The organism is Streptococcus suis (genome assembly GCF_019856455.1).
Lineage (GTDB): Bacteria > Bacillota > Bacilli > Lactobacillales > Streptococcaceae > Streptococcus > Streptococcus suis_AE.
Map to the genome: position 1 here is coordinate 1,671,041 of NZ_CP082205.1, position 115,343 is coordinate 1,786,383.

Sequence of the window (115,343 nt, forward strand, 5' to 3'; positions counted from 1 at the left end):
TCCAGAATTCGATGGACTTGCACCAACCATATCTCCAGCTTGAACACGGATAGACTCTGCAGGTGTTTCTGTTTCTGCTGCTGTTTCTTCAAATTCTGCTTGCGAATCATCCATGTAAGCATCAAGCAAAGCGGCAGTTCCTGCATTCCGAACTGTTTCCCCCTCCAATCGCGCTGTCCCTGTCGTATCAAGCGCACCATGGAAATCATTAACTCCCATAATTTGGACAGCTAATTCATCTGCTAAAACAGCCTGTGTTGTAATGACACTAAAACCAGCTACAAGAGCTAGTACACTGCTTTTCAACCGAATATTCTTTTTCATAAGCAAAACAATGCTCCTTCTATTTTTTTCGTATTGACATATCTATAATAATCCTTTTTTTACGGCTTTTCAATATCAAATCAGTCATTTATAACAAAAAATTATAAAAATATTCGTTTATTCTTACTTTTACATCATTTTTCTGAAAATATCTTGTTGTTTTTATCCATAATACGAAAAATCATCCCTCTTCCCATACACAGTTCTCTCCAAAATACTCCTCACAACTAAAAAATCTCTTCCAAACGGAAGAGAACTGTTCTTATTTAGCTGCTTTATAAAGTTCGTTAACCTTGTCCCAGTTGATTACTTCAAAGAAGGCTTTGATGTAGTTTGGACGGACGTTACGGTAGTTAAGGTAATAAGCATGTTCCCAAACATCCAATGCCAAGATTGGTTTCAACCCTTGCATGATAGGTGTGTCTTGGTTAGCAGTTGAGATAACTTCCAACTTACCTTCTTTATTAACAACCAAGAAAGCCCAACCTGAACCGAAACGAGTTGTTGCTGCAGTTGTGAAGGCATCTTTGAAGGCATCAAATGAACCAAAGGTCGCATCAATATCGGCTGCCAATTCTGCTGAAATTTCTGTTTTCTCTGGTGAAAGTAATTCCCAGAAAAGTGCATGATTAAGGTGACCGCCACCGTTGTTGATAAGGGCTTGACGGATATCAGCTGGAATTTGCTCCACATCTGACAAAAGTGCTACCAAGTCTTCACCGATTTCTGGGTGTTTTTCAAGGGCTGCATTAGCATTTGCAACATAAGTTGCATGGTGCTTGTCATGGTGCAGGGTCATTGTTTCTGCATCAATATGTGGTTCCAAGGCATCGTATGCGTATGGAAGGTCTGGTAAAATAATTGCCATTTTCGTTTTCTCCTATACTAAGTGATAGTTCTATTCTACTCCAATGTGAGAGCCTTTTCAATTTTTTTGTCTGAAACTACTAATCAGACACTTAACTCGTTGCAATTTTTAACAATGTAAGTTCAAACAAGTAATCCTTATCAAACCGTCCTGTCTTGATTTGATAATCTGTTTCTATCAATAATCGAACAACTTTTTTCAAAAATCCAATGGACAGATGGCGTGAATCACGCAAAGCATACTTTACTTGGTATGGATTCACCTTACGCCCCATAATAGTTGATAACTCAGCTACTATCTGCTGTTCCCCTCGGCCTTGCTCTACTAGGATTTGCACTTGTAGATAGGTTCGAAATTGAGTTAACATGATGGCAATCAACTTAACCTCTTCCTCCCCTTGCAACCGCAAGTCACGAACTAAATTGCGAGCCTCCTCTACCTTGGATTGTAGAATTAACTGTGTTAAATCAAAGATATTATCTTGTAGTGTCTTGGGGATAGCCGCATCAATATCTGAAATTTCAATCGTCTCTTTTCCCTTATAAGATTGAAGAAAGGCTAGGTTTTTACTGACTTCAGCAAACTCAAAATTAGACTTAACAAGGAGATATTGAAAAACCTCTCCTCCCATCTGCAATCCAAGACGCATTATCTCCTTTTGGAAATGATTTTTCAAATCCATCTCCTTCAGAGGATTGGCTTCTAATACTAGTCCATCTCGTTTGAGGAGTTTAACCAGGCGTCGTTTGCTATCTAACTTTCCTGGGGCTAGGATAATCAAACGTGTTGTTTCGACAGGATTTTCCAAATAAGCCTCAAACTGTTTAAGCTCATCGTCCGTCAAATGCCGCTTCTTGTCTGTGGTCAAATCAGAAAAATAATCCAGTATGACAACTTTTTCGTCTGAAAAAAATGGGAGAGAAGCCAAATCCAAATCCACCTGACTATAATCAGCTTCTGACATATCAAAATAGGCAAAACTAAGGTCTGCAGGATCGAAATCAATCTGTCGCAACAATAAATCCTTTGCGATCTGATATTGTCCAACATCCTCACCGCATAGAACGGTCAAGGAACCTAACTTCTCTTTTTTAAATGTCTCAATCTGTCCAATAACTAACATGTATACCTCTAATTCTTAATAAATTATACCATGTTGAAATAAAAATAGAAAACAAACTCATTGATAATACTCAATAAAAATCTATCATTCAACTCTCTTGTTAAGCCTAAAAAAGCAGAAACTAATACATTTAGCTTCTGCCTTTAAAATTAGGATAACATCCGATTGGTAGCATTTAAGGGAAAACAAATCTTTCTTCCTATGCTGATAGAGCAAAAGAATGAATGATTACTACTTCTCTTCTACTTGGTGAGGTTTCTTACCCGGCATCCAGAAGATTAAATTAAAGATTGCAAGCATTACGCCAACCAGTAAAAGATTATTCCTATCCCCTGTTTTAGGTAACTGTCCTTTAGCGAATTTTTGCTGTCCCACGACACTCACAGAGACTGCCGTTTCTTTTGCGGCTGGCTTCGGACTATTTTCTCCTAACCCCTTCTCTAAAGCTACTTCTAATGACGGAAGAACGCCGATTGGTAATTCATGTGTAACTCCATCGCCCTTGGTTGTTTCCAACGGAGGAAGAACACCGATTGGTAATTCATGTGTGACACCTTTACCGTTTTCCATTTTGAAAATATGAAGTGGTACTACTATCTCGTCTTGGCTGCGATCATCATAGACCACCCGAACAATCATGGAGTAGTCACCACTAGACTGTGGAATAGGAGTGACTACTACAACATCAAATTGACCTGCTTCAGTTGGTAGACTAATTTGCTTAACAATTTCAGCCGTTGCGTCATCACTACTGCTTGCTGGAAGGACACGGGCTTCTCCAGTTACTTGTGGCTGGTAGCGATCCGATTTAGGAAGAACACCGATTGGCAATTCATGTGTGACACCTTCCCCATGAGCTGTTTGTTGGACAACAACCTGAATAGACACCCGCTTCTGACTGCCATCATCATATTTTACAAGGACTGGTACGCTGTGTTCGCCAAGAGTAGTTGGAAGAGGATTTACAAGACGTTTTTCAACAGGACCTGCCTGGGCATCAACCTGAACCTTAGCTAAAAGAGCATTTCCAACCACAGACAAGTCGTCATCAGTTTCATAAACATGCTTATCTCCAACATGAACTGAATAGACATCTGCTTTCCAGGGGATAACCTGAATTGGGATAGTCACCTCATGAGTGTCCTTACGGACTTGAAGACTGGTCACTTGTGGAGTCAGAGTAACAGGCACCAATTCCACACCGTACTCTCCAAATTGGTCTGGAGTAATGGTTTTGGACAGACCTTGATTGTCCACCAGCTTCACTTGAAGACCTGACAAGTCCACTGTTTCAGCCGGACGATAGTCTGTCTTAGTCGGCAGGATTACCAATTCAAGACCTGTAACTGCAGTTTTATCGAATACTTTAACTGGGGTCACCAATTCCAATGGAATCTCAATTGTCTTAGAAGTTTGGAGATTGTTTAATTGTGTCTGGTCGAAACTTGAAGCAATCACATAATGACCTAGATCTGGTCGAGGCAGGCGGTTTTCCAAATCTGTCACAGAAGAGCCTGCTTGCAAGGTCACACTTTCTTCTTTAACAACCGTTTCACCATCTTTGAAACGAAGGTTGATTTGGAGACTAGCTGGTACAACCTGCACTGTAACCTCTACTCGCTTCTGACTACCATCATCATATTTGACAAGGACTGGTACGCTGTGTTCGCCAAGAGTAGTTGGAAGAGGGTTTACAAGACCTTTTTCAACAGGACCTGCTTGGGCATCAACCTGAACCTTAGCTAAAAGAGCATTTCCAACCACAGACAAGTCGTCATCTGTTTCATAAACATGCTCCTCCCCAACAGTAACTGCATAGACATCTGCTTTCCATGGGATAACCTGAATTGGAATAGCCAACTCATGATTGTCCTTACGGACTTGAAGACTGGTCACTTGTGGGGTCAGGGTAACAGGCACCAATTCCACACCGTACTCACCAAATTGGTCTGGAATAATGGTTTTGGACAGACCTTGATTATCCATCAGTCTCACTTGAAGACCTGCCAAGTCCACTGTTTCAGCTGGGCGATAGTCTGTCTTAGTCGGTGGGGTTACCAATTCAAGAACTGTAACTGCAGTTTTATCGAATACTTTAACTGGTAAGGCAGGCGTAATCAATTCCAATGGAATTTCAATTGTCTTAGAAGCTTGGATATTGTTTAATTGAGTCTTGTCGAAACTTGAAGAAATCTCATAATGACCTAGAGCTGGTCGAGGCAGGCGGTTTTCCAAATCTGTCACAGAAGAGCCTGCTTGCAAGGTCACACTTTCTTCTTTAACAACCGTTTCACCATCTTTGAAACGAAGGTTGATTTGGAGACTAGCTGGTACAACCTGCACTGTAACCTCTACTCGCTTCTGACTACCATCATCATATTTGACAAGGACTGGTACGCTGTGTTCGCCAAGAGTAGTTGGAAGAGGGTTTACAAGACCTTTTTCAACAGGACCTGCTTGGGCATCAACCTGAACCTTAGCTAAAAGAGCATTTCCAACCACAGACAAGTCGTCATCTGTTTCATAAACATGCTCCTCCCCAACAGTAACTGCATAGACATCTGCTTTCCATGGGATAACCTGAATTGGAATAGCCAACTCATGATTGTCCTTACGGACTTGAAGACTGGTCACTTGTGGGGTCAGGGTAACAGGCACCAATTCCACACCGTACTCACCAAATTGGTCTGGAATAATGGTTTTGGACAGACCTTGATTATCCATCAGTCTCACTTGAAGACCTGCCAAGTCCACTGTTTCAGCTGGGCGATAGTCTGTCTTAGTCGGTGGGGTTACCAATTCAAGAACTGTAACTGCAGTTTTATCGAATACTTTAACTGGTAAGGCAGGCGTAATCAATTCCAATGGAATATCAATTATCTGAGAAGTTTGCAGGTTGTTCAATTGAGTCTGGTCGAAACTTGAAGAAATCTCATAATGACCTAGAGCTGGTCGAGGCAGGCGGTTTTCCAAATCTGTCACAGAAGAGCCTGCTTGCAAGGTCACACTTTCTTCCTTAACAACCGTTTCACCATCTTTGAAACGAAGGTTGATTTGGAGGTTCTGCGGTGTCTGAGTCGGCTCTACCAAACGATAGGCTACTCCATCCTGAACCAAATCAAAACGATTATATCCGTTTTCCAAAGCGATTCTGGCATTAGGAGATGTCCAACCTTCTGCAATGACATATTCCTTGTTTACATTCTGAGCCAGTGCCTGTTCAAAACCTCTAACAAGTACTTGAACATTATCTTGAATATCTCCTGTTACCTGCAAGCTAGAGCTAACTGGGATAATCAGTTTTCCATCTCCAATCAGTTCACCGACTTCAAGATTCTGGTCCATCTCCAGATTGAGAAGGCTACCTTTTTCCACTTCTAGTCGGGTGGAGATACTAGAAACTCGATTAGATAGGGTAATATTGGCTTGATCTTGCAAGGCCAATTCCTGCACTTCTACTAAATCTAGCCCATAGATACGAGTTGCTTTCAGACTCACTTGGTTATCTGAACTATTAGTTGCCATAACTTTCTTGATATTGCCGGAATTACTCTCTAGGCTAACCCGACCAAGTGTTTGGTTACCATCTACACCACCTAAGTCAATCCCTTGATCAACCTTGGCAAATTCTGAGTCTATGATAATCTCAACCGGAATCAAACTAGCCCCTTGGGCATGGCCCGCATAAATTTGCTGGAAGCGAGTGTCTGAGGAACCGCCAATAATCGAAATCCGAGCATGGCTTCCTGAAGGGGTGTCAGTTGGTGAACCTGCAATCAAGATTGGACGAAGACCTGTCTGAGCCTGACTGATGGTCGTTGACACATTATTAAAGGTCAGATGGTTACCATCCGCATAAATTTTCGGTTGTTGAGCACCATCTGGAATCATCGCAAGGTTGAGATTGGTCAGAGTCACGTTTTTTGTCGTCAGCAGATTAAGTCCACGGAGATTTAATTTATTTCCACGACCATCAATTGTCACCGCCTTATCAATGACAAAATTCGTTGAAAAATTTTGTCCATCACGATAGATGATATCACTTACCAATTTGATTGTATCACCATCTTTAGCTTGGGAAATAGCATAAGACAAGCTCTGATATGGATTTGTTTCTGTTCCCTGACCCTCGGTAGATGTTTCAGCACCGTTGGTGACATATAGATCACGCGCCTGAACTTCTTGATAAATACTTGTACGGAAGTCGTCTGTATCTTTCAAATAAGCCTGGAAGATACTTTTTTTCAATTCTTGAACAGCTGAAACTCTGGTTGACAAAGGTACTTTGTTGGTTGCATTGAGCTTCATCTGTTGTAGGTCTTTTGCAATCGCTGTATCCATCAAACTCTGAATAGCCACGAAATCACTAGCAACTCCTGTAGATTTCAGTTCAGATACCTTGCCAATGCGACGATCAAACATAGCCTTCTTGAAGGTTGCGAGGTCCCCACCATATTCCGGCATAATGGCATTCAGTGCTAGCTGATCATTGGCGTATTGCCCAGAAATATAGGCGACCATACCATTTTCATAGCCATATTCACCAAGAATGTCATAGGCATTTCTTCTAAAGCTAATGTCACCTACTGTTCCTGCATTGTTTTGCAGACCTGCATAGATAGGCTCAAAGAGAGGAATGGTGTAGTAAGAATTGGTCCGAGCTGTTCCTGTGGTATTTAGACCGTCAAACTTGTAACGACCTGAAATCAATTGCTTATCTACAAAATCATGGATAGATTGCAAACCTGCTGCTAAATCTCTCGAAATTGGTTGAGCTTGATCTGTCTGACCACCATTAGCACTTGCGACAAGGCTCAGCTGATTAAGAAGGACTGCCCTATCTTCAGGTATCTGACCCAAGATAGACTGAGCTTCTGCGTAGTCTAAAGTGTACAAGACGTCCAAAATACCCTGCATATAGGTCTTGAGGTCATCACTTGTTTGGAAACGGTCTGGACTAGCATTTTGTGTCCGATTGTCCCCCATGCGATATGCTGCATTGATAATAAAGCTTGGGTCTTGATAGGGTGTTTTAGCAACATCCATAGACTCAAACATTCCTCTGGCAAAAACTTCTTGTAACTGGCCAGCTCGTCTATCATAGCCATTTAACCAAACGTTCTTATCCAGCATATGGGTCAATTCATGGGTATAGACAGACTGACCTGCCTCAGACAGGGATTTTTTCAAAAAGAGATTAATGGAAGTCTTTCCATTAGCCTGACCATCAGCTTGTAAAAAGTTGGCATAAAGGTTGAGCGGTCTGATAAATTTCTTGACCCCTTCTAAAACACCTGAACCATATTTTGGTGAATAAAGTTCTTGAACGCGCTGAGTAGCTGTCCCTAGTTTCTGCGGACTATCAACCACAATAATGGTTTCATGATTGGCTAGAATATCCCTGTTCTGACTGATGCGATGCCAGAATTTCAAAAAGCTTTCCTGGTCATCAGCATAGGATTGTAAGCTAGCTTTAAATGTTGCCAAGCCGGTCTGGACACCTGGTCGGACATAGGATTCCGTTAGACCGTAGTTGACTGTGTTTGATGTGCTAATGGCATATACAAGATCAGTAGGTAGGGTCAGGAGAGGAATGAAATGGTTGTTCAGACGTACATTGCTCTTTAATTTCTGATAGAGCGAGGAATTTCCGTAAGGAGATTGGGACTCTGCCAGATGAGCCTTGCTAGTCTCCTGAAACCATTGCTCACCTGTTTTGCCTGGTTCAAACAAGCTTACTCCCTTCTCCACAAAGGAGAAAATATCAGCTTGATTTGTAATTGGAGCTAGTTTGGTTTGGTAAGTAGTCGCTGACTGTCCTAAGGTCAAATCACGATAGGTCAAGGTATTCAAGATAGTAAGAGTTTCAAGGGGACTCCTGCCACCACCAAAAACCTGAGGGTGATACAAGATCAAATCCTGAGCCTGATGGGGACCAAATTCAAAGGAATATTGACGATCCAGATAGGAAAGACCTGCTAAAATCTTCTCCTTATTACGACGGATATCCTCTACATTGACCTGACTTGATTTCTCAAAAATACCTGTCAGAGTCGTTTCAATCTTAGCTTTTACTCGCTCAAAACTCTCTCTCATATCCAGCATATCCATATAGGCTATCTGCTTGAGAGACTGCAGCTGGTCAGCTGACAGAGCATTTCCCCCATTTTCCTTCCGAATGGCTGTCTCTAGAGCAGTTTTTTCAAGAAAACTTTCCTGATGAGACAAGTGGGGATAGAGCGATTCGTAGGTCACAGCCACAAAGTCATTCTTCAGCGAAGCAACCTGCTGCGCAACTGCCTCGCTGGTCTGTCTTGTCGTTGGCTGAGTCGTCGCAGGGACTATCTGACTCCTACTATCCGAATAAACCACTTGAAACTGCTGAACTGTTTTTCCATTGACAGAGGTCATAAGCTCCCCTTGGGCATCAAGTGGTAATTTAGCTACTTCCGTAACCGCCACACTGCGTGCTCTTCGTGCTGAACGTAACACAGGCTGAACGACTTCTTCTACTGTTGCTGTCTCAGTTGGCTGAACTGGTTGAGTAACCTCGTCCGTTGAACCCGCTGGTTCTTGTGCCGTTTGAATAGATTTTGGTTCTACTTGCTCAATAATCTGATGAGAATTTTCGACTGTGAGAGTGCTCTCATCACCAGCTGTATTTGACTGCTCTTCTGCAGTCTGTTCTTGCCCTGCTTCTGCTGAAAGTGCTGCTTGGGGTGCTGAAATATCTTGAGAAACCACTTCCTTCTGAATAGCTGGTTCTACTTCCACAAGCTGGCTTTCTTGAGCTGGGTTCTCCTGTGTGGCTTGGTTTAATGAGGAACCAACAGTTTCTGGAATTTGAACAGTTACCTCATTGGTTTCCTGCAGTTGATTTGCTTGATCTGTCACTGCCTGACTAGTTTGCTGGCTACTAACAGGAGTTTGGCTTGCCTCTTGGGCAGCCGCAACCTGCCCTCCAGCAACACTAAAGCTAATTGCCAAGGCAACAGATACGACACCGATGGAAAACTTACGGATTCCAAAATGCTGCTTCTTTTGTAAAAAATGTAAATTCATCAAAATCTCCTTTTGAACCAAATAAAAAATATACTACAATTATATAAATAAAAAGAATGCAATGCAAAGAAAATGCTGACAAATTTATCACAACGAAAAATTTCCCAACAATAACCGTCAGGAAACCAATAAAAACTATTATTTTTTACCCGTTGTGCTAGTTAATCAAGCGTAAGCAAGGGAATATTTTAAACTGATACCGAATTCAGTATGACTGCTTTTAAGCAAAAGAGAATAGATAAGTAATATTGCCTCTGTCTTAAATTTGAGCGCCTGAATGTTTCGACAACGTAAAGCCTCCATTCCAAACTGCTCTAAACTAGAAAATACAGTCTCCACTGTTTTCCTCAATCGACTTATTTTGTAATTTTCTAGCCACGAATACCCCATCATGTTTTTTCTGAGTTGAGAAATTAACTGGATACCACAGTCTACTAACGCTGCCTTTGTCTGTCTATCCACATATCCTTTATCTCCATAAACGATTGGAAATGGGCTATTTTCAAGTAGCTCCAAAGCAACATCGCCATCATAAATAGATGCGGGTGTGATAACATAATCAATAGGAAACCCACTATCGCTGACAAGAACTGAAAATTTCAAGCCATAATAATGGATTTTCTTAGTCGCATTATAGCCAATATCTGCCACCTCTGATAACAATGTAGCTCTCATGTTGCGAATGGGGTGACATAGGGCACAAGGAAAGCTGTCAATCAAGCCGAACGAGCAGGTTTGACAAAGATCTAAGACCATAAAATAGCGCATACGCTGAATACTTTGAGCAAGATTTTGACAGATACGGCAAAATCGTGAGTGTTCTGGGAAGTTGTCAGGGAAGAGATTATGACGAATCGCACGGGAAATAGCACTTGCCGTCCTGCGGCCCTCTTGAATTGCCCAAAGATAACTAGCGATAACAACGACATCAGACTGTTTTTGTAGGTGGATGTTTCGCCGATTTCGAACCTCATGGGGAACAAATCGCTCATATAAAGCGAGAACTTGAGTCAAGATTTTTGAAAAAATAACTTGTGTTTGATTGGGATTTGCGAGATAATAATGTTGGCTTTGCATATTATTCCCTCATTTCGTGGTTATTTTGAGTTTATGATACGCAAAGTTTTTTTAGTTGGCTAAAATTAACTAGCACAACGGGTACTATACTACTTGCGAAAACGCTTAATTTCTGTTATATTCTAGATAACTACATGAACTAGAAAAGGGGAAAATATGGAACGGAAACAAAGATTTTCTATAAAAAAATTATCAATCGGTGTTGTGTCCATTTGTATCGGATTTGCATTTCTTACTCAAGGAAACAGTACTGTAGCAGCCGCTGAAAATAGTGTTGAAGTTATTATTAGCAACGCAACAGGCGAAGAGGAAACAATCCCTACTCAACCTACGGAAACTCCTAACAATAGAGAGAGCATTCAAAATACGGAAACTACTACTCAAGAAGAAGTCACCGTGAATAATACGGTCGAGGGACAAACTGATACCGAAAAAAGCACCCGTACGGAACAAGCGGTACCTGAATCTACCACTAGTCAGAATGACCACCTTGCAAATACCGAAGACACCACTACAACTTCATCTTCAACAGAGAGCTCAGTAAATGAAGTAGAGTTCCCAACGGAAACTACTGCTCTTTCCTCCCCTGAATCATCCCCTAAAATAGAAACTATCGATGCCAGTTTAAAAGCAGAGCAACCTAACACAAGCGAAGGAACAACAGCCCTTCGTGCCGCAACCAATACAAGCCCCACAACTACTGTGACTGGAAATGATACTGCTATCCAAGCAATTGAAAATGGAAGCATCACTCCGTCTAAAACGATAGCATCTCTAAACGCTGAAGAGAAACAAACTCTTAACAACCTTATTCTCACAAACTTTGAAACTAGCGCTGATAAAGTAGCTTTACTAGATGTTGTAAAACCTAAAGAGAGTTTAAGTATTTCTGATTTAACAAAATATTTTGTTCCGCTTATAAAACAACTAAAGTCGGATCCTAATTACAAGCACTTGACTGACCAAGAAAGGTCCGCTGAAGCAACAAAATTAGCGCTGATTGAAGCAAACAAAAACCTCTACGAAGATGCGAGTATTGAAGCTCTTGCGCCTGAGGCGAAAAACACTTTCCAACAACTACTTGCATTTAACAATGGTCAGCTACTTACGGAAAAATCAGGGCTTACAGTTGAAACTCTAAAAAATAATCTTAGTCAACTGTATCGTGGTGTCCTATACCTCCAGCAACAATACTCCTTTGAAAAAGATTTACCACAAACTCTTGTCTTTACTCCCCACACAATCGGTAATATCCAAGCTGACCAGACAAGTGCCTATGACCGATTGATGGCTTATGGTGGTCACATTACTGATAAACGGTCACTTGCCTTAAATCTTAATCAAATACAATTCAATAACCGTATGATTGGTCAATACACTGGTACCAAATCTACTGCTGAATTAGTTAAAAAAATAGCTCAATCTAAAGGAAAAGATGTAAATAGCTACTTTACAGAACAGTCCCAAGCTTTGATTGGAACAAGCCCAAACATCTCCATCTTTGAATTATTAAAAACCAATAAACCAGAATATATCCTCCCTGTCCTCTCTCAAGGTAGAGGTGTTTACCTTGCAGGTACTAGCAACAGTTTGACTCTTGGGCTTTTAGATTCGTATACAGACCTGTACCCTGAGTTGAAAAACTACAGCAAGGAACGTGGGGTACAACAACCTACATCTACTTTCTTCGAAAAAATCCTTACCTACCAAGAAAATTGGTTGACTTTCCTTAACTCTGCTAAAAAAGATAGTACAACTATTCCATTTACACTAGCAGTCGATACGATGAATGTCTATAACGAGACCACCAAAGCACACACTTGGTCACCTAACGAAGGCACTTCTGCACATTCTGCGGTACTCAACTTCTTCTCTCCAATGAATCTCTGGGAAAATTATGTTCGTTCAGGAGTTGGACTAGGAGGTGTTGCAAACGGTGAAAATATGATTAAAGCCTACGAGACACGCTTTATGCACAGTAACCTTTCAGGTGTCGCACTGTTCACTCACGAAATGACTCATACAAACGATGAGGCTAGGTTGTTCGGTGGAACTTATCGAAAAGAAGGTCGACGAGCTGGTCAAGGACCTGAAGTGTATGCACGAGGTTTATTTGAAGTAATTGATAATACACAAAACGGTGTTCCTGGTGAGTACAAACCTGTCTTTAATTTGAATACCGCTCTCACTATTGCTGACAGTCCAAATCGTACTCAAGCATTAACACCTCAAACTTCTACAGAAAAGTTAGCAAATTACACAAAAAATCTTGTTGATTTAGTCGCTTATTTGGAAGCTGTTGAAGCGAGGGTTGCTTTAAAATCCCTAGCAGAGAATGAATTAGCTACTTATTTCAATAAGGTCGTCCAAGTACCTCGCAATACCACTTCTAACACTAGCACGACAACCACCAGTCTCCCTTCTACCAACGATGCATTTCTCCCCTATGGGCAGTTGACGGTTGCTTCACTTACTAAACCAACTAGCATCAATGATTTGGTTGACCAAGATGCAGTCAGTGGTCAGTTTATCCCTCGTGGAATTTCCCCTATCCTAACGGAATTAAGTCATAACCAATATGATCATGTCCCACTTCTAGAAAGCTTCTACGGTGCTTCAGAAGCTCCAAGTGGCAATAATACCGTTGGAGATATCTCTTTCAAGCGACATGCATATGAAATATTGGCATGGAAAGGCTGGGATGCCTTTATAAGTTACATTAGTAACAGATACAATAGCGACTCAGAAGCTTTTAAAGCAATCTTAGGAAACGAATATTCAGATTGGGCTAGTTTCAAAAAAGCGCAATATAAACGGTTAGAAGATAAGGAACCGGTTAATCAATTGTGGCAAACTAGCCAATTGGAGAAAGAGTTAGAAACAGCTATAAAAGCTGATTTAGCAGTATTAACCACCTATCGAAATTCAATTAACAGTCTACTTAACAGTCGTTCCACTGTTACTCAAACGCAGTTAGACCAAGCAGCTCAAAAAGCTTCAGTTGCTCGGTTAGCAACTAATGTCCGTAAAGTTAAATTAGATATTCTAAACAAAGCTCTACAGTTTAACAATCTAGAAGCTAGTATCTTTGAAGCACCAAAACAATCTGACATTATCTATGTAAAAAATGGCGGAAACGGACAAGGACTGACAGAAGATACCCCTATGGGAAGTTTGGCTGAAGCCTTGCAGAAAGCTACAGATGGTACTATCATCAAACTGGTCGGCAATGCCACCGAGCGAACTCCACTCGTCATCAATAAAGCAGTTACCATTGAGAGTGATAGCAGTGAAAATGCGATTATTTTTAATGAGAGTATTCAAATTTCAAATAACGTTACCCTACGTAATTTAAGTATTCATGCTTTAACAGAAAGCAATGTCCCTGGAAACATCTACATAGATGGTCAAGTGACAATGGATCATGTATCCACTCTTATATCCAATCGTCAAACTGATAAACGCCCTAGTCTTATCATAGGTTCATCAGCAGATACAACTGATAAGCGTGAATCCAGTTTGAAAATTTTAAATACAAATGAAACTGTTTTCGATAAGATGACCGTCCAAAATGCTGCAGATATTGCGATTGCAAATGGTACACAAATTAAAAATGGTGTCGAAGTGACTACACCTTCTCCTGTTACAATCACTTCTGAAAGTAATCAGGTCAATAAATTCCAAGCACCTGAAACCAATCAAGTAACCCTTATTTTCAATGGTAGCAAGGCAAGTAATGTAGAATTAAACCATATCGCAAATCTTATTTTAAAACATCCTTCTTCTATCTCGCTAAGCAGTCAATCGATCACACCAATCCAACAAACCTTAGCTATCGAAAATGGTAGCCGACTTAACTTGGGTGATTTAGCTGTGCATTTCCAATCTCTTACAGGTGATGGAATGTTGGAATTCACTGACAAGGGGCAATTAAGTATACAGGATGTATCTGGACATGCCACAATCCATTTTAAACGTAATGATATGGATTTTTCAGCATCAGATGGTAAAACATTTGTCGCTGTTGCTTCTAAAAAAGATGGGCTCTCTGTCAAGTTAAAACCGCTAGAACTCAATCTAGAAATAGATGAAAATGGAAACTACATCTACCATCAGCCTTACTCTGCTAGCTACTATTTCGATACCGAAGATAGCAGAGTCTTACCAAATGAGATTTACGACTTGCAACCAGATGATAAGGAAAGTCTTGACCAAGCTATCCCAGCACCAGAAACAATTACTGTAGAAGTGCCAGATGGCGAAGGAAAATGGGTATTTGATAAGTGGGAATTGGATTCTAATAGTACTACAAAACGACAATTCTATACCGGTTACTGGCGCTATACGACTTCCCCTCAAACAACAGTTCGGTACGAGGAGGTGCCTTTCGCTGTCGTTTACCAAGCGGATGAAAACAAGGCAGCAGGCGAAACGACAGTCATCTTCAGCGGAAAACTCGGTAAAGTGAAAATCACTGAAACTGAGGGCGCTGAGCCGATTAGAGAAATCGTAGAAAACCCTCAAAACAAGATTGTTTCAGTCGGTACTATGACAGAAGTCACCAACACTATCTTGGCATTCAAAACCGTTAAACTAGACGATGACCAATTGCCAAAAGGACAAACGAAAGTCGTTAAGAAAGGTAAAGACGGGCGGGAAACAACCACAACGACCTATACCCTAGACACCGCTACAGGACTGATTACCTCTAGCACTAAGACGGAAAGAGTTGACCCTGTTGACGAGGTGGTAAGTGTCGGAACAAAAATTATCCCTCAAACAACAGTTCGGTACGAGGAGGTGCCTTTCGCTGTCGTTTACCAAGCGGATGAAAACAAGGTGGCAGGCGAAACGACAGTCATCTTCAGCGGAAAACTCGGTAAAGTGAAAATCACTGAAACTGAGGGCGCTGAGCCGATTAGAGAAATCGTAGAAAACCCTCAAAACAAGATTGTTTCAGTCGGTACTATGACAGAAGTCACCAACACTATCTTGGCATTCAAAACCGTTAAACTAGACGATGACCAATTGCCAAAAGGACAAACGAAAGTCGTTAAGAAAGGTAAAGACGGGCGGGAAACAACCACGACGACCTATACCCTAGACACCGCTACAGGACTGATTACCTCTAGCACTAAGACGGAAAGAGTTGACCCTGTTGACGAGGTGGTAAGTGTCGGAACAAAAATTATCCCTCAAACAACAGTTCGGTACGAGGAGGTGCCTTTCGCTGTCGTTTACCAAGCGGATGAAAACAAGGTGGCAGGCGAAACGACAGTCATCTTCAGCGGAAAACTCGGTAAAGTGAAAATCACTGAAACTGAGGGCGCTGAGCCGATTAGAGAAATCGTAGAAAACCCTCAAAACAAGATTGTTTCAGTCGGTACTATGACAGAAGTCACCAACACTATCTTGGCATTCAAAACCGTTAAACTAGACGATGACCAATTGCCAAAAGGACAAACGAAAGTCGTTAAGAAAGGTAAAGACGGGCGGGAAACAACCACGACGACCTATACCCTAGACACCGCTACAGGACTGATTACCTCTAGCACTAAGACGGAAAGAGTTGACCCTGTTGACGAAGTGGTAAGTGTCGGAACGAAAATTATCCCTCAAACAACAGTTCGGTACGAGGAGGTGCCTTTCGCTGTCGATTACCAAGCGGATGAAAACAAGGTGGCAGGCGAAACGACAGTCATCTTCAGCGGAAAACTCGGTAAAGTGAAAATCACTGAAACTGAGGGCGCTGAGCCGATTAGAGAAATCGTAGAAAAACCTCAAAACAAGATTGTTTCAGTCGGTACTATGACGGAAGTCACCAACACTATCTTGGCATTCAAAACCGTTAAACTAGACGATGACCAATTGCCAAAAGGACAAACGAAAGTCGTTAAGAAAGGTAAAGACGGGCGGGAAACAACCACGACGACCTATACCCTAGACACCGCTACAGGACTGATTACCTCTAGCACTAAGACGGAAAGAGTTGACCCTGTTGACGAAGTGGTAAGTGTCGGAACGAAAATTATCTCTCAAACAACAGTTCGGTACGAGGAGGTGCCTTTCGCTGTCGATTACCAAGCGGATGAAAACAAGGTGGCAGGCGAAACGACAGTCATCTTCAGCGGAAAACTCGGTAAAGTGAAAATCACTGAAACTGAGGGCGCTGAGCCGATTAGAGAAATCGTAGAAAACCCTCAAAACAAGATTATTTCAGTCGGTACTATGACGGAAGTCACCAACACTATCTTGGCATTCAAAACCGTTAAACTAGACGATGACCAATTGCCAAAAGGACAAACGAAAGTCGTTAAGAAAGGTAAAGACGGGCGGGAAACAACCACGACGACCTATACCCTAGACACCGCTACAGGACTGATTACCTCTAGCACTAAGACGGAAAGACTTGACCCTGTTGACGAAGTGGTAAGTGTCGGAACGAAAATTATCCCTCAAACAACAGTTCGGTACGAGGAGGTGCCTTTCGCTGTCGATTACCAAGCGGATGAAAACAAGGTGGCAGGCGAAACGACAGTCATCTTCAGCGGAAAACTCGGTAAAGTGAAAATCACTGAAACTGAGGGCGCTGAGCCGATTAGAGAAATCGTAGAAAACCCTCAAAACAAGATTATTTCAGTCGGTACTATGACGGAAGTCACCAACACTATCTTGGCATTCAAAACCGTTAAACTAGACGATGACCAATTGCCAAAAGGACAAACGAAAGTCGTTAAGCAAGGTAAAGACGGGCGGGAAACAACCACAACGACCTATACCCTAGACACCGCTACAGGACTGATTACCTCTAGCACTAAGACGGAAAGAGTTGACCCTGTTGACGAGGTGGTAAGTGTCGGGATTTTAGAGACCAAAGTTACAGATACTGCCCCTGAGCAGGTTATAAAACCTGAACTAAAATGGACTACAACAATTGTTCCGATTCCTTTCCAAACGAGATACATAGTGGATAATCAATTGAAGCTTGGTGAAGAGATCATCCTTGTTCCAGGAAGAAATGGTCAACGACAAGTTATTACTCTTGTAAATGGCTCAGTCGTTGGAAGAAACGATGAAGAAATCATTTCTGATATTGTTCTCCTCGATCCGATCGAACAAATTATCAAAATCGGAAACCGCAGTACCGATAAAGCAATAGATCTCCCAAGCAAAAAAGAAAAAACAGATATTTCAAATCTTGGACTAGCATTACCAAATAATAAAGTAAGCTCTACTCCAATTAAACTCGCAGAGACACCAAAATCAATTCAATATCTGACTGACAGGAAGTATGATTCAACAGTTTCTCCGAGCCAGCTTCAACAAACCAATGGCGTAATATTACCAAAAACAGGTGAACAAAAAGAAAACTTCCTTGCCAGATTGGGATACATTTCCCTATTATCTTTAGAATTTTGTTGGGCTATCTCAACTCTTCTCAAAAATAAAAGGAAGAGTAAATAATATGTATTTCCATCCCAAAAAAAGTTAGACTTTTCCGTCTAACTTTTTGAGACAGTTCAACATAGGGTTACTTCTAATTCTTATGACATTGACGACTCCTTCCTTCTGATGGGAACTTTTGAAAGTCGACCAGATCTATACTAATCGTCTACCTCCTCTCCCAAGAGATAAAAAAACTCTTTGGAAATAAGAAAACAGTATTGAATAGAATAGCATAAACTTACTAATAGGCCTATGCCACCCAACTCCCTTAAAGGACTCTATAATTTCTATAGTGAGCAAATCCACTGTAGAAATTATAGATCCTTTTTTTCATATCATCATTCCCTCACCGTCTCAATTTGCCACTCCCTCCAACCTAGAAAGCGAATGGCTCCTTGCTGGTCGGTACGATAGACTTGGATATTCCGATTGTCAAATCGTTCCAAGGTTTCTTGGTGGGGGTGTTTGTAACGATTGTTTTCTCCTGCTGATACCAGAGCAATCTTGGCTCCGATATGGTCTAGAAATTCAGGATAGGAAGAACCTTTGGAGCCGTGGTGGCCGGCTTTGAGGACATCGACAGGCAGGTTGGGATAGGTTGCTATCAAGTCCAACTCCCCTTGCTCCAAATCTCCTGTAAAGAGAAAGTTGGTTTCCAACAAGCGACCGTAGAGAACAATAGAATCATTATTGCCACCGTCTCCTGTCCCATCTGGGTAGAGGACTTCCAGATAGGAGTCAAAAATCGGCAAGCGGTCGCCCACTTTCACCACATGGACTGGGACATTGATTTTTTTCAGAGTTGCTACAAAGTCAGGCACCGTCAGACTTCCCGGCGACACGACAATCCGACCAATTTGCACCTGCTTAGCCACTTCCAGCACATCGCCCACATGGTCTGTATCTGTGTGGGTCAGCACTAGACTATCAATCCTATCTACACCCCGACTATGCAGATAGGGAATCAAAGTCCGCTCTGCATTTGCCTGCCGAGACCGCTCCTGCCACGCTTCCTTGGCCGCGAAATCGACTCGTCCGCCCACATCAATCAGGACCGTCCGCCCCCGCATATCCCGCAAAAAGATGCTGTCCCCCTGCCCGATGTCCACCACCGTCACCTCGTTTTCCAGCGGGTGTTTAGTGATGAAAAATAGCAGAGCAAGGACCAAGATTAGTCCTAAGAGCCATTTCTTTTTCCTGTGGAAATCGTAGAGCAAGAAAAGGCTGACCAGCAAGAGAACAAGAATTACCCCAGACGGCTTGCCCAGTATCCAAGGCCGCAATCCCAAATCAGCCACCCAGACAATGATTTTCTCCATAAAGACAAAAAATCCGTTGACCCAAGTCATCTGGACAACTGGCGACAAAAGAAAAATGACCGACAAACCTGGCAAAAGCAGGACATCAAAGACAAAGGAAAAGACAAAAGTTAAGAGGATAGACAAAGGCTGAAAGGCATAGAAATAGGTCATAAGCACCGGCAAAATTCCCAGCGAAATACTGAGGCTCTCCACCGCAGCCTTTTTGACCTGCCCCAAGTCTTCAAAATCAAAAACTGTCAGCAAAAAAGCATAGGTAAAGGTCAGGACACCACCAGCTGTCAAGAGAAATCGGGGCAAAATCAGCAGACAGACAAAGACTGTCACCGCAAAATTATCCAACTTCCGCAAGCCTAGATTACCCAGAATTTTTTGGACCAAGGACCGCACCACCGATACGGAAAAACCTGTCAAACTCACATAGACAAAGGAAAAGGGAATTTGTAATTTATCAACCGTTTCCTTGGTCAAGCCCAAACGCAGTAACATCCAGCGAAACTTGTCGATGAAAAATCCAACCTGCATACCAGACAGGGCAAAGAGATGAATGATTCCTAAACTAGAATAGAGATCACTCATCTGGTCAAACTCACTATCCAAGTCCCCAAACAAGAGCCCTGTCATGTAGTGGCTCATGGGAGCCGGAAAATTGGTTTTGACATAGACCAAGGCTTGCCTCCGCCAGCTTGATAGCCAGTCAAAGACATTCCATGACTGGACAGGGACAATCTTCTTAATCGCAGTTATCTTGACTGTTCGGTAAATGCCCTGTGTTTTCAGATAGGCCTGATAATCAAAACCCTTGAAATTCCGCTGACCAGCTGGCAGGCTGACCTCTGCTTCCACTTCAAGCTGGACCAAATCTGTCAGCTCTTGAAAATAAGCCTGCTCCTCCTGACTGGCTAATTTGTAGAAAACTTGATAGGTTTGTCCGTCAGCCCGACCGCGAAAGGACAGGCTGTCCCCGTTGACTTCAATGGTATCTGGAATGACCTGCAAAGTCGCCACTTGCTCTGGGGCTGACTGGTCTGTCCACTCCCATTGGACCTTTTGGCATCCGAAAAACAGACCACATAGGGCTAAAAGCGGCAGCGTTTTGATGAAAACTGCCTTACCTTGCCGAAATCCAAAGACCAGCAACAACAAACTGAGCAGGCCTATTGTCAAGAGGGAAAAAGAGTGGACTGCAAAGTAGGCCGCCACCGCTAAGATGGCTAGGTGGAGGGGCTGGCAGGGGAGCTTACTCAACCGTGACATAAGGTCGAATGCTTTCCATGGTCTTGTCGCCGATGCCCGAAACATTGTTGAGGTCATCCACCGACTTGAAGCCACCGTTGGCCTCACGATAGGCGATAATGTCCGCCGCCCGCTTGGCACCGATACCCGAAATGGTCTGCAGGTCAGTCTCGGTCGCCGTGTTGAGATTGACTAGACTGGTGTTTTTTTCTTCTTGGGACATAGCAGAGCTGGTAGTCGTGCTGGCCACCACCGAGATATTTTCATCCTTGCTGGCCACATAGACCACCGCTTCGTCGCTGAGCTTCTGAGCCAGATTGATAGACTTGGGGTCTGCCTGACTGGTCAAGCCGCCAGCTACTTCAACTGCATCATTAACACGCGCACCAGCTTCTAAGGTGTACAGTCCTGGTTTTACTACCGCTCCTTTGACATCAACGACCAGCTGGGTAGGCTCTTCACTTGCTTCTGTACTGACTTCTTCAAGCTGCTCCTGACTACTTGAACTTTGCTGTGGCTGTGAAAAATCAGTCAGGCCTGTCTGGTCAGACTTGGCTGGTTGACTGAATATTAAGAACGTCGCCATTAGCAAGCCAGCCACTGCTGGCAGAGCAATTTGCCACTTGTATTCTTTAAGCATTTCTATATAAGTTTTGATTGTATCCATAAATTACCTCCACCTATATAGTGCGCAAAAGAAACAAAAAACCCGCAAGCTGCGAGTTTCATCATATTATTTTTTATCCAATTGGGTGCTTGGTTGCCAGAAGAAGCTAGCAATATAGCTAAAGACGTAGGTCAAGCCTAGGATGAGGGCAACCAGAAGGAGCACAGGAATACGATAGATATATGTCAAAATATTTGGTTTTTTCTTGGTTTGGAAAGAAGTTGCATGCTCATCTAAGCGTTTGAATTCAGCTTCAATTCGGCTAGTTACTTCTGCTGTACCTGCATCATCCATACGCTTGATGTCCGAAACATCGATAGGATTTCCAAAAGCCACATCGATTCGCTCACCAGCTAAGATCCCCTTGATAGTCATGGGACCCACATAGGTAGCTGGCATGAGTTTGACCTTGGCTGACTTGGCAATGACCGCCACACCACCTTTTAGCTCAGATGAATGACGACTTCCAGAAGGAAACATGACCAGCGAACGGTCACTTTTTTTCAACATGTTAACTGGATACTTGATGGCTGCCATGCCAGGATTGTCACGGTCAATTGGAAAGGCTCCACATTTTGAAATCCACCAACCAAAACCGCGGTCCTTGAAGAGTTCTTTTTTGGCCATAAAGATGAACTGCTTGGGAGCAGCTGCGTAGCCAAGAAAGACTGGATCCCAGAAGGTTTTGTGCGGAGCGATAAGAATATAATTTTCCTCCTGTGGCAAAATCTTCTCTCTATCATGATAGTGAATATTGCCATTGATGGCCCACAACAAGAATGTTAATAGTGTTCGTAGATAAGAATAAAACATAAACTTCTCCTTTTTCAATCTTTCCTATTATAGCACAAATTTGCGTCAGAACGAAATGTCATATTCATTCAAATTTACGGTCAAAATACCCACTATTTACATAGCCCAGACTTGTCAAATATCCTCGATAGGTTTACAATAGAAGCATGATTACAATTGAACGTGTATTAGAAATATTGAAGGCGGATGTTAACTTCTGCCATATCAAGCAAAATAACCAGACTGACAGCACATGGACGGATATCCAGTTTGACGCCCTCAGCTATGACAGCCGTAGGGTTAGCCCAACAACCCTCTTTTTTGCCAAGGGTTTGGCCTTTAAGAAGGAATTTCTGGAAAAGGCTATCGAGGTTGGGCTGGCTTTTTACGTGTCTGAAATCGACTATGAGGTCGGCATTCCTGCTATCATCGTCCACGACATCAAGCAGGCTATGAGCCTGATTGCCATGGAATTTCATGGTCATCCCCAGAAACAGCTCAAACTCCTGGCCTTCACCGGCACCAAGGGTAAAACAACGGCGGCTTATTTTGCTTTTAACATTCTCAAACAGAGCCACAAGCCTGCCATGCTTTCGACCATGAACACCACACTGGACGGTAAGACCTTCTTCAAGTCCACACTGACCACGCCCGAAAGCCTGGACCTCTTTGCCATGATGGCGGAGGCGGTCAAGAACGGTATGACCCACTTGATTATGGAGGTGTCCAGCCAGGCCTATCTGGTCAAGCGGGTTTACGGGCTGACCTTTGATGTCGGTGTCTTCCTCAACATCAGCCCCGACCACATCGGCCCCATTGAGCACCCGACTTTTGAGGACTATTTCGATCACAAGCGGCTTTTGATGGACAATAGCAGAGCAGTCATTGTCAATGCTGGAATGGACCATTTTGAAGTGGTGAGAGACCAAGTCAGCTCCAAAGACCATGACTTTTATGGACCGACTTCTGACAACCAGATTAGCCAATCAGCAGGTTTTGACTTCACAGCGACCGGCAAATTAGCTGGCCACTACGACATCCAGCTGATTGGTGGCTTCAACCAAGAAAATGCCATCGCAGCAGGACTGGCCTGTCTCCGTTTGGGAGCAAGTCTGGAAGATATTCACACAGGGATTGCCCAAACCAATGTCCCTGGTCGTATGGAAGTCCTGACCCAGCAAAACGGAGCCAAGGTCTTCGTGGACTACGCCCACAATGGCGACAGTGTCAAGAAGCTGATTGATGTCGTCTTAGAGCACCAGACAGGCAAGGTTATCCTAATCCTTGGTGCTCCTGGTAACAAGGGAGAAAGTCGCCGCAAAGACTTCGGTCTTCTGCTCAATGACTATCCGCAGATTGAGGTCATTCTGACAGCTGATGACCCTAACCGTGAAGATCCAGCTGCTATTGCTGAACAAATCCGTGCCCACATGACCCGTCCAAGTAACTTTATCTTGGACCGGGAAGAAGCCATTCGCACAGCTATGAGCCAGACGACTTCTTCTCAAGATGCTGTCATTATCGCTGGAAAGGGAGCTGATGCCTACCAGATTGTCAACGGCGAAAAGGCCGCCTATGACGGTGATTTGGAAGTAGCAAAACAATATTTGTAATATACGGAGGCTGGGCAAAAAGCCCAGCACCGCTTCTCAAAGTTAGTGTCAACATCTCAGCGCAGTGGTTGATTGGCTTTAACAGTCCAGTGGACTGTTAAAGGTTGGAGATAGTATTTGCGAAGCAAATCTCAGCAATTCGTGTTTTACACTCCAAATCTAACCATTACGACTGATGCGAACAGAGTTCGCTTCATTTCCAACCTCCAACAGTCACTACTCTGACTGTTGGAGCTATGCGGGGGTGGGAAAACGAACTCTTCTATGAATGGTTGAGTTCTTTCCCACTCCCTTTTTTATAACGATTCTCATTAAATTAAAATTTTCAGAAAACTCTTTGTTTTGGTAATTTTTTTTGATATAATACTGGTCGGAACAAATTATTAATGAATCATATTCTGGTAAGGAGGAGTTTGTGTCTTCGATTCAAGCGGAAAATATCCAAGTCTCTTACGACAATCGGATTATTATTGATGAATTATCAACAAGTATTCCAAAAGGAAGTATAACGACAATCATTGGTGCCAATGGCTGTGGAAAATCGACCTTGCTTAAGGCGTTGACAAGGATTATCCCTGTTCAAGAAGGGGCTATCTATTTAGATGGACAAGCCATTTCACAACTACCAACCAAAGAAGTTGCAAAAAAATTAGCCCTGCTCCCTCAGGTCTTAGAAGCGACAGAAGGGATTTCCGTTTATGAACTGGTCTCCTATGGTCGCTTTCCGCATCAAAATGGACTGGGACATCTCACTGATCAGGATAGAGAGAAAATCAACTGGGCCTTGGAAGTCACCCAGACCGCTCCCTACGCTAGGTTACCAGTTGATGATTTATCAGGTGGTCAGAGGCAACGTGTTTGGATTGCGATGGCACTTGCCCAAGATACGGATACCATTTTCTTAGATGAACCAACAACCTATCTTGATCTCAATCATCAATTGGAAGTCTTAGAACTTTTAAAAGAACTGAATCAAAGCCGACAGAAAACCATTGTGATGGTCCTTCACGATGTTAATTTATCAGCTCGATTTTCAGATTATATGATTGCCATGAAAAAGGGAGATATTCGCTACCATGGGTCTGTGTCCAATATGATGACAACTGAGATACTGAGGGACATTTTTAGCATTGAACCTCAATTGATGCAGGTTGCTGGTCAAGATTACCCTATTTTGCTAACTTACGATTTAAAAAAATAATAAGGAGAAAAAATGAAAAAGTTTTTAGCTATTTTTAGTTTATTTGTTGGGCTGTTTTTCTTAACAGCTTGTTCTACCTCTTCCTCTTCAACAGACGTAGAATTGTCTAGCATGCCAAAGATTGAAGGCATTACTTACCACGGTGACATTCCAAAAAATCCTAAAAAAGTTGTCAACTTTGCTTACTCTTACACAGGCTATCTCTTACAATTAGGAATTGATGTATCTAGCTATAGTCTAGATTTAGAGAAAAATAGTCCCGTCTTTGGAGACAAACTAAAGGATGTTCCACAATTGACAACGGCAGATACAGAAGCGATTGCCGCACAAAAGCCAGATGTCATTCTAGTATTTGCTGGTGATGATAACTTAGAAACACTGAAAGAAATTGCTCCAGTTATTGAAATCACTTATGGAAAGAGTGACTACTTGAAAATGCTGACAGATATTGGTCAGATTTTTGGAAAAGAAAAGGAAGCACAAGCCTGGTTAGATCAATGGGATAAGAAAGTTGCTACTGCGAAAGAGGAATTGAAAGGATTGATTGATACAAGTTCAACATTTACCGTCATGGACTTCTTCGATAAGAATATCTTCCTTTATGGTAATAACTTTGGTCGTGGTGGAGAATTAATCTATCGCGCTCTCGGTTTTGCCGCTCCTGCAAAGGTTCAAGAAGACATCATCAATAAAGAAGGCTGGTTTGGGGTATCTCAAGAAGCTCTTCCAGAATATGTTGGCGACTATGTCCTTGTTAACGTCAATGATAAAACAAAAGAAGCAGCTGCCTCTCTCAAAGAAAGTGATATTTGGAAAAATCTACCTGCTGTAAAGAATGGTCACGTCATCGAGATAGACTATAACCTCTTCTACTTCTCCGATCCGATGTCTTTAGATTTACAAATTGACGCCTTTGTCTCAGAAATTCAAAAACTTCAGTAAAAGGACTGGATATATGAACAAACTAGTAAGTTCTCGTTATCCCAAAACAAAGCCAAAGAATATTTGGCTTGTTTTTTTCATCATCTGTCTTTCTTTCATAGCTGGAGTCTATCTTAGTTTACGCTTTGGAGCTATTTCTTATAGCCACCAACAACTGATAGAAACCCTAACGCATCCACTGACAGATTCTTCCGCTCAGGATGTTATCATCGATTTGCGCTTGCCTAGAATGGTAGCCGCCATCTTGGTGGGAGCTGCCATGGCCCAAGCTGGGGCAATGATGCAAGGAATTACACGCAATCCGATCGCCGATCCTGGCTTATTAGGAATCAATGCTGGAGCAGGACTTGCTCTCATTGTTGCCTATGCTCTGTTCGGTGGTTTGCACTACAGTCAAATTTTATTAATATGTTTACTGGGCTCCTGTCTGGCAGCCGGTCTAGTCTTTGGTCTAGCTTATCAGGTGCAAAAAGGCTACAATCAACTACGTTTAATTTTATCTGGCGCCATGGTAGCAAGTCTATTTTCTGCTATTGGTCAGGCTATTACTATCTACTTTGATTTATCAACTGCAGTGATTGGCTGGCAAGCAGGGGGATTGGTACAGGTAAACTGGAAGATGCTGGCCATCATCGCTCCTCTTATCATCATTGGCCTCATCCTTGCTCAACTCTTTTCGCATCAGCTGACCATCCTGAGTCTCAACGAAACCGTTGCTAAAAATCTAGGTCAACGAACCCTACTGATGACCTTGGTTTTGTTGGGAATTGTCCTTCTACTCTCAGCTTCTGCGGTAGCTCTTGTGGGCTCGCTTTCTTTTATCGGGCTCATTATTCCTCACTTTATCCGCATGTTTACAGGGAAAAATTACAAGCTACTCTTGCCATTAACTGCCTTTGCAGGGGCTAGTTTCCTCATCTGGGTAGATTTGGTTTGCCGTTCTATCAATCCACCTGTTGAAACTCCCATTAGCGCAGTCATCAGTATCATTGGTCTCCCTTGCTTCCTATGGTTGATTAGAAAGGAGAAACACTTTTGATAAGACATCACAACTATCTAAAAATATTCACATTCCTGCTAATCCTTTTATTTGTCATTTTCCTACTTTCCTTATCTATCGGCTATAGCAATTCATCCTTTTCGGATCTCATCGACGTCATGAGTGGGCGTGCCAGTTCATCGACTCTACTGATTATTGGGCGAATTCGCTTACCTAGAATAATCGCCTCCATTATCGGAGGGGCTTCTCTGGCTTTGGCGGGTTTGTTGCTACAAACTTTGACCCGCAATCCTCTGGCAGATTCTGGAATATTAGGAATCAACGCAGGAGCTGGTCTTGTTGTGGCACTATTTGTCGGTCTCTCTTCAAAAATCAGCCCTGTCTTATTGAGTCTCATGCCTCTATTTGCTATGATGGGCGGTGGATTAACCATTTTTCTAGTTTACTGGATTGCACGTAAGAAGCTGTACGGCATCCATCCTGCACGCTTAATTATCACGGGAGTTGGAATTTCGAGCATGCTGTCTGGTATCATGGTCAGCATCATCAGCCAATTAGATGACTTTAAGATGGAATACATTGTCCAGTGGCTCAGCGGTCGAGTAAATGGTGGAGATTGGAAAACTATCGCAATCTATACTCCTCTTCTTCTATTGGTGTGGATGGCAACGTTTAGTCGAAGTCGCTCACTCAATATTATGAATCTAAACGACCAGACAGCCATGGCTTTGGGACTCCACTTACAGCGTGAAAGGCGGATTACCTTGATATTGGCTACCGCCCTAGCCTCTCTTAGTGTCATTTTAGTTGGTAATATCACCTTCGTTGGTCTCATTGCTGGTCACATAGTGCACAAATGGTTAGGAAATGACCATCGTATCATCATTCCAGCTACTATGATAATAGGAAGCTTCATTCTACTTCTAGCGGATACCATAGGACGAGTACTACTTGTCGGAACAGGCATCCCAACCGGCATCATAGTCTCCCTTATCGGCGCTCCCTATTTTCTGTGGTTACTAAAACAAGAAGGCTAGATGACTCCAGCCTTCTTGTTATTTTTCTAGGTAAAGTTCAATATCCTCTTTAAGTTTTAATGGACTAGTTGTTGGTAAATATCGTTTGACCACACGCCCTTGTCTATCCACCAAAAACTTGGTAAAATTCCACTCAATTCGACCTCCCAATAAGGTCGATTTTTCTTTCTTAAGATAGCGATATAGCGGACTAGCTTCAGATCCATTCACAGCAATTTTAGCAAAACGAGGAAAAGTTGTACCATAATTCAAGCTACAGATCTGATTGATGTCTTCCGCAGAACCGGGAGCCTGATTTAAAAATTGATTACAAGGAAAATCTAGCACGACAAAACCGTTGTCTTTATAAGTATCATAGAGTTCTTGCAATTCCTTGTATTGAGGTGCCAATCCACAACCTGGCGCTGTATTGACTATAAGTAAAACTTGTCCTTGATACTCAGCCATGGACTGGTCTGTGCCATCTTGTTTTTGTACTGTAAAATCATAAATTCTCATTATATATCCTCCTCTAGTCAAAATAAGTGAATAAATGTTCCATTTCATTTGGAGTGAGTTGTCTGTATGCACCTCGTTCCAAATCCCCCAACTCGAAACCACCAAAGGAAATCCGCTTGAGATAAGTGACCTTGACACCATAGGCTAGAAACATTTTCTTAACCTGATGAAACTTACCTTCTGCCAGCTTGATGGTCGCTCTGCTATGGTCCAAAGAAGCCTCCAAGACAGTCAAATCTGCAGGCTGGCAACGAGTGCCGTCCAAAAAGGTAACACCTGAGGCAAAAAATTTTGAAGCATCCTCAGCCAAGCATCCATTTACCTCCACATAGTAGACCTTGTCCACATGGTGGCTGGGATGGAGCATGCGATAACCGAGCGGACCATTGTTGGTAATGAGGACTAGGCCTTCGGTATCCCTGTCCAGGCGACCGACTGGGTAGAGACCTTCCCTACTGTCTTGCGGAGAAATCAAGTCGATGACTGTCTGATGCTCCTGGTCTGTCACTGCAGAAACGACTCCTGCTGGTTTATGGAGCAAATAATAGGCGGAACCGTCTAAGGTAACTTTTTTACCCGAAACTTGGATAGTTTGTAACTCTGGGTCAACAATCTGGCTTAGGCTTTGAGCTGCTTGTCCGTTAATCTTGATTTGCTGAGCTTTGAAAAGTTTTTTAACTTGCTTACGCGAGCCAATCTTGGCTTTTTCTAAACATTTGTCCAATCTCATGGGACTATTGTATCACAAATCATATAGCTTGACTCTTTTTGAAAAAGGTTTATAATACTAGTTAGTGATATATTTTTTTACAAAGGAAATCCAATCATCCTATTGGATTTCCCATTTTTTCAGTAAGGGAGAAAATTCATGGGACTTTTACAAGATGGCAAATGGGTGGATCAGTGGTATGATACCAAATCAACAGGCGGTAAATTTGTCCGTACTGTCACACAATTTCGCAACTGGATTACTCCAGATGGACAAGCAGGTCCGACAGGAAAAGGCGGTTTCAAGGCCGAGTCTGGTCGCTACCACCTCTATATTTCTCTGGCTTGTCCTTGGGCTAGTCGGACCTTGATTATGCGAAAATTGAAGGGCTTGGAAGACCATATTTCCTTGTCTGTCGTTCATCCACTCATGTTAGAAAATGGCTGGACATTTGAAGATGGTCCTGGTGTTATCAAGGATACCCTCTTTAACAGCGATTATCTCTATCAGGTCTATTTGAAAGCTGACCCACACTATACAGGACGTGTCACCGTTCCAGTTCTTTGGGACAAAGAAACCAATACAATCGTAAGCAACGAGTCTGCCGAGATTATGCGGATGTTCAATACCGCCTTCAATGACATCACGGGCAATCAGGATGATTATTATCCAGCAGACTTGCAAGCTGAGATTGATGCCATGAATGACTTTGTCTATCCAAACATCAACAACGGTGTCTACAAGGCTGGTTTTTCAACCAATCAGAAAGTCTATGAAAAAGAAGTCAACAATCTCTTTGCTGCCTTGGACAAACTAGAAGAACATTTGGCTGTCAGGGACTATCTAGTGGGAAATCAATTGACCGAGGCTGATATTCGCCTCTTTACCACCTTGGTGCGTTTCGACCCTGTTTACTTTGGGCATTTCAAATGCAATATCAAGGCCTTGGTTGACTATCCAAACTTGTGGGATTATACCAAGCGGATTTACAACCACTCTGGTATTGCGGAGACGGTTGACTTTGACCATATCAAGCAGCACTACTACGGTAGCCACAAAACCATTAACCCAACAGGTATTGTTCCTGTCGGACCTGACTTGGACTGGACACTGTAAGAAATAAAGGGAGATGACAGCCTCCCTTTTCGTATGGTATAATATTTCAGATTTTTTGAAAAGGAGATTGACATGTCTGAAATTATCGCAAAACGCGTATCAAACTATGAATTGTTTTATGACTTGGTCTTTGTATTAGCTACTTCTTCACTGACTGGCCTCTTACACGGGGACCATATCGGTCTCAGGGAAATTCTAACTTTTATCACCGCTAACCTGATTATTATGACCTTGTGGATTAATGAGACGATTTACCTCAACAAATATGGTGAACGGGATTTGTTGGATATTTTCACTATCATCGCTTCTATGTTTGTAGTGGGACAACTGTCTCTAACCTTTAGTCATGATTTTGAAGCAACAGCCCTGCCCTTTACTATCTTTTTGACCCTGTCTTATTTGCTACTTTGCTTGCAGTACTACCTTCGTGGGCGAAAAATCGGTTTTACGGCTGATATTAAGCATAGTCTCTATATGTTTGGGATTTATTTGCTGGTATTTTTCTTGGCTTTGGTAGCTATTTACTTCAATTTCTGGACCTATGATGAAAAGAGCCTCTTGCTTTTTTATCTTCCATTTTTCATTTCCTATTTTTTCAAAGACAAACTCAGCCATGATGTGATGAACTTTCCTCATATCGTAGAACGCTGCCAGCTGATTACTATTATCACCTTTGGTGAAATGGTCATTGCGATTTTGAAGAATTATCCAATTCAGACGCATCTGCTCACTAGTGTTCTCTTCTTCTTGGCAATGGCGTTCTCCTTTATGTTTTACATTTCGCAAACCTATCTCAATATCAATCACCATCAAAAGACAAATGTAGCCACCTTACTCTATGCCCATATGGTACTGGTTTTAGGCATCAACTTCTTTACAGTTGCTGTGGAAGTCTTACCTGGTGAGCATGCCACTTTTGGTTTGCCCTTCCTACTCATCGGCTACTTCCTCTACTATCTGGGAATCCTAATGACCAGTCGCTACAACCAGGACCTTTATCAACTGGATAAGATGGTTTGGCTTCAGTATGCTATTGTAGTATTCACTACCATCATTCTTCTGATAGCCTTCCACCACCATCTATCTTTGATTGCTGCTATTCTCGTTGCTAGTTCATTTATGATGATGGTCATCTCTTTCCGCCACCGCAACCGTGTACAAGATGACCTTGAATCCTAAGAAAACCGACTGCCAAAAATGGTAGTCGGTTTTGTTTATTATGCTAATTTACTTGCTGCCGCTTGGTCGAGGATAAGGATGACATCGTCATGGTTTTGGAGGACGCTTGCTGGGACATCTTCTGTCACTGCCCCTTCCACTGTCGCCTTAATGGCGTCAGCTTTTTCCTGACCATAGGCCATGAGAACAATGGTCTTGGCTGCCATAATGTTGGCGATGCCCATGGAGATAGCTTGTTTTGGCACATCTTCTAGATTTTCAAAGAAGCGTGCATTGGCTTCAATGGTTGATGGTGCCAATTCAACCAGATGGGTTTGACCATCAAATGGAGCACCTGGTTCATTGAAACCGATATGGCCGTTGCGACCGATACCGAGAATTTGGAAATCAATTGGATGCTCTACTAAAATTTTATTGTAACGTTCTGTTTCAGCAACTACATCTGTCGCCAAACCATTCGGTAAATAAGATTTCTTAAACGGTTTGGCATTGAAAAGATTTTCCTTCATAAAATGAATATAGGATTGGTCGCTCTCCTCACCTAAACCAACGTACTCATCCAAGTTTACAGATGTCACATCCGAAAAGTCTAAATCCGACTCACGAATCAATCTGTAAAATTCTAACGGACTGGAGCCTGTTGCCAAACCTAATACCTTGGCACCTCCGTTCAATTTTTCTCTCAAAATGTCTAATGCTACAGTTGCTCCTTCAACTTGATTGTTTACTACATGAATTTTCATAACGCACCTCTTTGGTCTATACCATTTATTGTTTTTCTTTATTATATGGTATAGACCAATTTTTGTCAAGAATTTATACTTATAGAGTATTACATTAGCACGAATAATTTTAATTCTCTTCCCATCCATCAAGACTTAAGTGTCTAACTATGATATAATACATTTATGACAGATGTGCTTTTTTACTTATTTTTTATTGGTATTCTGTTCTGCCTTACTGGCTATTTTATTTCTAAATCAAAGGTCCTAAAGTTTATTTTCTACCTGATTGGTAGTCTATTGGTGGCTTTGCCATTTGCCCTATTGATTTATTTTACCTATATTTTATTTTAGTCTAAGGAGTGAATATGAATACTGAAGATTTTGATTTTGATTTACCCGAAGAGCTTATCGCTCAAGTTCCCCTTGAAAAGCGCGACAGCTCTAAACTATTGATCCTCGACCGCGAAAAACGGAGCATGGTTGACAGTCACTTTGACCATATTATCGACCAGCTAAATCCCGGTGATGCTCTGGTCATGAACAATACACGTGTTCTGCCTGCCCGTCTCTATGGCTACAAGCCTGAAACTATGGGACATGTTGAGCTTTTGCTTTTAAAAAATACCCAAGGTGATCAGTGGGAAGTTCTTGCTAAACCAGCAAAACGTCTGAAGGTCGGTACCTCAGTCGCTTTTGGTGACGGACGATTAACTGCTACTATCGTAGAAGAATTAGAACACGGTGGAAGAATAGTTGAATTCTCCTATGAAGGTATCTTCCTTGAAGTCTTGGAAAGTCTAGGCGAAATGCCACTTCCACCTTACATTCATGAAAAATTAGAAGACCGTGAACGCTATCAAACAGTTTATGCCAAGGAAAACGGTTCTGCCGCAGCTCCAACTGCTGGACTACATTTCACCCAAGAATTACTCGAAAAAATCGAAGCTAAAGGAGTGAAACTAGTCTATCTGACTCTTCACGTTGGACTTGGGACCTTCCGACCAGTCTCTGTTGATAACGTTGATGAACATGAAATGCACTCGGAATTCTATAACCTATCAGCAGAAGCTGCTCACACCCTCAATCAGGTCAAAGATAGCGGTGGTCGTATCGTCGCAGTCGGCACGACATCCATCCGCACCCTCGAAACCATCGGTAATAAATTTGATGGCCGTTTGGAAGCTGATTCTGGTTGGACAAATATCTTCATCAAACCTGGCTACACCTTCCGAATCGTTGATGCCTTCTCAACCAATTTCCACCTACCAAAATCTACTTTGGTTATGCTAGTTTCTGCCTTTGCAGGTAGAGAATTTACCTTAGATGCCTATAAACATGCTGTTGAAGAACGTTACCGCTTCTTTAGTTTTGGGGATGCAATGTTTATTCAATAGGCTGTTATCACCAATTTATTCTGAGTTCAGATTTTATTTTCCTTACATCTCAAGGAGGGCCCTATGAACAAGATTGAAAGCCGCCATCAGCTGATCCTGTCTCTAATCATGGAGAAGAAAATACATACCCAGCAGGAATTGCAAGAATTACTAGAGGTCAACGGAGTCTCCGTCACCCAATCTACCCTCTCCCGTGACATCAAGATGCTCAATCTTGTCAAAGTCAACGAAGATGATTGTTCTCACTATGTCATCAACCCCATTGCTCCTACTCGCTGGGAAAAACGACTGCGACTCTATATGGAAGATGCTTTGGTCATGCTAAAACCTATCCAACATCAAGTGGTGCTCAAGACCCTACCTGGATTGGCCAACTCATTCGGTTCTATTTTGGATGCCATGGAGATTCCTCAAATTGTAGCGACCGTCTGCGGTGACGATGTCTGTCTCATCATTTGTGAAGATGTCGAGGAGGCACAAGCTTGCTTCGAGCACTTGAAACAGTTTACTCCACCATTTTTCTTTAGTAAATTATAAAAATTTTTGTTCACAAACAACATACTTAATTTTAAAGATAATTTTTCAAATAAATATCAATAACTTCCCTTTATACTCATAAACGAAGATATAACATATAAGCGCTTTATTGTAGAATAGTCTAATTTGACTTATTCTATATGCAGATGGGGTCTATTTCTAAAACAGCATATAATAAGTCACACTTTCATATATTTTTGTCCACTTCTTGTGAACAGTGACACATTTCTATCTCATCTTTCAATGTTATTCTTCATAAGAAAAGCTCTTAGATATTTCACTAAGAGCTTTTAAACTGTAATTTACTATTCAATACTGATGATGGCTATTCCGCAGCCAGGCGATAGACTGCCTCAGCATAAATATCCATTGTTTTATATAAGTCTTCTAATGGCATGCGTTCATTTTCCTGATGCTCTGTTTGTTCTGTATCTGGGAAACATGCACCAAAGGCCACACAGTTTGGCATGGTACGAGCAAAGGTAGCCCCACCTGACGAGATTGGCTCGCTTGTCAAATCTCCTGTCTTATCTTGATAAACAGACATGAGCGTAGATACCAGCTGGCTGTCTAATGGCACATACAAGGAAGCAAGGTAGTCGTACTCTTCATAGGTCAAGCCACATGATTGCGCTTTGGCTTGTAAAGTAGAAACTAGGGCTTCTTTATCCGCAGTGACAGGAATACGAATGTCCAAGCGAATTTCTGATTTTTTTGCGCTAATGGTTAGACCTGCAATATTGAAACTGAGTGTCCCTGATGGTTCATCGGTCACATCACCAAAAAGCTTAAATCCTGTGGCATCTTCACCAACTGCATTGACGATAAAGTCCAAGGCTGGATGACTTTCGAAATGTTCCAAAGCCTTGGCCAAACGAACGATGGCATTGACCCCCTCAGCAGCATCCTTGGCGTGTCGCGAAATACCAAGAACCGTTACTTGATCATCTTTGGTTTCATAATCAAAGCCTAATTGATCTAATTCCGCAATAACTCCTGCTAATAAATGACCAGAATAGCTTGCCTTGGCAGGCACTACGTTATAAGCAGTTCCCGCTTCGATACTCAGACAAGGGTGACCTGGACCATGCAATTTGACCTGTAGTAATCCTTTTTCAGCATAAGTCAAAGGGAAGGAAGAATCTGGTGCAAAGCCCATGGTTGCTACTTCTTCCAACTGATTGTAGCGGTTCATACACCGCCATAAGGTCTCTTCATCTGTTCCAAAAATGAAACGAATCCGTTTGTTAAATAGGACTCCTGCATCAAGAAGTGCTTTTACTGCAAATAAGGCTGCCATCGAAGGACCTTTATCGTCTTGAACACCGCGTCCAATAATATAATCTCCCTCTACCACAGCCTCAAAAGGCGGCGTCTGCCATTGACTAAGATCACCAGCAGGTACCACATCTAAGTGGCAAAGGATTGCTAATAATTCTTCGCCTTGCCCAATTTCAGCATAGCCATAATAACCAGCAGGGTCTAAATAAGTTTTAAAACCCATTTTTTCCGTCAAAGCCAACGTGTGCTCCAGAACATCCTGAATCGCTTGACCAAATGGCGTATCTGCCTGATGTTCTTGCAAAACAGAAGGAAAAGCAACCAGTTCTTGGATGGCTTGAATACATGCCTCCTGATGCGATGACTGAATAAAACTTGTTCTCATTGTGTCCCCTTTCAACATAATAAGATATGATATATTTTCTAGCACTATTCTATCATAAAAGGAAAAACTGAGCCAAATTTTATCTGTATTCATGATAAAATCTGACCCAGAATTTCGATTAAAAGAATGTCGCAATGACCAAAATAGCTATGGAGGCAATCATGATGCCTACGATTAACTTACCTACAAATTTATACCAAGTACCAATTTCAACACGACCAAGAGCCAAGGCTCCCATTACAATACCTGATGTTGGAGCCACCAAGTTCAAGAGACCTGATGCAGCTTGGAAAGCTGTGATAACCAGGCTTGCTGGTACATTTACAAACTCACCAAGAGGTGCCATGATACCCATAGAAGCCCCTGCAAGACCTGATGAAGATGGAATCAAGAAGGACATTGGTAGGTAGAAGAGATAGGTCAAAATGATGAATACTTGTGAAGACAAACCTTGCAATCCTTCTTCACCCATATGGAGAATAGTGGCAGTAATCATACCATCGTTCATGATGACTTGAATACCACGCGCGATAGCACAAATCAAAGCTACGCTGAAAATATCAGCAGCACCGAACATAAAGGATTTTACCAAACGTTCTTCACTCATACCATAAACTAAACCAACTACAATCCCTGCGATACCAAAGAGCATTGCTCCTTCTGGGAAGTACCAAGTACCAAGAGCAGCTGTTGAAGAACCAATCACTTGACCGATGAATGGAAGACCAATCAACCAATCATTAAATTGTGTAAAGATAGTCACACCCAAATCTTCCCATGGAATAAAGCTACAAATCATGAGAACAAATGTTAGTACAAATACCCAGAGAACACGTTTTTGAGCTGGTGATAATTCTGCATTCACTTCTTGAGTTGCTGCGACATTAAAGTGTTGCATATCTGCTTCACGCTGTTTGTAAACCAAGGACCTAGTCGGATCGTTTTTCACTTTCTCAGCATAGTTGGCTACAAAGAGAACCCCCATCAAGAGAATAACAACGAAGAAGACCAAGCGCCAAATCATACCGTCCGCAACACTTACACCTGCTGCATCAGAGGCTACAACCGTTGCAAATGGGTTTACAGTAGAAGCCAAACAGCCGATTTGAGAACCTAGCAAGATGATGGCTACACCAGTAATACTGTCAAAACCAACCGCCATCATAACAGGAACAAGGAGTGGGAAGAAAGCCATTGTTTCTTCACCCATACCATAGGTTGAGCCTCCCAAGGCAAACAAAGGCATGAGGATGTAAATCAACATTTTTTCACGACCTTTGAAGCGTTTTACAATAGAAGCAATCCCTACATCAAGTGCACCTGTTTCGTTAACTACACCAAGAAAGGCACCAACCATGATGATGAAGAATGCTACGTTAATCGCTGCTTCAGTCGCACCGTGACCAAGCATGGCACGAACTGGAGCCATAAAAACATCGTAAATCCCTTGTGGATTTTGAGCAACCTTCTCATAGGTACCAGCCACCAAACGTCCGGCTTCATCAACCTGATATTGACCAGCTGGAATAATCCATGTCATCACTGCCATAAAGGCAATAATGAGCATCAATATTGTATAAGACGAAGGCAATTTAAAGCCTTTTTTCACTTTTTCGCTCATCGCAAAAACCTCCTATAATATTTTGAAAGTTTATCCCCTATTTAAGGGAAATTGTATCCGTAATAACCGTATCAAATATCCACCTATCTTCAAGAGATGTCTATCTCCTTCAGTCTATTATCTGAAATCATTGCTTATAGATAGATACTTGATAGGAAATGGATGAGAGGGGAGGGAGCTTAGAAGCCCAGACCTTCATGTTTAGATTAAAGGGAACCCTTGTAGGACTATCAACACTTCCACTCCCCTAACTCCATCAATAAATAACCCGTCTAGTTTAAAAACTATATTTGCATGCAGAGTACATCAATAAATAGAAGCCTCAACGATACATACAGCTGCTTAGCCTTTGACAATGATCGTGCCGCTATCGGATTCAATCAAAGCGCCTAAGTTTTCTAATGAGGTAATGACTGCTTTTGATTGCGGCTTATTGTTTACAAAAGCAATAGCTGCTTCAACTTTCGGTAGCATGGAACCTGGTGCGAATTGATTTTGTTTGATATATTCTTCCAATTCAGCCACGGTAACGGTTTCTAATTTTTCTTGGTCTGGTTTGTTGAAGTTAACAAAGACATAATCTACACCTGTCAAGACGATAAACAAGTCTGCATCAACCAATTCTGCCAAACATTGAGAAGCAAAGTCCTTATCGATAACTGCTTCCACACCGGTCAGGGTGCCATCTGCTTCTTGGACAACTGGAATACCTCCGCCTCCAGCAGCTACGACAACTTCACCTGCATTGATAAGGGTACGAATGGTACCAATTTCTTTGATTCCTACAGGTTTTGGCGAAGCAACGACTTTGCGCCAGCCACGACCGGCATCTTCTTTGAAGGTTGCACCAGTCTTTTCTGCTTCTGCTTTCGCTTCTTCTTCTGTATAGAATGGTCCAATCGGCTTAGTCAAATTTTCGAAGGCGGGATCATTCTTATCCACGATAACCTGGGTCACAACAGATACTACATCTTTTTCAATGCCTGCCTTGAGCAATTCATTTTCCAAGGCATTTTGCAACCAGAAACCAATCGAACCTTCTGTCATGGCTACCAAACTGTCTAGTGGAAAAGCTGGGTTCTTTTCCGAATCAGCAGCAAGGTTTTGAAGAAGTAAGTTTCCAACCTGAGGACCGTTACCATGCGTGATAATAAGGTCATCCCCATTTTTTATCAATTTTACAAGGTGCTTGGCTGTTTGTACCAAGGCCTCTTTTTGTGCTTTAGCCGATGGGTCGGACGATAAAATGGCATTGCCACCCAAGGCTACTACAATTTTACGATTTGCCATATCTCTTGCTTTTTCCTCACTTTCGCGAAATAGTAATCGCTTACACATCTACCCTCAAAATAAGGGGGCTGGGTGCCAGCCCCCGGAGGTTGCGATGCGTTATTAGATCGTTATTTATTACACACGTGGAACAAATGGATCCCCTAAAGTAGCCGCCATCACTGCTTTAATAGTGTGCATACGGTTTTCAGCTTGGTCGAAGTGACGAGCATACTTGCTACGGAATACTTCGTCTGTTACTTCCATTTCTTCTACGCCGAATTTTTCAGCGACATCTTTACCATAAACAGTGTTTGTATCATGGAAGGCAGGCAAGCAGTGCAAGAAGATGAGATTTTCATTTTCTGCTTTTTTCACCAATTCCATATTCACTTGGTATGGTTTCAAGAGGGCAACGCGTTCAGCAAATTTATCTTCTTCACCCATTGATACCCAAACGTCTGTATAAAGGACATCCGCGCCTTTGACTGCTTCATCAGCATTATCAGTAATGAGAACACGTGCTCCACTTTCTTTCGCAAAACCTTCAGCCAATGCCACAACAGCTTCATCTGGGAAGAGTTCTTTTGGAGAGAAGATATGGACATTGACACCAAGGATAGCACCTGTCACCAAAAGTGAGTTAGCAACGTTGTTACGGCCATCACCACAGTAAACCAGAGTCAAGCCTTCCAACTTGCCAAAGTTTTCTTTAACAGTCAAGTAGTCCGCCAACATTTGAGTTGGGTGCCATGCATCTGTCAAACCATTCCATACTGGCACACCAGAGAATTCTGCCAATTCTTCCACCATTTTTTGACTGAAACCACGAAATTCAATACCGTCGAACATGCGTCCCAAAACTTTAGCAGTATCTTCTGTAGATTCTTTCTTACCAAGTTGGATGTCATTTGCACCAAGATATTCTGGATGGGCACCAAGGTCAATCGATGCTACTGTGAAGGCAGCACGAGTACGTGTTGATGTTTTTTCAAACAAGAGAGCAATATTTTTACCTTCCAAATAACGGTGTGGAATATTGCGCTTTTTCAAATCTTTCAAATGAGCTGAGAAATCAATCAACCATTCCAATTCTGCGCGTGTGAAATCTTTCTCTGCAAGGAAATGTCTACCTTTAAATACATTTGTCATTGTCTCTTCTCCTAATGTTTAAATAAATTTTGTCAATGTCTGGCACCATTCTCCATCTTCTTGATAAACTTCAGAAGTTGCTTGGTAGCCAACTGACTCATAAAAAGTCTTTGCAGTTAACTCCGAATGTATATTCAACTGATGAAAGCCTGCTTCACGTGCATAAGCTTCCAGAGAGCTGATAACCATTTTTCCATAGCCTTTTCCACGAAAATTCGGTAGAGTGGCTATTCGAGTTAGACGAGCTTGACCAGGACCGACAGGAAGAAAACGTCCCGTTGAAACAGGCTCTTCACCAATAAAGAGATTGGCGTAAACTCTTCCTTCCGTATCATTCTGGTCAAATTCATCTTCCTTTGCAATACCACGCTCAAGGACAAATACCTTATAGCGGACATAGATAGAGGCTGCGCGTTGCCATTCTTCCGAACCGATTGTTGTTCGTTCTATACTTGGCATTAGATGTCTTCCCGTTCAAACGGCATTGACATACAACGAGGTCCACCACGACCGCGAACCAATTCGCTTCCGCCAATCTTAATCAAACGAAGCCCTTTGGACTCGAGGATAGCATTGGTAATCGTATTGCGTTTGTAAACAACTACCACACCTGGTGCAATAGTCAATGTATTTGAACCATCATTCCATTGCTCACGACCAGCAGCAACAATATCACCGCCGCCACAACGGATCAATTCTACTTTTTCAAGACCAAGGTTCGCAGCCAAAAGTTCTGCCAAGTCACCATGTTCTTCTTCAATATGAAGTGTATCATTTTCATAGGTTACAGAGAAGACACGAAGGTCACCTTCAATTTCTGGGTGGATAGTAAACTTATCATAGTCAACCATGGTAAATACTGTATCCAAGTGCATGAATTTACGGTTGTTAGCAAATTCGAATGCCAATACTTTCTTGAAGCCAACATGCTGTTCAAAGATATTTACCAATAGTTTTTCAATTGATGCAGCATCGGTACGTTGTGAAATACCTACTGCCAAAACATCTTTTGAAAGAACCAATTCGTCACCACCCTCTATACGAGTAGTTTCCTCACGATTGTAAACCAATGGAACTTTTCCACCATATTCAGGGTGATGGGTGAAGATATATTTACCATACAAGGTTTCACGGTTCCGTGTTTCTGAATACATGTGGTTAAGAGAAACAGCATTACCAATCGTAGCAAATGGATCCCGTGTGAAGTAAAGGTTTGGCATTGGGTCTATTGCAAATGGGTAAGAGGATTCAACCAAATCTGTCAAACCTTTTTCTTCAGAAGGGATTTCTGGCAATTCTGCCTTTTGAACACCAGCCATCGTTTTCTCAACCAGTTCTTGATTATCTTCAATAGACATCAACAACTTGCGAATTGCCTTCTTAGTCGCCCGACCACGAATGTTAGATTCTTCGAGATATTCATCAATAAATTGTTCACGAATTTCAGGTGTAACAAGTGACTCAGCAGCTAATTTTTCCAAGTAGAGCACTTCGACACCTTCATCACGAAGAGCTTGAGCAAAAGCATCATGCTCTTTCTGTGCATCTTCTAAGAATGGAATATCATCGAAGAGTAGGCGTTCTAGATAGTCAGGCATCAGGTTTTCAATTTCCTTACCTGGTCTGTGTAACATAACTTTTTTCAGCTTACCAATTTCTGAAAAAACATGAATTGGATGGTTTGACATGATCTGTCCTCCTTGTAGATTTATACATGATGGGAAACGAGGAGGACCGTACGCTTTCCTGCCTCTCATTTCCTCTTTACATCCATAGTTTAACAGAGCAAAAAAACAAAAACTTGAAAACGCTCACATTTATTTTGAGAAATTCTTCACATTTTCAACCTTATTTATAAATAATTATCGATTATATCGCCTATATTCCGCATAATTCTTTGCGTTATATCATTATATGAATTTTTATTTTTTATAAAAAAAACAGAAACTTCAATGAGTTTCTGTCAAATTTTCTAAGAAATAATCAATATCTAAATAAGTTAACTGTTTATGGCTATAAGCAATTTTACCATCCTGCTTCAGTTGCTTCAAAACATAGCTAACCGTTTCCCGTGTCGTAGCTGCTAAACGCGAAATCTCTTGAATATGAATTTCAAATGGCAAGGTAGCAAACTGCTCTCGCTGGCACATATCCCAATAAAGAAGAGCCAAGGCTTGAACGACTCGATCTGATGCCTTGGAACGCATCGCATTTCGCAAGCGCAACTCTTGAAAACGAAGCACTTTGGATAATTTTTGACAGATATAAGTCATTTGACTCGGATTTATCTTCGACAAGGTTTCAAACAAGACCATCGGTACAATAAAATACTCTAGGTCCGTTATGGCAATGGCAGTATAATGATAAGGTTTGTCCTGAAACATATCTCCAAAAGGGAAGGCACCGCCCTGCCGAATATAGTCCAAATACGTAAAACTATCCGTCTCATCATATTGTTCAATCCGAGCATAGCCCTTATACAATACAAATAGATAATCTCTAGGATCCTCTGCGTAAAAAAAGATTTGTCCCTTAGGAATCTTTCGAAAACGAATATGCTTAGCTAATTGATCAAAGCTATCACGTGTCAAACGTTCAAAAGTTGGATGTGCCCTTAGATAATCATATTGTTCGTTGCTTATCATCAAAACTCCTTTCTAGCTAAAGTATCCTTCTATCTATTCTAACATATATTAATGTTATATGCTAATCATTACTGAAAAATTCATAAAACAGGGTCATTCCTGTGAAGAGGAATACTATCACAGCATACAAAAAACTGGTCCTCTCGAACCAGTCTTAGTATCGTCGAATGAATTAACTTTCAAACAAGGAACTGACGTGCAAGCAATACTAGAGTACGGCAATCCGAGAGTAACGATGTATCAAAGTTAATTCAAATATCTATAACATTCTATGTATACCTATCTATTCAGTCAATTCATCCGCAATCTTATTGATTTTCCGCAAACGATGATTGACACCACTTTTAGTGATCGGTACCGTTAGACTATCCGCCAATTGCTGAATGGAATAGTCTGGATGCTGAATTCGCAACTGGGCAATCTCCTGCAAGTCACCTGACAACTGATCTAGACCGATAGTATCCATAATTTTGATAATATTATTGATTGTTTTCATACTAGCATTGACCGTCTTTGCAATATTAGCGGCTTCCGCATTTGTAGCTCGATTTAGGTCATTGCGAGCCTCACGAAGCAATTTAACATTCTCAAATTCTGTCTTTGTCTCTTCTGCTCCAATCACCAAAAGAAAATCCATAATGTCCTCTGCACGTTGCAGATAGGTAATGGTTCCCTTACTTCGCTCAATGACTTTGGCATCCAAAAGAAATTTCTGCATCAGATTGGCCAGGTCATTGGCATGGTCACTATAGACAGAAGCTATTTCAAGCTGGTATTTTCCTTTTTCAGGATCCTTAACAGAGCCTGCCGCTAAAAATGCTCCACGAAGATAGGCTTGACTCCACGAATCATTTTCCAAAACCAAGGGAGAAATCCCCGTCTCTAATCCAAAGAAGCTATCAGCCAAATGCAAATCGTTCAATATCTCATTCACGCCGTCTTCTATCAAAACTGCATACACACGATTCTTTTTGAGATTAGGTTTTTGATGATGGCGAATCTCAGCCTTAATCTGGTAGAAATGGAGTAACAGTTCATAAATGTGACGGGCAATCTTTGCATTTTCCGTGCTGATAGAAAGAGTCAAACCTGATGAAGCTAAGCCCAAACTACCTGATAATTTGATAATAGCAGATAGCTCGCTCTTATTTGAGCTAGACTGAAGCAGCAATTCTTCCTTTACTTGTACTGTAAAACTCATGGCCGCACCTGCAAAATCTTGAGCAACTCTTCTACCACCAAGTCACCATCATGGAAAGCTCCGCCATTTTTCAAACGAAGAAAATTCGAAGAAATCACACGATTAGCCTGTTTTTGCAAACCTGCAAAATCGTGTTTTACCTGTACCAAGTATTCATCAAACTGGTTGCTATTCATATACTCTTGTGGAACTGGCTCAATATTGACCAAAACTGTATCAATGAATTGTTCAGCTAGGTGTGCATTGAGAACCGCCACGTGGTCCGCATCTGAGAAAAACTCAGTCTCTCCCCGTTGGGTCATAATGTTGCACACATAGGTCACTTCAGCCTTGGTTTCTTTTAGGGCTTTGCCAATATCAGAAATCATCAGATTCGGCAAGATTGAGGTAAAAAGAGAACCCGGTCCAAGTACAATCATGTCACTTTCCATAATCGTTTCAACTACCTGGCGACTGGCTTTCGGTTCATCATCATTATAAGAGTTTGTCACATAGACATGATCAATCATCCCATTATGCTTGGAAATCTTGCTCTCACCTGCCACCTCGGTCCCGTCTGTAAAAATAGCATGAAGGGTCAAGGCCTGTTCGCTAGATGGATAAATCCGCCCTGTCGTATGGAAAAAGCGCGTCAACAACCTCATCGCATTGTAGGTTGAACCCTGCATTTCTGAAATGCCAGCAATGATGAGATTCCCTAGTGGATGACCAGCCAAGGGTCCATCTGAATCCGCAAAACGATACTGGAAAATTTGTTCATAAAGTTTGGGCATATCCGACATCGCTAAAAGGACATTGCGCAAATCACCTGGAGGGGTCACCTGCAAAGCCTGACGGATTTCCCCCGAAGATCCTCCGTCATCAGCTACCGTCACGATAGCGGTAATCTCTACATCCTTATCCCGCAAACTCTTCAAAATGACTGGAATACCAGTCCCGCCCCCGATAACTGTAATCTTTGGTTTTCTCATGAGCGGTTGACCGTCTCCTTCCGTCTATCCTTATCACGATGACTACGATTGACAATCCAGTTTTTCTCCAAATCATCTGCCAAGCGTTTGGCAAAAGCTACGCTTCTATGCTGACCGCCTGTGCAACCAACAGCGATCGTTAGAACTGATTTTCCTTCCTTCTGATAACCTGGCAAAATCGGCTTAATTAAGCCTAGAAGATTTCTGTAAAAGTCTTCTGATTCCTGATGGTCCATAACATAATCAAATACAGCAGGATCCAATCCAGTCAAGTTGCGCAATTCTACTTTATAGTAAGGATTTGGCAAGAAACGCACATCAAAGACCAAGTCCGCATCCAGAGGCAGACCATATTTGAAACCAAAGGACATGACTTCCACACGGAAGGATGGCTGATTATCTTGACTAGCAAACTGCTCCGAAATTGCCTTACGGAGATTACGAGGAGTCAGCTCAGTCGTGTCAATAACATTCTGGCTCATATTTTTCAAGGGAGCCAAAAGTTCACGCTCTAGCTGAATCCCGTCCAAAACACGACCATCAGCCGCCAAAGGATGGGAACGACGAGTTTCTTTATAGCGAGCAACCAATTCACTATCCGTCGCATCCAAGAATAGGACTTTAAAATCTAAATCCTCTGCCCCCTCAATCTCATCCAACACCTCTCGAATCTCCGAGAAGAAGGAGCGACTCCGCATATCTACAACAAGAGCAATCTTATTGTTATCCTGGCTGTGGCGAATCAACTCTAAAAACTTTGGCAAGAGAGTCGGTGGCATATTATCAATGGTAAAATAACCCAAGTCCTCAAAAGACTGAATGGCTACCGTCTTACCAGCTCCCGACATCCCTGTCACAATTACTAAGTGGAGTTTGTCCAACATGACATTCCCTCCTTTTCTCTTCTAATCAATAACTGCAATAACTTCAATCTCAACCTTAACATCACGTGGCAAGCGTGCAACTTCCACCGCTGAACGAGCTGGAAAATCTGCTGAGAAAGCTGTTTTATAAACTTCATTAAAGGCTACAAAATCATTCATATCTTTTAGGAAACAAGTCGTCTTCACCACATGGTCAAAGTCTGTTCCTGCTTCTGATAAAATTGCTGCGATATTTTTCAAGACTTGCTCAGTCTGCTCCTGAATGGTTTCACCAACCACTTCACCCGTTTCAGGTGACAAAGGAACTTGACCAGAGGCAAATAGGAAATTTCCAACAACCTTCCCTTGAACGTAAGGTCCAATTGCTGCAGGTGCCTTATCTGTGTGAATGGTTTTCATCTGATGATCTCCTTTTTATCTTTCTATTGATATTATACCAAAAAACTGACCTATTCAGCCAGTTTTCGTGTTTTTACTGTAAATCTCCACGTCAAAAAAGTCGCTCGTAACAACAGGTCAATCAAAATCGACAGCCAGACGCCGGCAATTCCTAAACCGAACATCTGACCTAAGACGACAACACCAGAGACGCGCAGCCCCCACATCCCTATCATTGTGGAGTAGAGCGGCGACTTGGTATCCCCCAAGCCCTGCAGAGCGCCAGCCATGATCAAAGAAACCGCCAGCCCCGGCTGGTTGAAGGCATCAATCCGCAGGGCTATGACGACTTGACGGACGGCTTCTAGGTCTTTGGTAAATAGCAGAGCAAAACTTGGAGCTCCGAAAAATAAGATGGTCCCGAGCAGGAACATGATGGCTACTCCATAGGCAGAGCTGAGAAATGCGACTCGTCTAACTGTGAGGATGTCCCCCTTTCCCAAGGCTTGACCGATCAAAACCGCCGCCGCTGTCGCAAGACCATAGTCTGGCATATAGGTAAAACTCTCGATATTACCTGCAATCATATGAGAAGCATAGACAGTCGTCCCCAGCCCCACAATCAAACTGAAATAGACAACCTGTCCCAACCGCATAACCAAGCGTTCGGCTGCTGCAGGTAGGGTCAAATCCACCATTTCCTTAGGACTTCCCAAGTGGAACAATTGCTTGAGATCAACTGCCAAGTCAGTCTGTTGCACCTTTCGGTAAAGCAAGACTGTACCAAGCAAGCGAGCTAAGACGGTTCCCAAGGCTGTCCCTACAATCCCCAAACCTGACCAGGAGCCAATACCAAAAATCAAGAAATAGTCCAAGACCACATTAAAACCATTGGTCAGTAAGCTCATTTTCATAGGAGATACTGTATCCCCAGATGCCCGCAGGATTGTTCCCAAAATAGTCATCAAGGCCTGAAAAATCGTCAAACCACCAACCCAGTAAAAAAAGGCCTGGGCGCCAGCCAAACTCTCCGCATCTGCTCCCATTAAGACTAGCATCTGCCGCCCGAAAATAAGGGATAGTAAACCAAATAGTAGACCTACACCTACTGAAAGCACTAAGGCTTGACGGACATGAAAGGTAAGAGATTCCCTATCTCCTGCGCCAATAGACCGAGCAATCAAAGCTGTTGTCCCAACTCCCAAAGCCATATAGACCGCCAAATAGACATTCAAAATCGTATTGGCAAGACCAACTGCCGTCACCGCTACCAGCCCTAGCTGGGCTATCAGAAGGGTATCCACAAAACCAACTAAGGTCTGAAAAATATTTTCCACCGTAGCAGGCAAGGCCAAACGAATAATTTCTTTTCCTAAACTTTCTTGCTTCATTTTCCTCTCCACGATTTTATTTAGAATAATTATAAATAAAAGCGAGCGAAAAAGCAAGAAAACAGACCACATGTGTAGTCTGTCAGTGAATATTTATTTCGCAGTCTTTCAGTTTACTTTTAGTACTAGGCAAGGAGCTGCAGGCTGTACTAAGGTACGGCAAAGCGAGTTAACGACGTAATAAAAGAAAAACTGAACGACTGTATTACGGATGCAAGCGGTGCAACATTCTCGGGAATGGAATGGCTTCACGAATGTGTTTTGTACCAGCGACGAAGGTTACCATACGCTCGATACCAATACCAAAACCACCGTGTGGCACTGAACCGTATTTACGAAGGTCAAGGTAAAATTCGTATTCTGACTTGTCCATGCCGAGTTCATCCATCTTAGCTACCAAGGCATCGTAATCGTCCTCACGCATAGAACCACCGATGATTTCACCGTAGCCTTCTGGAGCCAAGAGGTCCGCACAAAGCACGCGCTCTGGATTACCTGGAACTGGCTTCATGTAGAAGGCCTTGAAGCTTGCTGGATAGTTAACAACGAAAGTTGGTACACCAAAGTAGTTTGAAATCCAAGTTTCATGAGGTGATCCAAAGTCATCACCATGCTCGATGTGTTCGTAGTCTGTATCTTCATCAGCTTCATGTTCTTGAAGAAGGGTAATGGCATCATCATAAGCCACACGTTTGAATGGCTCTGCAATGTAGCGTTTGAGGGCATCCACATCACGCTCAAGAGTTTCCAAGGCTTGTGGAGCACGGTCGATAACCCCTTGAATCAAGGCTTTGACATAAGCTTCTTGCAAGTCAAGTGACTCTTCATGGCTGAGGAATGAATACTCGGCATCCATCATCCAGAACTCAGTCAAGTGACGGCGAGTTTTTGACTTTTCAGCACGGAAAACAGGACCGAAGTCGAAAACACGACCAAGGGCCATAGCACCAGCTTCCAGGTAAAGCTGACCTGATTGACTGAGGTAGGCAGGCTGACCAAAGTAGTCTGTTTCGAACAATTCTGTTGAATCTTCTGCCGCATTTCCAGACAAGATTGGGCTATCAAACTTGATAAAGCCATTCTTTTCAAAGAATTCATAAGTCGCATAGATGATGGCGTTACGGATTTGCTGGATAGCGACCTGTTTACGAGAACGCAACCAGAGATGACGGTTGTCCATAAGGAAGTCCGTACCGTGTTCTTTTGGTGTGATTGGGTAATCTTGTGACTCACCGATCACTTCAAGGTCTGTCACATCCAACTCATAACCAAACTTAGAACGCTCATCTTCCTTGACAATCCCTGTCACATAGACAGACGTTTCTTGACTGAGACGTTTTGCTACATCGAACTTCTCAGTACCAGCTTCTTCACCGAATTTTTCGATAAAGTTCGGTTTGAAGGCAACTGCTTGGAAAAAGGCTGTTCCGTCACGCAATTGCAGGAAGGCTAACTTGCCCTTGCCTGATTTGTTGGCAACCCAGGCACCGATGGTCACTTCTTGACCGACATAATCTTTTACTTGGTTGATGGTAATCAATTTTCTAGACATTATTTTTCCTCTTTTTATTATTTCATAAATGTGTATAGTCGAGCTACTGCTTCTTTGAGCGTGTCCATATCTGTTGCATAGCTGAGGCGGATATTCTCAGGAGCTCCAAAACCAGCACCTGTCACCATTGCAACTCCTACTTCTTCCAGGATAGCGGTGGTAAATTCGGTCACATCTGTGTAGCCTTTCATTTCCATAGCTTTTTTGACATTAGGGAAGAGATAAAAGGCTCCTTCTGGCTTGATGACTTCAAAACCAGGCACTTCTACCAGCAAGGGATAAATGGTATTGAGTCGCTCTTCAAAGGCCTGACGCATGGTTTCAACCGTATCTTGTGGACCTGTAAAGGCTTCAATAGCCGCATACTGAGCAACGGTTGTTAAATTCGAAGTCGTTTGTCCGACAATCTTACTCATGGCCGCAATGATTTCAGGATTACCAACGGCAAATCCAACCCGCCAACCTGTCATGGCATAGGCCTTGGCCACTCCATTGACCACAATAGTCTGCTGACGAATGCTTTCTGAAATGCTTGAAATCGGTGTGAAGGTATTTCCATTATAGACCAAACGACCGTAAATATCGTCTGCCAAGATGAGAATGTCGTGTTCCACAGCCCAGTTGCCAATAGCTTCCAATTCCTCACGGGTGTAAATCATACCCGTCGGATTGGACGGACTGTTGAGCAAGAGGACCTTGGTCTTGTCAGTCCGAGCCGCTTCCAACTGGTCAACCGTTACCTTGAAATTATGCTCTTCTGTGGCAGTGACAAAGACAGGCACTCCTTCGTTCATCTTGATTTGATCTGCATAAGAAACCCAGTAAGGTGTTGGAATGATCACCTCATCACCAGGATTGATGACCGCCGCAAAGAAGGCATAGAGGACAAACTTAGCACCTGTCGCAAGAACAACTTGATTGCGTTCGATAGAGTAGCCATAGAAATTCTCAAAGTAGGTATTGACTGCGTCCTTCAACTCAGGAAGCCCTGAAGCTACCGTATAAAAACTCGCCTTACCATTTTCGATTGATTTAATGGCAGCCTCTTGGATATTCTTCGGTGTAACGAAGTCTGGCTCACCCAAGGTCAGCTCTAAAATATCACGTCCTTCCGCCTTCAAGGCTTTTGCACGCGCACCTGCTGCCAGAGTTACACTTTCTTCCATCTCTAAGACTCGTCTTGATAACTTGCTCATAAGCCCTCCCGTTTGATAAAGTTCCCTGTTTCAAATTCAACTAAATAGTAGGCAGTACCTGATTTGACTTCCCAAATTGGTTTGTCATCCCTAAAACCTAGAATCACCCTATCAGCTGTTGACGCACCATTCTCTGTAGCGACTGCCTGCGCTTCTTCCTTAGAAATCCCATTCGCCATTGGATAAACGTACACAGTATTTGTCTCTTCAGGAATGATAACCGCAATCATTTCACCCTGACTCGTCTTTCCTTGCACGCTAAAGTATGTTTCTGTCCCGTTGTAGATAGAGACATCATCAACAACCTCTATATCCGTATAGTCTCGAGCAATAGAAATAGCGTGATTCTGTACATCAGAAAAAGGCTTAGTTGCAAGGTCCCAAATAACGAATATCGAAAAAGTCATGACACTTAGAAGTATAAAGGAACCAGCTATCAGCTGTCCCTTCTTCGTTGCCAATGCTTCCAAAAGTTGAAAAATCTTTTTTTCCATAGTAGTCCTATTATACTACAAGTTAAAGCATATTTCCATTTTTTCCGTAATTGAATTGTGAATAAACTTTCATTCTCTTTCAGACAGAGAACGAATATAAGATCTGGGACCCACAGTTCAGCTTCTCTATGCTATAGAAAGTACTTTACCTATGAATATAGGATTTAACTTTTTTTGCTTGATAACCGAACTATTTATTGCTAAAATATTCTCATGAGAACTGTTGAACAATCTTTAAACGAGAACAAGCATGCACTTCACAGTCTAGTCGTCTTTCGCAGAGCAGCTAATACTATCACAAAATCAGAATTAGAAACAATCAAAAAATACGGACTGACAGTTTGTCAGTTTGGAGTGATGGAGGCACTCTACAACAAAGGAAATCTGCGAATTCAAGACTTAATTGATAAATTATTAAGTACTTCTGGCAACATGACTGTCGTTATAAAAAACATGATTCGAGATGGTTATATCTACAAGACTGTCGATACAAATGACCGTCGTGCTTCCTTGATTGCTCTCACTCCACTTGGACGCGAAACCATTGAAAAAATCCTTCCAGAGCATTATGATCACGTTGGAGAGATTTTTTCTGTCCTTAGTTCAGAAGAACAAGACCAATTAGCCGAGATACTTAAAAAATTCAAGAACCAGCAGACCTAGGATTGCCAACAAAAGACAAATACGATATACTAAATTTATGTTTTTATGAAAAGGAGGCCATCATGGCAAACGTATTGTTTTTAGTTGGTTCACTACGTGACGGTTCTTTTAACCATCAAATGGCCAAAAAAGCTGAAGCATTCTTGGCTGATAAGGCTCAAGTATCTTACATTGATCTTGTAAAAATTCCCCTATTCAACCAAGACATCGAGACCCCTATCCTTTCTGAAATCGCAGAGCTACGTGCACAAGTAGACGCTGCGGATGCTATCTGGATTTTCTCACCAGTATATAACTATGCAATCCCAGGCATCGTAAAAAATGCTCTCGATTGGCTCAGTCGTTCGCTCGATTTATCCAATCCAAAAGGACCATCTATCCTACAAGATAAAATCACAACTGTCTCTGCAGTCGCAAACAGTGGTCACGACCACCTATTCAAAGACTTCCAACACCTTCTTCCATTTATCCGTACTCAGATTGCTGGTGAATTTACAGGTTCAACCATCAATCCAGAAGCATGGGCAACAGGTGTATTAGAGTTGTCTGATGAAACTCTAACAAAACTCGAGCAACAAGCAGCTGACCTGTTGGCAGCAATTCAATAATCAAAAAAACCAGAATTTCTGGTTTTTTTTGATTAATATTTTGAGAGCATTTCATACTCAACGAAAATCAAAAGTAGCCTAGGAAACGAAGTCGAAGATAGATCTGGAGTTCATCAAGGCAAGTTGACAACGGATAATTTTGATTTTCGAAGAGTATCAACTTCTGCCAAGAATCAATTACTACCTTGATGACTTCTCAAAATCATTCCCCAACTTCATTTCTCACACATTGCAAGGCCGCACCGATAACCTGGTGCATATCGTAGTAACGATAATGACCAAGACGCCCACCGAATATAACGTTCTCTTGTTGTTCTGCGAGGCGTTTATAAGCAGTATAAAGTTTGTTGTTACGATCATTGTTCACTGGATAATACGGCTCATCGCCTCGTTTCCAGGTCTTCGAATACTCACGTGTAATAATGGTTTTCGGTTGTGTACCAAATTCGAAATGTTTGTGTTCGATAATACGAGTAAATGGCGTTTCACTATCTGTGTAGTTCACAACTGCATTCCCTTGATAGTTTTCCATATCCAACACTTCTGTCTCAAATCGAAGGCTACGATATTCCAATTCACCAAGTTGGTAATCAAAGAACTCGTCAATCATTCCTGTAAAGACAATCTTCGGATAGGTAGCTAAATAGTCTTCCTTATTGGCAAAGAAATCAACATTTGTCTCAACATCAATATTCTCATGATCCAACATTTTTTCAACAATCTGCGTGTAACCGCCGATTGGAATACCTTGATATGTGTCGTTGAAATAGTTATTATCATAAGTTAAACGCACGGGTAAACGACGGATGATAAAGGCAGGTAACTCCGTACATGGTTTTTCCCATTGTTTCTCGGTATATGACTTAATCAATTTTTCATAGATGTCTGTACCAACTAGTGAGATGGCTTGTTCTTCCAAGTTCTCAGGCGTTTTTCCTCCCAAAACAGCTCGTTGCTCTGCAATCTTCGCTTCTGCTTCAGCAGGGGTCACCACGCCCCACAGTTTATTGAAAGTATTCATGTTGAATGGAAGATTGTAGATTTCACCTTTGTAGTTGGCGACTGGTGTATTTGTATAGCGGTTGAACTCCGCAAACTGATTCACATAATCCCAAATTTCTTTTTCAGAAGTATGGAAAATATGTGCGCCATATTCATGGACTTGAATACCTTCTACTTCTTTGGTATAGATGTTACCCGCAATGTGTTCTCGTTTTTCGATAACCTTTATTTTTTTACCCTTTTTAGCTGCCTCGTGAGCAAAGACCGCTCCGAACAGACCTGCACCAACAACTAAGTAGTCGTAATGTTTCATATATTTTGTATTTTCCTCCTAGAACTGATGTTCTTGCGAGAATTGAGTCAACTGTTCCGAAGTTAGTCCTGTTATTTCTAACACATCCTCTATGTCAAGACCTCTAGCTAATAATTTTTGTGCAACATCTAAACTTTTTTGTAGACTTCCTTCTTCTAGGCCTTTCTCTAGACCTTCGGCTCTTCCTTCTTCCTTTCCACGATTTCTACCACGTATAAAAGAACTTTCCAATTCTCCAAAGTGGTTGGAAGCATTACGCAACCATTGATCTACCATTTTCACTACCTCCTAAAACTGATGGTCTTGTGAAAGGGAAGCCAACTGTTCTGAAGTTAAGCCGGTGATTTCTAAAACATCTTCTATGCCAAGACCTCTGTTTAATAAGCGCTGAGCAACTTCTAAACTTTTTTGTATACTACCTTCTAATCGACCTTCTTCCTTTCCACGATTTCTACCACGTATAAAAGAACTTTCCAATTCCCCAAAATGATTGGAGGCATTACGCAACCATTGATCTACCATTTCGATTTCCTCCTCTGTCCATGTATTTCTGTTTAGCAGATTCTCTGCCTTTTCAATAATATCTGATGTCGATTGACTAAATTCTCTATTTGCAAAAAATTCAATCCATTGGCGTTGATTTTTCCCAAGTTGACCCTTACGAAACTTTTTCAGCTCAATGATAACCATTTCAAATGGTTTCTTTAATTCTTCCTGATCACCAAATGGTAATTCTAAGATTTGACTGCTATCTTTTTCAGTCATTACAAAACTGTGAATAGGTTTTTCATCATCGAAATACTTACTCGCTACTAAAGCAATCGAATAAATCGGAGAAATTTTATTATACATATCATGCGTCTGCGTGACCTTCTCACGAATATTGGGCAAGTCCTTCACCAAATGTTGGCAGGAATAAGTCCACAAACGCTTGATAAAACCATTTTGATAGGCAACTTGAATCTCGATAATGACCTGTGTCCCATCTTCTAACCGAGCCAAAATATCTACGGTTGTACTAAAGTGTCTAGTCCTTTCTTTTTTCACATCCGCGATAGTTCCATTCAATATCTGAACAGATTTGGGACGAAAACCTAAAAAGGTATCTATAAAGTCAATGGTAATTTCGTGGTCATTGAAAATCTTTTTTGCAATAATATCAGCCATAGGGCTGACTGCCTGACGGCGTTTTGTCATCTCTATCCTCCAAATAATAAGATTGAGAAATACTCTCTACTTATTTATTCGGAAAATATTCTAGTTATATTATAGCATGACATCTAAATTTTTTCTAGTAACAGCTCAATAACAAAGTATATCGAAAACTTTTCCCATACTACCTTCTGGAAAAGTGAAGTTGTCTACAAGGAATTCTAATCTACCATGTGTTATATCATAGAAAAACTAAGAATTACCATTTATTTTAAATGAAACTAATCCGTTTCTAAGCCAATAATATATCGTCATTTATACACCCAAATCTTTACTAAATCCAATACAGTCATAGTGCCCAACTTGACGAACCAATTAAGTAGTTGTACATTCAACTACTTCACTAAGTCAGATGGTCATAGTGCAGTACCTTATCCAAAATAGTTTCTAATATTTCTTGAATGATAGATTGGAAGAATGTGAGTTCCACTTTTCCGAGACGAATTTTCATCAGGATATCATTTCTATTTTTTCTTTCAAAGCGATGCGATTGGGGAACAGTCAATGGGACGATAGGGTGTGACATAAAAATCCTCCAGTTTTGTTTTTATAACAGTATACTGGAGGAGGGAGTAGTTGGATAGATGCCTTGTTATTGATCGGTTACGGTGTTAGTCAATTTTATCTGACTATCTTATTTATAAGTGTGCAAATAAAAAATTTATTTAAATATACTATACATATAAGAAGTAAAAACTGAATCAATAACATTATCTCTAAATCAAAAAATAACAATATCAGCTGTAAAATTATTAAAAGAATAGATCCATAGATCTGTGTCCAATCAATCTTTACATCAACGATATCTTTGGTTCCATAATATCTTAAAAGAAATATAACAAAAAAACTTATTGCATTCGAAAGTGCTGCACCAACCAAACCTAAAAATGTTATTAAAACGATATTCAATAGAAAATTTACTAATCCTCCATACATAGAAGTTCGCAGTATTCCTTCTGTTTTTTTAGATACAATATAGTACGTTGCAAAATAATCTGAGAAAGCAGAAAAAATTGTACCTAATGTTAACAAAGGGACAAGATACCAAGCAGTAAAATAATCCGAAGAAAAAAGAATACTAAATAAAGGTTTTATTAACATTGTTAATAGGGAAGAGCTAATAAAAAGCATGGAGGCTAAGGATTTGAAGACCGTTGTATAATAATCAACAGCTGTTGTACTTCTTTCTTCTTCAACTGCAGAAATCTGCCAAGCCTGTATAAATACTTGATTTACAGTGCTTAATAAAGACGGAAATTTACTGGCAACTACGAATAAACCTGTCCAATAAGCTCCTGATAAATATAAAACTAAGTAACGACTTGAAACAGTCATTAACCACCACATAATAGAATTAGGAACTAGTGGTATAGAATAAATTAAAAGTATTCGTATATCTTGCTTTGTTACAAATTTTGGTGAAATATCATGACATGCATCTGAACCAAAAAATAAAATGATATCAGATAGAGAGTAGGCAATAATCTGAGCCCAAAAAAATCCATCTAGCCCTTTTCGAAGTTGAACAATGAATATGTAGCTGAACATGGCAATAAATATTGATAAAAGTATACCATTTAGAGAGAATAACTGAACTTTCCCCTTAGAACGTGCATACTGACCAAAAAGATTTTGAAAAAAAGCTAGAGCTAAAAGAATATAAAAATAATGAATGTAAATCTTAAAAGATGTTAACATCAATATTGGCAAAAAGACTAAAGCTATACAAAAACCAAAAATTCCAATGAAAATGGAATTAGAAATAACTTTCTCCTTATCATAACTACTATCCAAACCAAAGCGTAAAACCGCGTCATAAATGCTCAAAAAAACTACTGGAGCTATGAGGTTTGTAATAGTTGTTAGCATCGTGTCTGAAATTCCGAACTGCTCAGCTGAGAGGTAATGAGCATAAAAGGGAACTAATAAAAAAGTGATAAACTTACTCCCGAAATTACCTATTGCAAATAATATTGAATTATTTAATAATTTTTTATAATTCCCCATTTTGTAATATCCTCAAAAATAATAATCTATCGAATCTATCAACAAATGCATGTACCGCTAACTAATTATAGTATACATCTAATGATTATGACCCATTTTAAAATCTATAAAACCTATGAATACTAACATCTAATATATTGTAAGGTCTTTCGAAAACAAGTACAATAAATTCCATACAATAACATAATTTATATACAAAATCACGACACATTTTCTAATTTTAATTTTCAGTACTAATAAGTTTGGTATCATTGCTCAAGACCAAAAATATCTTGAATTTATGTCCAAATCTATCTTAATTAAATCTATGTTCATACGGTTATATAAAAACTGCGATACAAAATACTACGCCGTTTCGTAACAACTATTCCGTACAAATGTTAATAGACAACCCATATTGATAATGTCTTTAAATAGTTTTCTTTTGAGAGATGTTTTCCATCAATAGTCAATCTAATCTACACACATGTATAGTAAACAACTAATTTCATAGAATATTTGAAAATAGTTTTATAATAAACTGTCTAACATCTGTTCAATTTTTTCCATCCTATAATTCAAATCAAATGAATCACTCTTTAATTGGGCCATATGTTTGTATTTCTCCAATTTTTCTGGATTTTTCAATAAGTTCATCAATCCCTCATAGAGTCCTGACTCAGAATTTTCAACAATCATACCGTATTCATTATTCTTTCCCAGTAATTCTTTCATACCTGAGCAATCTGTAGTTAATACTGGTGTATTAACTATTAATGCCTCTGTTACAGCAGTGCTAAACCCCTCATGTAATGAGGAACAGATAAACAAATCAGCACTCTTGACTCTAGCATAAGGATTTTCATGATAACCTATCAATTTGATATTATCTTGCAAACCTAAAGCTTTAATTTTTTGCTCTAACTCTCCTCTAAGTTCACCTTCACCTAAAATTTCAAGAGTTACCTGAGGATACATATTAATCACTTTAGACATTACATCCAAAAGACGACTGTAACCTTTCTGAGGATGCAAACGTCCAACCGAAACTATATGAAATCCTATCGGTGATTTCTTTATGTAGAGACTCTTTTCTTCTGATAATTTTCTAATACTATCAGTATCAATCGGATTATACAGTATCTCTTCACTCAATTTCAGTTCTGGAAATAAATTATGAAATCCGCTCTTTACCGTCTCGGCAACATAAATCACTCTATCAAAATTATTTTGTAACTTTATAAACTCTTTCTTAGAACTATAACATTTTAAAAATTCGTTCTCGTCAGAATACTCATTGTGAATCCATTGGATTTTTTTTGTATCATCATCTAGGGCAGCAATAATTCTAGTTGCGGGACTTTCCAAAAATGAAATAGCAATATCGTACCTTTCTTGTCCAATAAATTTTCTTGCTAAAAATTCTGGACTAAATAATCGAAAAATCACTGTATTTCCTCGAAAGAGACGTTTAAAAATAAACTTATAGTGAATATGCTTAGCCAAATACTTCTTGTTTATTCCTGTGTCAAAAAGAGTAAGTACTGTTACTTCGTACTTTTCTCTATTCAAATTGTTTACAAGATTTACCAAAACTTTTTCAGCTCCGCCACCGCTAAGCGTCGGAATAAAAAATAGAATTTTTTTCATTTTATAATCTCCATCACACACCTTAAAATATATAGGAAACAGAAGTATCCTTTAATGTCATCGTTTCAACTTAAATTGATGCAATAGTTTGTAGAGACTAGCAGGTACTAAGATTAATAGCAAAGGCTTCATTATATATACATAATTGTATATAGGCAGCTTTAGTTTATGGATGGCTAGATGTTTTACATATATTTCATTGAGACGATTGGAAATAGTTCTACGAGCTTGTGCATCTTTATCATCTCTAAATTTAATCAGAGGTTCTCTAAGATTATATCCATAAAAGCCATATTCATACATTTTAATCCACAAATGATAATCTTCAACTCTTAACAATCTAGGCGATACAGTATATCCACCAACTTGTAAAAGTGCACTCCTACGCATAAGGATAGAAGGATGAGAAAAAGAACTTCCTTTCACCATGTCCTTTTTTTGTGGAATCTTAATCAATGTACTTATTCCCCAATCACCAGAGTCATCAAAATGAATCATATTAGTACCGACAAATGCAAATTCTGGATTTGAATCTAGAAACTCAACTTGTTTTTGAAATCTCATTGGTAACGAGATATCATCAGCATCCATTCGAGCGATATATTCGCCTTTTGCTATATTTAGACAATCATTCAATGTCTCATTTAACCCCTTATTAACATCATGTATGATTAACTTTATCTTGTTAGGAAACCTATGTGAATACTTGGTTAGAATATCAAGTGAGCTATCTGTAGAACCATCATCACATATAATCAATTCAAAATCTTGGTATGTTTGATTAAAAATAGACTCCAACGCTTCTCTTAAGGTTTTTTCTGCATTATAAACTCCCATTAAAACAGATATTCTCATTTTACAATTCTCCATTTTCTAAAATTTCTACTATCATCGTCAAAGAAAGATGCCAGAAGAAATAACATCCAAAAATAAGGTTGCCTGTGATTTGCTAAAGTTAAACTTTCAAACATTAATGGAACAAAAATATAAAAAATAAGGTTACCTGATTTTCTTATGTTTATCCAAATCCATCTTACAAATATTATAAAAGGAAGGAAACCATAATAAAACAGCAAGCCAAAGAGTGTTGAATGTATTTCAAGATTTGAAATACCACTTAAAGCAAAGCGCTGAGGATAACCTTCTCCTGCACCAAATAAAAGATACTCTGGATATAAAATTATCCTATCAATTCCTCTTTCTTGAATAAGTGACAATTCCGTTTGATTTTGATTTATAGTAAAACCTCTTCCAAATTTCTGCAATACCCTTTCATACAGAAAGCTATCCTGTATCTTATCAAAAAATTGGAAAACACCAGCAAAATGTAAACAAAATAGAATGAAAAATGCCAAAACGAGAATAACAATTTGTTTAATAATTTTTTCCTTATTTTCAGAAATAGCAAACATAAAGAAATATAAGAAAGCGAAACCTAAAAAGATACCTGTAGAAGATGTTGCAAATAAAAGTACTAACGTCAAACAATGAACAAATAAATTTTCTTTTCTACCTAATAATCTGTTTAAAATAATAATGATAAATATACTAGTTAGTAGAAAAAAACCAAGTTGATTTGGGTCGTTAAATGTACCAATGTACCTTAATTCACTAGCATCAACAAACGAGAGTGGAACAAAAAAATCAATACCGTAAAATGCGAATTGGAGGTATATTCCTCCCTTAACAATAAATAGCAAACTTTCTATAAAGCGTTTCCCTTTAAAAAATTGTCGACACATCAAAATTACAATTGTATTGTATAGATAATATACTGTCGATAGAAGGAATGACCAACCATTTCCTGATATAAAATATAGTCCCCAATAAAATAAATTTATCAAAATAATACAACATAAAAATATTGAATAATTTTTTTCTTTTTTATCATATGGTATCCTCCAATTATTTTCATATAAAAATGCAATAAAAGAGAATATCAAAAGTATGTCACTTGGTTGAATACCTCCTGAATTTAAAAAATAAAATGGTTTACCTAGCAAAAAACATAAAAATATTATTTCGGAACCTCTAAGGCTCTTAGAACTAGAGGTGGGTTGACTATAATTACTTATCAACAATGTAAATTTTCTCCATCATACTCATAATTTTGGAAATAGAATAACTACTGACCAGATTAAGGTTGTTCTTATACATTCTTCTATAATGATTAGGTTTATCTAAAAGACTTGTAACAAATCTAGAAAAATTCTTCTGTTCAGAGCGTTCTAAAACAAATCCGTTTTGAAAATTTTGAACTAAGTCTCGATTCCCACGACAATTCGTCACTATTAAGGGCAATCCTGTTGCCATCGCCTCAATTAAGTTAACTGGAAGACCTTCTCTTTTGGAACTTGATAAAGCTATGTCTGAAGCTTTTAAAAGATCTGCAATGTCATTACGATATCCCAAAAATCGAACATATCTTTCAAGATTCAGTTGATTAACCAACTGTTGGAGTTGTCTTTCTAAATGGCCACTACCAACAAGTAAAAGCACTATATCTTCTCTTTCCTTACAAAGTATTTCCATCATTTTAATCAAAAGAATTTGATTTTTATTGATATTTAGTTCCCCAATACAAATCAAGTACTTCTTATCTGTTTCTAGTCCTAACTGTTTCTTAATAGCCAGTTTTTCATCAGATGAAACAGGATAGAACTTCTCTAAATCAACTCCAACACCAGGTACTAAATGTAAATGCTTCATCTTAAATTTTTTTTTGGCAATTGAGTAGTCTTCCTTATTGATGGTAATTAAAGTATCAGTATAACGTGAGAGAATCTTTTCGATTGGATAATAGATCAACCAGCTAAACAGTGGTCCCCCCTTTAGGAAATGAAAGCCGTGTGCTGTGTAGAATACTCTCGTTTTCTCAATACCCTTACATGCCAAGCGCACAACAGCTGACGCAATTGGTGTGTGCGTATGAACAATATCATATTCTTCCTGGCACACTAATTGCCGAACCTGTTTAATTAATCTCAAAAAATTATTCTTTCTAGGACTCCTATTAAACTCTAGTTCATAGAAATTTCTAGTATTTTCTAATAACGCATCGCTTAATGGTTTTTCCACTTTACATGCAATATCAACTTTATGACCAGCATTCACCAATTCCTGAATATGAGAAACTAAAAATGCATTCAGTGTGTTTGAAATCGTTGTAACGTATAGTATTTTCATCAATAAACCTTTCTACAAGGATGTCCAACATAGGTTCCTGAACTATCAATCGATTTAATGACAACTCCACCCGCTCCAATAATGACATCTTCACAAATAGATAACGATTGGATAACTGAACTTCCAATCCCTATCCAAGAATTACGACCAATGGTAACTCCACCTGCCAAATGACTCCCTGGAGAAATATGTACAAAATCTTTCAGGTGACAATCATGATCAACTGTAACACCTGTGTTAATAATGCAAAAATCACCAATTTTAGCATCCGTGTTTATAACTACCCCTGCCATAACAGCAGTACCTTTACCAATTGACACTGTACGACTAATGGTAGCGCTTGGGTGTATTAAGGTAACAAAATTCAATTCTTCATATCTCTTAGCTATCTCATTGCGAACTTTGTTATTTCCAATAGCAATGAAAATATCATCATTTTTAAAATTAATAATATCTTCTACCTTTCCCACAATGGGGTGGCCTGTGCATTCCAATTTATCTTGAGCATCATCTAAAAAAATAATCTTATCATAACCTGTTTTTTCAGCAATATCTGCAACCACCTTACCATGACCACTAGCTCCAATAATCGCAAGTTTTTTCATTTATTTCCTTTAAACTCCTCCATTGTCACTGAATCAGCAGAAGAAATCCCGCTTCTCTTGAATACTGCTAAGACTGTTTGTATAAGAATTATAATATCACCTATAAAAGTAACACTGCCAACATATTTGACATCCATTTTAAACTTTTCCTCCCAAGTTAGAGAATTCCTACCATTCGCTTGAGCATAGCCCGTCAAACCCGGTCTAACCTCATGCCTTCTTGCTTGCTCTTCAGAGTATAGTGGTAAGTATTTTACCAATAACGGTCTAGGACCTACAATACTCATATCACCTTTTAAAATATTAAAAAGTTCAGGAAGTTCATCTAGACTAGTCGAACGGAGCCACTTACCAAATGCCGTAAGTCGAACACTGTCTGGCAAAAGTTCTCCCTTTTCATCTTTTTCATCCGTCATGGTTCGAAATTTATACATTTTAAATATCTTTTCATCTTTACCAGGACGTTCTTGCGTAAACAAGACTGGCGAACCTAATTTAAAATACACCAAAATACTGACCATAAGAATGATTGGAGATAGTAAAATAATCGCGAACAAAGATAGTAGAATATCTAACAAACGTTTAAAATATTTTTCATATAATCCTTTTTTCATTTTCCCTAATTCCTATTCAAAGCAAGCTTTTATGGTCTCAATAATAATATTCTGCTCTTCTACAGTCATCTTATTATCACTCGGCAGACATAGTCCGCGTTCAAATAGGTCTGTTCCTACATCTGAGTAATTTCCCGCGATGTAAGCATTGGTTTGAGCTCTACCATTCCCATTCTTTGTAATAAATGGATTCATTCTAAAAATTGGTTGAGAGTGCATCGGTTTCCAGATTGGTCGACCTTCCGCATTGATTGCATTTAATGCATCTAATATTTCTGAAGGAGATGTTTTCCCTTTCTCAGAAGTATAAAGAACATCGCTATCCGAACGCACCTGTTTCGCCATGGCTTCAGGATTAATGAGCAGGCAAGATAGCCAATAATTCGGTACTGAATTACTTGGATCAAATGGATTCATTTTTATTGGCAAATCCTTCAATCCTTCTTGATAACGTTCGTAAATAGCTTTCTTCTGTGCGATATGCTCATCTAAATATGGCATTTGACCGCGAACAACCCCTGCAATAACGTTGCTCATTCGGTAATTGTAGCCAATCTCTTCATGTTGGTACCAAGTAGCCTGTTCACGTGCTTGTGTTGACCATTTTCTAACTTTATTTGCCGCCTTCAAATCAGTGGTTAGTAAAGCTCCACCGCTTGAACCAGTAATAATTTTATTTCCATTAAAAGAAATAACAGAGTGTTGTCCAAAAGTTCCAGTCTGTTGTCCCTTATAACTTGCTCCCAAAGACTCCGCTGCATCTTCGATAAGAATTGCACCATGTTTATCACAAATAGCTTGTATTTCATTGATTTTTGCAGGTACTCCATACAAGTGAACCAACACAACAACTTTTACATCCGGATAAATTTCAAATGCTTTCTCCAATGCATCCGGATCCATATTCCATGTCTCGTACTCAGAATCAATGAATACTGGAATCCCACCTTCATATGTGATTGGATTTACAGTGGCTGAAAAAGTAACATCCGAACAAAAAACATAATCACCATTCTTAATCCCTGCTAGCTTCATTGCTAAATGTAGAGCAGATGTTCCTGAAGAAAGGGCAACTACGTGCTCACTTTTTGTATATTCTGTTATTAATTTCTCTAGGGTATTAATATTTGAACCTGCTGTCGTCATCCAGTTGGTATCATAGGCTTCCTTCATATATGCTAATTCATCACCGTGCATTGTAGGTGAGGCAAGCCACACCTTATTCTCAAAAGGGGTTACTTTTTTTGTAAAATCAAATGCCATTTTTTTCTCCTCTTTATTTAACTATTGTAGTTAATTAATCCTCAATCCTAAAATACTCTAAATAGTCCTTAAATCGATCTTGTGCGGCTAGACAAGTATCTAATAAGAAACCATTCTGTTCTCCCCACTCGGCTAAGCCACGATAGTAAAAATACTTCATGTCATCTCCAATGATAAAGGGGACATGTCCATGTTTGAGACATTCTTTGAACATAATGAGTCGACCTACTCGCCCGTTACCATCTTGGAAGGGATGGATGCGTTCAAATCGAACATGAAAGTCAAGAATATCCTCAAAGGAAGTAGGTGATAGAGCATGATAATTTCTAAGCAATTCTTGCATGTCTGACTCCACATACTCGGGTAGAGTCGTTTCACGACCGCCGACTTCATTTGGGTATAATTTATAATCTCCGATTTGGAACCATGACTTCCGAGAATCGGAAGTACCACTCTTCAAGATAGCATGAATCTCCTTTATCCAAGTTTCATTCAAGTCATCTTGAAAGCTAACTAAGAGAAAATCAAAAGCCGTAAAATGATTGATCGTTTCAATAATATCATCCACCTTTATGGTTGGATTGTCTTCAAAACCAATCGTATTGGTCTCATAGATATACCGTGTCTGGTCATGCGTCAGTTGACTCCCCTCTATATGGTTTGAGTTGAAAGCCAGCTCTATCTGAACCTTATGGTAAAGACCACCTTTGATTCTGTTTTCTTTTTCTCTTACTAACCTATGACCTAACATATCTTACCTCTGGAAAGTTTTTCAACCTTCCTAGAATTTAAATCTCATTTAAACTCTAGGAAAGTAAAAATATCTTTTACTTTCTTTATTCTTGTTTTGCAAATTCAATCAACACACCTTTTAATTCATTTCTATCTTTTTGGAGTAATCCATTGATAAATGAATTGACAATGTCCGATTGCTTATTTGTAACGCGACCCACAAATATTTTTTCATAAATCTGTTCGCTGACACGTTCTTCTGTTGATAGTAATTCCTCGTAGAGTTTCTCGCCTGGTCTAATTCCAGATTCTACAATCCCGATTTCTTCCTCTGTATGTCCACTTAACAAGATAACTTTTCTTGCCAATTCCAGGATTTGTACTGGCTCACCCATATCCAAGACAAAGATTTCTCCACCTTTTGCCAAATGTCCAGCTTGTATAACCAAACGACTTGCCTCAGGTATCGTCATGAAATAACGAGTCATCCTAAAGTCGGTAACCGTAACAGGTCCACCTTTTCTAATTTGCTCTTTGAATAGCGGAACAACACTTCCACGACTACCTAGAACATTCCCAAAACGGACTGCCGCAAATTGAGTCTGACCTGGCTCGTTTAAACCTGTTACAATCATTTCTGCAACACGTTTAGTCGCTCCCATAACATTTGGTGGATTAACAGCTTTATCTGTTGAAACCATAACAAATTTGGCAACCTTTGCAGTTTTAGCCGCCTCAGCCACATTCTTCGTTCCAAAAATATTATTCTTCACTGCTTCATGTGGATTGTATTCCATCAAAGGAACATGCTTATGTGCTGCAGCATGATAAACAACATCGGGTTGATATTCAGCCATTATGCTAAAGATCAATTCTCTATCTTGAATATCTGCAATGAGAGGGACCAACTCAATCTTACCTTGGTACTTTTCCAGTAACTCTCGATGAATGAGATAGATTGAATTTTCTCCATGTCCAAGCAACAACAAGCGTTTAGGCGTAAACTTAGCAATTTGACGACATAACTCTGAACCGATAGAGCCACCTGCTCCTGTGACAAGGATTGTTTTCCCTTTGAAAAACTGATTCAATTCATCCTGATCCAAAACAACCTCTGGTCGACCAAGAAGGTCTGCTACGTCAATTTCCTGAAAGGCACTGACAGACATGTTCCCCGCCATAATGTCTTCAATGCTCGGCATATTATTGACGGTCACTCCTGTAGTGTTACAGATTTCAACAATCTTCTCTCGCTCCTTACCGTTTAAAGAAGGGATGGCAATCGTCACTTGGTCAACGGCTAATTCCTCTACCAATCGTGGAATATCATTACGGTTTCCTAAAACTTTAGCGGTACGGATAAATGTTCCAAGTTTATTTGGATCACGATCAACTATACCGACAATTTCAAAATTCAATTTTCTATCTTCGACGGTATTGATAAAAGTATTCCCACCATCTCCAGCACCTACTACTAAGATTCTTAGTGGACTAACCTTCTTTCGAATGACATTTTTTCTCGTCTCATGTAAGATTCTCCAAACAATCCTCGGGGTAATGAGCATCACATACGACAAAAATAAGGATACTAAGATGAAACGATAACTAAAGGTCTGCCATAAAATCGTTGAGATAATTAAAAATAATGAATAAGCGGATATCAAACTCAGTCCTATTTTCACATAACTTTGATATCCAGTATACCTCGTAATTAGCGAAAAAACCTTTAGTCTAATTGAGATAATCATATAGAATATTAAAACAAATAAAACTGCAAGAATAAAGCGTTCATCTGGAATGTCAATAATAACATCCAAAAACAGCCTGCTCAAAATCATGGAAACTATAATAAGACACATATCCATGCACATGAGTATCAATCGTTTACTGTTGCGATCTAACAGTTTGTCAGTAACAGTTCCCAAATCCATTTTTTCTCCAAAATCTAGATTAACCAGCTTAAATTGCCTGGTTTTTTAATAGCATAAGAGGATTCTTTTTCAACAACGCTTTCGCTTTATCTTTGCTAAATTCCTCTGTTATTAACTTATAAGCCTCCCTCATAAACGGAGGTCTACTAGATAAATTATGCATATCGCTAGCAACACAATGTACTAAATCCTGCTCTAAAAAATATCGAGTACGTTTTTTAAATTCTTTTGCTTGATCGCCAATTAAAGCGGGCTTCAGCACATGGTTACTATTTACCTGAGTATAGCATCCCTTGTCAATTAGCTCTTCTACTCTCCCTGCATGAAACGCTAGGGCATCATATCGTTCTATATGGGCAAGTACGGGAGTTAGCCCAAGTAGCGTCACTTCGTTCACTGCTTCTTGAATCTCTTTCCAGGGAGTATTCATACTGAATTCCAAAAGAATATAGCGCGAGCCATTAAGCGTTGGTACTTTCTTTTTTTCAAGTTTGCTTAAGATATCTTTACTATAATACAATTCAGCACCATAGCACAATCGTATTTCAGGATAAACTTCTGCTACTGCTGCTTTAAGTTGAAGAAAGTTAGTCATGATAACTTTTTCTGGTGTTTCAAACATCCCTTTTCGTCTATGAGATGTCGCCACGATATAGCGAACACCTTGACGATAAGCTTCGCCTATCAAACTCAGGCTCTCTTCAATTGTCTTTGGACCATCATCCACACCAAATATAATATGCGAATGAACATCAATCATACTAACACCTACTTAATCAAAGCTCATATCATAAAAATCAAGCTTTTTTACCGTAATTACCATAATTTCCATAATCACCATATTTCTCAGTTGCAATATCATACTTGTTCAAGATAACGCCTAAAAACTGTGTTCCTGTTTGCTCCAACTGTTCCTTTACTTTTTTCACAGCTGAACGTTTAACATGTCCTGCCTCTGCTACTAAAACCATTGCATCACACTTCTGAGCAATAATTGCAGCATCAATTACCATCCCTAGAGGTGGACAATCTACAACCACATAGTCAAAATACCGACGAAGAGTAGCTAATAAGTTCTCAAAATTCTTACTTTGTAGAAGGGCAGTTGGGTTTGGTGATATTTTACCAGACTCGATAACTGTTAAATTCGGAATATTTGTTTCACATAGCCCTCGAGATAAATCAGTAGTTCCTGCTAAATAATCAGTTAAACCAGTAATTTTCGTAATTGGCTTAAAGAAACCTGACATCACTGAGTTTCGAATATCGGCATCAACCAGAACTGTCTTGTAGCCAGAACGAGCATAGGCAATAGCAAGACTGGCTGCTATTGTACTCTTTCCTTCATTTGATTGGACAGAAGTTATACCAACCACTTTAATATCTTCCCCACTGAGTTGAATATTCGTACGGATAGCGTTAAAATATTCTTCTGTCTTATTTACTAATTCTTTCTTCGTACGTGCAATTTCTAACGTTGCCATATTGTTCTCCTATTTCAATTTCTTCGAATCTGGCACTACACCAAGTAATGTCAATCCCATTACCTCTTCGATATCCTGAGGACGTTTTACACGATCATCCAAAATTTCCATAACCAGTACAAGAGCTGTTGCCAAGATACCACCAGCTAATAAACCAAGTATGATATTTCGTTTTGTATTAGGAGTTGATGGCTCCTCTGCTGGGACAGCCTCCTCGAGTGTTGTCACTTCACTCACTTTGGTGACCTCAACAATCTTTTGCGCTGCAAAGGTACGAAGGCTATTTGCAATACGTGCTGCCTCATTTGGATCCGCATCACGCACGGAAATAGAAACGATACGAGTATCAACAGGAATAGAAACCGAAACCTTTTCTTTTAGGTTTTCATTCAAATTCAACTCTGTAGCTATCTGCGTCAGTACATCTTGTGATAGAATGATTTCTTTATAGTCTTTTACCAAATAAGAACCAGCTTGTAAATCCTGATTTGTTAATCCCGCACCGGCTTCAGCATGTTGCCCGACTACATAGATACGAGTTGTCGATTTATATTGCGGTGTTACCAAAAAACTACTATAAGCAAAAGCTAACCCTGCACCTAATAGTCCCATCAGAAGGATAAAGAATTTTTTTCTCCAAATCGTTTTCAGTAAGAGTAAAATATCAATTTCGATTGTATTCATTTCTTGATTATTCATGTTTTCTCCTATTTTTTTAATTTCCATCCAATACTGACTGAATCGCTGCCTTTGCTTGCTCCAGACTATCTTGGTTAATTTCCATCATATAAAGTTGTGAACCAGGCATCGCATAAGAAGATAAATCTGAGCGTCCTGTTCCTGTCAATGCTTGTGACTCTACTGTAAATTGTGTTCCTGATTCTAATTGGGTATTTACCAAGCCCATAATCGTTTCTAAGCTCAAATCTGTTTGGATAGACCCTTCCAAACCAGTTAGAATAGCTTGATAATTGCGTAAATTCTCTGGTGAACTCAATTTTTTGATGAGGGCTGCAATGACTTTTTCTTGGTTTTTACCACGGTCATTATCACCATTAGCCAACGAATACCGCTCACGAACAAAGATTAGCGCTTGCTCTGCGTCTAGATGCACTGTCCCAACAGGGAAATTATACCCTCCGCTTGTAAATTCTTGGGTATTTTCAACATCAATACCACCAACCAAATCAATCAACTGCAAGAAGGAAGTAAAGTTGAGTCGGATATAGTTACTAATGTCAATACCATAAAGATTTTCTAAGGTGTGCACTGAGGCGTTAACACCATAAATCCCAGCATGTGTTAATTTGTCGTATTGATTTTGCCCACCATCTGCAATAGCAACGTATGAATCTCGTGGAGTAGTTGTCAATAAAATCTTATGTGTCGCACGATTGACAGTCATAATGATATTGACATCTGAACGTGAAACAGATGAAATTGGACCGTAAGTATCTATACCACTAATATAGATATTAAAGCTATCTCCACTCACCTGCTCAGTAGCTGTTTCAACAGTCTGAGTCACTTTGAAACTATATATTTTTTTTACTTTTGAAGAAAAGTCTGGATCTTCATTTTCTAAAATATTGGTAAAAACTCCGTTGAAGACCATCGCTTGGCTCTCACCATTTATCATAGATTGATATGCTGTCAGGTAAGAGGTTGCGGGGCTAGTTGCTAGTTGAGTAGATTCCATTTTGGATATGTCATCCAATAAAGCGGTGATGTTCTCTTGGTCGTATTCGGCTGGAGCAAGAATACTAGTAAGCTGACGAACATCTGTAATCTCACTATTTGCTGGGACAAGGATGCTCATTTCATATTCTGAAAATGTCGAATTTGAATTTAGCCGTGTTGAAAATTTTACAACTTCTTGCATTCCATAGATTCCGACGGAAGTGATGACTAGTGAAAAAATAAGTAAGAATGCTGTAAATATGCGCGCTTTCTTACGCCACATCAATAATCCAGCCAATACTGCCACTCCTACTAGCAAAAGCGTCACAATATAGTTTAAATACCGGAAATCTAGGATGTTATAGCGATACATGGTCACTAAGAACAAACATAGAGTAATGGCATAAAGTCCCAAAAGCGCAAAATTTACCAACTTGAGCTTAGGCGATTTCCTCCACCTGCTTCTCTTCTTCATAAACAACCTTCCTTTTACTTATAACTTACTCATTGTATCACAAATAACAATCTTTTACTAGCGACATATCCATTTTTAGTGATGAAAACGTTAGCTTGTTTGGGGTCTTGTTTATATAGTCTTTTAGTTTACTTTTAGTACGAGGCAATGAGCCGCAGACATAACTGAAGTTAGGCAAGGCGAATTAACGAAGTAATAAAAGAAAAACTAAATGACGATATCTTGTTCTTTTTTTCATATTTTAACTGAACGTATGAAAGTCAGCTGATTCTCTGTTGATTTTTCAGTACAATATTCAAAGCCATCCACCTTAAAATCTTGAATGTCCGATAATTTCTGAATATTGTTCTTAGCCAACCAGGACAGCAATCTTCCTCTACCTTTTTTTGATATAGTCGAGTGAACTTTTAGCTGACCTGCTTTTTCTTCCATGAAAAGAATTTTAACTAATCTTTTCTGAATCTGTGGAGAAAACACCTGCTCAAATTCTGACGAAGCCAGTGAGAAAATCAGTTCATCATCACCAACTTCTTGGTCATAATACGGTCGCCAGTACTGTTTCAAAGACTGATTGCCTATCTTTAAGCTCCCTTGAAAATCTAAGCGGTGAGGTGAAATGAACTCAAAAGGATGAATCAATCCGTATAAGGCTGTCGCTACACGAACATGGTCACGTAGGTAATTTTCTTCTTTCGAATCTATACCTCGCCTATCCATATAACGATACATGAGACCATCATATAACTGCCAGGCTGGATAGGTTTTTGCTTGACCTGTCCTGATTCGATGCCAACGATCAGCTTCTAACTCAGCCTTTGATTCATTCAATTTATAAAAGGCAGCCAGCTTTTTTTACATCAAATTGACTTATGGCATCCAGTACCGGCTTACTTCGATCAGGCAGGGGATAAAACGAGGCATTCTCTAAATTTGTATTTACTTCTTTTGCATTAGGTATAATTATTTTCATCACTTAATTATACCATATAGTAGCTTAATTCCTGAACCTCAACCCCATCCAGATATTGTCTTTCTTCAATTTTTCCTATATACTAGCTAGTAACATAGTCTATAAAAAGGGGGCCTAGATGAAAAAATATCAAGTTATTATCCAAGATATTTTGACTGGAATAGAGGAACACCGATTCAAACGTGGAGAGAAATTACCTTCTATCCGTCAACTCAGTGAGCAATATCATTGTAGCAAAGACACTGTCCAAAAGGCTATGTTGGAATTAAAGTACCAAAATAAGATCTACGCTGTCGAAAAAAGCGGTTATTATATCTTAGAAGATAGAGATTTCCAAGACCATACTGTAGAGCTCAATCCTGCAGACTTTCAAGAATTACCCTATGAAGATTTTCGGATTTGTCTAAACGAAAGTCTTATTGGGCGGGAAAATTACCTATTCAACTACTATCACCAGCAAGAGGGATTAGCAGAATTGATTTCCTCCGTTCAAAGTCTGTTAATGGACTATCATGTCTATACAAAAAAAGACCAGCTGGTTATCACAGCTGGTAGTCAACAAGCTCTATATATTCTCACACAAATGGAAACCTGGGCTGGAAAAACGGAAATCTTGATAGAGAACCCTACCTATTCACGAATGATAGAGCTCATTCGACATCAAGGAATCCCCTATCAAACAATTGAACGGGATTTAGATGGAATTGACCTAGAAGAATTGGAAAGTATCTTCCAAACTGGAAAAATCAAGTTTTTCTACACAATTCCTCGCTTGCACAACCCTCTCGGTTCAACCTATGATATAGCAACAAAAACAGCTATCGTAAAATTAGCAAAGCAATACGATGTCTACATCATTGAGGATGACTATTTGGCGGATTTCGACTCTAGTCATAGCCTACCTTTACACTATCTTGATACAGATAATCGTGTCATCTACATAAAATCTTTTACACCGATGCTCTTTCCTGCCCTCCGAATCGGTGCAATCAGCCTTCCTAATCAGCTACATGATACCTTCATCAAACATAAAAGTCTAATCGACTACGATACCAATCTTATCATGCAAAAAGCTCTCTCGCTCTACATTGATAACGGTATGTTTGCACGGAACACACAGCATCTTCATCACATTTATCACGCTCAGTGGAATAAAATAAAAGATTGTTTAGAGAAATACGCTTTGAACATCCCGTATCGAATTTCCAAAGGGAGCGTGACCTTTCAGCTAAGCAAGGGGATTCTTTCTCCTAGCATCCAACACATGTTTGAAAAGTGTTATTATTTCAGCGGACAGAAAGCTGATTTCTTACAGATCTTCTTTGAACAAGATTTTGCAGATAAACTGGAGCAATTCGTAAGATATTTGAATGAATGAAATCCAATAGTCTCATACAAATAATCCCCCTCGAACTTAAGAGACGAGGGGGATTATTCTATATAGTGGAAACTACATTCCAAAATTGTTATACTCTTCGAAAATCAAAATTATCCGTTGTCAACTTGCCTTGATGAGTGAAAAGCTCCAGTGGAGGTTTTCAGCCTGTTACCTTGAAATAAGATAGTAACAGAGTTCTATCTTCGACTTCGTTTCCTAGGCTACTGTTGATTTTCATTGAGTATTACTCTGTGAATCACGCTTTCACTTCATAGCCCATCAAAAGTCCACCTTCTTCAGCATAAAAACTGCATAGACCTGATGTTGCAACTTCGTCAATAACAGCCGTTGGAAAACTTGCTTTTACCAACTCTGAGAATTGTTGGAAGAACTTAGCATTGTTGCGGTGGGCCATGACAATTCGACCACCATCATAGCCTGCTTTTTTCATTTCTTCAAAGGCTGCTGTCACAGATTTCTTATGACCACGCGCCTTTTGAAGCAACTCTAATTTTCCTTCAGCGCTTGCCTCACCAACCATACGGATATTGAGAAGACCAACGACAGTGCCTACCAATTTGCTCAGTCTTCCATTCTTAACAAGATTATCAACCTTCGCTAAAACAAAGAGGAGCTTACTGTGTTCCCGATAATGAGTTATCGCTTCTACTACTTGTGGAAAATCTAATCCTGCACCAATTAAGCGATTGATTTCGTCAACAAGTAAATCCATTTCCCCACTGGCTGACAAACTATCTATCAAATGGATATTGACATTCGGATGCTCTTCGATATACATATCCCTAGCTACACGTGCCGCATTAAAACTACCCGATAGCCCACCTGTAATCGTCACAACGATAATGTTCTCAGCTCCCTCAAAAGCTGCCTGATAAGCCTGCGGACTTGGGCACGCAGACCCCGCTGCAGACTTAGATGCTTCCATCACCTCCATCATGTGATCAATATCCAAGCTTGCATCATCAACAAATGCTTGTTCTCCAACTTGGATGGTAAGTGGCACACTAATAAATTCAGTGTTCGGAGCTAGATTAGCTAATTGACGATAGTCACAGCCCGAATCTGCAACAATTTTCCATTTTGTCATAATATTCTCATTTCCAATTTTACTTTTTTATTTGACAATAAATCTCTATTTACTTACAATTATATCATTAAACTACCCCATCTGAAAGCATTTTCTTTCAGATGTGACACTCGGAAAAGGAAAACTATGACAGGTCGTAAAATTTCACCCCAATCTTTGAAAAACCTCTATCAATCAAATAAAGAAGCGAATCAACTGACTAAGGAATCAATAGAAACTGCTCTGCTATTTCTCCTAGAGAAAAAGGAGCTCAAGCAAATTTCAGTATCTGAATTGGTTCGTAAAGCGGGAGTTTCTCGCAACGCTTTCTATCGCAATTATAAGTCAAAAGAAGAAATTTTAGAGATTTATTACGAACGGACTTCCAGCAACCTTAAAAAGAAATGGCATGATTTGCAGGACAAGGTTCAAAAGGACGGCGTCAAGCAAAGCTTTGCAGATTTTGTCCAGGAACAAAAACGCAAGGCAGAGCAAAGCAAGGCCCTGTCCAACGTCAGTCAATGGATCAAGGAAAAAACAAAACGGGATTAAAAGTCCAATGTCATTAAGTTAACTAACCTATCACATTTTGTGGTGGGTTAGTTTTTATGTTACACTAAAAATAAAAGGGAAAAGTCATGCTAGATCAGATTAAAGCTCATTTACTTGATAGTATTAACAACATCGTTTCTAGTGCCACTCAGTTTGTGCTTCATCCTGAAAAAGATTTTAGTCGGCAAAGTCAGCTAACTATGAAAACCATGATTCAAGCCATACTGACCATGGGAGGCAATACCTTATCTAAAGAGTTACTTGACTTACATTTACCAGTTACCCAATCTGCCTTTTTTCAACGACGGTATCAGATTAAACACCAAGCTTTTAAAACACTTTTTAGGGATATTACTTCTAAAATTCCAATCTCTGATAATCTCCCTATCCTGGCTGTTGATGGCAGTGATGTGATTCTACCAAGAAATCGTTTTGATAAAACGACCTCTTTTCAAACTGGACCACATCACACTCCTTACAATCTTATTCATATCAATGCTCTCTACAATCTTGAACAAGAGATATATCATGATTTACGGATCCAAGATAATCGAGAGGTTGATGAACGTGCAGCTTTTATTGACATGATGAAGAACTCTTCTTTCAAACAAGCTCTGGTAATAATGGATAGGGGGTATGAATCCTACAATGTCATGGCTCACTGCCAAGAAAGAAATTGGTCCTATATTATTCGTATTCGCGATGGAAATAATTCTATGAAAAAGAGTTTTCATCTCCCTGATACCCCTTGTTTTGATGAGGCATTTGACCTAAACATCTGTCGGAAACAAACCAATGACATGAAAGAACTGTATCGAGACTTCCCTAATCAGTATCATTTTTTACCTCATCACACATCCTTTGACTTTCTACCAAGCTCTAGCCGAAAAAGCGACCCACTTCAGTTTTACGAACTTCATTTTCGAATGGTGCGTCTCGAAATCAAGCCAGGTTTCTTTGAAACTTTGGTGACAAACACCGATTATTCTCCAGAAAAATTAAAAGATCTCTATGCCTACAGATGGGGCATAGAGACTAGTTTTCGTGACCTAAAATATAGTATCGGTCTAACTCATTTTCATGCAAAAAAGAAGGAAGGGATTCTCCAAGAAATCTACGCTCGCTTTATCAATTTTAATGTTTGTAAATGGCTAACCTCACACGTTGCTATTAAAACATCAAAGTTAAAACAGGCTTATAAAATTTGTTTTTCAGACGCTGTTTATGCCTGTCGAAAATTTCTTAGAGCTGAACTCACTTCCTTCCAATTGGAAACCTACATTGCCAAACATTTATCCATCATCCGACCCAATCGAACGTTCCAAAGAAAGATAAAAAGCAAGGCACCTGTAAGCTTCACTTATAGAGTAACATAATAGTTGAAAAATAGGGTTAAAAAACCTCCTTTTTGTGCGCCCTAAATACAAAAACTATTCCCGTTTGGTCATCAATTGCTCGGACGGGAATAGTTCCTTTAATTGTTTAAATGCTTAACTTAATGACATTGGATTAAAAGTCCCGTTTTTTGCTGTCTTCTATTTTTTGCCTAATTTTCTAGTCTTTTTGAGGGCGGCGGCGACTGCCTTAATAATGGCGTAACGGAAGCCTTCTTTTTCAAGGGCTACCACGCCTGCGATAGTCGAGCCGCCTGGCGAGGTCACTTCTTGTCTCAGCTGAGCTGGGTGCTTGTCGCTATTCAAGACCATCTGGGCAGTTCCAGCCAAGGTTTGTGCAGCCAGAACCTTGGCATCTTGAGCTGTGAGCCCATTTTGCACACCGGCATCTGTCATAGCCTCAATCATCTGATAGACAAAGGCTGGTCCGCAGCCTGCGATAGCCGTTGCTGCGTCGATCAGGCTCTCTGGCACCTGCTGGACCTTGCCTGATTTTTCTAGGATTTGTTCCAATAGCGGAGCGAGCTCTTGATTGACCAAGCTATAGGTTGTCATGCCTTGGCCGATAGCGACCGGTGTGTTGGGCATGATGCGGATGAGCTTGTCTGCCGACACAAATTCTGCCAGGCTGTCAAGGGTCACTCCCGCTGCCATAGAAATCCAGATAGCTGACGGATTCTGGCTGATCTGGTCCTGTAAGCCTGACAAGATTGACTGAATCAGGTGAGGCTTGACCCCAAGGAAAATAATCTCGGCCTGCTCTGCTATTTCCCCATTAGAAAAAAGCTGACCGCCCAGCTGAGCTTGTAGAGCCTGGGCTTTTGCCGGGTTGTGGTTGCTGAGGAGGAGCTGGGTATCTGGCTGCTGGCTGACCGCTTGGGCCAGAGCCGCTCCCATATTGCCCAGTCCGATAAATCCAATCTTCATCCTGTCCTCCTAACGAATGTGGCCGTCGCCTGTGATGATGTACTTGTAAGTGGTCATTTCACGCAGGCCCATTGGACCACGAGCATGCATCTTCTGGGTAGAAATGCCCAATTCACAGCCCAGACCGAACTCGCCACCGTCTGTGAAGCGGGTCGAGGCATTGACATAGACTGCCGCCGAATCTACATGGAGTGTGAAACGATCTGCCGTTTGGCTGTTTTCCGTCACAATGGCCTCGCTGTGTCCAGTCGAGTGTTGAGCGATATGACTGATAGCCTCTTCTACATTTGAAACGACCTTGACAGCCAAGATATAGTCCAGAAATTCCGTGTCAAAATCTTGGTCGCCTGCTGGTGTGGCTTGGTTGAGAAGAGCCTGGGCCTGACTGTCGGCACGTAATTCCACCTGACCAGAAAGAGCTTCTTCCAAGCGAGGTAGGAATTGGCTGGCAATTTCTTCATGGACCAACAAAACTTCCGCCGCATTGCAGACTGAGGGACGACTGGTTTTGGCATTGACCACAATCCGCAAGGCCTTGTCCAAGTCCGCATCCTTGTCCACATAGACATGGCAGATACCTGTGCCTGTTTCGATAACTGGCACAGTCGCATTTTCAACGACGGCTTGAATCAGACCCGCACCACCACGTGGCACCAAGAGGTCAATCTTTCCTTTGGCAGTCATCAACTCGGTCGCAGAGACCCGGCTGGTATCTTGGACTAACTCGATGACCTTAGGTGATAGCCCAACCTCTTCCAAACCAGCTTTAAGGGCTGTGACAATAGCTTGAGCTGAATGAAAGGCTTCCTTGCCACCACGCAAGATAACTGCATTTCCGCTCTTGATCGCCAAGGCTGCGGCATCTGAAGTCACATTTGGACGGCTTTCGTAAATCATCCCCACCAAACCAAAGGGAATGGATTTCTTGCGAATATGTAAGCCGTCTGCTCGAGTGGTTTCTTCCAAGGTCAAACCAACTGGATCTGGCAAGCCAATCAAGGCACGAATACCATCTGCCATGGCTTCAATTCGCTCAGCAGTCAAGAGCAATCTGTCTTGCATGACTTGGCTAATCTTGCCTTGGGCATGTTCCATATCGATAGCATTGCCAGCTAGGATCGCCTCTGTTTGGGCAACCAACTGGTCTGCCATAGCCGACAAGGCCTGGTTCTTTTGTTCGGTTGTTGCCAGGTTGATAGAGGCCTTGTGGGCCAATAAACTGTCTAATAATGCTTGTGTTGTTGTCATAACTTTCTCCTATAGGCTAACCCAATCGTTGCGGTGAATCAACACGCCTTCCGCTCTGCCATTTGCCAGCTGGTCCTGCAAGTCCCGGGACGAGAGTTTGACCCGCCCTTTACCAATCAAACGGTGGTCTGCTTGACTGTAAACTTCCACGACCTGTCCTACCTCAAAGTCGCCTTCCAGGGCTTTGACACCAGCAGCTAACAAACTGCGGCCTTGGTGCAGCATGGCGTCAACCGCACCAGCATCCACCTCAACTGCTGCATCTGTCCGAGCGTAGAAAGCCATCCACTGCTTGCGTTGGTTCATGGCGTGGCCGTCAGCTAAAAAGAGGGTGCCACGGTTGGCTTGGGTAACGGCTTGTAAAAGGGCCGTATCCTCCTTAGACGAGCAGATAAAGACAGGTACGCCTGACTTGGTCGCAATCTGTGCCGCCTGCAATTTGGTGGTCATGCCACCTGTTCCGTTGGACGTTCCTGCTCCTGCTGCCATGGCAAACAAATCTTCCGTAATTTCCTTGATTTCCGGCAAATGCTGGGCAGTCGGATCGCTGTTGGGATTTGCAGTATAAAGCCCATCCACATCCGTCAAGAGCACCAAGAGGTCTGCTTTCAAGAGAGAAGCCACCTGAGCAGATAAAGTATCGTTATCCCCTACCTTAATCTCTTCAATGGCAATGGTATCATTTTCGTTGATAATAGGAATAGCACGTTGTTTGAGCAAGACCTGCAAGGCTTGAGAGGCATTCTGATAACGTCTGGCATCCGCAAAATCATCCTGGGTCAACAAAATCTGAGCAGACACAATGCCATCTTTCATCAAATTCTGCGTGTATTCCTCAATCAGCAAGCCCTGACCAACAGCCGCAGAAGCCTGATTCTCCGCAATCTTGGTCGGTCGCTTGTCAAATCCCAATCTCCGAAAACCAGCAGCAATCGAGCCCGACGTCACCAGCACAATCTGGTAGCCCTTCTGATGCAACTGAGCCAACTGATTGGTAATTCGAGCGATTTTGATACGATCCAAACTGCCATTTTCTTGCGTCAGCGAGCTGGTACCCACCTTAAATACAATCGTTTTTTCTGTCATAATCTCTTCTCACAAAAACTAATATTTGGAAAATTATACCATATTTTAATCATAAAGAAAAACACTGTTATTCGGCAAGATTCCTAATCATGAGTAGCATTAAAAAACGCTGGAAACAAAAGGGAGCCTTGCGGCTCCTTTTCAACTTATTCAAAAAAATCTTGAATAGCTCCTTCTATTTCTTTCGCATCCACACTTAACATTGAATAATCTTTCTCAAAGAAGGACAGAATTTGCTGTCCATAGCGTTTGGTGTGAACACGCGGGTCCAAAACCAAGACTAGTGAATCTTGTTTGTCATGGCGATTGGTACGACCGATAGCTTGTTTGAGCTTAATCATCATCATAGGCAGGCTGTAATCATAAAATGGATTTTTCCCTTCTTCACGCAGATGGTGATTGATTTTTTGCACAAACTGGTCCTTTGGATTATCGAATGGGAGCCTTGTAATAACCTGAACCAATTGGTCCTGACTGGCAAAGTCAACGCCCTCCCAGAATACCCCTGTTCCCAGTAAAATCTGGCTTTCCCCGCGTTCAAATTTGCGTTTGAGAGTCATTTCCTGTCCATGCTTGTGTTGGGCTAGGTGGGGAATATTACTGCCTTCTAACAAATCCGACACCTGCAAGAGCAGAGAAATCGATGTGAACAAGACCAAAATCGGTCGTCCCAGCTCTGCTATTTCTCCTAAAGTAGTAGCCAAATAAGCTGCGTGCTCTTCCTTGGTCCAAGCGAGGATGTCAGGGAGATTGGTCGGAAAAAGTAGCTGCTGGTTGGTCACTGCCTGGGTCGGAAGCAAGTCCATGGTGACCTGCTCAAAGCCCAGCAAATCCGCTAGACTGACCTTTTTACTGATGGTCAAGGTGGCACTGATGCAAAAAATCTTGGTGTCTGGCAGGTAGTTGGTCACATTCAAAAGGCTGTCCTTGGAGCCCCGCAAATAAGTAAGCCGCTTGTCCTCAAGATACTTTTCCTCCAGCCAAAAATGGTCGTAGACATCAAGGAGTTGGTCCAGGTCTTGTAGGTCAATATCTTGTAACTCAGCCAGATTCTGCTTGACTTGACCCAGTTCGTCTTTTGAAACTTCTCGCTGTCCATGCTGGCGAAAACGGGTCAAAAGGTGGTTGAGTTCAAACTGGCAGGATTCGTAGAGGCGTTGGTCTAATAGACTATCTGACTTATCTTTTTTGCTCTGCAATACTTGCAAAAGAGCTGTTATATCCTGAGAATCCGTCGCTAGATTTTCAGCAGCCAAGAGAAACTTCTGTGCTTCATCAATCACCACCAGACGCTTATCCATGAGAGGAGCTTGATCCTTAAGATGGTTGAGAAAATAAGCGTGGTTGGTAATGAGCAGTCTACTAGAGAGAGCTTGTTGGTTCAATCGTTGCCAAAAATCCCAGCCCCAGAAAAGACTTTCAGGCTCCAATTTCCCATCGTGGGCAATCTCATCAAAGTAAGCTTGATAGCGTTGTTTTTGCTTAAGCTCATCCAAATCACCTGTCGTGGTTTCGCATAACCAGACAAGCACCTGCATTTTGAATTGATTGACCAGGCGATTATCATCCTGCCTCTGCAGGGTTTTCCAGTAGTTGTCTAACTTGATAAAATGCTTGGGCGATTTTAGAGAGACTATGGGAATACGAAATATCTCTTTAAGCTTACTCCCCTCTTTTTCCATAATCTGCTCTTGAAGGAGCTTGGTCGGTACGATGACCAATAAAGGCTGGTCTGACTTAGCAAGTAAAGGCAAGAGATAACCGTAGGTCTTGCCTAAGCCTGCCTGCGCTTGAATAAAATGCACTTTTTCTTCGTCAACCAAGCGTTTTTCTACTACTTGAGCAAAAGCAGTTTGTTTTTTTCGTTCATGCAAGCCGAGAAGAGCAATATTGGTCGCAAAATCTTCAGATAATCGGTAGGCTGACTTGATTTCTTCTGGCTTTTTCAAGACCAAGTCATGAATAGATTCTAAATCGTATAATAGATTTTCTGACAGAACAGGCACCATCTCATCAATAACCATCCGGGATTCAAAGAGCAGATTGTCCGCCAAATCAAGAATCTTTTCAACAATAGACCTGGGTAAGCTCTTTATTTTCTCTTGAATTTTGATAAGAAGTCGAGCCGTTGCCAGAGCATCTGAAATAGCCGTGTGTGCCTGGTCCAGACCCAAGTCCAAATGCACTGCAAGGTTTCCCAAGCTATATTTTTCAAAAGTCGGGAAAAATAGCTGTGATAATTCCACCGTATCTACACGCGGTGTCAACAGTTCATAGCCTTCAAAAAAGAGGGTTTCCGCCAAGAGATTGGCATCAAACTTGACATTATGCGCTACAAAAATAGCATCTCCAATCATGTCATAAATGGTACTTGCTACCTGACCAAAATCGGGAGCCTGACTTAGCTGTTGGTCTGTGATACCTGTCAGATTCTTGATATGGTCATCAAGGGGTTCATAGGGATTGATGTCCGTCGCATAGCTGTCAATGATTTCTCCATTTTCAACAAGAACAATCCCGATTTGAATGATTTTTGCATCGGCACCTGTACCAGTTGCTTCCAAATCCACAACGGCATACCGATTGCTTGTTCTTCTGTCTTTCATACTGTTCATTATAGCATATTCCCACTCACGGAAAAAGCTCCAAACAAATTCCATGAAGTCGTTGGAATTTTTTGTTAGACTACTAATATAAAAACTGTTTCTGTGAGGAGAAATGCCATGCTTATTCATAAATCTGTCAACCCTGTCGCTTTTCAAAATACCTACTACCTTGAAAATGATACCCATCTGATTATCATTGACCCTGGGAGTGACTGGACAAAAATTCAAGCAACTATCGAAAAAATCGGAAAACCAATTTCGGCTATTCTACTTACTCACACTCACTATGACCATATTATGAGTTTGGACATCCTGCGTGAAAGCTACGATTTTCCACCTGTCTATGTGGCTGAAAGTGAAGCCAGCTGGCTCTACACACCAGAGATGAATCTGTCAGGTCTACCTCGTCATGATGATATGGAAAATGTGGTCTGCCGACCTGCTGAAAACATCTTCCAATACCAAGAAGACTATCAGTTTGACGGTTTTCATTTCAAGGTTGTACCGACGCCAGGTCATTCTATCGGTGGCGTATCCTTTATCTTTCCAGTAGCCGAAGCCGTCATCACTGGAGACGCACTTTTCCGTGAAACTGTAGGACGCACAGACCTGCCAACCAGCAACTTTGATGACCTGATTACTGGCATCAGAGAACATATCTTTACCCTGCCAAACCACTATACTGTCCATCCAGGTCATGGTCAAAATACCAGCGTTGGACATGAGAAAAATTTTAATCCATTTTTTAGAATGTAAAATAAGTACTGCCCAGTTCAGATTGAACCAGGCAGTTTTTAATTTACCACATAACCAGTCTCTCTTCGGGTGCCCTATACATTGGGTCACCTTTTTGAATATGGTAAACTTTATAAAAATCATCTATTTGCTGTAATTGGAGATTGACCCGAAATTCCTCAGGAGAATGTGTGTCTACCTGAAGTTGATAACGGCCATAGTCAACCGCAACCATTTCTCGACGGCTACGGGCATAGTGCTCAAAAAATTCTTTTAGATTAGCGGACGGTTCTTCTTTTTTGAGCGTAGCCAAGGCAATCTGTATTCCTCCCAAATCCGCAAGATTTTCAGATAGAGTCAGTTGCCCATTTATTCTACCACCATAAACTTCCAGACCATCAAACAAGTCTACTAGGGCTTGATTTTTTTCTTCAAACGCTAGTCTATCTCGCTCTATCCACCAGTCTTTTATACTACCAGTCTCATCAAAATTTGCTCCTGTGGCATCAAAGGCATGAACAAACTCATGAGCGATAATTTTGCCAATCCCGCCATAATTCTCGGCTACAGATTGATTTTTGTCATAATAGGGAGCTTGTAAAATAGCCGTCGGAATATAAATAGCATTCTGACTAGGAGCATAGGCGGCTGTTACTTCACTTGCCGATACATTGCTAGCCCAAGTTTGTCTATCTATTGGCTGACTATAACGCTCGAAAACACCTGTTCTAGCTTGAATCGTAATAGCCAAAACATTTTCAATATAAGACAAGTCTTCACGCACCTTTAATGACTTGGTCCAGTCGCTCAACTCCCTTGGATAGCCGATATGATAAGTGATATTTTCTAATTTTTTAATTGCGGCTTGCTTGGTGGCTTGACTGAGCCATTTATTGGCTAGAATCCTTTCTTGATAAGTCCTAGAGATTGCCTCAGCCATTTCCTGAATGGCAAGTAAGTCCGTTTCATCGGCATAGTTATGACCATAATAAACACCCAAACTTTCCTTGAACATTCCAGTCACATCCAGATAAGTCATGTAATCATTTGGATAGGAGGCTGAAAACCCTTGGACTTCTGCATGAAATCTCCCTGCTGTCTGCATGATTTCCCCAGTCAAATAGGGAGCTAACTTCATTGCTTGGCTAACCAAAGCCCATGATCGATATTCTGAGAAATTTTCTTCCTTGATAAATTGGGATAATTGTTCAAAATAGCTTGGATTAGAAACATAAACTTCCTCCGGTTCCAAGCCCACCAGTCCTACTAATTGTTCTCCTATCGATAAAGCTGGAGAGTAGTTTTTGACCTCTGAGAATGTTCTAAGTTCTTCTGCGTTCACTGGCCCCCAATCACTATGCACATTCTCGCTAGCTGGTAGAGTGTCAACGAGTCGATTGTCAAAAGCAATGGCACCTTCAACCAAAGCAGTAGCCTCCTCGTCTGAGTAGCCACATTTTTCCAAAATATGTCTCGCAGATAAACGGTAAGAATCCATGAGTTTCTCACGAACAGTCCTGTCTTCATAGTAGGACTTATCAGGTAGAATCGTCTGAGGTGGTAGCAAAATTAGCATTCTTTCAGATGTGTTTCGTGGATTGGCAATCACATCAAGACCATAGGGCAATGGGTAGTCCTTACGAATCCAATCTTGGCTAAGCGATTTCAGCTCGGAAAACGAATCAATTCCCATCATTTCATCCAGTATCATTCTAGCTACTCTGACACCATCTACTTCCCTTTTGGTAAAATCAAGACCTTGCTGATACAACTTGATAAATTCTACTAAATCTTCAGACTGAGGCTCTAGCTGACCAGCTACCATTTTGTCAAAATCCGATTTTAATTGCTCATCTACTTCCATTTGCAATCTTGTAAACTCATTGTAGAATGGTGTACCACTTGATAACCAGCCACCATTTAACCAGTCCTTGTTTATGGCTTGATAAAAATTAGTTTGGATAGTCGGTTCTGCTTTTTCAACTTGTGCTTGGTCATCTCCTATTTTCTGACCACCACAGGCAGCTAAGAGACAGACAAAACCAAGCAAAACCAATCTCAGTAGACCTTGTTTTATCACGCGTCACTCCCTCACTTGTTTTCCACAAACTATTTCGACAGGCAAAGATGCAGAAAATAATTACTCCTCCGCATCTTGCTCTTTTTTCAACTCCCCAATCGTCTCAAAACTTGCTCGATCATCCGCAGCCAGAGCCTCCTGCTCATAGGCATTGATAATCTGGGCAACGACTGGGTGGCGAACCACATCCTTGGCTGAAAAATGCACGAAATCAATCTGCGGAATTTTGCTTAGTTTCTCCGTCGCATCAATCAAGCCTGACTTAACCTTGCGCGGCAGGTCAATCTGACTAATATCCCCATTGACAATCATCTTGGAATTAAAGCCCAGACGAGTTAGGAACATCTTCATCTGCATAATGGTAGTATTTTGCGCCTCATCCAAGATGACAAAGGCATCTTCCAAGGTCCGCCCCCGCATATAGGCCAGCGGTGCAATCTCGATAATCTCGCGCTCCATTAGGCGCGTGGTCTGCTCCTTGCCCAAAATCTGGTAGAGGGCGTCATAGACCGGGCGCAAATAAGGATCTACTTTTTCTTTTAGGTCTCCTGGCAAAAAGCCTAAACTTTCGCCTGCCTCAACCGCAGGACGTGTTAGGACAATCCGCTTAACCTGCCCCCGCTTGAGAGCTGTCACCGCGAGAGTGACCGCTAAGAAGGTCTTTCCAGTACCAGCAGGACCAATACCAAACACGATGTCATGACGCTTAACGCTATCCACATAGACCTTTTGACCAAGGGTCTTTACGCGAATGGGTTTGCCGTAGTTGTCCTTGATAATTTCTTCTTCGTAGAGGGCAACGAATTTCTCAATCTCATCATTTTTGACCATGGAAATAGCCGTGACCACATCAGGCGTATTGATGATCAAGCCCCGATTGACCAAAACCAATAGGGACTGGATAACCAAACGAGCCTGTTCGACATGCTCTTCTTGCCCAATCACTTGAACTTTTTCCGTCCGTGCATGAATAACCACACCTAGTTCCTGTTCCATCAATCTCAGATGACGTTCATTCGAACCAAATAGGCTAAATGAATCATCTGGATGTTTTAATTGAATATCAATCGAATGTTCTAGCAAGAAACTTCTCCTTTGCTGGCTTTTCTATTATTATACCAAAATTTTCCACCAACTGAATTTTCGATGTAAAAGAAAAACAGTGAATATGCGCGATTCACTGTTTCATAGAGTCCGAACTATTTAGTTCTATGTAGGGTAACACAGTAGGGAGGATGTTCGGCTCTTCAAACCTTCAATTGTTTGACACTGGACAGAACAAACGAATCCAGTAGCATATAATCAAAGGCAAATGTTGTTAGGATTATTTCCATCCTACATACCTATTATCCCCCGATAAAATTAAGTATTTTAGAGGACTTAGTAGTCTTTTCAGATTTTCTGTATTTTTGGGGTAAGTGACCTATTAGTCTCCAAACTATCAAAAACGAATACCTTATGGCAAGAAAATACTTTCCCTAAATTCTCGACTTGCTTTATGAAAGGCTTTATAAAGGACTTCCTTGAGTTGCTGACGCTTAAAGCTGGTTCCTGGATTTGCCAGGTCTTCTTGAATAGCCCTCTGCATCAATACCTGAATATCCTGACCAGTTTGCAGGTCATGGTGGCTACCACTCCAGAAGATTCGAATTGGTTTCATACTGTTCTTCTGGTCTAGACTGGTCCGATATCTTGCCTTCTTGAAGCTAGCATAATCTGGATAATCAGGCATTAACTTCTTCCAGATATAGCTATCTGTCAAGGCTCTGCCATTTGCATGGGCCTCCTCAGCCAGCTGGTTGCTCACATAAGGCAAGAAACCTTGGTCCCAACCTTTTTCTGCTAACAGTTCCAGAGCTGTCCGACGGAATTGGAGACCACCGACTGTTCCTTGTTGATTGAGCAAACCTGCATAGATTGGATAGTAAAGCGGCACAAAGTAATAGTTTCGATCATTGTCTCGGTAGTAGCTGCCGACATTGTTAATGGTATTGGCCAATTGAAGGTCATTGGTCACCAAATCTTCGACAGTTGTCAAGTTCATGGTCTGCCATTCGCTGTCTGTTAGCTCACGAATCCTATCCAAGGCATCCTGATAGGTCTGACCGTCTTTTTGGTAAGCCCCTTCTAATTGGAGTTCAATTTTTCTAAAGGCTTTTTTCTGCTGGTCTTTCTGTAATTTCAAGAGTTCTTCCGCCTCCAAGGCATCCAAGAAATAGGTGGTATCAAAAGAAGCTTTCAGATAGCCTTGCAAATCGTCCTTGGTCGTTAGACGATTTGGACTAGAGTTATGGCTGGCTGTTGCTGCCAGTTCTTCTGTCAGGTTAAAACCATAATAATAGGCATTCGACGAAGCGATGGATTGCAAGAGCCCCATTGCATAGGATTCTGACTCTTGACCTTGCCGTCTTCCTGCGAGATTTAGGATTTGATCTTCGAGAATGTGGGTCATTTCATGCGTGAAGGTTGAATTTCCAGTCGATGTCAACAAGTCAACATTGCCATAGATGATGTATTTCTTAAACTCAAAGTCTGCTGCCCCTGACTTGTTAAAGGTGCCGTAGTAAAGTTCTGTCGGTCCGAAGAAATCATCGATGATGCGGTAGTCATCCCCAAATTCCGCTGCCCAACGGCGGCGGTCATCTGTCCCAGCTAGCGGTTGACCAGTTGGATCCTTGATGTTGTAACCTTCTCGAACTGTTACCAACTTGGACTCGATGGCTTGACGAGCCTGGTCAGATACTAAGGACTTGATAAATTCCATATAGGCATTCCAGATGCGGGCATGCTTCGGAATGCGGTTTTCTTGGATGTCCCTGACTGTGGAACGATAGACATCTGGTTGACTGGTCTGCAATTGATGGTTCACATAACGACCATAGCTACCAAAAACAAGGACATTTGCTAGCGAAACAAGATAAAGTTGATCTTCCTCAGGCAGATTGAGCAATGGCAAGACATAGCGATGGTAGTCAGCATGATTTTTCAGCTGGTCGTAAACCTGGACGGACTTCTCAGGCTGACGAACACTTGCTTCTTCATGAATAAAGGCCTTGCTGGATTGTTTAAACCAGTCTGCATCAGTCTTGTCTGGTGAGAAGAGACGGCGGTTTAATTCCAAGTAGTCAAACAGATTCTGTGTACCTGGGACCTGTTGTCCAATGGTCTTCTTAAAGTTGCTTGCTGCCGCAAATGGTGCCAGATCCTTATAGGTCAAACTTCCTACCTCTTTCAACCAATCCAAGACTGTTAGGGATTGTCCGTAGAAATGTGGCTGATAGATTGCTATATTACGAATGTTTAGCTTATCGTAGTCGATAGCATAGTAGCGTGCCAAGTAGGTCAAGGCCAGCCAAATGGATTCCTTGTTGTCCTCTACTTGCTGCTGCATATAGGCATTGATAACTGGACTAGCACTATCTGTCACCCATTGACTAGAAAGGAGAGAACCTACTTCATGGTCCAACTGTGCTTTCAATGCTTCCTGAGTTCGTTTCAGATAGAGCTGCTTCATGCTGATGATCAAATCCTGCTTGCCATGTTTAAAGCGAAGTTCTGCCAGATAATCTGCCATCTTCGTTTTCTGAGCATAAGCATCTGACTCTACATCCAAGTCCTGGAAGGCTTGGCGGAGATTGGCTACTAGACCAGCTCTATTTTGCCCATTGACCCATTGATAAGGGGTAAAGAGCAGAGCTGGACCAAATCTATATTCTAATACACCTGTCTGGTCATATGCCCCCTGATAGGTCAGGTCAAAGTCCTGAACACTTTGATCAGTGAAGTAAATCAGCAAGCGATCGACTTGGTTGGCATTCTCAGTAAAGTCTGTCACAACTTCCTTACCTCGCAAAGCTTGAATGGACTGGATAGATTTGGTCACAAAGATCGAATCATCTGCCAGTTTGTTGCCCATCCGCACGATGGTATGGCGGTCATAGAATGGCAGGAGTTTGGACATATTTTCATAGGCCAACTGTCTCTCAATACGGCCATTGCGCAAGAGATGATAGTCGATTCCTCCCGACTGTTGCTGGGTTTGGTTACCATCTGAAGTCTGAATAGGCTGCATCACCCTGTCCAAGCCCCAGCTTGAAAGAATTTGTTTGAGTTCTTCCGCAGTTTTTTCCTCTACCTGATGACCATTGTCCAAACGACCTGTTGATAGATTTGCCTGTACTTGAACCGTTAATGGCAATAGAGTTCTCGTGCCAACTAGAAGACCTGTTTCTGGCAAGGTCAAGGCTGAAGCTGCTCTTGATATATTTGGTAGATAGCCACTTGCAACCAGTCCAGCTACCGCTCCTGTCTGCTCCCTATTGGTCACTTGCCCTTCAACAAAGACGGAATCAATAGTGGAAAGCAGAGCATAGCCAACAACTGCTCCTAGTCGATCTTGCATAGACAGTCGTGGGGTGAAGGTCGAGGTCAGATAGACATAGGCCTTGCGCAAGGCGCTATTTGTCATCAATCTACCAATCAAACCACCAGAAGTAATCTGACTGCTTGTTCGATGTTCATTCAGCACTAGTTCTCCCTTGAAGGAGACTGAGTCAAACTGGCTATTGTTTGCCTCATAGACAAGACCCGCTGCCCCAACATATGACTGAACTTGCCCTGTCACATGGACATCTTGCACACGGCTATTGTTTGCGGTGATCGCAAGGGTAGCTGCCTTAGAATCTCCGCCCTGCAGGGCAACATTTTCAAGCAGGATATGTTCCACATGGGCACCAGTCATGGTCTGGAAGAGCGGTTTTTGGAGGTTGAGAATCCGATAGACCTGACCGTCCAATCCTTCTAAACGTCCACGGAAGTTTTCCACATAGGCTCGATCAGTTGTTGGGCTGGCAACCAAGTCAGCTGCGAGCTTAAAGGTCCCGTCTGGGCGGTCCTTCATTGCTTGAATTAACTGCTGAAAGTCTGCATAACTATCCTGTGCTAGGCTAATCTTTGGAAGCTGGAATTGGTCCAAGTTCTCCAATGCATTTGCATCTGCTTGATTTCTGGCCTGAACTAATTTCGGCAACTGAACAGCCACGTCAAATTGATTGCCATTAGCTACGATGGAATGCACTGCCCAAAGAAATTCCTTGGCATCCGCACTTCTATACCGAACAAAGTAGTTGGACAGGTCACTTGGAACTTCTTGAAGCCCTGTCACTTGCTGGAAGCGGCCGTCTGGAGTGCGGACAAAGAGCTCTCTCTGACTTACTCTGTTGAATTCGATGGACTTAGGACTGATGTCAAACGGTATCGTTGTAACCAGTTCTTCGCCCTGACCATTCTGAGTCCGATAGCGGAAGGATAGGCGAGCCTGATAAGCCATATAGTCTTGTAAATCTCTCAGTTGCAATTGATTTTCAGCCGCAAACTCCGTGGTTTGTTCAATGGTCTTAACAAGTCTGTCTCCATCGTAAATTGCCAATTGGACAGATTCCAGAGTCTTATCTGGGTCAGTCACACGGTAGTAAACATCCACTCCTAGAGCATTTTCATTTACAACCAACCCTGCTGGATGAGTATCCGTACCTAGAACTACACTTGGTTTTTCCAGCGGTTTCGCTGGCTCTTCTACCACTTTTTTACCCACTCGAATCACCTGGTCGATAGCTGGAGTTTCTTCGACTTGAACAGGAAGAGTTTCAAGCTGACCTGTCCTTTCGTCTAGGCGATATGATGTTGTACGCGTGATACTGCCATCTTGCCCAACTGGACCTGCAACTTCCTCTCCAATTAGTAAATCCATATCGTCTTGACGGATAATTCGGTGCTGAATGTTTTCCCTTACAAGAGTCGCTTTGGTTCCGACTTCAACCTCTGCTGCTCGACCCGGAGTCAACTCGGTTTGGACTTCTTCCTGGGCTGTGCGGTTACCTGTTTGCGGGTCGACCACATAGTTTGTTTGGTAGCGGATACGACGAGTCAGTCCTGATACAACCTCCTGTCTATAAGGTGGTGCCATATCCTCTCTTGCCCTGTAAAGGGTTGGTAGGGTTTGACTTTCCTCACGGACGGTCGGCTGGGCACCAACTCGGACAATCGTTGCTGCTCCCTCGTCCGTCACTTCACTAACTGGTGCATTTGCCGTGACTTCTCCCGTGCTTGAATTGAGGGTGTAGATGGTGGTGATAGTCGTCACCCTGTCGCGACCTTCTTGACGGACAGGATTACTTGTGATTGGGAGACTGGTATCTGCTCGATAAATCAGAGGCAGAGGTTCACGATGGGTTACAAGAGTCGGCTTCGTTCCTTTTCGAATCAAGGGAGATTCACCTGCTTCACGAATCTGGCCCTGACCTCGATGACTGGTCACAATTCCGGTCGCTTCATCAACAGTATAGGTAGTCTGATAAACGGTTACTTTCTCCCTACCGCTTGAGACTGGGCTTTCTTGACCAACTGGAGCTATCTCGTCTGCTTCATATCGTGTAGGCAGAGATTCACTGATGACCTCCTCGGTAGGCTTTGTCCCCACTCGGATTACCTTATTCAAAGGCGGAGTATACTCTATTCGTTCTCTACCTAGCTCCTCTGCTTTTTGCCCCTTGATAGTACGATAGGTAATGGCAATGACTTCCTGACCGTATTGACCTTCAAACTCTTCTCTCCGTCCAAAGTCTAATGCTGAATCAGCCTGATAAATGGTGCTGAAGGCAATTGAACGCGGTTCTTCCTCAACCAAGCTACCTTCAATAGGCTTGATTCCCTTGTGGATAATTCTTTCCTGACCTGGCTCTACTTCTTCGCTAATGACTTGACCATTATGAGAAATTCTCCTTCTCCGTCCAGGATATCCGGCCTGCTCTACCCATATATAATCTGTGTATTGGTCAGCAAGCTCAATGATTCTTTCCACAAGTGGAATTTCTTCCTCAACAACCTTTTCCACACGACTGCCACGGTAGGTCACCTCGGATTTGGCTGGTTTGATTTCCTCACTGGTTAAGAGAGTGCGAACACCATTCAAGTCTGCATAGGTAACCAGGGCTAGACCATCCTGACCCGGTTCCACACGGCTAGTACCTTGGGCCATATCGGAATCTTCTGACTCTATTCTCTCAAAAGGAATGGCAACTTCTTCACTGACTAAGGTCGCAGACGGAAGACTGTGCGTGAGTGGAGCAACTCCCTTGGAATCTACACGACTGCCACGGTAGGTCACCTCGGATTTGGCTGGTTTGATTTCCTCACTGGTTAAGAGAGTGCGAACACCATTCAAGTCTGCATAGGTAACCAGGGCTAGACCATCCTGACCCGGTTCCACACGGCTAGTACCTTGGGCCATATCGGGATCTTCTGACTCTATTCTCTCAAAAGGAATGGCGACTTCTTCACTGACTAAGGTCGCAGACGGAAGACTGTGCGTGACTGGAGCAACTCCCTTGGAATCTACACGTGTCCCCACATATACCTTACGGCTGATTGGGGAGGTTTCTTGACGATGAAGCTCATTGCTGGCAACAATCTGACCTGCTACTACCACATCCTGATAGGTAATCTCTAGCAGTCCTTCTCTACCCTCTTCTACCTCAGTCTCACCCTGAGCCAAACGATCTGTTTCAATCCGCTCCTCTGGAATGGACAAGACCTGACGGTCCACTCGCTCCTTCAATTGGAAATCCAAGCGGACTGGCGGTGTGGCTTGTGGACTGTCGCTTGGAACTTGGCTAACCTCTTCTTGCACAATTGTTGTTTTTGTTCCTCGATAGAGAATTTCTGGTTTGCCAACTACTTCTTGGGTTTCCATTAAGTGACTAGACTGCAATTGGTTGCCCAACCACTTTTCCTCATAACGCTGAATCCGATAGCCAGCCTGACCAGCTTCCAATCGCGTCTCACCAAGTGCTAGATTCGGGTCCTCTACATCAAGTCGTTCGATTTCTAGCGGAATCTTTTCCTCACGATATCTGGTAACAAGCTGTAAACCTGTTTCTTCAGTCTGCACTTGTTCTGACACAGGTGCTTTTTCTGGAAATACTGTCTGATTTGAATGAGAGTTATCAAGAATTTGCGGTTGTTTAGTTACTTGTTCAACTGCCTGTTCACTCGAAACCGTTTGATCTACTTTCCCATCTTCTACGATATAACCTACAAAATCATAGGAAGTTAGCTCCAACTTACCATCTGGAAGCAAGTCTCCTGTCTTGACCGTCACCGTTTGATTGAAGTGAGCAAGGGCATGACTCTGGAGTGCATCCACTTGTAAGAGCGGCAAGGCAGATCCAGCTAGTGTAATATAGAGCAAACTCACTACTCTAGATTTCTTGGAGCCGATAGCCTGAACAGCAATCACCAAAAATCCAGCCGCCAACCAGGCCGCTGCATGGGAAACAACCTCACCCGTCGCTGGTAAAACTTTAGGAGACTGTGGTCGATAAACCAAAAAATAAGTCGCTTCTTTTCGCAAGTCCTTTGGCAATTGCTGGACAATCCTACTCTTCTCCTCAGGACTCAATTCCTCTTCCAAGAGATAGTGAAAACGGATTTCCTGATCGACTGTCGCAATTCGCTCACTGGCTTCTACCTGCAAGCCCGTCAAACTAGACAAGAACAAACCTGTACCAATACAGAGCGAGACCACACCGATGGATAATTTTCGTATGGAAAATATCGAATTTCGGTATTCTTTCATTTCTACAAAATTCCTCCTTTATAATCTTTTCATTTGCTTTTGATAAAAGGTAATAATCTTTAGGCTGCTTCAACCTTGGATGGATGTCGAAAGCGGAAAATCCCAAAGGTGAACTTTAAATTATCCCACCTTACCCGAGAATATTTCCACTACTACTGACACTCATCGCAATAATAAAAACCAGTCCAAATGATAACTTATCCTTAAAAACTAAATGCACGACTATTAGTATATCATAATTGATATCTTTAAAAGGTGTTAACGTCTAGTATTTTAAAATCACTTTGATAAATCATCCCATTGAACTGAGGCTACTCTACTATATCTGAAATCTAATCCATTCGACAATAAACTAAACACCGCACTATCAAAGTGGAAAAACAGTGAACAAACCTGCCCACTGTTTTCCTGAAAAACTAGCTGACTAGTATTTCTTAATGACTACACTATATAGCCATTAGGGATTTGTCACATAGATAGACTCCCTGAAGTCCTTGGTTTCGCGCAGATAGCCATTCAAAATAGCTGCTTTTAAGCTGTAGACGCGGGATTGAGTTTTATTATAACGAATTGTTGACGACAGATAATTACTACTACGTGCATCATGCTCAACAGCCGCTTTCATCAAATCACGTAGTTCACTAGCATTTACTGTACGTGTTCCTTCGTAGAAGTAACCCTCACCATTTGAAAGACTATTATTTATCAGCTCTACCGATTTCAATTTTTCCAAATTCTGTCTACGTTTTTCAAACATCGCTTTTCGGAATTCCGCACTATTTTTGTACTCTTTTTCTGAAATAAGCGAAATCAAGTCACTGTCATTCATACGACCGTTTGCATCAGCTTTTCCTAAACTTGCCTTATGCTGATTCGATAGATAAGGAACCATACCCTTTTCATAGCCATATTCTGCCAAAAGTTCAAAAGCAATCTTCCGTACTTCATACTCGTTACGACTGGTTCCATCGTTATTTAAAGAACCATAAATTGGATCAAATGCCCTAACTTCTAAATAAGCATTCGAATGATTATTGGAACCATAATCACCATAGTTATTATAACCACTCTCATACGGACGTCTGGACACCATTCCATCTTTAATCAATTGTTCCAGACTAGTAGGCACTTTAGCCACTGGGGCAACTGTGGAAGTATTTCCATCTCCAGTTGTCATCTGAGCAAACCAATTTTGTTTTGCAGAGTTATCTGATAGCCCAATAACAGCTTCAGCTTCCAAAAGATCCAAGGTATAGATAACATCTAAGTAGCCCTTCATATAGTCTTGCAAGTCTTGTGTGGATTTGAAACGTTCAGGAGTCTTATTGGTCAAACGTCTTCCGTAATTCCTTTCATCGTACTTACTGAAATCATAGATATTATTGATACCAAATCGATCTTGATTGTCCCAAGTGATGGATTCAAACAATCCACGCGCATAGACTTCGAAATCCAGACCTGTTCGCTTGCCATAGCCCAAAAGTAAGGTATTATCATCTCCGATATGGGTCATTTCATGGGTGTAAACCCGTGCGCCATCATCCATTATGGCATCATGACGGAAGAAGTAAATACCATCCATCCGTGTATCAGCATGAGCGCCTTTTGATTCATTTGGATAGACATAACCAAGTGGCAGGTAGAAGTGCTTCATGCCAGAATAATTCATACTGGTTAACTTATCTAGTGCCTTCCAATCATTATTTATATCTTTCGTATCCCATGTAATGGTTCTACGGAACATTTTTTCTTTATGTTCTTCTGGAAGAATATTGTAAAGATAGTCTGCATGGCCTGCCCACATCTTGGCGATTTCTTGGAAACGTTCTTCACTAACATTGCTGTTATTATCGTACATTCCAATCAAGGTATTGGCCATATCGGTCAAGATAAAGATGTCCTTACTTGGCATGGCTAGAAGTATCAAGGCCATTTCTTTGAACTTCCAGTTCTCTCCTGCCAGTTTTTCGTAAAATCCATTGTGGTGGACATCCTTGGTCGGATTGGTTTGTTTTTCTAGCACTTCCTTAATGGTAGATGGAGTTTCGATGATGGTAGCCTTGGTAGAAGACTTAAACCAGTCATTATTGGTCATCTTCGGTGCAAAGGCCTTCCGATATCCTTCAAGGTAGTCAAACAAATCGCCACCGATTGACTCCTTGGCAATCACTTGACTTGCAAGCGCATAGTTGTTCTTCGGTTTCAACATCTCTGCTCCCATGCTACCGATACGGATGAGTTGGTCCAGAGAATTGACATTCTGACCAAAGAAATCTGCCTTCTTCATCATCAAGTTCTTAGCCTTGAAGTCGCCAAACTGAATATTGTACCAACGATTCATGTAGGCTAATCCGAGTAGAAGCTGTGCCTTGTTTTTACTGATATGGGATTTTAGAAAATGATTGGCAGTCGAACTATCCAATCCCACTAAATTGTAGTTTGAAATCAATTCGGACAAATGTGCCTGCAGGTTCGATTTGACATTCTCAAACGATTCCTTGAGGAAGAGCCATTCTTTATCCCTCGAATATGGATTACCATTGAGACCAAGTGCATCTTGTACAGCCGAAGAATCAAAGGTAATACCTTCAAATTCCGAAATCAAGCTACCTAGGAGTTTCTTGTATTCAAAGTCATTTGCCATGACGTCTGGAGTATAGCTGATATTCTTGTCTAATATCAGGTATTCCGTAACAGCGCCTCTACTCATGTCTTTTTTCTTCACCAAGTATTGGTATTTGACTGTTCCGTCATCGAAGTGTAAAAGCAATCCGTTTATCTTATCACGATTTGGTAGATCTTGATTATTTTTTCCAGTGCTGGTGCCTAGAATATCTAGGAATGGTACTTTATCCACTAATGGAACGACATCTAGTAATTTCTTAGTCACCAATTCGTCATCTTTTTCCAATCGATTTCCGTACTGGATAATCACATCTCTTGTGAAGAACGGAAGAAGTTTTTCCATGTTTTCGTAGGCTTGCTTGCGCTCTGCCAAAGCAAATTGAGCCGTAGCATAATCAATGTCAAAGGCATTCTTCTGGCGTAATTTCCACGCTGCTTCTTTTTCAGACGGAAGGATAGACCATGCCTTGAGTTCTTCTTCAGCTCCATCTGCATCTATTTCTGTGATAGATGCAGATGGATTATTTTCACCAACTGCTTTCCCCGTCACAATCCGTATATCGCTAAATGGTTGCAAGTTTTCTTCCACTCTACCATATACTTTATGGCCATTGACCACATGGACTGCAGCAATGTTATCACGAAGCTGGATACTGTTATCCTGGCTATTCCCTTTTAATATCGCTCCAACTAAGCCACCAACTTCCGTATCCTTGGTTTTCGTGGTAGCGATACTTCCTGTCGCAAAGCTCGAAAGGATTTGTGTATTGGCATTTTCCATTTGACCAACCAAGCCACCAGCTTTCACATTCGAAGAGACAGCTGAAATGGTCGCATCTACATAGCCCTTTTCAATCTTACCGCCACCGAGCCAGCCAGCGATACCGCCAATCATATTATTATCTACATTCTTAAGACCGGCAATTTCACCATTGAAACTAATGTTTGTCATGTTCGTCTGGTAGGCTTCTCCGATTAGACCACCTATTTTATTCTCTGCAAATACGTGACCTTGGGCATGAACATTGGTAATTGTTGCATTATCTGACTGTTTGGCTAAAGCACCGACTTTCGTTTCCTTCGGCAGTTGAATATCTACTGCTTTCAGGTTCAAATCAGATACATTCCCTCGTAAATCATTAAATAACGGAACTTTCAGGTCGTGAATGGTGAAACCGTTTCCTTTGAGAGTGCCACCAAATTGCCCTGAAAGATACGAGGTTGCAGAGGCTGACAAATCAACCTCAGAAGCCGTCAAATCCTGTTTCAATTCAAAAGTACCATATGGTTGATTTCTCATCGCTTCGAGTAGTTTGCTAAAGGTACTGTAATTCTCCCTCGATTCTCTCGGTAAATAAACCGTCACTATATCATGATAGCTGCTTGTTTTTAGAGTTTTTTCCTCTGGATTGGTAAATCTAGCCTGCAATTTGAAGTGGGTCACATTATCAAGGCTCGTTTTTTCGATTTTCGCAACTGGTAACAGAACATCCTTATGCTCATCTGACTTCAGTTTGATGAAATAATTTTGAACATCATTCGGATCTACTTTAATCGCAACTTTTCTAACCAATCTACCGTCTTCGTTCTTCCACACCTCCACCTCATCAATATTCTTGATTTCAAAGTGGCGTTCTTCAAAGTCTACATGGACTTCATCATGGATACGCTCAGTACGTTCAACATTTTTGCTATCTGTATACACCAAATCCGTCCGAACGAAATAGTCAACGTTTGGCAAGAGGTTTCTAAAGCGAACTTCAAATTTTCCTTGATTTAATGACTCTTTATTCAGTTCCGTTGACTCAATCTCTTTATCGTTTACATAAAGTTTTGCTACAGCTTTTTTAAATGATTTTTTTGTATCTTTTAATTCGTATGTCACTTTAGAAGAACGAACATGCTTCATCAGATGGTAGTGTGGCTCATTCTTCACCACCCTCAACAAAGGCTTATTCACATCCTCAACCGTTTCTTCAGTTGTTTCCTCTGGTTTTTTCGGAGAAACTGGTTCCGTTTCGGATATATTAGGTTGCTCTGGCTCTGGAACAATCGTGGTTCCCGAATCCGTTGAACTTGGTTTTTCAGCCGGTTCAGTAGGTGCTTCACAGGTCCCACCATCAGTATTATCAGGAACGATTGGGCAAGAGCCTTCATTTTCTACTGGTGGTGTAACTGGTTGTTCTGGTTCCTTGGCACCAATTTCAACCTCTCTTGCACGACCTGCTATCTCAGAAACGAGAACTTCTTGAAGAGCAGTGAGCTGACCTGTGTCAGGATTTACAGTATAGCTTGTTCGATAAAGTCTGATTGTTGGACTACCAGCATAAATAACAGTTTCTGTGTCTTTTGCTAGGTTGGCATTTTGTCTTCTAATCTCTGGAAGTTCAATCCGCTCTGTTCGTTCTACAGGCTGAGTTCCAACCTGAATAATCTGTTCCTGACCAGAATCTGTCACACGGCCAGTATCACGAACACCTTGGGTTGATCCAGTTCTTGGATCAACACGATAGGTTGTTGTATAAATTGTGATTTCTGGACGACCTTGCTGGCTAATATATTGCTGACCATAGGCACGAGTGATATCCGCCTCGTAACGAGTTGGTAGGACACGAGAAGTAGTTTCTGTCGTTGGACGTGTTCCAACCTGAACAATTTCCTGTCTAGCAGAGCGAGTGACTTGGCTAGTCTCTGCCTGCTCCGTCACCGTTCCTGTCTCGGTATTGAGGACATAGTTTTTAGTATAGGTTGTTTCCTGCTTGATGCCAGATTGCTTAGTAAACTGCTCGTTCAAACTTCTGTTTGGATCCGCTTCGTAGACACGAGTGAAATCTGTCTCTACACGGCGGACAGCTGGTTTGGTTCCGACTTTAATAATGCGATTTTGAACAGCTTTAACAACTTCACTTACCCGAGAAGGTTCACCGACTTCTTGGTCACGGACATAGCGACGAGTGGTGGTTATGCGTTCCACACCATTGCTACCGACTTGTAGCTCTTCTCGTTGCGGATATGGTAATGTAGAATCTGCTCGATATTCTGTCTTAAACGCAATGTCTCGACTATCAACAGTCTCCACAGTTCGATCCACAGCTTTCGTACCAACTTGTACAACCTGTGTCACTGCAGCAATCTCTTGAATCTGAGGCTGACTTGCACTGGTCTCGCCAGTTCTTGGATTCAAGGTATAATGTACTGTCGTAATTTCTTCCCCAGCTCTTCCAGGTCGGACAATCACACGCTCACCAACATAGAGGGTTGAATTAGGGATTGTTTCTTCTGTAAATGGCAATGCTTTCTTAGTAATAGTCGGCTTAGTACCTACACTGATCCTTCGAACTTGACCTGGATGACTAACCGTTCCTGGCAGTTGAATCGGCATCACCTGACCACTATTGGTATCCAAATTATAGACAGTTCGGTAGATTGTTTCCTTGGCATGGCCTTCTTGAAGAACCGTTTGAACATTCCGTTCCTTGTCTGGTGCCGGTACATACTCCGTCACAGGTTCTTCTTGTTCAATCCGAATCTGTGGTTTCGTACCCACTTCAATAATCTCATCTTGAACAGGGCTAACTGACACAGTCCGACTAGAAAGAAGTTGTCCCTCTACACCTTTGATAGTCTGGTAGGCTGAAATGACCTTTTCTTGACCACTTTGACCTGGCTGCTTGGTTCTGGTCTGACCGTATTCTAGTTGGTCATTACTCTCATATCGTCTTGCAAAATCAATGGTGCGAAGGCTTTCTTTTTCTACCTGCCCTTCAATAGGCTTGGTACCGACACGTACCACTTGTTCTTTAGCTGGTTTGACAATTTCTTCATTGACAAGCTGACCATTTTCCTTATGGAGACGTTTTAATCCCTGTTCACCAGTAACTTCAATCTGACGGTAGTCGGTGTATTGTTCTGGGTCTGAAATCACACGCTCGGTAAAATCAATGACAATCTCTTCTGTAGTCGTTTCTGGACGGTTGACACCCTTATATGTTATCTCAGCCTCTGCTTGCTCCAGTACTTCCGTCTTCAGTAAGGTTTCAACACCCTCAATGACTGCATAGGTATGTAGACGCTTCCCATTTTTACCAGCTACTACCTCAACCTTTCCAGGAGGCCAATCAGCTCGAAGAACTTCTTTTCTTTCGAATGCGATTTCCTCTTCTTGAGTCCGAATAATCGCCCTTGGAAGTTCTAACTTCTCCGGTGCCACATATTTCTCATCTCGTCTGGTGCCGATGTAGGTTCGTTTTGGAATAGAAGGAGTTTCTTCACGACTAATCTCATTACGGGCTACAATTTGACCAGCAACCAAAACTTCTTGATAGGAAATACGGAGGCTGCCTGCTTGACCCTCTTCAACGCGACTCTGACCAATCGCCAACTCATCTGTTTCTATCTGTTCTTCGGGGATTTCTAAAGCAATCTCTTCCACCTTGTCCTGAACTTGAAAATCAATGGTCGGTAAGTGATGGATCGGCGCTTCTGTTGGAATAGTCGTAATCAGCTTTTCTTCAACGGCTGCCTCTGTTGGCTGGACAGGTTCTTCAGGAGAATCGGTTTCTGTGACCTCACCTTCCACAACCTGACCTGTACCGATGTAGACTTTTCTTGGTGTAGAAGGGATTTCCTCGCGACTAATCTCCTTACGAGCTATAACTTGACCATCAACCAGAACTTCCTGATAGGAAATACGGAGGCTACCTGCTTGACCCTCTTCCACTCGGCTTTGACCAAGTGGTAACTGATTGGTCTCTATCTGCTCTTCGGGGATTTCTAAAGCAATCTCTTCCACCTTGTCCTGAACTTGAAAATCACTGGTCGGCAAGAGATGGCTCGGTGCTTCTGTTGGAATAGTCGTAATCAGCTTTTCTTCAACGGCTGCCTCTGTTGGCTGGGCTGCTTGGTCCTGACTTTCCTCAGCTTTACCAGTTTGTTCAGTTTTATCAGCTTGCTCAACTATCGGTTGGCTTGCTTGGTCTGGTTTGCCACTTACTTCCCCAGTTGAGATTTGCTTGTCTATTTCTGCAGTTTCTGGACTGGTCTTTGACTCCTCCAGCTGATTAGAAGTGGACAAACTTGTTTTCTCATCCCTAGCCTGACTCTTCACCTCTGACTTTTCTTCAATGAAATACCCCACAAAGTCATAGCTATCCAATCGCAACTTCCCATCCGGCAAGGAATCCCCTGGACGAATGGTGAGGGTCTGATTGTAAGCAGCCAGTGCTGAACTTTGAACTGCTCCTACTTCCAAAACAGGTAGAGCCAGACCACTAGTTGTCACATAAAGCATGGTCAAGACACGCGCCTTCTTAGACTTGGTCGCAGAAACAGCTAAAACCAAGAAACCTAGTCCTAGGACAGCCAAACCTGAACCAGCTAGCTCACCCGTTGCAGGAAGAACTTTCTTAGAGGGACGATAAACTACAAAATAGGTCGCTTCTTCCTTCAATTCAGCTGGTAGGCTAGACTGAATCAACTGTCGCTCCTCTGCCGATAATTCCGCCTCTAAAACATATTCGAAACGAATCTGGCTAGGACTTACTGTCGAAGCTGAAACTTCTTGAGATTGGATACCAAATAGTAGGCTAGTACCCACACACAGGGAAACAAGACCGATGGTCAGCTTTCTGAAAGAAAACGCTTTCCTCTGTTCGTAAAAAAATTTGTGCATATGATCTCCTTTCATTTCTCTTGCATCAAATGCTACCTTCTCCTGTTATTATATCAAAAAACGAACAATTCTTCCATCATTTATCGGTGATATTCATACAAATAAAAAAAGCAAAATACAAATATGTATTTGCTTTATCTTCTTTTGTCATCAATGTCCCAAATAATCTTCCCAAATCGCATCAAAATCAGACATGGAAAAGGCAAAGCTGGCCGATTCCTCCAAAAAACGACTGACTTCATCAAAATTATCTGATTGCTTAGGAAAATCAGACTCATCAAAGGCATAATCTGCCAAGATAGCTACTGGTTCATTACTTTTCGGGTTGCGTTGGGTCATCAACCAAGAATAAAAACTTCTTCTCACTACATCTACTTTCTATGATTTTTTTCGTAGAGCTCTATATAGCGCTCCATAGACATCTTACTAACCAATTCCCCAATCAATTCATAAGGAATATTCTTGGGATTTTTCATACGAACACAGGACTTGCCCATATCCAGTTTGCTAGGCACCTGTGCTTGATAAGCAGCAACGAACCAATCATTTAATTCTTGGTCCATATAAATTCCCATGTGGTAGAGGGCGATGTGTGCCTTTTGTGATGCCAAGGCAAGGAAAGGCAGGGGCTCTCCCGGTGTGCAATGATAACCATCAGGGTAGGCAGCAAGCGGCACATAATAGTTAATCATACCTCCCAAGATTCCTACTTCAAAACCAGCTGGTAACTGTTCCACAATCACTTGATGGAGCCGTTCAACCGCTTCCTTCCGATTTTCAGGCAAGGCAGCCATATATTCTTCAATCGTTTCCACTTCAATCAGCATGACTTTCTCCTATCTCAACCCCAGCATACTTTCCTTGGCATGAATCATATCTGTTATCATCTGACAGTATGGTGTTGGAATACCTGCACGTTTGCCTTTGAATACAACTGCTCCATTCAGATAATCAATTTCTGTCTTTCGACCATGTTGGACCAAATCCTGGTGCATAGATGGATAGTGATTGGAAGCCTTCTTCGAGGCATCAATAACATATTTCCAAATAGCTTCTTCGTCAATTCCATCTGCCTCAGACTTGGCAACGGCGATAAATTCCTTGAAAATCCCCTGTACTAGATTCAGTCCAGCCTCCGTACCAAATAATTCACCAATTGTACAGTCTAAAATGGTACAAGTTGGATTCATCACACCATTGACACAGGCTTTCTGCCAAATGGCACTGACAACATGATTGTCATAGGTCACATTTAGTCCAGCTTCATTCAGCATTTCAATAATATCCGCAACTGATTGCTCATCACCAAGAATATGCTGAACGGAGATAGAACCCGGACCTTCTAAGTGAGCATGTCCAGGACCCTTTAGTCCCGCCAACCACATGGTCACCCCAACCATAATACTTTCATCTGGCACGTACCGACGCATGGTCGTCGCATGCCCCAAACCATTCAAGAGACTCAAAACCTTGGTAGTTGGACCGATAATCGGTTTAATATCCCGCAACATCTTTGGCAACTGATCAGCCTTTGTCAATAGAATGATAAAATCTGCTTCTCTCATTGCTTCGGCCGGTTTCATGATGGGTAAATGTACAGTTTCCTCTACATCTCCAGTCACTTTCAAGCCGTTTTCTCGAATTACCTCGATATGCTCTTCCCAATTATCCAGCAAAATCACTTCATGATTTGTCTTAGACAATTGATAACCAAAACGACACCCCATTGCCCCACTACCAGCAATATATACTAGCATAAACGCCCCCTAAACCAACTCTGTTCCAAAAGAATCCTGTTTAATTTTTCCAGCCTTCATCAAACCACCAAGAGCTTTTTTGAATTGCCCTTTGGAAATACCAAAGGTGGCCTTGATGTCTTCCGGAGCAGACTTATCGTTCAAGGTCATGAAACCTCCATTGCTTTCCAGATAAGTCAATATCATCTGGGCATCATTTTCCAGCATCTCAAATGAACGTGGCTTGAGAGACAAGTTCAAGGTCCGATCAACTGCACGGTAGCCGATGACACGCGCCTCCAAAACCTGACCCAAACGTGGTTCCGCGAAGCGTTCGCTCGGATGGATAAAACCAAGCATGTTGTTGTCTGGCAAATAAACAAAAGTACCATTCATTTTCAAACGATAGACAATCGCTCGCAGATTTTGGTTTTGCATATTGTCATAAGCAGGTCCAGCCATTTTCTGAAAATCTTCCTGAAAAGCTGGCAGAGCCCAAATGCGATCCTTCTTATCGACGTCTAATTTGACGTACAACTGATCCCCTTTCTTCGGCCAGAGTTCCTTGATTTCAGGCAAAATGTCCAAGGAAACAACCACTTGCTTGTCTGGCAGACCTGTATCCACAAAGACACCCAAATCCTTACGTACCTCTGTGACAGTTCCCCAACCAAAGCCGGTACGACTCGCTCCAACTTCCTTAGTTGTCAAACGGAGTTTTTGTTTCATATCCGTATAGGCAAATCCCTTAACAGATTGACCTAGACTATGTTCTCCTTCATCCTTAGAAAGAGCAAAGGTTCTACCCTCTTTTTGGACAAAGTAAAACTGATCGTTTTCGTCAGTCACTAAACCAACGATATACCGTGCTAATAAATCATTCATGATTTTCTTCTTTCTGATTAAAAAGTGGGGGAAGTCTTGTCTAACTCCCCCCATTAGATTTCTTATTGGTTCACCACTGGAAGTTAGACAGCCCAGTGATGATCTGTTTTTGTAGCCTAAAAACTTATTGATTAAACTTCCAACAATTCTTTTTCTTTGTCGGCAGTCATTTTATCAATTGTCTTGATAGCATCATCTGTTACTTTTTGAATATCTTTTTCAAGCGTCTTCAACTCGTCTTCTGTGATTTCTTTTGCTTTTTCAGCTTTTTTAGCTTCATCCATGGCATCACGACGGATATTACGGATGGCAACTTTTGAATTTTCACCGACTTTTTTCACATCCTTCGCCAAGTTCTTACGAGTTTCCTCTGTAAGGGCAGGAATAACCAAACGGATAACAGTACCGTCAGATTGCGGTGTCAAACCAAGATCTGAAGAGTTCAAAGCACGCTCAATATCCTTCAAGATTGACTTATCAAACGGAGTAATCAATAGAACACGCGCTTCTGGCACTGTAATACCAGCCAACTGGTTCAATGGCGTTGGAGAACCGTAGTACTCAACTGAAATACGGTCCAACAAACTAGCATTGGCACGGCCAGCACGAATGTGGCTGAATTCACGTGCCAAACTCTGATGAGATTGGTTCATGCGCTCTTGCGCTTTAGCAATAATTTCTTTAGACATAAGACTTCCTTCTTTGTATTTTTTTACAGTCTTTTAGTTTACTTTTAGCACTAGGCAACGAGCCACAGGCATAACCGAAGTTAGGCAAGGCGAATTAACGAAGTAATAAAAGAAAAACTAAATGACAATATGATTTATTTTTCTTCTGAAGAATTTGAAACGGTAGTACCGATTGGCTCACCGAAGACAACTCGTTTAATATTTCCTGGTTCATTCATATTGAACACGACCAAATCAATATCATTGTCCATTGAGAGAGTTGATGCTGTCGCATCCATGATTTTCAAACCACGACTAATCACTTCACGGTGGGTCAATTCATTGAATTTAACTGCATTAGCATCTTTCTTCGGATCAGCATTGTAGACGCCATCCACACCATTTTTAGCCATCAAAATCGCATCCGCTTCAATTTCTGCAGCACGAAGAGCCGCTGTCGTATCTGTTGAGAAGTACGGAGAACCAATACCAGCTCCAAAAATAACAATGCGACCTTTTTCAAGATGACGAAGAGCACGACCACGAATATAAGGCTCTGCAACTGACTGCATCGCAATCGCTGTCTGCACACGTGTATCCACACCAAGCTGTTTAAGGGAATCAGCCATTACAAGAGCATTCATAACAGTCCCCAACATGCCTGTATAGTCTGCTTGAACTCGATCCATACCCGCTTCAGCAGCAGGTTCTCCACGCCAAAGGTTACCACCACCAATAACAAGGGCAATCTGAATACCTGATTCTGCGACTTCCTGAATTTCCTTTGCCATTTCCTGAACAGTTTTAAGGTCAATACCGACACCACGTTCACCAGCCAAGGCCTCACCAGATAGTTTGATTAGAATACGTTCGTATTTAGGTTTCATCATCTCTCTCCTCTTTTTTATCCCTACTATTCTACCACAAAAACCGTTTTTTTTATACTGAAATCTCCAAGAAAAAAGGAAAATCCTCAACGAACTTTCCTTCTCATATTCTAAAACGCCTCTTTTTCCCAGCTTTTCAATAGTGGAAAATAGAGATTTTTAAAACAAACTAGCCTAGGCGCAATTTCCTCCGTAAACTCTGAGCCCGACTTCCAATTAAACGATCTAGCTGACGAGTTTTCAATGTCAAGATGACAAAGACAAGTATACCTGCTCCACCTGCAACAACCAAGTGGATAAAGCTAGATACATAGCCATTTGCTGGAAGGATAAGATTCAGGACAAATTCAATCCCCCATACAATGAGTCCCATTACGATAGAAATCCAACTAATGGTTGCAATATCTTTTATCACTAGTCTTTCATCAATATGCAGAACCTTGTCAATTCGTCTATAGAAGAGGTACAGCATAATTCCCAACCCAAATATCGTTGAGATAAAGCTACCATATACCTTAAAAATGTAGATCATTGGTACTTGTAAAACGATTTTCACGAGCATCCCAATCAAGAAATAATAAATGGCTCTTCTATTTTCAAATATCGCTTGAATGACCACACTAATGACAGAATATAGGCCCAGAGGTAAAATTAAAAATAAGTTCCAAATAAATAGAGTAATGGCGATAGACTCTGACGGTCCGTAAAAAATCGTATAAAGTGGCCCAGCTAACAGGACTGTTCCAACAATTGCCGGTATAGTGAATATAAAGAGTAATTGTAGATTATCCGCCACTAAATGAGACGCCGCCTTCAAATCTTTCTTGACAAATTTCTCTGTAATCAATGGAATAGCAACACTTCCCAAACTCAGTGAAATCCCGATAATCATCATCGTAATCTTACTTGGATTGGCAGCCATATATGAATAAAGTTCCAAAAGTTCCGAATTGCTGTAATCCGTAATTCTTTCCATAACACGAATAAACGTGACTTGGTCAATAAACTGCAATAATTGAATCGTTAGACCTAAAATGATAATTGGAATCGCATCTCGAACAGTCTCCTTAATAAGTTGACCTGTATCCAAAGAAATCTTTTGTTTCTTAGCATGAAGTAACTTACCAAGGTAACCTTGTTTCCATAAAGTATAAACTAAAATCCCAACACTAGCAATCATCCCGACAAAAGCTGCAAAGGTAGATTGGACAACTGCTTCAAGATAGTCACCGCTACCCAACTTCATAATCATAAATGTTGCTGCCAGTATCCAGATAACCCGTACCAGCTGCTCTGCAAGCTGGCTGATAGCATAGGGCTTCATATCGTGCCGACCTTGGAAAAAACCACGCAAAATACTCATGGCTGGGAAGATAAAGAGAGGCGGGACTAGACTATACATGACTGGAAGTAACTTTTCCTTCGACCCCGATGCGTCTGCCAACCACGGAGCACTTAGATACATGACCCCTGCAAAGACAGCTCCAAAGACCAACATGAGCTTGAAGAATTCTCTGACCAAGTAAAGCGATACCTCTTCTTTACCCAAGACATTGTATTTAGCTACTTGTTTGGCAATTGCTGTCGGAAGACCAGCTGTTGAAATCAATAAGAAGTTGGCATAGATTTGATACCCCATACTAAAGAGGGCATTGGCTTCAGCTCGATATTCCCCTAACCAAATATACCAGGGAATAACATAGGCAACACCAAGCAGGCGACTAAGAATATTTCCAGCAGTCAACCAAGCCAAGCCTCTGGCCATTGTCGCCTGTTCTTTGGACTGCTGCATTTCAACTTTTTCGGACATTTTTCTATTACTTTCTATGTAAATATAAGACAGGAAAAACTCATACTCTTCGAAAATCAAAATCAGACGTTGTTGACTTGATTTGATGAACTTCAGTTCTATCTGCCTCTGCGTCGCCTAGTCTGATTTTGATTTTCATTGAGTATTAATTTCTATTTTTGGATTTTCACAAAGTCTAACCCTTTCATTATAAACTTTTATCATACCAAAGTAAAAGAAAAACCCACCCATAAGGTGGGCAAGTCAATCAATTATCAATTGAATGATATTTCACTGTCAACCCTCGTTGTACAGCTGGGCGCTGAGCTATTTTCTCTACCCAGGTCTTTAGATGCTTGTAAGAATCAACATCTAAAAATTCTGCTGAACCTGGATATAGTTCTCCTTGCACCAAGCGACCATACCAAGACCAAATAGCAATATCTGCGATGGTATAAGTGTTACCTGCTACATATTCTCTAGTCGCCAATAGCTGATCCAAGAGATCCAGCTGACGCTTAGTTTCCATTGTATAGCGATTAATCGGATATTCTTGCGCTGTCGGAGCGTAATGGAAGAAATGTCCAAATCCTCCACCAACAAATGGAGCGGCGCCAGTTTGCCAGAAGAGCCAGTTAAGAACCTCTGTCCGCTCTGCCCAAGCTTTTGGTAGGAAGGCGTCAAACTTTTCTGCCAAGTAGAGGAGAATATTGGCTGATTCAAAGACCGAAATCGGTTCTTGCTCGGAATAATCTACCATAGCTGGTATTTTGGAGTTGGGGTTGATGGTAACAAAATCGGAGCCAAATTGGTCTCCTTGACCGATATTGATGAGAAAGAGGTCATATTCAGCTTCGGAAATCCCGAGTTCCTTCAACTCTTCTAGCATAATAGCAACTTTAATACCGTTAGGTGTTCCCAAGGAATAAACTTGGAGGGGCTTGTCACCTTTTGGTAATTTATGTTCAAAGCGACTGCCTGCTGTTGGACGGTTGCCAGATCGGTTGTCATTTTCATCTTCCCACTTCCAAACCAGTGGTTTCGTGTATTCTGTCATTATTTTTCCTCCAAATCATCTATTCCTAGTACATAACGTCGATAGGTCACTTGTAATTCCTGGATATAGCGCCCCAATTCTACCAACTCCTTTGGCGCTCTCCAGGTCAAGCCGGTCAATTCAGCATTGACAAATACCGATAACTGATCGGCCAACAAGTAGAGATTGTCTGAATGGTCGAGTTTCTGGGCGAATTCAACAAGTTTCTCACGCAAAACGGGTGAAATAGTTTCTGGTGACAACTGATAAAGGGCTGATAAATGGGAATAAAATTCTTCACGATTGGCTTTTTTCATACGAAACTCCTATAAATTATCTAATCGGGCCATATACCGACTATGGCTAACCTGCAGTTCCTGGATATAAGAAGCTAAATCAAGCAACTCCTTTGGTGCTTTTCCAGCCTGCTCAAGTAATTCCCTATTCACATATGCAGAAAGCTGACTCGCCAACATATAGAGATTGTCTGAATGGTCAAGTTTCTGGGCAAATTCAACAAGTTTCTCACGCAAAACGGGCGAAATAACTTCTGGTGATAACTGATAAAGGGCTGATAAATGGGAGTAAAATTCTTTACGATTAGCTTTTTTCATAAAAAAACTCCTATATCCTTATTTTTAATATCAGTATATGGTATTTTCACAAGTCTGTCAATATATAGACAATATGTAAAGACCCCCAGTTGAGAATTCGTGGATTTACCTGTACACTAGAATAAAAAAACAATCAACTTCTAACAGGAATTACCACACTCAATTGGAGGTCTTATATGTTTCATTTTACCACACTTTTCATCGGAATGGATGTTCACAAAGAAAGTTTTTCACTCTGCTATTATGATATGATGGCGAATCAATTCAAACATAGCACTAAAGTTGGTCCAAATGTTAGCTATATTGTGAACTATGTGAATGAGCTTCGTCGTTTATATGGTCAAGATGCAGAAGTGTTATGTGGCTACGAAGCCGGATGTCTTGGATTTACCCTATATCACCAGCTACAAGCTCACGGGATTCCCTGTATCGTGATGGCGCCTACAACGGTGATGAAGGAAGGATCTAAGCGTGTTAAGACTGATAAAAAAGATGCAGCTCAGCTCGCAAAAGCTCTGGCCTTTCGTAGCTATCGGCCTGTTCATATTCCTACTGTTGAGGATGAACAAGTCAAAGAATATATCCGCATGAGAACAGACCACAAAGTGGCTCTGAAGAAAATCAAACAACAAATTCTTGCCTTCTGTCTCCGACATGATTTTCGCTATACCGAGGGAAGCAGTAATTGGACACAGAAACATGTCCGCTGGCTCCGTTCCCTAAATCCTGATGGACTTTATGCAGAGATTTTGACAGAATATCTATTGACCTATGAGAAATTAGTAGATCAAATAGAACGGTATGATGCACGAATTGAGCAACTGGGTCAAAGCGACAGTTACCAAGAGAAGGTCTCACGGCTTTCTTGCTTTATTGGCATTAAAACACTAACTGCTCTTTCCATTGTGACAGAAATCGGTGATTTTAATCGCTTTGCGACAGCTCAACATTTTGCTTCTTATCTTGGGCTAACTCCTAGCGAAAATTCTAGCGGCGACAAGGAGAGAAGAGGTGCTATCACCAAAGCTGGGAATAGCCATGTGAGACGACTTCTGATAGAAGCTGCACAATCATTGGCTAAGGGGACGATTGGGTATAAATCCAAAGAATTGAAAAGGAGACAAAGTGGAAACCGAGTGGAGGTGATTGCTTATGCGGATAAGGCTAATGAACGCTTAAGAAGACGTTATCGCACACTTGTTCTAGGAAAAAATAAGAAACAAAATGTTGCTAAAACAGCTATTGCACGAGAATTGTCTGGTTTTATTTGGGGGATGATGACAGGAAGAATAGCTTGAAGCTAGCGCTTGTTTTCATGTACACTTTTGACCATTAAGTTTTATCATCGCAGAGCGATGAGGAATCCCTATTTCTATCCAAAATCACTGGGTGAATTTGGACAGAAATAAGGATTGAAATCATGTTTGAATGGAAAGTATCTTGAAGGAGTTTAGGACTTCAAGGTTTGAGTCATCTACGAAACGACTAAGTGGCACAATTGTGATCCACGCTTATAGAGAGTAGGACTCGCGGCAGAACCATTGACCTGTAGGTAACCAATCCACGAATATCAGAGTGGCCAATGCCCGAAGCTAAGAACTAGGCTCTTTCTAGATACTTTTCATTTTTTTATCAGTTCGATTGTTTTTACTTGACAAAGGGCTTTACATATCAGTCATTTGAATGTAAGCGCCCAATAACAAGGTATATTGAAAAGGCTCCAAAGTCCTGTCGACTCTGGAACCTTTTTCTATTTACAAGCTCTCTTAATATTTTTATCCCATGGCAAATAGGCTTCTAAAACCTCCTTTTTTGCGAGCGACTCCTCATTAGGTAAGTGTTCTAGAAGATAGGTCATATATTTTTCTGCATCAAGTCCGTGTCGCTTAGCTGTTTCTAAAAGACTCAAAATGACAGCTGTCGACTTGGCTCCCTCAAAGCTCTGAGAAAAAAGCCAATTTTTTCTGCCCATCACCAAGGTCTTCATAGCCCTCTCAGCCATATTGTTGGACAGGACTAGGTCACCGTCCGAGAGAACGGCTCGGAAGGTGGTTTCGTATTTGAGGCTATACTCTATTGCAGTACCCAATTTGGAAGCTGGCAAGACAGCCTGTTCACGGCACCAATAAAAGAACTCGTCCATCAAGGGAGTTAACTCTGTCTGCCGTTTATGTAGCCGTTCCTCAGTAGACAGGTCAGCCCAGTCACTCTCCAAGGCAAACAGGCGGTCGCAATAGGCTAATCCCTTGGCTCCTAAAGAAGTATTATCTGTCTTCTTAGGAGTCGCCTCAAAAAATTTTCGTCTAACATGAGCCCAACAGCCAACGAGCTGAGCCTTGTCTAATTGACGATAAGCACTCCACATGTCACAATGAACGTAGCCCGCATAGTCCCCAAGAAACTCCTCCACAACTAAGCCGCTCCGTCGTTTGTCATGATGATAGAGGGTAATTCCATTTTTCTCATGTTTCCCAGACAAGAAAGTCCAGTAGTAGGTCAACTGGCTATCATTTTCTAAGACCTTGTAGGAAGTCTCATCCGCATGAAGAATAGGCTGCTCCAACAATTTCTCGTGCAACAGGTTATAAATCGGCTCGAAATAATACTGACTAGACTTGATGTGCCAGTTGGCTATTTCCTTCCGACTGATGGGCAGGCCAAGTTTATGCCAGTCCTCTTCCTGACGGTAATTGGGTACCTTCAGATTGAATTTCTGGTGAATGGTGTGAGCGATGATAGAGGCTGAACCCAAGCTGTGTGCCAAAGGTGCCTTAGGAACAGGAGCCTTGATAATCTTATCGCTTAGATTCTTCTGACTACATGCCTGACACTTGTATGCGTGTTGAACATGGTCAATCCGCTTTAATTGTGCAGGAATGAAGACCAACTCTTGTCGTTGAACAGTTGAGCCAATCTCTTTCAGCTGACCATGACAGTCTGGACAAGTGCAGTCTTCGCCCTGCAATTCGTGATGCACAATCTCTGGAGTGAACTGGCTGAAAATAGCCTGACGAACTCCCTTAGCTTTCTTGCGTTTATAGGTGATGGTCTCCGTTTCAACTGGGTAAGTCAGCTTCTTCTTCAGGGAGACTTTCCTCCCCAAACAAGCTCAGCTGACCTGGTTGATATACGACCTTCTCTGATGATTTTCCGTAGAGTTTCTGTCTCAGATAGTCAACCTGTTCTCGAAGGAGAGTGAGTTCATTAGCCATCATCTCTATCGTTTTTGACTGTGTTTCAATAATTTTTTCTAGTGATGACATAACCAATCTCCTTCTTTTTATCTCATTATACACAAAGAAAAGCCATGATTTCAATAGAAATCACGACTTTTTGAAACATTTATTTTTGGAATGATAGAAAATCCTTTCATGAGCCAGTCGACTTGCTCGGAAGTTAGAGCCTTGACCTCTTCTTCATTGTTTGGCCAGGTCAATTTCCCATTTTCAAAACGTTTATACAATAACCAAAATCCCTGTCCATCCCAATAAAGAGCTTTGAACCGGTCTTTTCGACCTCCGCAGAAGAGATAGACCTGACCGGAGAAGGGATCCAGGTTGAACTGACTTTTGATAAGATAGGCCAGGGAATCAATTCCCTGACGCATATCTGTTTTTCCACAGACCAAGTAAACTTGACCTAAATCACTGAGTTGGATGGTCATAGAACAGTACCTTATCTAAGATTGTTTCTAGTGTTTCTTGATTGATAGTGTGAAAGACTGTGAGCTCCACTTTTCCGAGACGAATTTTCATCATAATATCGTTTCTGCCTCGCTTCTCAAAGCGGCGAGATTGGGGAACAGTCAATGGAATGATGGGGTGTGACATAATAAATCCTCCAGTTTTGTTTTTCTAACAGTATACTGGAGGAGGGAGTGGGTGGATAGATACCTTGTTATTGGGCGGTTACGTATATTGAAAAAGGGGCGGTTACCATAAAGAAAGAGAGAACGAATTTCGTCCTCTCTAGGTGTTAGCTGACATCAACCCACTACGGTTGACAAAGAGCCGGAAAGTATTGCCAAATTGCGGCTATACTTTCCTTAAGGTATTTTACCCTATTCTTATTTCAGTCGAGTCTCACCAGTATTTCAATTTGCATCGGAGAGATGAGAATTAGTTCTCATCTTCTCTTTTTGCTTTTCTAAACATAGCTACGCCCGCTAACAGAGCTAAACCAGACAGAACTAAGATAGGAGAACCATTTTCACCTGTTGCTGGCAATGGTTTCTTAGCTGCTCTTGTCGAAGAAGCAGATCCTGGCAATACTTTTGTAGTACCACTTGACTGACTTACGCCAGAGTCTGGACTAACTGTAGAATCTGTAGCAACTACTTTCGTAGCAACAATCTGATCCACGGAACCATCTGGGTAAGTAATGGTCACTGAACCATCATTGGCTACCTCAATCTGAGTACCTTCTGGAAGAGTGTTATTCTTACGGATAGCAGTTTCTACCGCTTTCTTCTCAGCATCTGTCAATTTCGTCAAGTCTTTAACCTTAACTGCCAAGTCATTTGTTGGAGTAAGGCGTTCTGCAGAAGACTTGCCTGCAGGTACAGATTTAGCATCTGCTACATTTGAACCTTGCTTCAATTCTTCTTCGTTTGTAAAGCCGTCTTTATCCTCATCTGCTGTCAAGTCGTAAGCTGGCAAGCTATGGCTTACACCTTCACCATGTGCCACCTGAAGAACTGTCTGATCAGCAGGGAGTCGACCAATAGAACCATCTGGGTAGGTGATAGTTACTGAACCATCATTGGCTACCTCAATTTGAGTACCTTCTGGAAGATCCTTATCTTTACGGATAGCAGTTTCTACCGTTTCCTTCTCAACATCTGACAATTTCGTCAAGTCTTTAACCTTAACTGCCAAGTCATTTGTTGGAGTGAGGCGTTCTGCAGAAGACTTGCCTGCAGGTACAGATTTAGCATCTGCTACATTTGAACCTTGCTTCAATTCTTCTTCGTTTGTAAAGCCATCTTTATCCTCATCTGCTGTCAAGTCGTAAGCTGGTAAGCTATGGCTTGTGTCTTTACCATTTTGAGCATCCATAACAGTCTTAGTTGGCAAGATTGTATCTGTTGACTTGTCTGGGTAGGTAACAGTAACTGTACCATCATCTGCTACGCTTACTTCTGTACCTTCTGGAAGAACATTGTCCTTACGAACAACATCTTCCAATTCTTTCTTCTCAGCATCTGTCAACTTAGATGCATCCTCAACAGCAATTGGTTTCTTCACTGTTGGAGCCAACTCTTCTGCAGTTTGTTTTGGTTGAACAAGTAATGTAGCCGCTTGACTAGATGGTACTCCCTCGTTCTTAGCAACAACTGATACTGCAGTGCCACCTTCCATTTCTGATGTAGAAATGCTGATTGTGCCATCTGGGTTAACAACAGCAATTGAAGTTTCTGGAAGAATCCAATTACCAGTTGCATCCTTGTTAGCTGTTACAGTGATTGGGGTTTCGCTACCAGCTGGTGTGAAGGTAATATCAAGGCTTGTAGCATTTTCCGCAGGAGGAGTTATAAGGACATTTCCGCTACCATCAAGGGCTAGTGATGGAGTCGCTGGAACTTCAACTACTGGTGTATCAGTGCTTGCTGGTTTAGCTGGTACATAAGTTGCAGAAGCTTCATCAGATGGAACTTGACCATTCTTAGTAACTACTGAAACTGCTGTGCCATCTGCTACCTTATCAGCTGGGATGGTAATAGTGCCATCTGGGTTGACAACAAGGCCTGAATCAGCTGGTGCTGTCCATGCGCCAGTTGCATCCTTACTTACAACTACAGTAACTGGTTGGCTTGCGCCTTCTGGAGTAAAGGTAATGTCAATGCCTGTAACATTTTCCACTGGTGGAACAATTGTTACGCTACCATTTTCATTGGTCTCTACGCTTGACTTAGCTGGAGTTTCCGGTACTTGAGGAGCTGGATCATTTGATGTCAAGTCGCCATTCTTAGCTACAAGACCTACTTGTCCTTCAGTACCATCTGCTAGCCTATCAGCTGGGATGGTAATAGTGCCATCTGGATTGACAACAAGACCTGAATCAGCTGGTGCTGTCCATGCGCCAGTTGCGTCCTTACCAAGCGTCACAGTAACTGGTTCTGTCGCACCTTCTGGTGTGAAGGTAATGTCAAGACCTGTAACATTTTCAACTGGTGGAACAATTGTTACGCTACCGTCTGCATTAGTAACTGATGTTGGCTTAGCTGGGATAGCTGGAAGTTCTGGAGTTGGAACAGGAACAACTGCTGAGCCTACTTCTGGTGAAGATACTGAACCATTCTCAGCCACTACCGTCACGGCTGTACCATCGGCTACGTTTTCAGCTGGGATGGTAATAGTGCCATCTGGATTGACAACAAGACCTGAATCAGCTGGTGCTGTCCATGTACCAGTTGCATCCTTACTTACAACTACAGTAACTGGTTGACTTGAACCTTCTGGTGTGAAGGTAATGTCAAGGTTGGTTACATTGTCAGTTGGTGGTGTAACAACTACAGCACCTGAATCTGTTGCTGTAACTTCTGGCTTGCTTGGTGCAACTGGTGTTTCTGGAGTTACTGCTGGAACAGGAACAACTGTTGAACCTACTTCTGGTGAAGATATTGAACCATTCTCAGCCACTACCGTCACGGCTGTGCCATCTGCTACTTTTTCAGCTGGGATGGTAATGGTGCCATCTGAGTTAATGACAAGGCCTGAATCAGCTGGGGCTGTCCATATGCCATTTTCATCCTTACTTACAACTACAGTAACTGGTTGGCTTGCGCCTTCTGGAGTGAAGGTAATGTCAAGGTTAGTTACATTGTCAGTTGGTGGTGTAACAACTACAGCACCTGAATCTGTTGCTGTAACTTCTGGCTTGCTTGGTGCAACTGGTGTTTCTGAAACAGGTTTAGCAGCTTTGACTGTGTCTGTTGGCTGGATAGTATCCGCTGACTTGTCTGGGTAGGTAACTGTAACTGTACCATTGTCTGAGACTGTAACCTCTGTTCCCTCTGGCAAGTCGTTTGAATCCTCAACAGCTT

Annotated in this window: 85 protein-coding genes and 1 pseudogene (2 of these 86 running past the window's edge); 17 read left to right on the plus strand and 69 right to left on the minus strand. The window is 41.4% G+C overall.

The window, feature by feature from the left end:
• From K6969_RS08130 to K6969_RS08150, 5 genes are all read right to left on the minus strand, one after another.
• Window positions 1-324 carry the 5' end (the start) of a surface-anchored 5'-nucleotidase gene (locus tag K6969_RS08130; RefSeq protein WP_171943029.1) on the minus strand. It extends 1,701 nt beyond the left edge of the window, so the window shows 324 of its 2,025 coding nt (coding positions 1-324); it begins with the start codon at window positions 322-324; its stop codon lies beyond the left edge, outside the window.
• Between the two features lie 262 nt (window positions 325-586).
• Complete coding sequence (gene sodA, locus K6969_RS08135; RefSeq protein WP_024399054.1) at window positions 587-1,192, minus strand: superoxide dismutase SodA; 606 nt, start codon at window positions 1,190-1,192, stop codon at window positions 587-589.
• Window positions 1,193-1,283: 91 nt separating this feature from the next.
• A complete protein-coding gene (gene holA, locus K6969_RS08140; protein WP_171943028.1) occupies window positions 1,284-2,315 on the minus strand; it encodes a DNA polymerase III subunit delta in 1,032 nt (343 codons plus the stop codon).
• A 231-nt stretch (window positions 2,316-2,546) separates the two neighbouring features.
• The gene (locus tag K6969_RS08145; RefSeq protein ID WP_321537384.1) at window positions 2,547-9,377 is read right to left on the minus strand and encodes a ZmpA/ZmpB/ZmpC family metallo-endopeptidase; all 6,831 of its coding nucleotides are present in this window, start codon (window positions 9,375-9,377) and stop codon (window positions 2,547-2,549) included.
• Between the two features lie 165 nt (window positions 9,378-9,542).
• Complete coding sequence (locus K6969_RS08150; RefSeq protein ID WP_029174879.1) at window positions 9,543-10,454, minus strand: IS982 family transposase; 912 nt, start codon at window positions 10,452-10,454, stop codon at window positions 9,543-9,545.
• Between the two features lie 156 nt (window positions 10,455-10,610).
• Between K6969_RS08150 and K6969_RS08155 the strand changes: the two genes are divergently transcribed.
• Entirely contained in the window at window positions 10,611-17,918 is a 7,308-nt protein-coding gene (locus K6969_RS08155) for a G5 domain-containing protein (RefSeq protein ID WP_321537385.1), read from the plus strand.
• 320 nt (window positions 17,919-18,238) lie between these two features.
• Here K6969_RS08155 and K6969_RS08160 read toward each other — a convergent pair whose 3' ends face one another.
• The 3 genes from K6969_RS08160 to K6969_RS08170 all read right to left on the minus strand — a co-directional run bounded on the left by K6969_RS08160 (window position 18,239) and on the right by K6969_RS08170 (window position 21,935).
• Window positions 18,239-20,476: a DNA internalization-related competence protein ComEC/Rec2 gene (locus tag K6969_RS08160; RefSeq protein ID WP_171942589.1), complete on the minus strand. Its 2,238-nt coding sequence runs from the start codon at window positions 20,474-20,476 to the stop codon at window positions 18,239-18,241.
• On the minus strand, window positions 20,460-21,122 hold the full coding sequence (locus K6969_RS08165; protein WP_024399058.1) for a helix-hairpin-helix domain-containing protein: 663 nt from the start codon (window positions 21,120-21,122) through the stop codon (window positions 20,460-20,462). Before K6969_RS08165 ends, K6969_RS08160 begins: the two co-directional genes overlap by 17 nt.
• A 66-nt stretch (window positions 21,123-21,188) precedes the next feature.
• Window positions 21,189-21,935, minus strand: a complete 747-nt coding sequence (locus K6969_RS08170) for a lysophospholipid acyltransferase family protein (RefSeq protein ID WP_171942590.1) — start codon at window positions 21,933-21,935, stop codon at window positions 21,189-21,191.
• A 146-nt stretch (window positions 21,936-22,081) separates the two neighbouring features.
• On the opposite strand from K6969_RS08170, the gene K6969_RS08175 reads away from it, so the two are divergent.
• From K6969_RS08175 to K6969_RS08195, 5 genes are all read left to right on the plus strand, one after another.
• Window positions 22,082-23,527, plus strand: a complete 1,446-nt coding sequence (locus tag K6969_RS08175) for a UDP-N-acetylmuramoyl-L-alanyl-D-glutamate--L-lysine ligase (protein ID WP_171942591.1) — start codon at window positions 22,082-22,084, stop codon at window positions 23,525-23,527.
• 415 nt (window positions 23,528-23,942) lie between these two features.
• Window positions 23,943-24,728, plus strand: coding sequence for an ABC transporter ATP-binding protein (locus K6969_RS08180; protein ID WP_171942592.1), 786 nt, complete (start codon window positions 23,943-23,945; stop codon window positions 24,726-24,728).
• A gap of 12 nt (window positions 24,729-24,740) precedes the next feature.
• Complete coding sequence (locus K6969_RS08185; protein WP_029178642.1) at window positions 24,741-25,670, plus strand: ABC transporter substrate-binding protein; 930 nt, start codon at window positions 24,741-24,743, stop codon at window positions 25,668-25,670.
• Between the two features lie 13 nt (window positions 25,671-25,683).
• A complete protein-coding gene (locus K6969_RS08190; protein ID WP_002941649.1) occupies window positions 25,684-26,709 on the plus strand; it encodes a FecCD family ABC transporter permease in 1,026 nt (341 codons plus the stop codon).
• The gene (locus tag K6969_RS08195; RefSeq protein WP_171942593.1) at window positions 26,706-27,707 is read left to right on the plus strand and encodes a FecCD family ABC transporter permease; all 1,002 of its coding nucleotides are present in this window, start codon (window positions 26,706-26,708) and stop codon (window positions 27,705-27,707) included. The genes K6969_RS08190 and K6969_RS08195 overlap by 4 nt, the downstream gene beginning before the upstream one ends.
• Before the next feature lie 18 nt (window positions 27,708-27,725).
• Here the strand turns inward: K6969_RS08195 and K6969_RS08200 are convergent, their stop codons facing one another.
• Both K6969_RS08200 and K6969_RS08205 read right to left on the minus strand, forming a co-directional pair.
• The gene (locus K6969_RS08200; protein WP_171942594.1) at window positions 27,726-28,205 is read right to left on the minus strand and encodes a glutathione peroxidase; all 480 of its coding nucleotides are present in this window, start codon (window positions 28,203-28,205) and stop codon (window positions 27,726-27,728) included.
• A 13-nt stretch (window positions 28,206-28,218) separates the two neighbouring features.
• Window positions 28,219-28,935, minus strand: a complete 717-nt coding sequence (locus K6969_RS08205; protein ID WP_171942595.1) for a pseudouridine synthase — start codon at window positions 28,933-28,935, stop codon at window positions 28,219-28,221.
• A 138-nt stretch (window positions 28,936-29,073) separates the two neighbouring features.
• Between K6969_RS08205 and K6969_RS08210 the strand changes: the two genes are divergently transcribed.
• Window positions 29,074-30,030, plus strand: coding sequence for a glutathione S-transferase family protein (locus K6969_RS08210; RefSeq protein ID WP_171942596.1), 957 nt, complete (start codon window positions 29,074-29,076; stop codon window positions 30,028-30,030).
• A gap of 72 nt (window positions 30,031-30,102) precedes the next feature.
• The gene (locus K6969_RS08215; RefSeq protein WP_171942597.1) at window positions 30,103-31,209 is read left to right on the plus strand and encodes a low temperature requirement protein A; all 1,107 of its coding nucleotides are present in this window, start codon (window positions 30,103-30,105) and stop codon (window positions 31,207-31,209) included.
• A gap of 38 nt (window positions 31,210-31,247) precedes the next feature.
• On the opposite strand, the gene K6969_RS08220 is transcribed toward K6969_RS08215, so the two are convergent.
• Window positions 31,248-31,952 (minus strand): glucosamine-6-phosphate deaminase, encoded by a 705-nt coding sequence (locus K6969_RS08220; protein ID WP_171942598.1) that lies wholly within the window; start codon window positions 31,950-31,952, stop codon window positions 31,248-31,250.
• A gap of 347 nt (window positions 31,953-32,299) precedes the next feature.
• Between K6969_RS08220 and queA the strand changes: the two genes are divergently transcribed.
• Entirely contained in the window at window positions 32,300-33,328 is a 1,029-nt protein-coding gene (gene queA, locus K6969_RS08225; RefSeq protein ID WP_171942599.1) for a tRNA preQ1(34) S-adenosylmethionine ribosyltransferase-isomerase QueA, read from the plus strand.
• Window positions 33,329-33,391: 63 nt separating this feature from the next.
• A complete protein-coding gene (locus K6969_RS08230) occupies window positions 33,392-33,865 on the plus strand; it encodes an arginine repressor (protein WP_171942600.1) in 474 nt (157 codons plus the stop codon).
• A gap of 325 nt (window positions 33,866-34,190) precedes the next feature.
• Here K6969_RS08230 and K6969_RS08235 read toward each other — a convergent pair whose 3' ends face one another.
• The 15 genes from K6969_RS08235 to K6969_RS08305 form a co-directional block, all read right to left on the minus strand.
• Complete coding sequence (locus K6969_RS08235) at window positions 34,191-35,531, minus strand: dipeptidase (protein WP_171942601.1); 1,341 nt, start codon at window positions 35,529-35,531, stop codon at window positions 34,191-34,193.
• Between the two features lie 118 nt (window positions 35,532-35,649).
• Window positions 35,650-37,152 carry a YfcC family protein gene (locus tag K6969_RS08240; protein WP_171942602.1) on the minus strand — a complete coding sequence of 501 codons (1,503 nt, stop codon included), beginning with the start codon at window positions 37,150-37,152 and terminating at the stop codon, window positions 35,650-35,652.
• Window positions 37,153-37,494: 342 nt separating this feature from the next.
• Window positions 37,495-38,442: a carbamate kinase gene (gene arcC, locus K6969_RS08245; protein WP_105130760.1), complete on the minus strand. Its 948-nt coding sequence runs from the start codon at window positions 38,440-38,442 to the stop codon at window positions 37,495-37,497.
• Window positions 38,443-38,559: 117 nt separating this feature from the next.
• The gene (gene argF / locus K6969_RS08250; protein WP_321537386.1) at window positions 38,560-39,573 is read right to left on the minus strand and encodes an ornithine carbamoyltransferase; all 1,014 of its coding nucleotides are present in this window, start codon (window positions 39,571-39,573) and stop codon (window positions 38,560-38,562) included.
• 18 nt (window positions 39,574-39,591) lie between these two features.
• Window positions 39,592-40,032 carry a GNAT family N-acetyltransferase gene (locus K6969_RS08255; protein ID WP_079267624.1) on the minus strand — a complete coding sequence of 147 codons (441 nt, stop codon included), beginning with the start codon at window positions 40,030-40,032 and terminating at the stop codon, window positions 39,592-39,594.
• Window positions 40,032-41,261, minus strand: coding sequence for an arginine deiminase (gene arcA, locus K6969_RS08260; protein WP_029945748.1), 1,230 nt, complete (start codon window positions 41,259-41,261; stop codon window positions 40,032-40,034). The genes K6969_RS08255 and arcA overlap by 1 nt, the downstream gene beginning before the upstream one ends.
• Window positions 41,262-41,522: 261 nt before the next feature.
• Window positions 41,523-42,218 (minus strand): Crp/Fnr family transcriptional regulator, encoded by a 696-nt coding sequence (locus K6969_RS08265; RefSeq protein WP_024379819.1) that lies wholly within the window; start codon window positions 42,216-42,218, stop codon window positions 41,523-41,525.
• Between the two features lie 283 nt (window positions 42,219-42,501).
• Window positions 42,502-43,419 (minus strand): DNA-binding protein WhiA, encoded by a 918-nt coding sequence (whiA, locus tag K6969_RS08270; protein ID WP_024399076.1) that lies wholly within the window; start codon window positions 43,417-43,419, stop codon window positions 42,502-42,504.
• Window positions 43,416-44,390 (minus strand): YvcK family protein, encoded by a 975-nt coding sequence (locus K6969_RS08275; RefSeq protein ID WP_024399077.1) that lies wholly within the window; start codon window positions 44,388-44,390, stop codon window positions 43,416-43,418. The genes whiA and K6969_RS08275 overlap by 4 nt, the downstream gene beginning before the upstream one ends.
• Window positions 44,387-45,274, minus strand: a complete 888-nt coding sequence (gene rapZ / locus K6969_RS08280; protein ID WP_171942603.1) for an RNase adapter RapZ — start codon at window positions 45,272-45,274, stop codon at window positions 44,387-44,389. Before rapZ ends, K6969_RS08275 begins: the two co-directional genes overlap by 4 nt.
• 21 nt (window positions 45,275-45,295) lie before the next feature.
• On the minus strand, window positions 45,296-45,673 hold the full coding sequence (locus K6969_RS08285; protein WP_002937263.1) for a RidA family protein: 378 nt from the start codon (window positions 45,671-45,673) through the stop codon (window positions 45,296-45,298).
• A 50-nt stretch (window positions 45,674-45,723) separates the two neighbouring features.
• The gene (locus K6969_RS08290) at window positions 45,724-47,043 is read right to left on the minus strand and encodes an MATE family efflux transporter (RefSeq protein WP_171942604.1); all 1,320 of its coding nucleotides are present in this window, start codon (window positions 47,041-47,043) and stop codon (window positions 45,724-45,726) included.
• A gap of 205 nt (window positions 47,044-47,248) precedes the next feature.
• Window positions 47,249-48,595, minus strand: a complete 1,347-nt coding sequence (gene asnS, locus K6969_RS08295; RefSeq protein WP_024377171.1) for an asparagine--tRNA ligase — start codon at window positions 48,593-48,595, stop codon at window positions 47,249-47,251.
• A gap of 17 nt (window positions 48,596-48,612) precedes the next feature.
• Window positions 48,613-49,791, minus strand: coding sequence for a pyridoxal phosphate-dependent aminotransferase (locus K6969_RS08300; protein ID WP_171942605.1), 1,179 nt, complete (start codon window positions 49,789-49,791; stop codon window positions 48,613-48,615).
• Window positions 49,788-50,285 carry a DUF5590 domain-containing protein gene (locus K6969_RS08305; RefSeq protein ID WP_171942606.1) on the minus strand — a complete coding sequence of 166 codons (498 nt, stop codon included), beginning with the start codon at window positions 50,283-50,285 and terminating at the stop codon, window positions 49,788-49,790. Before K6969_RS08305 ends, K6969_RS08300 begins: the two co-directional genes overlap by 4 nt.
• 213 nt (window positions 50,286-50,498) lie before the next feature.
• On the opposite strand from K6969_RS08305, the gene K6969_RS08310 reads away from it, so the two are divergent.
• Both K6969_RS08310 and K6969_RS08315 read left to right on the plus strand, forming a co-directional pair.
• A complete protein-coding gene (locus tag K6969_RS08310) occupies window positions 50,499-50,948 on the plus strand; it encodes a MarR family winged helix-turn-helix transcriptional regulator (RefSeq protein ID WP_015646996.1) in 450 nt (149 codons plus the stop codon).
• Window positions 50,949-51,010: 62 nt separating this feature from the next.
• Window positions 51,011-51,556 (plus strand): NADPH-dependent FMN reductase, encoded by a 546-nt coding sequence (locus tag K6969_RS08315; RefSeq protein ID WP_044673304.1) that lies wholly within the window; start codon window positions 51,011-51,013, stop codon window positions 51,554-51,556.
• Window positions 51,557-51,758: 202 nt separating this feature from the next.
• On the opposite strand, the gene glf is transcribed toward K6969_RS08315, so the two are convergent.
• The 19 genes and pseudogenes from glf to yaaA all read right to left on the minus strand — a co-directional run bounded on the left by glf (window position 51,759) and on the right by yaaA (window position 70,659).
• On the minus strand, window positions 51,759-52,871 hold the full coding sequence (glf, locus tag K6969_RS08320; protein WP_171942607.1) for a UDP-galactopyranose mutase: 1,113 nt from the start codon (window positions 52,869-52,871) through the stop codon (window positions 51,759-51,761).
• Window positions 52,872-52,889: 18 nt separating this feature from the next.
• Complete coding sequence (locus K6969_RS08325) at window positions 52,890-53,147, minus strand: hypothetical protein (protein ID WP_029187139.1); 258 nt, start codon at window positions 53,145-53,147, stop codon at window positions 52,890-52,892.
• 12 nt (window positions 53,148-53,159) lie between these two features.
• Window positions 53,160-54,068: an Rpn family recombination-promoting nuclease/putative transposase gene (locus K6969_RS08330; protein WP_171942608.1), complete on the minus strand. Its 909-nt coding sequence runs from the start codon at window positions 54,066-54,068 to the stop codon at window positions 53,160-53,162.
• A 358-nt stretch (window positions 54,069-54,426) separates the two neighbouring features.
• A complete protein-coding gene (locus tag K6969_RS08335) occupies window positions 54,427-54,609 on the minus strand; it encodes a hypothetical protein (RefSeq protein ID WP_029175980.1) in 183 nt (60 codons plus the stop codon).
• A 95-nt stretch (window positions 54,610-54,704) separates the two neighbouring features.
• Entirely contained in the window at window positions 54,705-56,090 is a 1,386-nt protein-coding gene (locus K6969_RS08340; protein ID WP_171942609.1) for a lipopolysaccharide biosynthesis protein, read from the minus strand.
• Between the two features lie 510 nt (window positions 56,091-56,600).
• Complete coding sequence (locus K6969_RS08345) at window positions 56,601-57,719, minus strand: glycosyltransferase (RefSeq protein WP_029187419.1); 1,119 nt, start codon at window positions 57,717-57,719, stop codon at window positions 56,601-56,603.
• 57 nt (window positions 57,720-57,776) lie between these two features.
• Window positions 57,777-58,574, minus strand: a complete 798-nt coding sequence (locus tag K6969_RS08350; protein ID WP_029175977.1) for a glycosyltransferase — start codon at window positions 58,572-58,574, stop codon at window positions 57,777-57,779.
• Window positions 58,571-59,722 (minus strand): hypothetical protein, encoded by a 1,152-nt coding sequence (locus K6969_RS08355; protein ID WP_321537387.1) that lies wholly within the window; start codon window positions 59,720-59,722, stop codon window positions 58,571-58,573. Before K6969_RS08355 ends, K6969_RS08350 begins: the two co-directional genes overlap by 4 nt.
• Window positions 59,723-59,786: 64 nt before the next feature.
• The gene (locus K6969_RS08360) at window positions 59,787-60,905 is read right to left on the minus strand and encodes a glycosyltransferase family 4 protein (protein WP_029175975.1); all 1,119 of its coding nucleotides are present in this window, start codon (window positions 60,903-60,905) and stop codon (window positions 59,787-59,789) included.
• Complete coding sequence (locus K6969_RS08365; protein ID WP_044777111.1) at window positions 60,905-61,510, minus strand: acetyltransferase; 606 nt, start codon at window positions 61,508-61,510, stop codon at window positions 60,905-60,907. The genes K6969_RS08360 and K6969_RS08365 overlap by 1 nt, the downstream gene beginning before the upstream one ends.
• A complete protein-coding gene (locus tag K6969_RS08370; RefSeq protein ID WP_029175972.1) occupies window positions 61,507-62,124 on the minus strand; it encodes a sugar transferase in 618 nt (205 codons plus the stop codon). The genes K6969_RS08365 and K6969_RS08370 overlap by 4 nt, the downstream gene beginning before the upstream one ends.
• A gap of 12 nt (window positions 62,125-62,136) precedes the next feature.
• Window positions 62,137-63,387: a DegT/DnrJ/EryC1/StrS family aminotransferase gene (locus tag K6969_RS08375; RefSeq protein ID WP_029187421.1), complete on the minus strand. Its 1,251-nt coding sequence runs from the start codon at window positions 63,385-63,387 to the stop codon at window positions 62,137-62,139.
• Window positions 63,388-63,421: 34 nt separating this feature from the next.
• Complete coding sequence (locus K6969_RS08380) at window positions 63,422-64,138, minus strand: Fic family protein (protein ID WP_171942611.1); 717 nt, start codon at window positions 64,136-64,138, stop codon at window positions 63,422-63,424.
• A gap of 85 nt (window positions 64,139-64,223) precedes the next feature.
• Window positions 64,224-66,050 (minus strand): polysaccharide biosynthesis protein, encoded by a 1,827-nt coding sequence (locus tag K6969_RS08385; RefSeq protein ID WP_171942612.1) that lies wholly within the window; start codon window positions 66,048-66,050, stop codon window positions 64,224-64,226.
• Between the two features lie 28 nt (window positions 66,051-66,078).
• Window positions 66,079-66,810 carry a capsular polysaccharide biosynthesis protein Cps4B gene (gene cps4B / locus K6969_RS08390; RefSeq protein ID WP_171942613.1) on the minus strand — a complete coding sequence of 244 codons (732 nt, stop codon included), beginning with the start codon at window positions 66,808-66,810 and terminating at the stop codon, window positions 66,079-66,081.
• 37 nt (window positions 66,811-66,847) lie between these two features.
• The gene (locus K6969_RS08395) at window positions 66,848-67,534 is read right to left on the minus strand and encodes a tyrosine-protein kinase (protein WP_029173025.1); all 687 of its coding nucleotides are present in this window, start codon (window positions 67,532-67,534) and stop codon (window positions 66,848-66,850) included.
• 9 nt (window positions 67,535-67,543) lie between these two features.
• Entirely contained in the window at window positions 67,544-68,233 is a 690-nt protein-coding gene (locus K6969_RS08400; RefSeq protein ID WP_029173024.1) for a YveK family protein, read from the minus strand.
• A 16-nt stretch (window positions 68,234-68,249) separates the two neighbouring features.
• Window positions 68,250-69,689 (minus strand): LCP family protein, encoded by a 1,440-nt coding sequence (locus K6969_RS08405; protein ID WP_171942614.1) that lies wholly within the window; start codon window positions 69,687-69,689, stop codon window positions 68,250-68,252.
• 234 nt (window positions 69,690-69,923) lie between these two features.
• Window positions 69,924-70,659, minus strand: a pseudogene (gene yaaA / locus K6969_RS08410) (peroxide stress protein YaaA).
• A 118-nt stretch (window positions 70,660-70,777) separates the two neighbouring features.
• On the opposite strand from yaaA, the gene K6969_RS08415 reads away from it, so the two are divergent.
• Window positions 70,778-72,037 (plus strand): PLP-dependent aminotransferase family protein, encoded by a 1,260-nt coding sequence (locus K6969_RS08415; RefSeq protein WP_029173021.1) that lies wholly within the window; start codon window positions 70,778-70,780, stop codon window positions 72,035-72,037.
• 256 nt (window positions 72,038-72,293) lie between these two features.
• Here the strand turns inward: K6969_RS08415 and K6969_RS08420 are convergent, their stop codons facing one another.
• Complete coding sequence (locus K6969_RS08420; protein ID WP_029173020.1) at window positions 72,294-73,145, minus strand: DegV family protein; 852 nt, start codon at window positions 73,143-73,145, stop codon at window positions 72,294-72,296.
• A 126-nt stretch (window positions 73,146-73,271) separates the two neighbouring features.
• Here K6969_RS08420 and K6969_RS12390 point away from each other — a divergent pair, with 126 nt between their 5' ends.
• Window positions 73,272-73,676, plus strand: coding sequence for a TetR/AcrR family transcriptional regulator (locus K6969_RS12390; protein WP_029173019.1), 405 nt, complete (start codon window positions 73,272-73,274; stop codon window positions 73,674-73,676).
• 86 nt (window positions 73,677-73,762) lie between these two features.
• Window positions 73,763-75,052, plus strand: a complete 1,290-nt coding sequence (locus K6969_RS08430; RefSeq protein WP_321537389.1) for an IS4 family transposase — start codon at window positions 73,763-73,765, stop codon at window positions 75,050-75,052.
• 159 nt (window positions 75,053-75,211) lie between these two features.
• Here the strand turns inward: K6969_RS08430 and proC are convergent, their stop codons facing one another.
• From proC to K6969_RS08450, 4 genes are all read right to left on the minus strand, one after another.
• Window positions 75,212-75,997 (minus strand): pyrroline-5-carboxylate reductase, encoded by a 786-nt coding sequence (gene proC, locus K6969_RS08435; protein ID WP_029173743.1) that lies wholly within the window; start codon window positions 75,995-75,997, stop codon window positions 75,212-75,214.
• Between the two features lie 9 nt (window positions 75,998-76,006).
• Window positions 76,007-77,245, minus strand: a complete 1,239-nt coding sequence (locus K6969_RS08440; RefSeq protein ID WP_029173744.1) for a glutamate-5-semialdehyde dehydrogenase — start codon at window positions 77,243-77,245, stop codon at window positions 76,007-76,009.
• A gap of 9 nt (window positions 77,246-77,254) precedes the next feature.
• Window positions 77,255-78,331, minus strand: coding sequence for a glutamate 5-kinase (gene proB / locus K6969_RS08445; RefSeq protein WP_029173745.1), 1,077 nt, complete (start codon window positions 78,329-78,331; stop codon window positions 77,255-77,257).
• A gap of 146 nt (window positions 78,332-78,477) precedes the next feature.
• Entirely contained in the window at window positions 78,478-80,946 is a 2,469-nt protein-coding gene (locus K6969_RS08450; protein ID WP_321537390.1) for a bifunctional DnaQ family exonuclease/ATP-dependent helicase, read from the minus strand.
• 108 nt (window positions 80,947-81,054) lie between these two features.
• Here K6969_RS08450 and K6969_RS08455 point away from each other — a divergent pair, with 108 nt between their 5' ends.
• Window positions 81,055-81,693, plus strand: coding sequence for an MBL fold metallo-hydrolase (locus K6969_RS08455; RefSeq protein WP_099831499.1), 639 nt, complete (start codon window positions 81,055-81,057; stop codon window positions 81,691-81,693).
• A gap of 43 nt (window positions 81,694-81,736) precedes the next feature.
• On the opposite strand, the gene K6969_RS08460 is transcribed toward K6969_RS08455, so the two are convergent.
• The 14 genes from K6969_RS08460 to K6969_RS08525 form a co-directional block, all read right to left on the minus strand.
• Window positions 81,737-83,752 (minus strand): M13 family metallopeptidase, encoded by a 2,016-nt coding sequence (locus K6969_RS08460; RefSeq protein ID WP_171942803.1) that lies wholly within the window; start codon window positions 83,750-83,752, stop codon window positions 81,737-81,739.
• Window positions 83,753-83,812: 60 nt separating this feature from the next.
• Complete coding sequence (locus K6969_RS08465; RefSeq protein WP_171942804.1) at window positions 83,813-84,835, minus strand: PhoH family protein; 1,023 nt, start codon at window positions 84,833-84,835, stop codon at window positions 83,813-83,815.
• Between the two features lie 373 nt (window positions 84,836-85,208).
• Complete coding sequence (locus K6969_RS08470) at window positions 85,209-92,387, minus strand: ZmpA/ZmpB/ZmpC family metallo-endopeptidase (protein ID WP_171942805.1); 7,179 nt, start codon at window positions 92,385-92,387, stop codon at window positions 85,209-85,211.
• A 457-nt stretch (window positions 92,388-92,844) separates the two neighbouring features.
• Window positions 92,845-100,683, minus strand: coding sequence for a ZmpA/ZmpB/ZmpC family metallo-endopeptidase (locus tag K6969_RS08475; RefSeq protein WP_321537391.1), 7,839 nt, complete (start codon window positions 100,681-100,683; stop codon window positions 92,845-92,847).
• A 150-nt stretch (window positions 100,684-100,833) separates the two neighbouring features.
• Window positions 100,834-101,049: a YozE family protein gene (locus K6969_RS08480; RefSeq protein WP_009910192.1), complete on the minus strand. Its 216-nt coding sequence runs from the start codon at window positions 101,047-101,049 to the stop codon at window positions 100,834-100,836.
• Window positions 101,050-101,054: 5 nt separating this feature from the next.
• Window positions 101,055-101,510 (minus strand): DUF1801 domain-containing protein, encoded by a 456-nt coding sequence (locus K6969_RS08485; RefSeq protein ID WP_029173446.1) that lies wholly within the window; start codon window positions 101,508-101,510, stop codon window positions 101,055-101,057.
• Between the two features lie 9 nt (window positions 101,511-101,519).
• Window positions 101,520-102,440 carry a 2-dehydropantoate 2-reductase gene (locus K6969_RS08490; protein WP_014735640.1) on the minus strand — a complete coding sequence of 307 codons (921 nt, stop codon included), beginning with the start codon at window positions 102,438-102,440 and terminating at the stop codon, window positions 101,520-101,522.
• Between the two features lie 9 nt (window positions 102,441-102,449).
• Entirely contained in the window at window positions 102,450-103,304 is an 855-nt protein-coding gene (gene cvfB / locus K6969_RS08495; protein WP_321537392.1) for an RNA-binding virulence regulatory protein CvfB, read from the minus strand.
• Between the two features lie 131 nt (window positions 103,305-103,435).
• Window positions 103,436-103,993: a ribosome recycling factor gene (frr, locus tag K6969_RS08500; protein ID WP_024378191.1), complete on the minus strand. Its 558-nt coding sequence runs from the start codon at window positions 103,991-103,993 to the stop codon at window positions 103,436-103,438.
• A gap of 134 nt (window positions 103,994-104,127) precedes the next feature.
• Window positions 104,128-104,862, minus strand: a complete 735-nt coding sequence (gene pyrH / locus K6969_RS08505) for a UMP kinase (protein WP_015445263.1) — start codon at window positions 104,860-104,862, stop codon at window positions 104,128-104,130.
• 166 nt (window positions 104,863-105,028) lie between these two features.
• Window positions 105,029-106,669, minus strand: a complete 1,641-nt coding sequence (locus tag K6969_RS08510) for a polysaccharide biosynthesis protein (protein ID WP_044777542.1) — start codon at window positions 106,667-106,669, stop codon at window positions 105,029-105,031.
• 247 nt (window positions 106,670-106,916) lie between these two features.
• A complete protein-coding gene (gene yghU / locus K6969_RS08515) occupies window positions 106,917-107,705 on the minus strand; it encodes a glutathione-dependent disulfide-bond oxidoreductase (RefSeq protein ID WP_044690118.1) in 789 nt (262 codons plus the stop codon).
• The gene (locus K6969_RS08520; protein ID WP_024377000.1) at window positions 107,705-108,001 is read right to left on the minus strand and encodes a hypothetical protein; all 297 of its coding nucleotides are present in this window, start codon (window positions 107,999-108,001) and stop codon (window positions 107,705-107,707) included. The genes yghU and K6969_RS08520 overlap by 1 nt, the downstream gene beginning before the upstream one ends.
• Window positions 108,002-108,010: 9 nt before the next feature.
• A complete protein-coding gene (locus K6969_RS08525) occupies window positions 108,011-108,298 on the minus strand; it encodes a bacteriocin immunity protein (RefSeq protein WP_024376999.1) in 288 nt (95 codons plus the stop codon).
• A gap of 176 nt (window positions 108,299-108,474) precedes the next feature.
• Here K6969_RS08525 and K6969_RS08530 point away from each other — a divergent pair, with 176 nt between their 5' ends.
• Window positions 108,475-109,596, plus strand: a complete 1,122-nt coding sequence (locus K6969_RS08530; protein WP_015445098.1) for an IS110 family transposase — start codon at window positions 108,475-108,477, stop codon at window positions 109,594-109,596.
• A 452-nt stretch (window positions 109,597-110,048) separates the two neighbouring features.
• On the opposite strand, the gene K6969_RS08535 is transcribed toward K6969_RS08530, so the two are convergent.
• From K6969_RS08535 to K6969_RS08555, 5 genes are all read right to left on the minus strand, one after another.
• Entirely contained in the window at window positions 110,049-111,401 is a 1,353-nt protein-coding gene (locus tag K6969_RS08535; RefSeq protein ID WP_321537393.1) for an IS66-like element short variant transposase, read from the minus strand.
• Entirely contained in the window at window positions 111,355-111,561 is a 207-nt protein-coding gene (locus tag K6969_RS08540) for a transposase (RefSeq protein WP_029178852.1), read from the minus strand. Before K6969_RS08540 ends, K6969_RS08535 begins: the two co-directional genes overlap by 47 nt.
• Before the next feature lie 50 nt (window positions 111,562-111,611).
• Entirely contained in the window at window positions 111,612-111,962 is a 351-nt protein-coding gene (gene tnpB / locus K6969_RS08545; RefSeq protein WP_029188189.1) for an IS66 family insertion sequence element accessory protein TnpB, read from the minus strand.
• A complete protein-coding gene (locus tag K6969_RS08550; protein WP_029188188.1) occupies window positions 111,943-112,128 on the minus strand; it encodes a hypothetical protein in 186 nt (61 codons plus the stop codon). The genes tnpB and K6969_RS08550 overlap by 20 nt, the downstream gene beginning before the upstream one ends.
• 288 nt (window positions 112,129-112,416) lie before the next feature.
• Window positions 112,417-115,343 carry the end of a Rib/alpha-like domain-containing protein gene (locus K6969_RS08555; protein WP_321537394.1) on the minus strand. The gene runs 12,781 nt beyond the window's last position, so only the last 2,927 of its 15,708 coding nucleotides appear in the window; its start codon lies beyond the right edge, outside the window; the stop codon is at window positions 112,417-112,419.

What these genes read in the sequence shown, in the direction of transcription:
- sodA (WP_024399054.1), bottom strand. Translation starts at nt 1,192, where the DNA reads ATGGCAATTATTTTACCAGACCTTCCATACGCATACGATGCCTTGGAA.
- holA (WP_171943028.1), bottom strand. Translation starts at nt 2,315, where the DNA reads ATGTTAGTTATTGGACAGATTGAGACATTTAAAAAAGAGAAGTTAGGT.
- K6969_RS08145 (WP_321537384.1), bottom strand. Translation starts at nt 9,377, where the DNA reads ATGAATTTACATTTTTTACAAAAGAAGCAGCATTTTGGAATCCGTAAG.
- K6969_RS08150 (WP_029174879.1), bottom strand. Translation starts at nt 10,454, where the DNA reads ATGCAAAGCCAACATTATTATCTCGCAAATCCCAATCAAACACAAGTT.
- K6969_RS08155 (WP_321537385.1), top strand. Translation starts at nt 10,611, where the DNA reads ATGGAACGGAAACAAAGATTTTCTATAAAAAAATTATCAATCGGTGTT.
- K6969_RS08160 (WP_171942589.1), bottom strand. Translation starts at nt 20,476, where the DNA reads ATGTCACGGTTGAGTAAGCTCCCCTGCCAGCCCCTCCACCTAGCCATC.
- K6969_RS08165 (WP_024399058.1), bottom strand. Translation starts at nt 21,122, where the DNA reads ATGGATACAATCAAAACTTATATAGAAATGCTTAAAGAATACAAGTGG.
- K6969_RS08170 (WP_171942590.1), bottom strand. Translation starts at nt 21,935, where the DNA reads ATGTTTTATTCTTATCTACGAACACTATTAACATTCTTGTTGTGGGCC.
- K6969_RS08175 (WP_171942591.1), top strand. Translation starts at nt 22,082, where the DNA reads ATGATTACAATTGAACGTGTATTAGAAATATTGAAGGCGGATGTTAAC.
- K6969_RS08185 (WP_029178642.1), top strand. Translation starts at nt 24,741, where the DNA reads ATGAAAAAGTTTTTAGCTATTTTTAGTTTATTTGTTGGGCTGTTTTTC.
- K6969_RS08190 (WP_002941649.1), top strand. Translation starts at nt 25,684, where the DNA reads ATGAACAAACTAGTAAGTTCTCGTTATCCCAAAACAAAGCCAAAGAAT.
- K6969_RS08200 (WP_171942594.1), bottom strand. Translation starts at nt 28,205, where the DNA reads ATGAGAATTTATGATTTTACAGTACAAAAACAAGATGGCACAGACCAG.
- K6969_RS08205 (WP_171942595.1), bottom strand. Translation starts at nt 28,935, where the DNA reads ATGAGATTGGACAAATGTTTAGAAAAAGCCAAGATTGGCTCGCGTAAG.
- K6969_RS08210 (WP_171942596.1), top strand. Translation starts at nt 29,074, where the DNA reads ATGGGACTTTTACAAGATGGCAAATGGGTGGATCAGTGGTATGATACC.
- K6969_RS08215 (WP_171942597.1), top strand. Translation starts at nt 30,103, where the DNA reads ATGTCTGAAATTATCGCAAAACGCGTATCAAACTATGAATTGTTTTAT.
- K6969_RS08220 (WP_171942598.1), bottom strand. Translation starts at nt 31,952, where the DNA reads ATGAAAATTCATGTAGTAAACAATCAAGTTGAAGGAGCAACTGTAGCA.
- queA (WP_171942599.1), top strand. Translation starts at nt 32,300, where the DNA reads ATGAATACTGAAGATTTTGATTTTGATTTACCCGAAGAGCTTATCGCT.
- K6969_RS08230 (WP_171942600.1), top strand. Translation starts at nt 33,392, where the DNA reads ATGAACAAGATTGAAAGCCGCCATCAGCTGATCCTGTCTCTAATCATG.
- K6969_RS08235 (WP_171942601.1), bottom strand. Translation starts at nt 35,531, where the DNA reads ATGAGAACAAGTTTTATTCAGTCATCGCATCAGGAGGCATGTATTCAA.
- K6969_RS08240 (WP_171942602.1), bottom strand. Translation starts at nt 37,152, where the DNA reads ATGAGCGAAAAAGTGAAAAAAGGCTTTAAATTGCCTTCGTCTTATACA.
- arcC (WP_105130760.1), bottom strand. Translation starts at nt 38,442, where the DNA reads ATGGCAAATCGTAAAATTGTAGTAGCCTTGGGTGGCAATGCCATTTTA.
- argF (WP_321537386.1), bottom strand. Translation starts at nt 39,573, where the DNA reads ATGACAAATGTATTTAAAGGTAGACATTTCCTTGCAGAGAAAGATTTC.
- K6969_RS08255 (WP_079267624.1), bottom strand. Translation starts at nt 40,032, where the DNA reads ATGCCAAGTATAGAACGAACAACAATCGGTTCGGAAGAATGGCAACGC.
- arcA (WP_029945748.1), bottom strand. Translation starts at nt 41,261, where the DNA reads ATGTCAAACCATCCAATTCATGTTTTTTCAGAAATTGGTAAGCTGAAA.
- K6969_RS08265 (WP_024379819.1), bottom strand. Translation starts at nt 42,218, where the DNA reads ATGATAAGCAACGAACAATATGATTATCTAAGGGCACATCCAACTTTT.
- whiA (WP_024399076.1), bottom strand. Translation starts at nt 43,419, where the DNA reads ATGAGTTTTACAGTACAAGTAAAGGAAGAATTGCTGCTTCAGTCTAGC.
- K6969_RS08275 (WP_024399077.1), bottom strand. Translation starts at nt 44,390, where the DNA reads ATGAGAAAACCAAAGATTACAGTTATCGGGGGCGGGACTGGTATTCCA.
- rapZ (WP_171942603.1), bottom strand. Translation starts at nt 45,274, where the DNA reads ATGTTGGACAAACTCCACTTAGTAATTGTGACAGGGATGTCGGGAGCT.
- K6969_RS08285 (WP_002937263.1), bottom strand. Translation starts at nt 45,673, where the DNA reads ATGAAAACCATTCACACAGATAAGGCACCTGCAGCAATTGGACCTTAC.
- K6969_RS08290 (WP_171942604.1), bottom strand. Translation starts at nt 47,043, where the DNA reads ATGAAGCAAGAAAGTTTAGGAAAAGAAATTATTCGTTTGGCCTTGCCT.
- asnS (WP_024377171.1), bottom strand. Translation starts at nt 48,595, where the DNA reads ATGTCTAGAAAATTGATTACCATCAACCAAGTAAAAGATTATGTCGGT.
- K6969_RS08300 (WP_171942605.1), bottom strand. Translation starts at nt 49,791, where the DNA reads ATGAGCAAGTTATCAAGACGAGTCTTAGAGATGGAAGAAAGTGTAACT.
- K6969_RS08305 (WP_171942606.1), bottom strand. Translation starts at nt 50,285, where the DNA reads ATGGAAAAAAAGATTTTTCAACTTTTGGAAGCATTGGCAACGAAGAAG.
- K6969_RS08310 (WP_015646996.1), top strand. Translation starts at nt 50,499, where the DNA reads ATGAGAACTGTTGAACAATCTTTAAACGAGAACAAGCATGCACTTCAC.
- K6969_RS08315 (WP_044673304.1), top strand. Translation starts at nt 51,011, where the DNA reads ATGGCAAACGTATTGTTTTTAGTTGGTTCACTACGTGACGGTTCTTTT.
- glf (WP_171942607.1), bottom strand. Translation starts at nt 52,871, where the DNA reads ATGAAACATTACGACTACTTAGTTGTTGGTGCAGGTCTGTTCGGAGCG.
- K6969_RS08325 (WP_029187139.1), bottom strand. Translation starts at nt 53,147, where the DNA reads ATGGTAGATCAATGGTTGCGTAATGCTTCCAACCACTTTGGAGAATTG.
- K6969_RS08330 (WP_171942608.1), bottom strand. Translation starts at nt 54,068, where the DNA reads ATGACAAAACGCCGTCAGGCAGTCAGCCCTATGGCTGATATTATTGCA.
- K6969_RS08335 (WP_029175980.1), bottom strand. Translation starts at nt 54,609, where the DNA reads ATGTCACACCCTATCGTCCCATTGACTGTTCCCCAATCGCATCGCTTT.
- K6969_RS08340 (WP_171942609.1), bottom strand. Translation starts at nt 56,090, where the DNA reads ATGGGGAATTATAAAAAATTATTAAATAATTCAATATTATTTGCAATA.
- K6969_RS08345 (WP_029187419.1), bottom strand. Translation starts at nt 57,719, where the DNA reads ATGAAAAAAATTCTATTTTTTATTCCGACGCTTAGCGGTGGCGGAGCT.
- K6969_RS08350 (WP_029175977.1), bottom strand. Translation starts at nt 58,574, where the DNA reads ATGAGAATATCTGTTTTAATGGGAGTTTATAATGCAGAAAAAACCTTA.
- K6969_RS08360 (WP_029175975.1), bottom strand. Translation starts at nt 60,905, where the DNA reads ATGAAAATACTATACGTTACAACGATTTCAAACACACTGAATGCATTT.
- K6969_RS08365 (WP_044777111.1), bottom strand. Translation starts at nt 61,510, where the DNA reads ATGAAAAAACTTGCGATTATTGGAGCTAGTGGTCATGGTAAGGTGGTT.
- K6969_RS08370 (WP_029175972.1), bottom strand. Translation starts at nt 62,124, where the DNA reads ATGAAAAAAGGATTATATGAAAAATATTTTAAACGTTTGTTAGATATT.
- K6969_RS08375 (WP_029187421.1), bottom strand. Translation starts at nt 63,387, where the DNA reads ATGGCATTTGATTTTACAAAAAAAGTAACCCCTTTTGAGAATAAGGTG.
- K6969_RS08380 (WP_171942611.1), bottom strand. Translation starts at nt 64,138, where the DNA reads ATGTTAGGTCATAGGTTAGTAAGAGAAAAAGAAAACAGAATCAAAGGT.
- K6969_RS08385 (WP_171942612.1), bottom strand. Translation starts at nt 66,050, where the DNA reads ATGGATTTGGGAACTGTTACTGACAAACTGTTAGATCGCAACAGTAAA.
- cps4B (WP_171942613.1), bottom strand. Translation starts at nt 66,810, where the DNA reads ATGATTGATGTTCATTCGCATATTATATTTGGTGTGGATGATGGTCCA.
- K6969_RS08395 (WP_029173025.1), bottom strand. Translation starts at nt 67,534, where the DNA reads ATGGCAACGTTAGAAATTGCACGTACGAAGAAAGAATTAGTAAATAAG.
- K6969_RS08400 (WP_029173024.1), bottom strand. Translation starts at nt 68,233, where the DNA reads ATGAATAATCAAGAAATGAATACAATCGAAATTGATATTTTACTCTTA.
- K6969_RS08405 (WP_171942614.1), bottom strand. Translation starts at nt 69,689, where the DNA reads ATGAAGAAGAGAAGCAGGTGGAGGAAATCGCCTAAGCTCAAGTTGGTA.
- K6969_RS08415 (WP_029173021.1), top strand. Translation starts at nt 70,778, where the DNA reads ATGAAAAAATATCAAGTTATTATCCAAGATATTTTGACTGGAATAGAG.
- K6969_RS08420 (WP_029173020.1), bottom strand. Translation starts at nt 73,145, where the DNA reads ATGACAAAATGGAAAATTGTTGCAGATTCGGGCTGTGACTATCGTCAA.
- K6969_RS12390 (WP_029173019.1), top strand. Translation starts at nt 73,272, where the DNA reads ATGACAGGTCGTAAAATTTCACCCCAATCTTTGAAAAACCTCTATCAA.
- K6969_RS08430 (WP_321537389.1), top strand. Translation starts at nt 73,763, where the DNA reads ATGCTAGATCAGATTAAAGCTCATTTACTTGATAGTATTAACAACATC.
- proC (WP_029173743.1), bottom strand. Translation starts at nt 75,997, where the DNA reads ATGAAGATTGGATTTATCGGACTGGGCAATATGGGAGCGGCTCTGGCC.
- K6969_RS08440 (WP_029173744.1), bottom strand. Translation starts at nt 77,245, where the DNA reads ATGACAACAACACAAGCATTATTAGACAGTTTATTGGCCCACAAGGCC.
- proB (WP_029173745.1), bottom strand. Translation starts at nt 78,331, where the DNA reads ATGACAGAAAAAACGATTGTATTTAAGGTGGGTACCAGCTCGCTGACG.
- K6969_RS08450 (WP_321537390.1), bottom strand. Translation starts at nt 80,946, where the DNA reads ATGAACAGTATGAAAGACAGAAGAACAAGCAATCGGTATGCCGTTGTG.
- K6969_RS08455 (WP_099831499.1), top strand. Translation starts at nt 81,055, where the DNA reads ATGCTTATTCATAAATCTGTCAACCCTGTCGCTTTTCAAAATACCTAC.
- K6969_RS08470 (WP_171942805.1), bottom strand. Translation starts at nt 92,387, where the DNA reads ATGAAAGAATACCGAAATTCGATATTTTCCATACGAAAATTATCCATC.
- K6969_RS08475 (WP_321537391.1), bottom strand. Translation starts at nt 100,683, where the DNA reads ATGCACAAATTTTTTTACGAACAGAGGAAAGCGTTTTCTTTCAGAAAG.
- K6969_RS08485 (WP_029173446.1), bottom strand. Translation starts at nt 101,510, where the DNA reads ATGCTGATTGAAGTGGAAACGATTGAAGAATATATGGCTGCCTTGCCT.
- K6969_RS08490 (WP_014735640.1), bottom strand. Translation starts at nt 102,440, where the DNA reads ATGCTAGTATATATTGCTGGTAGTGGGGCAATGGGGTGTCGTTTTGGT.
- cvfB (WP_321537392.1), bottom strand. Translation starts at nt 103,304, where the DNA reads ATGAATGATTTATTAGCACGGTATATCGTTGGTTTAGTGACTGACGAA.
- frr (WP_024378191.1), bottom strand. Translation starts at nt 103,993, where the DNA reads ATGTCTAAAGAAATTATTGCTAAAGCGCAAGAGCGCATGAACCAATCT.
- pyrH (WP_015445263.1), bottom strand. Translation starts at nt 104,862, where the DNA reads ATGATGAAACCTAAATACGAACGTATTCTAATCAAACTATCTGGTGAG.
- K6969_RS08510 (WP_044777542.1), bottom strand. Translation starts at nt 106,669, where the DNA reads ATGTCCGAAAAAGTTGAAATGCAGCAGTCCAAAGAACAGGCGACAATG.
- yghU (WP_044690118.1), bottom strand. Translation starts at nt 107,705, where the DNA reads ATGACAGAATACACGAAACCACTGGTTTGGAAGTGGGAAGATGAAAAT.
- K6969_RS08520 (WP_024377000.1), bottom strand. Translation starts at nt 108,001, where the DNA reads ATGAAAAAAGCCAATCGTGAAGAATTTTATTCCCATTTATCAGCCCTT.
- K6969_RS08525 (WP_024376999.1), bottom strand. Translation starts at nt 108,298, where the DNA reads ATGAAAAAAGCTAATCGTAAAGAATTTTACTCCCATTTATCAGCCCTT.
- K6969_RS08530 (WP_015445098.1), top strand. Translation starts at nt 108,475, where the DNA reads ATGTTTCATTTTACCACACTTTTCATCGGAATGGATGTTCACAAAGAA.
- K6969_RS08540 (WP_029178852.1), bottom strand. Translation starts at nt 111,561, where the DNA reads ATGTCATCACTAGAAAAAATTATTGAAACACAGTCAAAAACGATAGAG.
- tnpB (WP_029188189.1), bottom strand. Translation starts at nt 111,962, where the DNA reads ATGACCATCCAACTCAGTGATTTAGGTCAAGTTTACTTGGTCTGTGGA.
- K6969_RS08550 (WP_029188188.1), bottom strand. Translation starts at nt 112,128, where the DNA reads ATGTCACACCCCATCATTCCATTGACTGTTCCCCAATCTCGCCGCTTT.